This window comes from Saccharopolyspora mangrovi, assembly GCF_035320975.1.
GTDB lineage: Bacteria > Actinomycetota > Actinomycetes > Mycobacteriales > Pseudonocardiaceae > Saccharopolyspora > Saccharopolyspora mangrovi.
Genome location: NZ_JAWLNX010000018.1, coordinates 1 through 115343 on the forward strand (window position 1 = coordinate 1; position 115343 = coordinate 115343).

A 115343-nucleotide genomic window follows, 5' to 3' on the forward strand; every position below is an offset into this window, starting at 1 on the left:
CGCGCCCGCGACGTCAGCCACAACGCCGCCCTCCGCCAGGTCGGCAACCGCCTGGTCGGCATCCTGCACGGCTGCCTGAAAACCCACGCCCCCTACGACCAAGCGACCGCCTGGTCACACCGAGAACTGAACCTCGCCGCTTGACATCCAACGTCCAGGGATGTCTGACCCCCTCGACTCCCCCAGCGACCACGATCCCCGCAACTCCCTGAGATCCAGGGCGTTGCGGGGATCGCTTGCATCCGCGCGCACCGCCGTCACCTCCTCCCCGTCGACGGGGTCCCGTCATCAGCACCGGATTTCAATGGAACTCGGGGTTCTGATTTCCATTGAAATCGGGAACTCCACCCGGGGAGGTGACGTGTGTGCTTGTGTCGGGGACCGCGCGGTCAGTGCTCGGAGACGGGGTGCCGGGCGAAATCCCTCGGGATGATGAGGTCTTCGAGGGTGAGTTCGTCGATCGAGGGCCGCGCCAGGGCCAGCAGGGACGAGTCGATTCCGGAGCGGAGGATGTCGAAGACGTTGCGAACTCCGGCTTGCCCCTCGGCCGCGAGTCCCCAGAGGTAGGCGCGGCCGATGAGGACCGCTCGCGCGCCCAGGGCCAGGGCCTTGACGACGTCGCTGCCCCGGCGGATCCCGCCGTCCAGCAGGACTTCGACGTCGTCGCCGACCGCGTCGGCGACCGCCGGGAGGAGCCGGATGGAGGCCGGGGTGGAGTCGAGGTTGTTGCCGCCGTGGTTGGACACCGAGATCGCCGTGGCGCCGATGTCGCGGGCGCGGCGGGCGTCGTCGGGATGCGTGATGCCCTTGATCATGAACGGCCCGCCCCAGCGCTCCCGCAACCACGCGATGTCCTCCCAGGTGGGAGGCGGCGTGAACATCCACTCGCCGTAGGCGCCGAAGAAGGTCGGCGCCTGCTCGCCGCGCGGCACCATGTTCGGCGTGGTCAGGTCAGGCATCCCGTGCCGCAGGAACCCGCTCAGCCACCGCGGCCGCACCAGCCCCTGCGGGGCGAAGCTCAGCTTGGTGCGCAGGTCCAGCTTCTCCGGGATCGGCGGGCTCCCCCAGTCGCGACCGGTCGCGAAGCACCAGTCGAGGGTGACGATGAGGCCCTTCGCACCGGCGGCCCGGGCGCGCTCGGCTCGGGCCAGCACCTTCTCCCGGTCGCCCACCCAGTAGACCTGGAAAAGCGTCTTCGGGTTCGCCTCCACCACGTCCTCGACGGCGCGACTGGCGAACGACGACAGGCCGATCGCCGTGCCCACCTCCGCCGCCGCCCGCGCGACCGCGACCTCCCCCTCCGGATGCACGGCCTGCACGCCGGTGGGTGAGACCAGCACTGGAAGCGACAGCTCCTGGTCCATCACCGTCGTCGACATGTCCCGCTCGGCGGGCAGGTCGGCCACGCGCGGTGCGAAGCCGAGCTCGCCGAAGGCCTCGATGTTGTCGTTGAGCGTGGACCCGCGCTCGCTGCCGGCCACCAGCGCCAGGTAGACCGATCTGGGCAGTCGTCTGCGGGCGCGCCGGTGCGCCTCGGCCACTGTTTCGAACCACTCCGCCATGCCGCACCACGCTAGGGCGCCCAGGCGTGGCGGGCACCGTGCGACCGGGCCCACCGCCACCCGTCCGATCGAACGGGTCAGGCGCGGGTACCTGACCGATCGGACGGGTGCTCCCCTCCCCGATCGTCCCGACCTTCGTTCCCGGACGAGGGGTCTTGCCCCGCAGCCGTTCTCCCGGGGTGAGCTGGGGCACTAACTTCCGGCACGAGCCGGGTTCGACGCCGACGTTCCCCGGAACGGCCGCGGCCCTCCCTCGCCCGGCCGCAGAACAACGTGCAACGACGCGCGTGGAAAGGACAGCGACAATGCAGGTCGATGAGCTGCTCAAGCCGTTCCCGATCAAGGAGTTCCACCCGTTCCCCCGCGCCCTGCTGGGACCGGGTTCGCACGAGATGATCGGCCCGGAGGCGTTGAAGCTGGGCTTCAAGAAGACGCTGGTGATGACCTCCGGCCTGCGCGGCACCGACATCGTGCACAAGATCGTCGAGTCGATGCGCTACCACGGCCTGGAAGTGGTGGTCTACGACCAGGTCGAGTCCAATCCCAAGGACTACAACGTGATGGACTCCGTCGCGATGTACCAGGAGAACGCCTGCGACTCGTTCGTCTCGATCGGCGGCGGATCCTCGCACGACGCGTGCAAGGGCGCGCGGATCGCGGTGGCCCACGACGGCCGCAACGTCAACGAGTTCGAGGGCTTCAACAAGTCCGAGAACCCCAAGAACCCGCCGCACATCGCGGTTTCCACCACAGCGGGTACCGGCTCGGAGACGTCCTGGGCCTACGTCATCACCGACACCACCACCGACCCGGACAACCCGCACAAGTACGTGGCCTTCGACGACAACTCGGTGACCACGCTGGCCATCGACGACCCGGTGCTCTACTACGACTGCCCGGTCGACTACACCGCCCAGTGCGGCTTCGACGTGCTCGCGCACGCCTCCGAGCCCTACGTCTCGCGGCTGAACTTCCCGCCGTCGCTGGGCAACGCGCTGCACGCGATCAAGCTGACCGCCCAGAACCTGCGCCAGGCGGTGTGGAACGGCCAGGACCTGCCCGGCCGCGAAGGCATGATGTACGCGCAGTACATCGCCGCGCAGGCGTTCAACTCGGGCGGTCTGGGCATCATCCACTCGATCTCGCACGCCGTGAGCGCCTTCTACGACACCCACCACGGTCTCAACAACGCCGTCGCGCTGCCGCGCGTGTGGGCGTTCAACATGCCGGTGGCCTACAAGCGCTTCGCCGACATCGCCGAGGCGATGGGCATCGACACCCACGGCATGACCGACCCGCAGGCCGCCGACGCCGCGCTCAACGCCGCGATCCGGCTGCTGCGCGACGTGGGCATCCCGGAGCGGTTCGTCGACGTCAACGCCGACAGCTACTCGAAGAACCGGCTCGGCCAGGGCCCGACGAAGTTCTACGAGCAGGCCAAGGAGATCAAGGGCGACGCCGGCGACGTCGACCGCATCACCAACCACGTCCTCGGCGACGCCTGCACCCCGGGCAACGCCAAGGAGTGCACGTTCGACACGGTCCGCCCGGTGGTCGAGCACTGCATGACCGGGGATCTGGACGACCTGCTGACCTGATCCCTCCCCCGGACCGGCCGTGGTGCCGTGCCCCTCCGACCGGTGCGGCACCACGGCCTTCCCACCACAGCACCGCCCGAATCCCGGAGGTATCGCAGTGCTCGACGACATCGCGGATCAGCCCGGCGACAAGTCCTTCGAGTCGGTGGATGAGGTGATCTACCGTTTCGGCGAGCACGGCTACATCGCCGACCGGCGACTGGCCACCACCGTCTACCTGCAGTCCAGATTGGACAAACCGCTGCTGCTGGAAGGCCCGGCTGGCGTCGGCAAGACCGAGCTCGCCAAGACGCTCGCCGAGGCGACCGGGCGGAAGTTGCTGCGGCTGCAGTGCTACGAGGGGCAGGACGAGAGCAAGGCGCTCTACGAGTGGGACTACGGCAAGCAGCTGCTCTACACCCAGATGTTGCGGGACAAGATCGGCGAGATCATCGCCGACGCGCCGGACCTGTCCACCGCGATCGACCGGATCGGAGCCCAGGACAGCGTGTTCTTCTCCGACCGCTTCCTGGCCGCGCGGCCGCTGCTGGAGGCCATCCGCGGTGAGCAGCCCGCGGTGCTGCTGGTCGACGAGGTCGACCGGGCCGACGAGGCGCTGGAGGCGGTGCTGCTGGAGTGCCTGGCGGAGTTCCAGGTCTCGGTGCCCGAGGTCGGCACCTACACCGCCAGCACCCCGCCGTACGTGGTGCTGACCTCCAACAACACCCGTGACCTGTCGGCGGCGCTGAAACGCCGCTGCCTGCACCTGTTCCTGGACTACCCGGACCACGACCGGGAGCTGGAGATCGTGCGCTCCAAGCACACCGGGCTGCCGGAGCACCTCGCCGAGCAGCTGGTGACGGTGGTGCGGCAGCTGCGGGCGCTGAAGCTGCGCAAGGCGCCGTCGATCTCCGAGACCATCGACTGGGCGCGGACCCTGGCCGTGCTCGGGGCCGAGGACCTGGGGTCGGAGGTGTTGGCCGAAACGGTGAACGTCGTCGTGAAGTACGAGCGCGACCTGCACCAGGCGCTCGACGTCATCGCGCACATGGCCGACCCGAACCGCGGCATCCCCGAGCAGCTGCCCACCCGCGGTCATGGCCACGGGCACGGTCACGGCCACGGTCATGGGCACGACCACGAGCACGACGACGTGGACGGCCGGGAAGTGCGGGCAGCCAAGGACCAGCCGGGGCGACACGACGATTCCTACTACGGCGCACCGGGTTCCAGCGGTTCCGGCAAGCGGAGCACGGGCGGCCAGGGCCAGCGGTCGTTCTCCTCGGTGACCCGCCGCAAGTCGTGAGGAGCGCGTCGTGGAATCAGCTCTGCACCGGTTCGTCCGGTTGCTGCGCCTGTTCGGGCTGCGCATCTCGGTGTCCGAGGCCACCGACGCGATGCGGTGCGCCGCCCAGCCCGGCATGCTCGACGACCGGGAGGCGCTGCGCAACGCGCTGAAGGTCGCGATGATCAAGGACCGGCGAGATGAGGAGATCTTCGACGAGGTCTTCGAGGCGTTCTTCGCGCTGCGCCCGGTGATCGCCGCCGGCGACGAGCACGAGCACACCCACGAGCACGACGACCTCTCCGACACCGGTGAGCTGCAGTCGTTCACCGTCTCGGAGGAGCCCGCGGAAACCCCGCAGGAGGGTCACACCCACGCCAAGCCCGCCGACATCCGGGACTACTTCGATCCCGAGGACATGGCGCAGCAGTACAACCTGCACCAGGAGAGCAACAAGATCGACCTGGCGTCGATGACCGACGAGGTGGTGTTCTCCAGCGACGACAACAGCGCGGGCGGCGGTTCGGTGCCGTCGGTGCAGCTGGAGACCGAGCACCTGCACAACGCGGGCACGCCCGGGTCGCTGGCCGAGCACACCGGTCACCGCATCGACACCCGGTTGAGCATCGCCGAGGAGCAGACGCTGCTGGACTGGCTCGGCGACGACGAGGGCACGGACTCCGCGCCGCGCGGTCAGCTGACCGGTGTGCTGGAGAACCTGCCGGAGCTGCTCAAGCAGCACCTGGCCAAGCTCGCCGAGCTGGAGCGAACGGCCAAGGAGTCCCGGGAGGTCACCACCGGACGCCTCGACCGCGTCGACGAGGGCGAGCGGCAGCAGCTGGAGGAGTCGCTGCGGCGGATCGTGCACAGCCTGCGGGGCGCGCCGACCAGCAAGCGCCGCAACACCCCGCGCGGGCGGGTGCACCCGGCGCGCACGATGCGGCGCAACATGCGCTACGACGGCGTGCCGTTCCGGCCGGTCACGGTGACCCGCGCCGAGGACAAGCCGCGGCTGGTGGTGCTCGCCGACGTGTCGCTGTCGGTGCGCTCCACCGCGCGGTTCACGCTGCACCTGGTGCACGGGTTGCAGTCGCTGTTCACGCAGGTCCGCACGTTCGCGTTCGTCGACGACCCGGTGGAGATCTCGGAGCTGTTCACCGATCACCCGCTGGAACGCGCGCTCGGGCTGGTCTTCGACGGGCTGCCGCAGGGCGGGGTCCTGGACGTGGACGGGAACTCGGACTACGGCGCGACCTTCGCGAAGTTCCTCGACGAGTTCGGCAACACGCTCAACCGGCGCACCACGGTGCTGATCCTCGGGGACGGTCGCGGCAACGGCAACGACCCGAACGTCGACGCGCTGGCCGAGATCGCCCGGCGGGCGCGGGAGACCATCTGGCTCACGCCGGAACCCCGGTACTCGTGGCGGCTGGGGCGCTGCGACCTGCCGGACTACGCCGATCACTGCGACCGGGTGCAGGTGGTGCGCGACCTGTCCGGGTTGGCCAAGGCGGCGGAGTCCATCGCGACGGAGGTGACCGGGCGGTGAACGCGGGAGAGCGCGCGGCGCTGCACCACATCGACCCGCTGGTCCCGCACGGCCACGACCCGCTGGTCACCGTCGGACGGCACGACTCCACCTGCGAGGCGCGGGTGAAAGTGGCGCACACCCGGCACTTCTGCCTGCACCGGCGCGATCACCGGATGGAGATCACCCACTGGCTGCGGCCGGAGCAGCTGGACAACAACCTCGCCGGCATCCTCGCCGAGGAGCTGTTCGCGCCCGGCTGGCTCAGCGGTGTGGAGGTCTTCGAGCGGGTGTTCACCGAGGTCGTGCAGTCGGTGATCGAGGACCCGCTGCGGGCGTGGACGACGTTCTACGACAACACCCTGGCCCGCATCCGCGAGTGCTGGTCGCGTCCGGCCGGGTGCGCGCCGCACTCGTCGATCGCCGACTTCGCCCCGCTGTACCGCCGGGTGCTCGGGCTCGCCCCTCCGGGCCGGGTGCTGGACCTGGGGTCGTGCTTCGGGTTCCTGCCGCTGCTGCTCGCCGAGCGGGGCGAGCACTCGGTCATCGCCTCCGACCTCGCGCCCGGCAGCATGCGCCTGCTGGAGACGGTCGCGGCGACCCGGGGGCACCGCATGCACACCCTGGTCTGCGACGCCGCCCAGGTCCCGCTGCCGGATGGCGCGGTGGACACCGTGACGGCCATGCACCTGCTGGAGCACCTCGAACCGGCCCGGGGCGATGCGGTCCTCGCCGAGGCTCTACGCCTGGCCCGCCGCCGGATCATCATCGCCGTGCCCTACGAGGACCGGCCCAACGCCGCCTTCGGCCACGTCCGCACCTTCACCCCCGCCGACCTCGACCACCTGGGCGCCACCACCGGCCACCCCTACGAGGTCACCAACCACCACGGAGGCTGGCTCGAAGTCCACAAGGCCCCCTGACCCACCCCACCACCCCATCACCGCAAAGGCCTTCGAATTTCGCGCGAAATTCGAAGGCCGCGCGTCGACGTCAAATCTCGCGAGAAATGTGAATCCGCAGCCGGAACGGAGCCCTGACCTGCACGTACACGCCCGAATGCGGGGGGAGGGTTCGAATTTCGCGCGAAGTTCGAAAGCTGTGCGTCGAGGTCGAATTTCGCGCGAAATTGGAAAACCACCGCGCGGTCGGGCGTGTCTGGGCTGGTCGGGTGGGGGTTTGGTGGGTTCAGGTGGCTGGGGAAGTCGCTAGATGAGGTGGAGCTTGCTGGCTTCGTAGACCGCTTCCGCTCGGCTGGTGGCGGTGAGCTTGCGCATGATGTTGCGGACGTGGAACTTGACCGTGGTCTCCGAGATGAACAACTTCGCGCCGATGTCCCGGTTGCTGAGGCCGTGGGCGAGTTGCCGCAGGACGTTGAGCTCCCGCTCGGTGAGGCGGGGTTCGGTGGTGGTGGGGGCGTTCATCGACTCGACCATCGCCGCGGCGCTGCGGGAGTCGAAGGAGCTCTCGCGGCGGGCCACGGCGCGGATGGAGCGCACGAGCTCGGTGGTGTCGACGTCCTTGACGACGTAACCGCGGGCGCCGCGGTGGATGGCGTCGACGACCAGCCCGCCGTCGAGGAACGTCGTCAGCACCAGGACGCCGAGGTCCGGGTGCCGCTGGGTGAGCTGCCCGCACAGCTGCAACCCTTCGGTGTTGTCGCCCGTGGAGAGCTTGAGGTCGAGCAGCACGATGTGCGGGTCGGCTTCGGCGACCACGGTCAGCGCCTCGGCAGCGGTGGCGGCCTCGCCCACGACCTGCAGGTCTTCCTCGCGTTCGAGCACCGAGCGCAGTCCGTGCCGGACGATCGCGTGGTCGTCGACGAGCACGATCCGCACCTGGCCGGCCGCCCTGCGCTGGTCGGGAACCGTCATGGCAAGACCTCCGGCGCAGGTGAGAGGGGAACCCGCAGCTGCAGCGCCACCCCGCCCATCCGGGATCGCCGGATGCCCAGCGTGCCGCCGAGCTCCTGCGCCCGCGCGGCCATGTTGGCCAGGCCGCGGTGCCGGCCTGCGAGGTCGGTCGCCGACGACAGCTTCAGCGATCGCCGCAGCTGCGCGGGATCGCCGGTGCCGTCGTCGGAGACGGTCAGCCGCAGCTGCGAGGACTGGTAGACCAGGTGCACGACGGCGCGGGTGGCCTCGGCGTGCGAGACGATGTTGAACAGCGCTTCGCCGGTGAGCCGCAGGATCGAGCTCTCGTCCTCCGGCGGCAGCGGGGCCGGTGTGCCGGCGACCCGCACCTCCACCTTCAGCTCGCTGGACAGGTGCACTGTGGACAGTTGTTTGAGCAGCACCGGCAGTGATCCCGGTGGTTCTTCGGCTCCGTGGTGCAGCGCGTAGATCGCCGCGCGCAACCGCTCCACGGCCTGCTGCGTGAGTCCCTTCGCGGGCGCGAGCTTCTCGGCGACGCCCGCGGCTTCGGGCCCCATCTCGGCGAGTTCGGCGCGGCACACCTCCACGGTCATGCCGGCGCTGAGCACGTACTGGGTGACGGTGTCGTGCAGCTCGCGGGCGATGCGGTGGCGTTCGTCGTCGAGGGCCTGGCGCTGCATGGCCTCCACCAGGCGCCGCTGGGTCTCCTGCAGCTCGGCGTTGCGGGCGGCCAGGTCGCGGGCCTGCTGGGCGGCGGCCTCGGAGAGCTGCTCGGTGCGTCCGCGCAGCTGTGCGGCGGCGTGGAACAGGAACGAGTTGTGCACGGCGACGGCGGCCTGGTTGGCCAGCACCCGCAGGATCGCCAGGTCGGTGTCGGCGACGTGGACGTCTCCGGGCCAGCCGACGATGCCGCCGACGGGCTCGTCGTCGAGGGTCATCGGCGCCCGGACCCAGTCCGGGCCACCGGGTTCGAGCTCGATCTCCCACGGGCGGTTGCGGATCACGTCGAGCTGCTCGCGCACCTCGGGCGGCAACCGGGTCTCGTCGTCGACCAGTTCGCCGTGGTGCAGCAGCAACAGACGCGGCCGGGCGGCGCGCAGGGCCCCGTCGGCGATGCCCAGCAGCATCCGGTCGGCCTGCAGGTGATCGGCCGCGGCGCGCACCACTGCCTCCACCAGCGTGCGGGGACCTTCGACGGTGCGCACCAGCGCGCCGGAGATGCGGTCGAGCGCCTGCACGGCGTGCTCGAGCCGTTCGGCGGAGCGCACGTACTCCGGGTAGAACGAGCGCTTTCCGGAGCGCAGCCCCGTCAGCACGCCCAGGTCGTCGCCGAAGTCCCCGCCGGACATCGCGGCACCGCCGCTCACAGCGCGGCCCGGAACAGCCGGGCGATGTCGGCCGCGTGCGCCTCGCGCGGGTTCGTCGTCAGGCAGGCGTCCTTGAGCGTGTTGCGCGTCAGCACCGGTATGTCCACATCGGACACGCCGAGCGAGCGCAGCGTCTTGGGCACGCCCACGACGTCGGCGAGCTCCCGCACCCGCTCGGCCAGGGTCAGCGCCACCTCCAGCGCGGGCACACCGGCGGTGTCGATGCCGACCGCATCGGCCAGCGGGACGTAGCGGGCGGGGTCGGTCTCGGCGTTGAACCGGATGACGTGCGGCAGCAGCACCCCGTTGATCACGCCGTGCGGCGCGTCGAGCAGACCGCCGACCTGGTGGCTCATCGCGTGGGTGGCACCGAGGATCGCGTTGGTGAAGGCCATCCCCGCTTCCAGCGCGCCCTGGGCCATCGCGATGCGCGGTTCGGCTTCGCCGGGGCGGAACAGGGTGCGGGCGAGGTTGCCGGTGATCAGCTTGGCGGCGTGCAGCGAGTGCTGCTCGGTGAGGGTGTTGTGCGCGCGGGAGACGTAGGACTCGATGGCGTGGGTGAGCGCGTCCAGCCCGGTCGCGGCGTTGAGCCAGTCCGGCATGCTGGTCAGCAGCCGCGGATCGACCACCGAGATCTCGGGGACGAGCGCGCGGCTGAGGATGGTGATCTTGGTGGCGTTCGCGGTGTCGGTGATGATCGCGAACTGCGACACCTCGGCACCGGTCCCGGAGGTCGACGGGGCCATCACCAGCGGCGGGATCGGGTGCACGACCTGGTCGACGCCTTCGTAGTCCAGGATCCGGCCACCGTTGCCGGACAGGATCGCCACGCCCTTGGCCGCGTCGATCACCGAGCCGCCGCCGACGCCGATGATCACGTCCGCCCCGGATTCGACGTAGCGCTGGTGCGCGGCTTCGACCTCGTGGTCCTTCGGGTTCGGGGTGACCGCGTCCCACACCACGGCGGTGAGCCCGACGGCGTCGAGGTGCGCGGCGGCCTCAGCGGCCCAGCGGGCCTCGGTGAGCCCGCCGTCGGTGACCAGGAACGGGCGGCGCGCGCCCAGCCGCCGCGCGCAGTGCCCGAGCTCGGCCAGCGCCCCGGGACCGAACACGACTTCCGGGACGTGGAACTTCGCCAGCCGGGGTGGTTCTCCACGCGGGCGCGTGAGCTGCGGCCCGGGCAACTCGGTGACTTCAAGTTCGGGCGAGCTGGACACCCGGCTTCGCACTGTCATCGAACATCCTCCAGGCACCGGTGCGGAGATCTGCGATCGCCGGTGGGGCCGACGCGCCGGACCGAACCCATCCTAGCCGCAACGTGACCCGCACCACAGCGACCAGCGGGGCCTGCCTGGTCGGGCAGACCCCGCAGCCGCCCCCTTCGCACGGCGCTCGCCGGTCAGACGAGGCCGAACGCCTCGAGCTCGTCGTCGGTGAGCAGCCGGGATCGGATCAGGAACCGGACCCCCTCGGGGGCCTCCAGCGAGAACCCGCTGCCCCGGCCGCGCACGACGTCGATGGTCAGGTGCGTGTGCTTCCAGTACTCGTGCTGCGCCGCCGACATCCACACCGGCACCGCCTCCCCGTCCACGTCGAGGTCGCCGAGGTGGACGTCGGAGTCGCCGGTGCGGAACTCCCCGGCCGGGTAGCACATCGGGGCGCTGCCGTCGCAGCACCCGCCGGACTGGTGGAACATCAGCGGGCCGTGGTCGGCCCGGAGGCGGCGCAGCAGGTCCGCCGCCTCCGGGGTCACGGCCACCCGGGCCGGCTCCATCAGAAGAAGCCCAGCTTGTCGGGCGAGTAGCTGACCAGCAGGTTCTTGGTCTGCTGGTAGTGCTCCAGCATCATCTTGTGGTTCTCGCGGCCGATGCCGGACTGCTTGTAGCCGCCGAAGGCCGCGTGCGCCGGGTAGGCGTGGTAGTTGTTCACCCACACGCGGCCGGCCTGGATCTCGCGGCCCGCGCGGTAGGCGGTGTTGGCGTCGCGCGACCACACCCCGGCACCCAGGCCGTAGAGGGTGTCGTTGGCGGTCTTGATCGCGTCGGCGTAGTCGTCGAAGCGGGCGACCGAGACGACCGGGCCGAAGATCTCCTCCTGGAAGATCCGCATCTTGTTGTGCCCCTCGAACACCGTGGGCTGCACGTAGTAGCCGCCGGAGAGCTCGCCGCCGAGGTCGGCCTTCTCCCCACCGGTGAGGACCTTGGCGCCCTCCTGCTTGCCGATGTCGATGTAGGACAGGATCTTCTCGAACTGGTCGTTGCTGGCCTGGGCGCCGATCATGGTGTCGGTGTCCAGCGGGTTGCCCTGCTTGACCGCCTTGGTGCGCTCCACGGCCTCACCGAGGAACGGGTCGTAGATGCCGCCCTGGATCAGCGCCCGCGACGGGCAGGTGCAGACCTCGCCCTGGTTGAGCGCGAACATCGTGAAGCCTTCGAGGGCCTTGTCGTAGAAGGCGTCGTTGGCGGCGGCGACGTCGTCGAAGAAGATGTTCGGGCTCTTGCCGCCCAGCTCCAGCGTCACCGGGATGATGTTCTCGCTGGCGTACTGCATGATCAGCCGGCCGGTGGTGGTCTCACCGGTGAAGGCGATCTTGCTGATCCGGTTGCTGGAGGCCAGCGGCTTGCCCGCTTCGACGCCGAAGCCGTTGACCACGTTGAGCACGCCCGGGGGCAGCAGGTCGCCGATGACGCTGAGCAGCACGTGGATCGAGGCCGGCGTCTGCTCGGCGGGCTTGAGCACCACGGCGTTGCCCGCGGCCAGCGCGGGCGCCAGCTTCCAGACCGCCATCAGGATCGGGAAGTTCCACGGGATGATCTGGCCGACCACGCCCAGCGGCTCGTGGAAGTGGTAGGCGACCGTGCTGTCGTCGACCTCGCTGATGCCGCCTTCCTGCGCGCGGATGGCACCGGCGAAGTAGCGGAAGTGGTCGATGGCCAGCGGGATGTCGGCGGCCAGGGTCTCGCGGACCGGCTTGCCGTTCTCCCAGCTCTCGGCGACCGCCAGCTTCTCCAGGTTCGCCTCCATGCGGTCGGCGATCCGGTTGAGCACGGTGGCCCGCTCGGCGACCGAGGTGCGCCCCCACGACTGGGCGGCTCCGTGCGCGGCGTCCAGCGCGCGCTCGACGTCGTCGGCGGTGCCGCGGGCGATCTCGGTGAAGTCCGCACCGGTCACCGGCGTCGGGTTCGCGAAGTAGCCGCCCTTGGCGGGGGCCACGTACTCACCGCCGATGTAGTGGTCGTAGCGGGATTCGTAGGCCACCACGCTGCCCTGCGTACCCGGCGCTGCGTACTTGGTCATGCGTTGCCTCCTGCACGAGAACTTCCGTTGTCGCGCGGAATCGTGTCGGACCTCACGTTGCAACGAGGTTGCACCGGACTTGCTCCGATCGGATGCCTGACCAAACGGACGGTATTGGTCCCGCTGGCGGCGCAGACCCTTGTCCTGGGTGTTACCGATGGTCATCATGACCTCACTCGTCGACGAGGACGCAGGACTGGAGGCAACGTGCAGGAGGAGGAGACCCCGACCGCGACGGTGCTCGCCGACCCGCTGGAGTACGCGTCGCTGCTGGGCCGGGTGTGGGATGCGGTGCTGCGCGGTGACCGCGCGCCCCACTCACCTCGGGCTCTGGTGTCGGAGTCCTGGCAGCGGTCGCTGGCCGCCGACGTCGATCCCGATGCCTGCGAAGCACCCGTGGTCTGCGAGCGCGACGAGGTCCGCGACCTGCGCGACGAGCACCCCCTGCGAGCGGCGATCCCGGTGCTGCGCCAGACCGTGCTCGACGTCGCCGACGAGGCGATGCACGTGATGATCGTGACCGACCGGGACGGGCTGATCCTCTGGCGCGAGGGCAACGCCGAGGTGCAGCGCCGCGCCGACCGGGTGCGGCTGAGCGAGGGAACCCGGTGGGCGGAGGAGGCCATCGGCACCAACGCGATGGGAACCACCCTGGCGGTGGGCAAACCGGTGCAGATCTACTCCGCCGAGCACCTGGTGCGGACCTACCACGACTGGACCTGCGCGGCGAGCCCCATCCACGACCCCGACACCGGTGACGTGCTGGGCTCGGTGGACATCAGCGGCCCGCTGCGCACCGTGCACCCGGCGATGGTGTCGCTGGTCAGCGCCGCCGCGCAGCTCGCCGAGAGCCACCTGCGCGCGCGGATGGCCGCGCGCGACGAGCAGCTGCGGGCGCGCAACATGCCGCACCTGCGGGCCCTGCGCGGTGAGGCGGGAGCGCTGCTGACCCGCACGGGCCGCGTGCTGGCGGTGGAGCCGGGCGCGGCGGTGCTGCCCGAGCGGGTCGACGTCACCGACGGCCGGACCACCCTCGCCGACGGCCGCGAAGCAGTGCTGGAACGGCTCGCCGAGGGTTACCTGCTGCGACTGCCGGGTTCGTCGACGACGCGCACCCGCCCCCGGCCGGTGCTGTCGCTGTCCTTCCTGGACGCCTCGGGCCCGCGCGCGGTGCTCGATGGCCGCGAGGTCCCGCTGTCGTTGCGGCACGCGGAGATCCTGACGCTGCTGGCGATGCGACCGGCCGGGCTGACCGCCGACCGGCTGGCGTTCCAGCTCTACGGCGAGCGCGGCAACCCGGTCACCGCGCGCGCGGAGATCCACCGGCTGCGCGCGCAGCTGGGCGAGCACGTCATCGCCACCAAGCCCTACCGGCTGCAGGCCGCGGTCGACGCGGACTTCCTCACCGTGCGCCGGGCGTTGCACGACGGCGACCTCCGCACCGCCTCGGAGACCTACCGGGGGCCGCTGCTGGAGGCCAGCGAGGCCCCGGCGATCCGCGACGAGCGGGAGGAGCTGTTCGCCTCGCTGCGCAACGCGGTCCTCGACCGCGGCGACGTCGCCGCGCTGTGGGCGCTGTTCCGCGACCACCCGACCGACGACCTGGAGGTCCTGGGCCAGCTCGCCCACCGCCTCCCCCACCACGACTCGCGCCGCCCGCTGGTCACCGCCCGCATGCAACAGGTCCTCGCCGGCGAACCCTGATCACCTGGCTCGCGCTCGGATCGGGGGCTAGGAACAGCACAGCGTTCGCGAAGATCGGCCCACACCAATGGCTTCCGGGAGGGCGAGCGTCATTCAGCTGCAGGGCCGCTGGTGGTGCGCAGGCCGGTGAGGAGGGTTTGCACGACCCTCTCGACCGAATCGACGCCGCCGGTCGGCAGGTGCGAGGACAGCGCGCCTTCGACCATCTCGCAGATCAGGGCCAGATCGGCCGGGGTGACGTCGGCTCGCACGGCACCCGCACGCTGGGCGCGGCGCAGTCCCGGGCTCAGCACCGCGACCAGCTGGTCGGCGTACCGGCGCTGGTCGGCGGCCGAGAGTTCGCGGAACAGCCGCACCAGCGGGCGCCGCGAGATCTGCTCCTCGAACAGCTCCGCCAGCACTTCCAGGAAATCGGCGTCGTCGGTGTCGGCGACGAGTTCGCGCAGGAGGTGCAGCTTGCTCTCGGCCACCGCGAGCCCGAGGGCGTAGCGGTCGGAGAAGTGCCGGTAGACCGTCGCCCGGCCCAGGCCCGAGCGGCGGGCGATCTCCGACAGCGGCACCAGGTCGACGTCCTCGGCGAAGGCTTCGTCGGCGGTGCGCAGGATGGCCTCGCGGTTGCGGCGCGCGTCGGTACGGCGAGAACTCAGCACCGCTTACCTCCGCCAGACCGCACGAGGACCCAACTTACTAGCCAGTAGTGAGATCGTCGACCAGTTCAATGTCTCGTTTTGGCTCCATAAGCTCCCGGCTCAGTCGACGACGCCTGCCGTGGAGGGACCGCATGCCCGAACTCAACCGCCGGACGCTGCTCGCCGGAACGGCCGCCGCCACCGGCCTTTCCCTGCTGGGACCGGCCGCGAACGCGGCGAACCGCGTGCGACTGACCCGCGAGGAGCACCGGGTGGTGGTCATCGGATCCGGGTTCGGCGGCGGTGTGACGGCGCTGCGGTTCGCCCAGGCCGGGGTGCCGGTGCTGGTCCTGGAGCGGGGCAAGCGCTGGCCGACGGGCCCGAACGCCGACACCTTCCCCACCCTGGCCTCCCCGGACGAGCGGTTCTTCTGGCTGGGGTCGGGACCGTCGCTGTTCGGGATCTCCCCGCCGCCGTTCGAGCGCTACACCGGTCTGCTGGAGCGGGTGGCGGGCAACGGCATGGACATCATGTGCGCGGCCGGCGTCGGCGGTGGCTCCCTGCTCTACCAGGGCATGACGCTGCAACCGACCGAGGACGTCTTCAACGCCAACATGCCCGAGCGGCTGGACTACGCCCGGATGGACCGCATCTACTACCGGCGCGTCGCCCAGATGCTCAAAATCGCGACCGCTCCCGACGAGCTGGTCGGCAGCGAGCCCTACCAGGCTTCGCGGATCTTCGCCCGCAACGCCCAGCGGGCGGGCTTCTCGGTGGAGAAGATCCCGATGCCGATCGACTGGGACTTCGCGTTGCGCGAGCTCCGCGGCGAGATGAAGCCGTCCTACACGAACGGGGATTGCGCCTTCGGCGTCAACAACGGCGGCAAGCACTCCGTGGACGTCACCTACCTCGCGCAGGCCGAGGCGACCGGCAAGGTCACCGTCGCGGCCCAGCACAACGTCACCGAGGTGGCCAAGGCCCTGGACGGCCGCTGGCAGGTCCACGTCGACCGCATCGCCACCGACGGCACGGTGCTGGAGCAGAAGATCATCACCACCAGTGCGCTGGTCATGGCTGCGGGCACCGCAGGCACCACCCGGCTGCTGATGCGCGCCGCCGCCAAGGACCAGATCCCCGACATGCCCGACGGTCTCGGCTCCAACTGGGGTTCCAACGGCGACCGCATCTACACCTGGACCGATCTGGCCGACGACTTCGGGTCGCCGCAGGGCGGCCCGGTGGTCTACGGCAGCAAGGAGTGGGACGACCCGACGATGGCCAACACGGTCATCCAGGCCTCCCTGCCCCCGATGCCGAACCTGCGCACCACGATGCTGGTCGGCTACGGCGTCAGCTCGGGACGAGGACGGTTCGTCTACGACTCCGCCAAGGACGACGCCGTGCTCGACTGGCCGTCGCAGGCGGATTCGGCGCTGGCCGAGCGCATCGACCAGCGCATCGCCGCGGTGGCGGGTGACGGTTCGGTCCGGCTCGACACGACCTCGCTGGTGCCCAACACCTGGCACCCGCTGGGCGGTGCCTCGATGAACGTGGTCTGCGACCTGGCCGGGCGGGTGAAGGGTCACCGGGGGCTCTACGTGCTCGACGGCGCCCTCATGCCCGGCAACACCGCCGCCTGCAACCCGTCGATGACCATCGCCGCGGTGGCCGAGCGGGCCACCGACGAACTCCTCGCCCACGACGCCGGAGTGGTGTTCTAGAACGGTCCGCCCCGCGCCATCGCGGTGGCGCGGGGCGGGTTCTCAGCGGGCCGCGTGGGAGGCGTCGAGGAACTCCTCGCGGTGGATCTTGCGGGGTGCCATCCGGCGGCGCTTGAGCGCCTTGACCCCGGCCTCGATCATCCCCGGCGGCCCGCACAGGTAGGCGCTGAGCCCCCGGCAGGACTGGAAGTCGGCCAGCACCACGTCGGTCACCAGCCCGTTCGCACCATCCCAGTCCTCTTCGGACAGGCAGGGCCGGTACCCGAAGTTCGGGTGCTGCCGGGCCAGTTCCTCGAAGAACTCGACGTCGTAGAGGTCCTGCCTGCTGCGGCCACCGTGGTAGAGGTGCAGTTCCGGGGCGAGGTCGTGGGCCAGCGCGTGCCGCACGATCGACTTCAGCGGCGCCAGCCCGGTGCCCCCGGCGATGAGGATCGCCGGATCTTCCTGCGCCACGGGCATTCCGAAGTCGCCGAGCGGCCCCTTGAGCTCGACGCGCTCCCCCACCGACAGGCCGGCGAACATCCAGCCGTCGGTGGCGATGCCACCCGGCGTGCGGCGGACGTGGAACTCCAGTCGCGTGGTCTCCGACGGCGGGTTGGCCATCGAGTACTGCCGCGCCACGCCGGTTCCGGGGACGGCGATCTCGGCGTACTGGCCCGGGTTGAACGACATCGGCTCGTCCAGCTCGACGACCAGGCGCCGGATGTCCCGGGCGATGTCGTCGAGCACCACCACGGTCCCGGTGTGGTCGCGCAGCGGGTGCCGCGGCACCCCGTCGTCGGCGTCGACCTGCTCGACCGGCTCCAGCACCAGTCCCGAGACCGGCGTCGCCTGGCACCCCAGGGCGATCCCGGCCGCGCGCTCCTCCGGGGTGAGCGTGTACTCGGAGGAGTCGCGGTGGTCGACCTCGCCGGAGAGAACCCTGACCTTGCAGCTGCCGCAGGTGCCCTGCGTGCAGGAGTGCGGCAGCCAGATGTCGTCGCGCAGGCACGATTCCAAGATCGACTGGCCCGCAGGGCACTTCGTCGACCGGTCCAGCGGATCGATGCGGACCTCGTGGGTCAGCTCGGGAGCGGACATCACACCTCCCACACGGCGCGCAGCTCGACCGGGCCGCGGAAGCCCCAGCCCCAGAAGTCGACCTCGTGGTCGGTGTCGGGCTCCAGGTTCGGGATGGCCTCGAACAGCTCCTCCAGCGCGATGCGCACGACCTCGGTCGCGAAGTAGGTGCCCGCGCAGGCGTGCTTGCCCGCCCCGAAGGCCAGGTTCGGCACCGGCGTCCGGTCCAGGTCGAACACCGCGGGCGAGCTGTGGTCGTTCTCGTCGTGGTTGGCCGAGCCGTAGGACATCATCACCACCGAACCGGCGGGCAGCTCGACGCCGTCGATGATCATGTCCTGATGGTTTCGCCGCGCCACCGCCGACCAGATCGGCGAGGTCCAGCGCACCCCCTCGGTGATCGCCCTGCGCACCAGCGACGGATCGTCGATGACCCGTTCCAGCTGGTCAGGCCGCGTGAACAGGCCCGCGATGGTGGAGGCCATCGCGTGCCCGGGCTCCTGCATCGCGCCGAGCAGGAACACGAAGATGTTCGGGTAGATGACCTCGCGGTCGCGGACCTGGCCGGGTGGCATGCCGTCGTGCAGCCAGTGCGACAGCGCGCTGTCGTCGGGCTCGACGGTCCACTTGTCCAGCAGCGGGTCCACCACCGCGCGGATCTCGGCCTTGGCCTCGTCACCGGGGTGGAAACCATCCGGGGTGGCCCAGTCGCCGTTCTCGTCGACACCGGCGTTGGTGAACGAGACGCTGAGCTTGCGGAACCACTCGCGCAGCTTGTCCGAGCTCACCGACTGCAGGCCCATCAGGTCTCCGAGGCTGCGCACGCTGACCGGCTCGCAGTACTGCGACACCAGGTCGGCCTCGCCGTCGTTCTCGAAGGCTTCGAGGTAGCGGCGGGCGATGGGCCGGGCCAGGCCGTCGACGTAGCGGTCCACCTCGCTGGGCTGCAGGCCCGGGTCGACCATCGCCCGCAGGTCGTCGTGCGCGGCGCCGTTGGCGTCCAGCACCGCCGGGTCGCCGAAGGTGCGGCGTCCGGCCGGGGCGATCACGCCCTCGAAGTCGCTGTCGTCGGATCCGGCGATCCGCCGGCACATCTCCTTGGTGGAAGCCACCCAGCAGCCCAGCGCCGGGACGTAGGCCAGCGGGGATTCGGCGCGCAGCCGTTCGTAGAACGGGTACGGGTCGCGCTCCAGCTCCTCCATCGTCACGTCCGCGATCCAGCTCGGGGTCGTCATCGTCATCGCATTTCCTCCGTCGCTCTTCCGGCGCGTTTCGGGATGCTCCGCAGCCGCCCGGGCGGTGTCAGAAGGAAAAACACCACGCCACCTCCGCGTCGGTCGAGCCGCTGGGCGCGGTGCCGGGACGAATTGCGCGACGAAATCGGGATCGGGGCTCGACAACGCTTAACCATCGCGTCCCCGGCCGGTTTAATCCCTGGCAAGCCGGCTCAACGACGAGGAGGCGAGATGGTGACCGGAACGTCGGAGGACGCTGTCCGCCGGGCGGCGACGCGCGACTGGGGCGAGGCGGTCCGCGCCGTCACCGGCGCCTACTTCCCGCACGAGCTGCGCCCGCTGTCGCCCACCGACCGGCTCGACCTGTCGATGCACACCGTCGACCTGGGCCCGGTGACCGTGGGCCGGATCGGCTGGGGCGTCGACGTGGCCATCGACTGCGCCTACCCCGAGGCCTACGAGGTCAACATGCCCCTGGCCGGGCATTTGGAATCCCGGCACGGCCATGACCAGGTCGTTTCCGGCGAGGGCAGCGGCACGATCTTCCCGCCGAACCGGACGACGCCGATCACCCGCTGGTCGTCGGAGTGCACCGTCGTCGGCGTCAAGTTCGACCGCACCTGCCTGGAACGCGAGGCCGACCGCGTGCTGGCGGTTCCCCTGCCCGGCGGGCTGGAACTGCCCGCGCAGATCGACCGGCGCAGCGCGGCCACGCGCGGCTGGCTGCACTTCATCCGCACCCTGACCGCCGATCTGGGCGAGACCCACGCGATGCTGTGCGACGACGTCCTCAAGCGGCAGCTGGCGAGCACGCTCATGACGGGATTCCTGCTGGCCATGCACCCGGAGCGACGCAGTGCCGCACCCGCCCGGCCGCGCATCGTCAACCGCGTGCTGGACCGGTTGCGCGAGGATCCGGCGCACGCGTGGACCGCCGCCGAGATGGCCGAGATCGCCGGGGTCAGCGTCCGCCGACTGCAGGAGGGCTTCCAGGAGTACGTCGGCGCGACGCCGTCGGCGTGCCTGCGCGACATCCGGCTCGCCCGCGCGCACGAGGACCTGCTGGCGGCGAGGACGTCGACGGTCGCCGAGGTCGCCGCCCGCTGGAACTTCACCAACACGGGCCGCTTCGCCGCCGCCTACCGCGACAAGTACGGCCGCACGCCCTCGGAGACCCTGCAGGGCTAGCCCGATTCGAATTTCGCGCGAAGTTCGACCCCCGAAGTTCCCACTCGAATTTCGCGCGAAATTGGAATCCACCCACGCACCCGGGCGTGTCTGCGCAGGTCAGAGGGCTGCGTGGGGCTCGGTGGTCGAATTTCGCGCGAAGTTGGAGCGCTGTGTTTCGCGCTCGAACTTCGCGCGAAATTCGAGGGTGCTCCCCTCCTGGGTGAGGGCTTGCGGGGTGGGCGTGAGGGTCGCATGCGGAGGCTCATGAGTTGACTGTCGACATCGGGCTATCATTTCGGCGTGGCGGAAGAGGCTTTGCGCAGTTTGGATCGGATGACCTTGCGGGAGCGCGCGCTGGTGGCGCTGCGCGAGGCGATCGTGACCGGGCGGTACGGGCCGGGTGATCATCTCGGCGAGGTCGAGATCGCCTCGCAGCTGTCGATCAGCCGCGGCACGGTGCGCGAGGCGCTGCGCCACCTCCAGCAGGAAGGCCTGGTCACGCCCGGGGTGCGCGGCATGCTCCGGGTGCGCAGCCTGACCGCCGACGAGGTCGACGAGCTGTTCCGGGTGCGCTGCGCGCTGGAGGGCCAGGCGGTGGCCGAGATCGTCGAGTCCGACCGGCTGCCGCAGGTGGTCGGCGAGCTGCACTCGGCGCTGGACAAGCTCGAGGCCGCCACCGGAGACGTCAGCGAGCAGCTGGAGGCCGACCTCGCCTTCCACGCCCAGCTGTGCGCCTCGTCGGGCAACTCGATCCTGCTCGACACCTGGCGGCACCTGGAGGGGCCGATCCGGGTGGTGGTGCTCAGCGCGTCCACCGAGAACCGGCGCTTCCCCATGTCGGCCGGCCACCACCGGCCGATAGTCGAGGCCATCGAACGAGGCGATGCCGACACCGCGGTGCGCGTGCTGCGCGAGCACATGCAGGCTGCCGTCAAGCTGCTCAACAGCAAGAACTGAACCCGCAGGCGGCCTGGAAATCCGTCCTTGACACTGGGCCGACCCGACTTATGATGACTGTCAACATTGACTGTTGACACTCAACACTCAGCCACCCGGTCAAGGAGGATCGCGATGGCAAGCTCCACCTCGCGGGCGTCGGTCAACGGCAGCCCGGAGAAGTTCAGAGTCGCCGTCGGCTGCGGAGTCGGCGCGACCATCGAGACCTACGACTTCATCGGCTTCGGGACCGCCGCCGCCCTGTACTTCGGCGACGCGTTCTTCCCCGGCTCCGACCCGCTGTCGGCCTCGCTGATGTCGTTCGCGACCCTCGGCGTCGGCTTCGCCGCCCGCCCGCTGGGTGGCATCATCGCAGGTCACCTGGGTGACCGGATCGGCCGCAAGCCGGTGCTGGTCGCCTCGCTGCTGCTGATGGGCGTGGCCACCGTGCTCATCGGCTGCCTGCCCACCTACCAGCAGGCCGGCATCTGGGCGCCGGTGATGCTGGTGGCGGTCCGCATCGTGCAGGGCCTGGCCTTCGGCGCCGAATGGGGCGGCGCCATCCTGATGACCTTCGAACACGCGCCCTGGCGCAAACGAGGTCTCTACACCGGCATCACCCAGGCCGGGTTCCCCGTCGGCCTGCTGCTGGCGAACCTGGCGTTCCTGCTCAGCGCCGGGATGGACGGCACCCTGACGTGGCGGATCCCGTTCCTGCTGTCGGCGGTGCTGATCGTGGTGGGCATCCTGATCCGCCTCAAGATCGACGAGTCGCCGGAGTTCGAGGAGCTCAAGGACTCCGGAGAGGTCGCGCGCAACCCGATCCTGGAGGTGCTGCGCAACGACTGGCGCAACGTGCTGCGCACGTTCTGCCTGCGCGTGGTCGAGACAGCGGGCTACGCGGTGTCGGTGACGTTCATGCTGTCCTACCTGGAGCTCGACACCTCGCCCACCTCGGGCTCTTTGAGCCTGCTGGCGCTGACCACCGCCGCCGGGATCGGCATCCTCGCGACCACGTTGTGGGGGCACTTCTCGGACGTCTTCGGCAGGCGCCCGATCTACCTGCTGGGCTGCGTGATCGCCGTGGCCTGGGGCGTGCCGATGTTCCTGATGGCCAACACCGGTTCTGCGGTGCTGATCGTGCTCGCCTTCGTGATCAGCTACGCGATCTGCCAGAACTCGCTGGCCGGTGTGCAGGGCGCCTGGTTCTCGGAGCTGTTCGAGACCAAGACGCGCACCGCCGGGGCGTCGCTGGCCTACCAGATCTCCGCCGTGGTCTCGGGTTTCACCCCGATGATCGCCACCGCCCTCTACGGGCAGTTCGGGTGGATGGGTCCGGCGCTGCTGTTCAGCGGCTACGGCGTGCTGGGTCTGGTCGCCGCGATCGTCACCCGCGAGACCTGGGGCTCGGAGCAGAAGGCGGAGGTCGCGGCCCTCGAGCGCGCCGCCACCGGTAAGGAGGAAGCAGTTGTCTGATCGAACGCGGCGGATCGCGGAGTCCGCGCGCCGCATCCGCAAGAACGCCCTGGACATGGGCGAGCTGCAGGGCCAGGGCTACATCGCCCAGGCGCTCGGGGTCGCCGACGTGCTGGCCGTGGTGTACGCCGACCAGCTGCGGTTCCGCCCCGAGGACCCGGAGTGGGAGGACCGCGACCGCTTCCTGCTGTCCATCGGCCACTACGCGATCGCGCTGTACGCGGCGCTGGCCGAGGCCGGGGTGATCGACACCGACGAGCTGCAGACCTACGCCGCCGACGATTCGCGGCTGCCGATGTCGGGCATGGCCAGCTACACGCCCGGGATGGAGATCTCCGGCGGCTCGCTCGGGCACGGCTTGGGCGTCGCCGTCGGGATGTCGATCGGTTTGCGCCACAAGGGAAATCCGGCCCGGGTCTACAACCTGCTCTCCGACGGCGAGCTGGACGAGGGGTCCACCTGGGAGGCCGCGCTGGCCGCCTCGCACCACGAGCTGGACAACCTCATCGCCCTCGTCGACGTCAACGCGCTGCAAGCCGACGGCCCGACGGTCGACGTGCTGCGCACCGAGCCGATCCAGGCCAAGTGGGAGTCCTTCGGCTGGAACGCGGTCCGCGTCGACGGCAACGACGTCGACGCGCTGGTCACCGCGCTCGACGGGCTGCGCGAGCACCGGGGTTCGCCGTCGGTGCTGATCTGCGACACGCGCGTCGGCCGCGGCGTCCCGTTCCTGGAGAGCCGGGAGAAGGCGCACTTCATGCGGGTCGAACCGCACGAGTGGCAACTGGCACGCGACCACCTGCAGGAGGCCGGGGCATGACGACCGCGACAAAGAAGGCCACCACGTCGGCGATGATCGCCTCGTTCGCCGACGAGGGCCAGAAGACCACCAAGGCCCCGTTCGGGCACGCGCTGGCCCGGCTCGCCGAGCAGCGGCAGGACGTCGTCGGGCTGTCGGCGGACCTGGCCAAGTACACCGACATGCACGTCTTCCGGGATGCCCACCCGGACCGGTTCTTCCAGATGGGCATGGCCGAGCAGGCGCTGCTGGCGGCGGCCGCCGGGATGGCCGAGGTGGGGCTGACGCCCTTCGCCTCGACCTACTCGGTGTTCGCGACCCGCCGGGCCTACGACTTCCTGTGCCTGGACATCGCCGAGCCGGGGCTCAACGTCAACGTCATCGGTGGTCTGCCGGGCCTGACCACCGGTTACGGGCCGAGCCACCAGGCGACCGAGGACATCGCGATCCTGCGCGGCATCCCGGGGCTGACCATCGTCGACCCGTGCGACTCGGTGGACATCGAGCAGGCCGTGCCGCAGTTGGCCGACTCCCCCGGGCCGACCTACCTGCGGCTGCTGCGCGGTGCGGTGCCGACGGTGCTGGACGAGTACGACTACCGCTTCCAGCTGGGCAAGGCCGCCGAGCTGCGCACCGGCCGGGACGTGCTGATGATCTCCAGCGGGCTGATGACGATGCGCGCCCTGTCGGCGGCGGCCGAGCTGGCCGAGGACGGCGTCGACGTCGCGGTGCTGCACACCCCGACCATCAAACCGCTGGACGCGCAAGCGGTTCTGGCCGCCACCGGCAAGGGGAGGCTGCTGGTGACGCTGGAGAACCACACGGTCGTCGGCGGCTTGGCCGAGTCGGTGGCCTCCTGCCTGGCCTTCGCCGGCGTGGGCGAGCGGATCGTGCCGATCGGCCTGCCCGACGAGTTCCTCGCCGCCGGTGCGCTGCCCACGCTGCACGACCGCTACGGGCTCTCGGTGCCGCAGATCAAGAAGCGCGTGCTCGCCGAACTCGGCTGACCCACCAAGGAGATCGCATGACCAACGACCGCACAGCCATCGTCACCGGGGCCGGTTCGCGCCGCGGCATCGGGCAGGGCATCGCGCACGCGCTGGCCGCGCAGGGCTGGAACATCGCCATCCTCGACATCGACGAGGCCAGCGCCAAGGACACCGCCAACGCCCTCGCCGAGGAGCACGGGGTGGCCACGGTCAGCGCGGGCTGCGACGTCACCGACAAGACCGCCGTGGACGAGGCGGTGTCCACTGTGGAGTCTTCGCTGCCGGCGATCGGCGCGCTGGTCAACAACGCGGGCATCACCTCGCCGGTTCCGTTCATGGAGGTCTCCGACGAGGAGTGGGACCGCGTCTTCGAGGTCAACGTCCGGGGCAGCTTCCTGATGACCAAGCGCGTCGTCGGCGGCATGGCCGAGCGCGGTTTCGGGCGCATCGTCAACCTCTCGTCGGTGTCGGCCGAGCGCGGCGGTGGTGTGTTCGGCGGCGTCGCCTACTCGGCGGCCAAGGCCGGGCTGCTCGGGTTCTCGCGGGCGCTGGCCCGCGAGCTGGGACCCTCGGGCATCACGGTGAACTCGGTGGCACCGGGGCTGATCGACACCGACATCACCGCGGGCAAGCTCGACCCGGAGCGCAAGGCGGCCATGATCGCCGACATCCCGACGCGCCGCGCGGGCCGGGTGGAGGACGTCGCCGACGTCGTCGCGTTCCTGTGCCGCCCGGAGTCGAGCTACCTCACCGGCGTCACCTACGACATCAACGGCGGCTCGCACATCCACTGATCAGCGGGTGGGGTGCGCGCGAGGGCGCGGACCCCACCGCTGGCATACTTCCCCGGTGCGCAAGACGCTGCAGATCGTCGCCGTCTCAGCCGCGCTGTTGGGCGCGATCCTCCTCGCGGGCCCCTCGATCACCCTGCACACGCGGGTGCTGCACCACGAGACCTCCGGGGACGCGGGCGTGACCTACGAGCACTCGGGCGCGCGCTGGTCCAGCGACCTCTACCTGGTCGAGCTCCGCACGGTCACCGACACCCGCCACGAACTCCGATTGGGTCCCTACGCGGCTTCCTACTACTACCCCGTCGAGATCGCCTTCGGCTCCGAACCTCCGGCCCTCCGCGAAGCCACCTGGCTCCCCGACGCCGTCGAGATCACCTTCACCTCCGGAGAATCGCTCCACATCCCGGCCGACAACTTCAGCAGCGTCCGCTGAAGCCGGCATCACCCGGTCTGCGGCCAGCCGAGGGTTCCGAAGGGACGAGCTTCGCGGTAGGCGCGCAGGCCGGCGGCCGGGTAGGCGATGATGTCGGCTGGCAGGTCGTCGAACCCGAACCACGCCAACTCGTAGCACTTCTCAGGTTCTCGGTTCTCCGGTTCGCCTCGCCAGTCGAGAGCTTCGAAGAAGACGCCGAGCCTGGGTTCGACGCCGGGAGCGACCGCGTGCAGGGTGTGGACGTGCCGGAGGTCAGCGGCATCGATGCGCACACCGATCTCCTCCCGCGCCTCGCGAATCGCGGCTTCCAGCAACGATTCCCCCGCGTCGAGCTTGCCCGACGGCAGGTGCCACATGCCGTCGCCGTAGCTCCCCCGCCTGCGGCTGAGCAGCACTCGCCCCTCCCGCACCAGCATCACGTGCGCATCAACAACCGTCCGGTGAACCACCACGCGATCCTCCCAACACCTCACGCCACCACTCACCCGGGTGAACTACCCGATTTCAATGGAAATCAGAACCAGGACTTCCACTGAGATCGGGGTTCTGATTTCCATTGGAATCGGAGAACCCGGGCGCTCCGGAGGTCGGGATGTCGTACCACGTCGGTCGCAGCTGCTTCTACTACCTCGACGTCGGCTGGCCGGAGACGGTGCGACGGCACTCGACCCGGCAGCAGTTCAAGGAGTTCGGCGTGGCCGACATGCGCGAGTGGTTCGGTGATGCCGGGCCGTTGGAGGCGGTCCCCGAAACCCGCGTGCCGGAGAGCTCAACGCTGGAGGGAACCGTCGCGCGCATCCGAGCTGAGGCGTTCCCGCTCCCAGCCGATCCGGGGTGACTCCGGCTGCTCAGCTGTTGGGGATGGGGGACTTGGTGAGTTCTTCGAGGTCTGCCAGAGGCGGCGGGCTTCTTCGGGGTTGCGGAGCGGCGAGTAGAGCTTCTGCTCCCCGGGCGGACCGCCCATGTGGCCCAGGCCGCGGGGTCCGTAGAGCGCGCCGCGCTCGGCCTCGGGTGAGGTGGCGGCGTGGAGGGCGGGCAGTTGTGCGGTGCGGACCGTTCCGACCAGGATGCCGCGGGCGGACAGGGCGCGGATCAGCCGCACGCCCAGGGTGTCCTGGGAGCGTCCGACCTCGGGACGTGCCGCGAGCAGGCTCGTCGGGGCGATCCCGGGATGGGAGAGGTTGCTCGTGATTCCCCAGCCGTACGCCTGGCTACGCCGGTCGAGTTCCAGGCCGAAGAGGCCGAACGCGATCTTGGACTGGGCGTAGGCCTTCATCCCGTCGTAGGAGCGTTCCCAGTTCAGGTCGTCCCAGTTGATGGTTCCCCGCCTGGCCGCGACGCTGACCTGCGAGGTCACCTGCGCCTGGCCCGCGCGCAGCAGCGGCAGCAGAGGTCAAGCACTTCATCCACCCGGAGGTCGGCGCGCTGGAACTGACCTGCCAAACGCTGCTCGACCCGGACCAGTCGCACTCCCTGCTCGTCTACACCGCCGTGCCCGGCAGCGAGAGCCACGAGAAGTTGCAGCTGCTGTCGGTCCTCGGTTCCACGACGTTGCGGTGAGCGGCCGTCACTCGCCGAACCGGACGACCCCTGCGGTCAGCCGCTGCACGCGGTCGGCATCGCGGATGCCGTCGATCTCCACGATGCGACCGTCGACCACGGTGAACGCCATGATCGACACCGGACGTCCGGACCTGGCGGCGACCACTCCGGGCAGGCCGTTGACGAGCACCGGGTGGAGCTCCGCACCGCGGCTCGCGCGGGACTGCCGGGCGATCTTCTCAGCTCCGCGATGCACCTCCGGTGGCCTTTCGCTGCCGTAGTCGGCGCGGAAGACGACCTCGGGGTCGAGCAGCCGCACCAGCGCGTCGAAGTCGCCTGCGTTGGCGGCGGTGAAGAACGCCTCCACCACCGCGCGTTGCCGGGCGCTGTCCTGGTCGGGGGTGGGCGGCTCGGCACCGCGGACGCGCCGCCGCGCGCGACTCGCGAGCTGCCGGGCCGCCGCGGGAGTGCGGTCCACCAGCGGCGCGACCTCGTCGAAGGGCAGGTCGAACATGTCGTGCAGCACGAACGCCAACCGCTCGGCCGGGCTGAGCGAGTCGAGCACCACCAGCAGCGCGAGGCTGACCGAGTCGGCGAGCAGCGCCTTTTGCTCCGGCTCGGCACCGTCAGGGGCGGAGACCACGGGGTCCGGCAGCGAGGTGTCGACGAGCTCTTCACGGCGACGCCGACGTGACCGCAGCAGGTGCAGCGCTTCCCGAGCGACGACCGTGGTCAACCAGCCACCGAGGTTGGTGATGTCGTCGGATTCCGCGCGGCTCAGGCTCAGCCAGGCGTTCTGCACCGCGTCCTCGGCGTCGCTGACAGACCCGAGCATCCGGTAGGCCACCGCGCGCAGCCGCGGTCGGTGCTGCTCGAACCGCTGGGCGAGCCGGTCGTCTTCCGCCACCTGTCACACCGTCCCTTCGGCCGGGCTCATCACGGTGAGCCCACCGGCCCACAGGATGTGACGACGAGGGAGGAACTGCCATGTCCGACAACACCCGTGATTTCGTCAGCGTCAGGTACCTGGTCGACGATGTCGACAAGGCCGTCGACTTCTACACCGGCCATCTCGGCTTCACCGTGCGGAACGACTTCGCGCCGGCGTTCGCCGACGTCACCAGGGGCAACCTCCGGCTGCTGCTGAGCGGTCCGAGCAGCTCAGCGGGCAGGGCGATGCCGGACGGCGCGATCCCCGGGCCCGGCGGGTGGAACCGGGTCCACCTAATCGTCGATGATCTCGTCGCCGAGGTGGAGCGGCTGCGCGGCGAAGGCGTTGATTTCCGCAACGACATCGTCAGCGGTCCGGGCGGTCTGCAGATCCTGCTGCGAGATCCCTCGGGCAACGTGCTGGAGCTGTTCCAGACCCGCTGATGCGCGGAGAAGAAGACGGCGGTGTTCCCCCGCCGTGCTCAACGTATAGCGCACCCCGGGGCTTGCGGCAAGGCCCCGGGGGTGGTGCAAACTCCCTGGGAATGACCCGTGACCTGCGGATATGAGTGTTCGCGGCGCGGTTGACCCTGGGGTTTTCGTGACTGATGTGATCGTCGTGGGGGCTGGCCCCACCGGGCTGATGCTGGCCGCCGAGCTGCGGTTGCACGGGGTGGACGTGGTCGTGGTGGACAAGGCCACGGAGCCCACGGACTTCGTGCGGGCGTTGGGTCTGCACGTGCGCAGCATCGAGGTGCTGGACCAGCGGGGACGGCTGGAGCGGTTCCTGGCCGAGGGGACGAAGTACCCGCTCGGGGGCTTCTTCGCGGCCATCTCCAAGCCCGCGCCCGAAGGCCTGGACACCGCGCACGGCTACGTGCTGGGCATCCCGCAGACCACCACCGAACGCCTGCTGGCCGAGTGGGCCGCCGAACTCGGGACGGACCTGCGGCGCGGCTGCGAACTGGTCGGGCTCGACCAGCACGAGGACGGCGTCCGCGCCGAGCTCGCCGATGGGACGCGGTTGCGCGCGCGCTACCTCGTCGGGTGCGACGGCGGCCGCAGCACCGTGCGCAAGCTGAGCGGGATCGGTTTTCCCGGCGAGCCGTCCAGGACCGACACGCTGCTGGGTGAGGTGAAGGCGACGGCGTCGCCGGAGGCGATGGCCGCGGTGACCGCCGAGGTCCGCGCCACCCAGAAGCGCTTCGGAGTGGGCCCTCTCGACGGGGAGTGGTGCCGGGTCGTGGTGCCCGCCGCAGGTGTGGCCGAGGACCGCGACGCCCCGCCGACCCTCGACGAGCTCAGGGGCCGGCTCGACGCGGTAGCGGGCACCGACTTCGGCGTCCACTCCCCTCGCCGGCTCGCGCGCATCGGTGACGCCACCCGGCAGGCCGAGCGATACCGGTCAGGCCGGGTCATCCTGGCAGGCGACGCCGCGCACATCCATCCGCCGGTCGGCGGGCAAGGGCTCAACCTGGGGCTGCAGGACGCCTTCAACCTCGGCTGGAAGCTCGCCGCCGAGATCTCCGGGTGGGCGCCGGACGGGCTGCTGGACACCTACCAGGCCGAACGGCGTCCGGTCGCCGCCGACGTCCTGGACAACACCCGGGCGCAGATGCAGCTGATGTCCACCGAACCGGGCGCGCGGGCCGTGCGGCGGCTGGTGTCGGAGCTGATGGACTTCGACGTGGTCAACCGGCACCTCACCGAGAAGATCATCGCGACCGCCGTGCGCTACGACTTCGACGACGACAGCCCGCTGGTCGGCACGCGGATGCGGGACCTCGCGCTCAAGCGCGGACGGCTCTACGAGCAGCTGCGCACCGGTCGCGGTCTGCTGCTCGACCAGACGGGGGCACTGTCGGCCGAGGGCTGGGCGGACCGGGTCGATCACGTCGTCGACGTCGCCGAGGAACTGGACGCGGCCGCCGTGCTGCTGCGCCCGGACGGGCACGTGGCCTGGGCCGGGGACGATCAGCAGGAGCTCGTGACGCACCTGGCCCGGTGGTTCGGCGAGTGACCCATTTCTCCCTCCGACACGCCCATGTTGGTGTTGGACGACAGATCAGCCCCAAGATGTAGAGTGTCGATCGCTGATGGTTCACCGGGCCCGCGCGGGTCCGGTGTGGCAACAGGGAACCCGGTGCGAATCCGGGACTGCCCCGCAGCGGTGAGCGGGAACGACCGCCGTCATCACGCACTGGACGTCACGCGTCCGGGAAGCGACGGCCAGTAGGACCGGTCTTGAGGTGGCGACGCTCCAGTTGGAGCTGCGCCACCCCCGGACGCCCGCGAGTCCGAAGACCTGCCATCGGCGCGCGCACGACCGTGCGCGCCGTCCGGGACCTCGCGGGAGGGTCCACGCGGACATGCGACGAGCGCCGCCGCCGTCGCGTCCTCGCGTGCTGTCGCCGCTGGTTCCGGGCATGCCTTCCGAGCTCGCGAGGAGAGAGTCCCGGTGACCGACACCGCACTGTCCGAACCCATCCCGCTCACCGGCGGCCGAGTGTCCACAGTGGTCGACCAGGCCTGCGCGGGGCTCGTCGACGTGGACCCGTCGGCGGTGCTCACCGAGGTCGAGCGCAACATCTACCCCGGCATCAGCGACGCCGAACTCGGCGAAGCGCTGATCATGTCGGCGCGCACGCTCGTGGAATCCGAGCCGAACTACGCCCGGGTGACCGCGCGGCTGCTGCTGGACAAGCTGCGCGGCGAAGCGCTGAGCTACCTGGCAGGTGCGCCGCAGCAGGCCGACCAGGACCAGATGCGGGACCGCTACGCCACCTACTTCGCCGACTACGTGCGCCGCGGCGTCGAGGTGTGCCGGCTGGACCCGGAACTGGCCCGCTTCGACCTGCCCCGGCTGGGCGCCGCCCTGGAGGCCGAACGCGACCTGGCCTTCGACTTCCTGGGGCTGCAGACGCTCTACGACCGGTACTTCCTGCACCACGACGGCACCCGGTTCGAACTGCCGCAGGCGTTCTTCATGCGGGTGGCGATGGGGCTGGCGCTGCGCGAGGACGACCGGGACGCGCGCGCCATCGAGTTCTACCGGCTGCTGTCGTCGTTCGACTTCATGTGCTCGACGCCGACGCTGTTCAACTCCGGAACCACCCGGCCGCAGCTGTCCTCGTGCTTCCTGACCACTGTGGACGACGACCTGCAGTCGATCTTCAGCTCGTACCGCAACAACGCGCTGCTGGCCAAGTACTCCGGCGGCCTGGGCAACGACTGGACGCCGGTGCGCGGCATCGGCGCCCACATCCACGGCACCAACGGCGAGTCGCAGGGCGTGGTGCCGTTCCTGAAGATCGCCAACGACGCGGCGGTGGCGGTCAACCAGGGCGGCAAACGCAAGGGCGCGGTGTGCGCGTACCTGGAGACCTGGCACATCGACGTCGAGGAGTTCCTGGACCTGCGCAAGAACACCGGCGACGACCGGCGGCGCACGCACGACATGAACACCGCGAACTGGGTTCCCGACGAGTTCCTGCGCCGCGTCGAGGCCGACGAGCCCTGGACGCTCTTCTCCCCCGATGAGGCCCCTGACCTGCACGACCTCTACGGCGCGGAGTTCGCCGAGCGCTACCGGGCCTACGAGGCCGCGGCCGATCGCGGGGAGGTCCGGGTGTTCCGGCGGATGCGCGCGGTGGACCTGTGGCGCCGGATGCTGACCATGCTGTTCGAGACCGGGCACCCGTGGATCACGTTCAAGGACCCGTGCAACCTGCGTTCGCCGCAGCAGCACGCGGGCGTGGTGCACTCGTCGAACCTGTGCACCGAGATCACCCTGAACACCGCCGCCGACGAGGTCGCGGTGTGCAACCTGGGCTCGGTGAACCTCGCCCGGCACGTCACCGCCGAAGGGCTGGACCGCGATCGGCTGGCCGCGACCGTGCGCACGGCGGTGCGGATGCTCGACAACGTCATCGACATCAACTTCTACACGATCCCCGAGGCCGAGCGCTCCAACATGCGCCACCGCCCGGTCGGGTTGGGGTTGATGGGCTTCTCGGACGCGCTGCTCAAGCTGCGCGTCCCGATGTCCTCCGAGGACGCGGTGGAGTTCGCCGACCGCAGCATGGAGGAGATCAGCTACCACGCCATCGACGCCTCCAGCCGGCTGGCCGAGGAGCGCGGGCGCTACGAGACCTTCGAGGGGTCGCTGTGGAGCCGGGGAGTCCTGCCGATCGATTCGCAGGAGTTCGTCCAGGAGGCGCGCGGTGAGGCAGACCTGGACCGCACGTCCACGTTGGACTGGAGCTCGCTGCGGGACCGGGTGCGCGGCAACGGGATGCGCAACTCCAACGTGATGGCCATCGCGCCGACCGCGACCATCGCCAACATCTGCGGGGTCGGGCAGTCCATCGAGCCGCTGTACCGCAACCTGTTCGTCAAGTCGAACATGTCCGGTGACTTCACCGTGGTCAACCCGCACCTGGTGGCCGACCTCAAGCGGGCCGGGCTGTGGGACGAGGCGATGGTGGCCGACCTGAAGTTCTACGACGGGTCGCTCGGGCCGATCGAGCGCATCCCGGACGAGCTCAAGACCCTCTACGCCACGGCTTTCGAGATCGAGCCGCGCTGGCTGGTCGAGGCAGCCGCGCGCCGCCAGAAGTGGATCGACCAGGCGCAGTCGCTGAACCTGTACCTGGCCACGCCCAGCGGCCGCAAGCTCGACGAGCTCTACCGGCTGGCCTGGCGCAAGGGCCTCAAGACCACCTACTACCTGCGCTCGACCAGCGCCACCCACGTGGAGAAGTCCACGTTGCGCGGCACCGACGGCAAGCTCAACGCCGTCCCGGCCGCCTGCTCGGTCGAGGACCCCGAATGCGAGGCCTGCCAGTGATCCCCCAGGAGAAGGAGCAGATGAGCACCACCACCGGACTCGGCACGATCGATCGCGACGGCGGGCGGGTCGACGTCGCCGAGAAGGCGATGATCAACTCCCGGGCCGACGTCAACCAGCTGCTGCCGCTGAAGTACGGCTGGGCGTGGGACAAGTACCTCGCCGGGTGCAACAACCACTGGATGCCCACCGAGGTGTCCATGCAGGCCGACATCGCGCTGTGGAAGTCCCGCGACGGGCTCACCGAGGACGAGCGCACCATGCTCAAGCGCAACCTCGGGTTCTTCGCCACCGCGGAATCGTTGGTGGCCAACAACATCGTGCTCGCCGTCTACCGGCACCTCACGAACCCGGAGTGCCGGCAGTACCTGCTGCGGCAGGCCTTCGAGGAGGCCGTGCACACCCACACCTTCCAGTACATCTGCGAGAGCCTGGGCCTGGACGAGGGCGAGTTGTTCAACGCCTACCGGGAGATCCCGTCGATCGCCGACAAGGACGCGTGGGCGCTGCGCTACACGCAGAACCTGGAGAACCCGGACTTCGCGACCGGCACCCCGGAGGCCGACCAGGCGTTCCTGCGGGACCTCATCGCCTTCTACGTGATCTTCGAGGGCATGTGGTTCTACACCGGGTTCGCGCAGATCCTGTCGCTGGGCAGGCGCAACAAGATGGTCGGCATCGCCGAGCAGTACCAGTACATCCTGCGCGACGAGTCGATCCACCTGAACTTCGGCATCGACTGCATCAACCAGATCAAGCTGGAGAACCCGCACCTGTGGACCTCGGAGTTCCAGCAGGAGGCCCGCACGATGCTGCGCGAGGCCTGCGAGCTGGAGAACGCCTACGGCCGGGACACCATGCCGCGCGGGATGCTCGGGCTCAACGCCGAGCTGTGCGAGCAGTACATGCGGTTCATCACCAACCGCCGCTGCGCCCAGCTCGGCCTGGAACCGGTGTTCCCGGAGACCGACAACCCGTTCCCGTGGATGTCGGAGACGATGGACCTGAAGAAGGAGAAGAACTTCTTCGAAACCCGCGTGACGGAGTACCAGTCCGGCGCGGCGTTGAGCTGGGACTGACCGTCGCGGTTCCGGGGGCCGAGCTGCGGGCTCGGCCCCCGGGTCGCGTCAGCCCCGGGCTTGACGGGCTGCCTCAGCCATGTTGCGGAGAGCCGGTTCCACCTGGGCGTAGTCGCGGGTCTTGAGACCGCAATCGGGGTTGACCCACAGGCGGTCGGCCGGGACGGCCGCACCGGCCGCCTTGAGCAGGTCCGCCATCTCCTGCGTGTCCGGCACCCGGGGCGAGTGGATGTCGTAGACCCCGGGCCCGACTCCCCGGTCGAAACCCACCGCGTTGAGGTCGGCCAGCACCTCCATGCGCGAGCGGGCCGCCTCGATGCTGGTCACGTCGGCGTCCAGGGCGACGATCGCGTCGATGACGTCGCCGAACTCCGAGTAGCACAGGTGGGTGTGGATCTGCGTCGCGTCCGACACGCCCGAGGTGGCCAGCCGGAACGACTCCACCGCCCACTTCAGGTACGCCTGCCGCTGCTCGGCGCGCAGCGGCAGGAGCTCGCGCAGGGCGGGTTCGTCGACCTGCACCGCGCGGATCCCGGCGGCCTCCAGGTCGCGGACCTCGTCGCGGATGGCCAGCGCGACCTGGCAGGCGGTGTCGGCCTGCGGCTGGTCGTCGCGCACGAACGACCACGCCAGCATCGTCACCGGGCCGGTCAGCATGCCCTTGACCGGTTTGTCGGTGAGCCGCTGCGCGTGCGCGGCCCACTCGACGGTCATCGGTTCCGGCCGCTGCACGTCGCCGAACAGGATCGGCGGCCGCACGCACCGGGAGCCGTAGGACTGCACCCAGCCGTTGTCGGTGGCGGCGAAACCGTCGAGCTGCTCGGCGAAGTACTGCACCATGTCGTTGCGCTCGGGTTCGCCGTGCACCAGCACGTCCAGGCCGATGTCCTCCTGCAGCGCGATGACGCGTTCGACCTCGTCGCGCATCCGCTGCCGGTAGGTGGCCTGGTCGATGCGGCCCCCGCGCAGCGCCGCGCGGGCCTTGCGGACGTCGGTGGTCTGCGGGAACGACCCGATGGTGGTGGTCGGCAGCGGCGGGAGCCGGAGCGATTTCCGCTGCGCCGCTTGCCGTTCCGCGTAGTCCGCCCGGCGGGAATCGCCGGGGCGCAACGAGTCGATCCGGGCGCGCACGCGGTTGTTGCGCACCCGATCGGCCGCGGCCCTGTCGGTCACCGCCGCCCGTGCCTCGGTGAGCTCGGCGTCGACGACGTCACGGCCTTCGCGCAGCGCTCGGCCGAGCGCGACGACCTCGCGGACCTTCTGCGCCGCGAACGACAACCACGTCGTGACCTGCGGGTCCAGGTTCGGTTCGGCGTCGACGTCGTAGGGCACGTGCAGCAGCGAGCAGGACGTGCCGATGGCGACCTCGCGGGCCGAGCCGAGCAGCGTCGCCGCGGTGGTCATGCACCGGTCGAGATCAGCGCGCCAGATGTTGCGCCCGTCGACCACCCCCGCCACCAGGGCCTTGTCGCTCAACCCGGTCGTCGCGGCGATCCTGTCCTGGGTGGCCGGATCGGTGACCAGGTCCAGCGCGATCCCCTCGATCGGCGCGGCGGCCAGCGCGCCCAGCGCCTCCCCCGGGTCGCCGAAGTAGCAAGCCGTGAGGATCGCCGGGCGTTCGGCCAGGTCACCGAGCCGCCGGTAGGTGTTGCGCAGCGCGTCGAGCTCCTGCGGCGTGCGGTCGGCGGCCATCGCGGGCTCGTCGAGCTGCACCCACTCCGCTCCCGCGCGGTGCAGTTCACCGAGCAGCTGCTCGTAGGCGTCGGTGAGCTCGGCGAGCTTGTCCAGCGGGTCGAAGCCCTCCTCGGCGGGTTTGGACAGCAGCAGGAACGTCAACGGCCCCACCAGCACCGGGCGGGTTTCCACGCCGAGCTCGCGCGCCTCCCGGAACTGCTCGACGGCGGTGCGGTCGGCGAGCGAGAACCGCGTCTCCGGGCCGATTTCCGGCACCAGGTAGTGGTAGTTGGTGTCGAACCACTTCGTCATCTCCAGCGGCGGAACCTGCTCGGTGCCGCGCGCCATCGCGAAGTAGGTGTCCAGCGCGCCGAGGCCGAGGTCGGCGTAGCGGCGCGGGACGGCGCCGAAGGTGACGGCGGTGTCCAAGACCTGGTCGTAGTAGGAGAACGTGTTGCCCGGCACCGAGCCGAGGCCCGCCTCGGCCAGGCTCCGCCAGGTGTCCTGCCGCAGCGTCCGCGCGACCTCCCGCAGGTCCGCTTCAGCGCTGCGACCCGCCCAGTAGGACTCCAGGGCGCGTTTGAGCTCCCGGTTCGGGCCGATCCGGGGATGTCCGAGCACAGTGGATCCGATCTTGCTGGTCAACGCTCTCTCCTCGCGAGCTCGACTTCGACGGTCGAGGACGTCGCGGCAGTTGCGCGCCGACCAGCGGGCGCACGTCGCCCACCGATCGTCCGCCCGGTCCTCCCGCGAGACCTCGGACCAGCGCGCACCGGCGGCACGCGCACCGATGGCAGGTCTTCGGACTCGCGGGCACCCGGGTGGTGAAGTTCCGGCTGGAACTCCGCCACCTCAAGACCGGACCTACTGGCCGTCGCTTCCCGGGCCGTGCGGCCCAGTGCTCATGACGGCGGTCGTTCCCGCTCACCGCTGCGGGGCAGTCCCGGATTCGCACCGGGTTCCCTCTTGCCTCGTCCGGCCGCGCTCAGGAGCACGACCGGACGAACCACCAGCACCCCCAGGTTAACCACGGTCAACTCCACGACAACCCCCGCGATCGCGACGACCCGGCCGCGACCGCGTGCTGAACACCCCTTTTACCGCTGCGGGAGATCCCGATCACTCCGGGTTCAGCCGCCGAACTTGGGCGATCCGACCGAGAACGGCGTGCCGAAGGGGTCTTTGATCTCGGCGACCCGGCCGTAGGCCATGTCGTAGGGGGCGTCGGCGGTGCCGCCGGCTTCGGTGGCCCGCGCGGCGGTGGCGTCGGCGTCGTCGACCATGAACAGGGTTCCCCAGGAGGCGGTGCGGGCCTTTGGCTCGCCGACGATGCCGCCGATCTCGTGGCCGTCCGGGCGGCGCAGGAACGTGAAGTCGTCGTCGCCGAGGTACCCCTCGCTGTCGAGGGTGTAGCCGAAGACCTGCGCGTAGAACTCGCGCGCCGGACCCGGGTTCGGGGTGACGAGGTCGTTGCGCAGCAGCGCGTTCGGCTCGTTGACCACGCGAGCGCCCACGTGCCGGTTGCCGTGCCAGAGGCCGAACTGGGCTCCGACCGGGTCCTTGACGATCGCCATCCGACCCTTGTCCATCACGTCCGTCGGCGGGGCGATGACGTGTCCGCCGGCGGCCTCGGCCTTGGACACCGTCGTGGCGACGTCATCGGTGGCGAAGTAGACGTTCCACCAGAACTCGCTCGCCTCCGAGTCGTGGTTGGGCATGATCGCGGCGACCTCGCGTCCCTCGATCAGGCACATCGTGTAGCGGCCCATCGATTCCGGCCCGACGTCGAACTCCCATCCGAACACCGCGCCGTAGAACTCCATCGCTCGATCGAGGTCGGGAATTCCGAGGTCGATCCACGTCGGCGTCCCGTTGGGCTGCAATGAATCCAGTTTCGTCATGGCGCTTCCTCCTCGCGGAACCTCACGCCCACGACGGTAACCACGGGCCCCGACAAATCGCCCAGCGAAGTTCAGCTCTTGATCGGCGACCAGGCCCGGATCCAGGTGTCGGGGTTGCTGAGGTCGGGGGTGGCGGTGGCGTTGCGGACGACGGGGACGCGCATGAGCATGCCGAAGTTGTCGGAGTCGGCGATGTGGCGCTTGAGGTGCTCGTGGTTGCGGGCGCGCAGCTCGGGGTCGGTCAGGCAGCGCACCGCGCCGAACCCGCCCCGGGTGAACACCCCGCTGCACAAGGTCAGGGTGCGGCGCACGTTGTAGGGGTTGGGGAAGCGCGCGAGCAGGCCGACGTCCTCGATCAGCCGGCCGTCGTGCAGCGTCGGCCGGTACTGCCGGGACTCCTCGGCGACCTCGAAGATCTCTCCGTGCCCGAGGTCGTCGACCTCGACCTGGCGCACCGGCAGGCCGAAGCGCACCTGCCGCCGCATCGGGTTCATCGCGGGACTGCCCAGCAGCACCAGGTGCGCCTGCAGGTCGTGCGGGTCGATGCGTCGGGCGATCTCGAACCGCACGTCCGAGGACGGGTTGAGCGCGCGGACGTGACCGTAGAGCTCGATGAGCGCATCACCGTCGGCGTAGGCCGACATGCCGATGTAGTTGCGCCGCTCCGGCGAGGCCAGCGGCGAGAGGTTCCGGGCGGGCACCCGCCCGGTGAGGATGCGCACCGGGCCGCCGTCGGGGAACCGCCAGAAGTCCGAACCCTCTTCTCCCCCAGCGCTTCCCTGCGGTTGAGCGCGCAGCGCCTCCAGCTCCTCCTTGATGTCCGCACGAGCCCGCCGCTGCTCGTCGCTGAGCGAGGCCACGGCCGGCAGCTTCGCGTTGCGGGCTGGGTTGCCCGAGGCGAAGAAGGTCGCGTAGTCGCCGATCCGGGACACCGGCGGCACCTTCACCCCGCTCTCCCACTGCGAGACGCTGGAGACCGCGACGCCCAGGACGCGCGCCAGGTTCCCCTGCGTCAGGCCGTGCTCCTGGCGCAGTTCCCGCAGCCGCGCGCCGAGCCCGGTCCGCTGCGCACTCGCCATTCCGCCCCCTCGCGATCAGGTGCTGGGTCGCCACTCGTAGAGCCGGTTCGCCGGGTTCTGCAGGTCGGGCGTGCCGGTCACGTGCCGCATCACCGGGACCCGCATGAGCATCCCGAACCGGTCCAGGTCCTCGACGTCGTCGTCGAGGTAGGCGAGGTTTCGTCCCTTGGCCTGCGGATCGGTCAGGCAGCGCACCGCGCCGAACCCGCCCCGGGTGAACACCCCGCTGCAGAAGGTCAGGGTGCGGCGGATGTTGTTCGGGTTCGGGATGCGGGCGAGCAGCCCGACGTCCTCGACCAGCTGGTCGCCGCGGAAGACCGGTTTGAGCCTGCGCTCGCCGTCGATCTCGAACACCGAGCCGTCGGGGACGTCGTCGTCGGGGACCTGCCGGACCGGCCACTCGGCGGTCAGCCACTCCACCCACGGGTTGGCCGCGCCGCTGCCGAGGAACACCAGGTGGGCGCGCAGGTCGTCGTCGGCGAGGTGTTCGAGCCGGATCTCGACCTCGGAGCGCGGGTTGGCGGCGCGCACGTGACCGAACAGCTCGACGGCGGCGTCGAGATCGGCGCAGCGGGCCAGCGACAGGTAGTTGGGTTCGCTGGGGGTGCCCAGCGGGGACCAGTGCTTCTCGCTGAGCCCGCCGGTGACGATGCGGACCGGCCCGCCGTCGGGGAAGTGCCAGAAGTCGTGCCGCGCTCCGGGATCCACGGGGCCGGCCGCCTCCTCCCCCGTCCTCCGCAGCTGGTCGAGCTCGTGCTTGAGCCGCAGGCGCTCCTCGCGCTGCTCTCCGGTGAGCGCGTTCTCCGGCGGGACCCCGCCGGTGGTGGCCCCGGCGGCGAAGAACGTGGCGTAATCGGCCAACCGGGTGGGCGGCGGCAGTTTCGCCCCGCTCTCCCAGGAGGAGATGCTCGAGACCGCGACTCCGAGGGCGCGTCCCAGCCGAAGTTGCGTCATGCCACGGGATTCGCGCAGATCACGGAGCCGAGAACCGAGCTCTCCGGTTCCGCTCTGGCTCCCGGGACGAGCCATCACGCCGTCTCCTTCGCCTCGGTCAAAGAATTTCACCAAACTTCACTGAAGTACTGAAGACCAGCAAATACTCGCACCTCGCCTGACTTCCGGCAAGCCAGTGCGCTGCAAAGACATTGACGGTCTCATAGCGGTAATCGCATACTGACCATGGCGCGTTTCACCCGGCGGCGAAAACTTCAACGGAGAAGTGAAATTTCTCCACCGGGGAGGTGCGGGGCACCTCGGCACACCAGCCAGGGCGCGCGGCCGGCTGATCGCCGGCCGGACATGCGAACGCCCCCGGAAATCGTTTGGCCACGACCGGGGGCGCTACGCGGATTCACGATCACCCTCGCAACGGGCACGACCCGTGAAGGGAGCTCGCATGTTCACGATACTCCCAGCGGTGCTGGCGGCAAACGACCCACCGGTAGTCACGCCTGACTCGCTTTCCACCGCCCTGCAAGGAATGCTGCTGGGCGTTCTGGTCGCGTTGTTCGCGGCTGCGGTGGTGCTGGCCCGGGCGATGTCCGGGCTGGCCACCCTCGCCCGCTCGGTGCTCGGCCCGCCCGCGGCCGTGTTCACCGTCCTGTCGGTCCTGGCCCTGGTCCTGCTCGCCGGGAACGCGGGGGCCCATCCATGATCACCATCCGATCGGCACCAGGCGGACCCGCTCGACGACGGGTCCGCCCCCGGTGCGATCGGGATCCGGCCTGTCAAGACCCCGACCTGCGAGTTCGACCGAGCGGCCGCCGGCAGATAACAGATCGAAACTGTCGCGTGCCGATTTGCCCGGTTTTCATTGCGCAGGTGAGTGAGCTCGATTACGTTCCCGCCCATGCCTGCCGCGATTTCCTCCGACTTCCGTTCGATCCCCGAGATGCTGCGCGATCGCGTGAAGCGGTCGGGCGACAGCGAGGCCTTCCGCTACCCCGACGGTGAGCGGTGGGGCTCCCTGACGTGGTCGCAGACCTGGGATCGGGCGCGGGCGATCGCGCTGGGGCTGCACGCGATCGGCCTCGAGTCGCAGCAGCGGTGCGGCATCCTGGCCGGCACCCGGATCGACTGGATCCTCGCCGACATGGGCGTGATGTGCGCAGGTGGCGCCACGACCACGATCTACCCGACCACCACGGCCGAGGGCTGCGCCTACATCATCGCCGACTCCGGATCGACGGTCGTCTTCGCCGAGGACGACGAGCAGATCGCCAAGCTGCGCGAGCAGCGCGCGAACATGCCCGCGCTGACCCGCGTCATCACCTTCGACGGCACGCCCGACGGTGACTGGGTGCTGAGCCTGGCCGATCTGGAGGCCAAGGGCCGCGAACTGGGCGAAGCCCAGCCCCAGCTGTTCGACGAGCTGGTCGACGCGGTGGACACCGAAGACCTGGCGACCCTGATCTACACCTCGGGCACCACCGGCAACCCCAAGGGCGTGCGGCTCGCGCAGTCGAACTGGGTCTACGTGGCCGAGGCGATGCACGCCATCGGCGAGACGTCGGCGGAGGACGTGCAGTACCTGTGGCTGCCGCTGTCGCACGTGTTCGGCAAGGTCCTGCAGGTCGGCCAGATCCGGACCGGGTACCTGACCGCCGTGGACGGCCGGGTCGACAAGATCGTGGAGAACCTCGCCCGGGTGCGCCCGACGTTCGTGGCCGGCGCGCCCCGGATCTTCGAGAAGATCTACAACAAGGTCGTCATGCAGGCCAAGGAGGGCGGCGAGCTCAAGTACAAGATCTTCCGCTGGGCCTGCGCGGTGGGTCTGGAGATCTCCCGGCTCCAGCAGGAGGGGCGGCAGCCCGGGCTGGGGCTGAAGGTCCAGCACGCCATCGCCGACAAGCTGGTGTTCGCCAAGCTGCGCGAGAAGTTCGGCGGCAGGCTGCGGTTCTTCATCTCCGGCAGCGCCGCGCTGGCGCCCGACATCGCCCGCTTCTTCCACGCCGCGGGCGTGCTCATCGCCGAGGGCTACGGGCTCACCGAGACCACCGCGGCGAGCTTCGTCAACCGCACCGACGACTTCCGGATCGGCACCGTGGGCCAGCCGCTGCCGGGCACCGAGGTCCGCATCGCCGAGGACGGCGAGGTGCTGCTGCGCGGCGGCGGCGTGATGGGCGGCTACCACAACATGCCCGAGGCCACGGCCGAGGTGCTCACCTCCGACGGCTGGTTCCACACCGGTGACATCGGCGAGCTCGACGACGCCGGCAGGCTGCGCATCACCGACCGCAAGAAGGACCTGATCAAGACCTCCGGCGGCAAGTACGTGGCGCCGCAGTCGGTGGAGGGCAAGTTCAAGGCGCTGTGCCCCTACGTCAGCAACGTGGTGGTCTTCGGCGACAAGCGGCCGTACTGCTCCGCGCTGGTGACCCTCGACGAGGAGTCGATCGTCGAGTGGGCGCACGCCAACGACCTCGGCGGGCTGTCCTACGCGGAGCTGGCCGCGCACCCCAAGGCGCACGAGATGGTGGCCGCCGCGATCGAGGACCTCAACGCGACGCTGAACCGGCACGAGACGATCAAGAAGTTCAAGATCCTGCCGCGCGAGCTGACCATCGAGCACAACGAGGTCACCCCCAGCCTGAAGATCAAGCGCAAGGCGGTCGCCGACAACCACAGCGACGCGCTCGACGAGCTCTACCCGAACACCGTCGAGTCGCTCTGACCGCATCCCGGAGGGGCCGCGTCGGTGAGGCCAGATCCTCCGACGTGGCCCTTTCGCACGTCCGCGGACAGTCGCACCATCTACAGGTGTGTCGAGGCTCGAACGCCTGTGGAGAGGAGCCGTGCGCGCCTGGGAGGTGTGCCGCGAGGCCGAGGAGCGCAGGCAGCTGATGTGCCGGCCGTGGGAGGAGGAGATCCTGCACTGGTCGCGGCAGGAGGACGGCTGGGTCCTGCACGGCAAGTACCCGCCGCCCGACACGCGCTGGCGCTACGGCTCGACGAAGTGGGGATGGTGTCCCCGATCGGGGAGATGACCGGCCAAAACGGACGAACCGGGTCGCCCCAACGGGTTTCACTACTCCGTCAGCGTGGCATCGGTTGTGCCCTACCTGCGGGTAGCCTTAATGTACAGGAATGAACAGGACTGGACAGGTTCCCTTCGGGAAACGTGACCGGTTGATCGCCGAGCTCACCGAGCAGATCCGCTCGGGCAGGCTCGCGCGCGGCGAGCAGTTGCCGGGTGAGAACCAGATCGCGGAGACGTACCAGGTCAGCCGCGGCACCGTGCGCAGCGCCCTCTCCGAGCTGCAGCGCCAGGAACTCATCGCCACCCGCAGCGGTGTCGGTTCCTTCGTCACCTTCGACGGCGTCACCCTGGACCAGACCGTCGGCTGGGCCACCGCCCTGGCCGATTCGGGCTTCGACATCAGCACCGAACTGCTGTCCATCGAACGCACCACCGACGCCGAGCTCAGCGAGCGCTTCGGGCTCGGCGAGTTCATCGCGATACGCCGGCTGCGCCGCGACCGGTCGGCCGGTCCCGTCTCGGTCGAGACCTCGCTGATCCCCGCGATCGGCGAACTGCGCGAGCTCCCCGACGAGGGGCTGCTCGACGGCTCGATCACCGCAACCCTGCTCTCGGCCGGGCTCCGCGCGGGCGCCGGCGACCAACGCATCGGCACCAAGGCGCTGGACGCCGAGATGGCGGCGCTGCTCGAACGCCCCGAGGGCGAGTTGTTCCTGCAGGCGGTGCGCACCAGCGTCACCGCCGAGGGCGAACTCGTCGAACAGGTCACCAGCCTGCTCGACCCCAACCGGTTCCAGTTCCACCTGACGTTTGGCCGCCCATGAGCACACGCGAGCGCGCGCTAGGCGCTTTCTACGGACTGGCGATCGGCGATGCCCTGGGCATGCCGACGCAATCGATGTCGCGCGAGGACATCGTCACCCACTACGGCTTCATCCGGTCGCTGCGCGACGCCGTCGCCGAGCAGCCGATCTCACCGAACCTCGCCGCGGGCACCGTCACCGATGACACCGAGCAGGCGGTGCTGGTCGCCGACCTGCTCATCGGCGGCTCGGGCACGATCGACCCGATGGTCTTCGCCAAAGCGCTCCTGGACTGGGAGGCGGGCATGGTCGCGCGAGGACTGGCCGACCTGCTCGGACCGTCCACCAAGCGCGCGCTGAAGCTGCTGGAATCCGGTACCGGTCCCGAGGAAGCCGGTCGCGGCGGGACCACCAACGGCGCGGCCATGCGGATCACCCCGGTCGCCATCGCCACCGCACCGGAGCTCGACGGCCTGGTCGAGGCGGTCGCGGCCGCCAGCAAGCTCACGCACAACACCAACGTCGGCATCGCCGGTGCCGCAGCGGTGGCCGCCGCCGTGTCGGCCGGCATCGACGGCGCGGACCTGCCGACCGCGCTCGACCAGGCCGAACACGCCGCCGCGCTGGGAGCGCGCGAGGGCTGGTGGTGCGCGGGCGGCGACATCGCCTGCCGGATCCGCTGGGCCCGCCGCTGGGTGCGCGGCATGGACCGAACCACGTTGTCCTACGCTGTTTCCAAGGTCATCGGAACGTCCGTCGCGGTCCAGGAGTCGATGGTCGCCGCGTTCGCCCTCGCCGAAGCGCTGGGTGACACGCCGCTGGAAGCTCTGACCACGGCCGCCGGCCTCGGCGGGGACACCGACACGATCGCCGCCGTCCTCGGCGCGATCCTCGGTGCGCAGCACGGGCTTTCCGGTTTCCCGGTGGACCTGCTCACCACGGTGCGCGGGGTCAACGGACTCGACCTGGAACCCGTCGTAGACGGCCTGCTCGAACTGAGGAAGTCCGGCAGCTAGGAGGAGCGCATGGTCCGCGAGGCCACCGAGACCGTTGAGGGCGCACTGGAGACGCGCGGCATCGAACCGGTTCCGGAGAACGAGCGGACGGGCCATCCGATGCAGCTGTTCTGGGTGTGGTTCGCCGCCAACATCTCGATCCTCGGCCTGCCCCTAGGGGCCACGCTGGTCGCCGAGGGCTTGGCGTTCTGGCAGGCCGCGATCGTCGCGGTCATCGGCTCGGTGGGTTCGTTCGCGATCGTCGGCGTGGTCTCCATCGCCGGGCGGCGCGGCGGCGCACCGGGTTTGACCCTCTCCCGCGCCGTTTTCGGCGTGCACGGCAACGCCGGTCCGACCGTGGTGTCGCTGATCTCGCGGCTGGGCTGGGAAACCGTCAACACCACCACGGCGGCGTTCGCGCTGCTGTCGCTGTGCACGATCCTGTTCGGCACCGCCGGTGACGCCAAAGCCGTTCCGGTGCTGACGATCCTGTGCATCGCGGTCTTCGAGCTGCTGACGATGGTGGTCTCCGGCCTCGGGCACAAGGTCCTGGTGGCCGTGCAACGCTGGGCCACGTGGATCTTCGGCGCGCTCAACGTCGTGGTGGCCATCAGCCTGGTGGCCACCATCGACTGGCACGCCGTCGGTTCCGCCTCCCCCGCCCCGATCGGCGCGGTGATCGCCGGCATCGGCACGATCGCCGCCGGTACCGGCATCGGATGGGCGAACGCATCGGCGGACATGTCCCGCTACCAGTCCCCCGCCGTCAAGGCCGGATCGCTGGTCGCCTCGGCCGCCGTGGGCGCGGGGATCCCGCTGATCCTGCTGATCTCGCTGGGAAGCCTGCTGTCGGCGGGTGATCCCGCGCTGGCCGAGGCCGGTGACCCGGTGGCGGCGATCCGCGCGATGCTGCCCGCCTGGATGGCGGTGCCGTACCTGATCGCCGCGGTCGGCGGACTGCTGCTGTCCAACCACCTCTCGGTGTACTCGGCGGGTCTGACGACGCTGACGATGGGCATCAACATCAAGCGGGTGTACGCGGTCGCGGTGGACGTGGTCGTGACGTTCCTCGGCTCGATCTACTTCATGCTGGTGGCCGACAGCTTCTACGACCCGTTCGTCACCTTCATCAGCCTGCTGGCCATCCCGATCACCGCGTGGCTGGGCGTGTTCCTCACCGACATGCTGCACCGCCGGACCTACGACCCGGCCGGGCTGATGGACATGCGCAGCACCAGCTCCTACTGGTACAGGGGCGGTGTCGAGCCGCGCGCGTTCGCCGCGTGGGCGCTGGCGATCGTGGTCGGATACCTGTTCAGCGACAACGACTTCTTCACCGGCGTGTTCGCCGAGACCTGGCTGGGCGAGAACGGGCTGGGCTGGGTGATCACCTTCCTGATCTCCGCCGGGGTCTACGCGCTGCTGGGCGGGAGCCGGAAGGTCGCGGCGTGACCGGTCGTCTGGTGCACACCGGGCAGGTCGTGCTCGACCTGATGATGCGGGTGCCGTCGCTGCCCCCGACCGGCGGTGACGTGCTCGCCGAGAGCACCGAGCTGCTGCCGGGCGGCGGGTTCAACGTGATGGCCGCGGCCGCGCGCTCGGGCGCCGAGGTGGTCTACGCGGGTGCGCACGGGACCGGCCGCTTCGCCGACCAGGCGCGAGAAGCCTTGCGCGCGGAGGGGATCGAGGCCGCCCAGCCGCAGCGGAGCGATTCCGACAACGGGATCTGCGTGGCCCTGGTGGAACCGGGTGGTGAGCGCACGTTCGTCACCGGCGTCGGCGCCGAGGGCCGGCTGCTGCCGGAACAGCTCTCGCAGGTGCGCACCGAGCCGGAGGACATCGTCTACGTCAGCGGCTACAGCCTGCTGCACGCCTCGAACCGGGAGGCGCTGCTGGCGTGGCTGCCCGGGGTGTCCTCGCGGGTGCTGCTGGATCCGTGCCCGCTGGTCGCCGACATCCCCGCCGAGGTGCTCGACGCGGTGCTGCCGAGGGTCGACGTGCTCAGCTGCAACGCCGAGGAGGCCCGCGCGCTCGCGGGCGTGCCCGACACCGACTCCGCGGCGCGGAAGCTCGCCGAGCGACTCGGCCCGTCGGCCGCGCTCGTGGTGCGCGACGGTCCTTCCGGCTGCCTGCTCACCGCCGGGGGTGAAACGCACCGCGTACCGGGCTTTCCGGTCGAGCCGGTCGACACCAACGGTGCCGGCGACACCCACTGCGGCGTGCTCGCCGCCGCGCTGCTGGAAGGCTCGGCGCTGTCCGACGCGGCGCTGCGCGCCAACGCGGCGGCCGCCCTGTCGGTCCAGCACCGCGGCCCGGCGACCGCTCCCCCGCGCGCCGAGCTCGACGCGTTCCTGGCGCGCTGAGTCGTGATCCGCCTGGCGAGGGACGAGGACCTCGCGCTCCTGCAGGAGGTGGAACGGGCGGCGGGCAGGCCGTTCGCCGAGCTCGGGATGACGCTGGTGGCCGAGGACGAACCGCCGTCGCTGGCTGTGTTGCGGGAGTTCCAGCAGGCGGGACGGGCGTGGGTGCACACCGCCGGGGACGTGCCGGTGGCGTACCTGATCGCCGACGTCGTCGACGGGTGCGCGCACGTCGAGCAGGTCAGCGTGGCCCCGGAGCACGCCGGGCGGCGGATCGGGGCCGGACTCATCGAGGTGCTCGCCGCCTGGGCTCGCGAGCGGGGTTTGCCCGCGTTGACCTTGACGACGTTCACCGAGGTCTCCTGGAACGGGCCCTACTACCGACGGCTCGGCTTCCGCTACCTCGACGACGACGAGCTCACCCCGGGGTTGCGGGCGATCCGGGTTGAGGAGGCGGAGGCGGGGCTGGACGCGTGGCCGAGGGCGTGCATGCGGCGGGAGCTGTAGACGTCTTGTGGCGGGCGGTCCGGGGTTGCAGACTTCGGCGTTATGTCGAAAACCATGCGGTACGCGCTGTTGTCGGTGCTGGTGGCCGTCGTGACGGCGTGGGGACTGGTCGCGCCCGCGGGCGCGGCGCGCGAGATCGACCCGCGACCGAGCACCGAGGAGCTCGCGCGGCAGTTGTTCGACCTGCAGGTGCGCAGCCGCGGCGAAGTCCGGGTGAGGCCGATCGGCACCAGCAACCAGGGACGACCGGTGTGGAGCGCTCGCGTCGGGCACGGCCCGCAGCGACTCCTCTACGTCACGCAGCAGCACGGCGACGAGCCGCTGGGAACACCTGCGGCGATGGAGTTCCTGCGCGACGTCGGCGTCGGCAACGACCCGCACCAGCGCTGGTTGCGCGATCAGGTGACGGTCGACGTGGTGGTGCGCGCCAACCCCGACGGGCACGAGCTCAACTGGCGCTACAACTACGACCCGGACGCCGATCCGGAATTCGGTGAAGCGGGCAAGGGGTACGACATCAACCGCTACCACGATCCGGCCGTGGCCCCGGAGGACAACCCGGCTACCGAGGCGGGCCTGATCCAGCGGCACCACGCCGATTTCACGCCGCAGATCGCGGTCGACTTCCACATGCAGGGCCGCTACGTCGACGGCGAGGGCCGTGAGATCACCGCATCGCTGATGTGGCCGACGAACCCTGGTGTGGCGGAGGAACCGCTGAACCTCGCCAAGCAGGTCTCGGTCGTCGCGCGGAACGCGATGGACGACGGCGGCGCCAACGTCTCGCAGTACCCGGGCGGCGAGTACCAGGGCATCGCCCGCAACGCCTACGGCTTGCTGGGCAGCGGCAGCGTGCTCATCGAGCTCAGCGACATGGGCCCGGCGCACGAGCAGTTCCAGATCTCCTCGGCCTTGGCGTCCATGCACGCCATCGCCAACGCGGCGGCCGACGGCTCGGTCCACGACGTCGACCCGGCCCAGGCCGAGGCGATCCCACCCCGCGGCGAGCCCGTCCCGACCGCGAACGCCACCCGCACCGACGACTGACGGAAGCGCCGATTCGAATTTCGCGCGAAATTCGAACCCCGAAGCTCCACCTCGAACTTCGCGCGAAATTCGAATCCTTCACCCGGGGGCGTCGCCGCCGGTCAGAAGACGACCGTGGTGTTGCCGTCTTGGACGACCCGGTCGTCGCAGTGCCAGGAGACCGCGCGGGAGAGGACTTGGCGTTCGACGTCGGCGCCCTTGCGGCGGAGTTCGCGGGCCGATTCGCGGTGGGAGACGCGGATGACGTCCTGCTCGATGATCGGGCCCTCGTCGAGCTGCTCGGTGACGTAGTGGGCGGTGGCGCCGACGAGCTTGACGCCTCGCTCCTTGGCGCGCTGGTAGGGGTTGGCGCCCATGAACGCCGGCAAGAAGGAGTGGTGGATGTTGATCACCGGCACGCCGAGCTCGTCCAGGAAGTCCCCGGAGAGGATCTGCATGTAGCGGGCCAGCACCAGCAGGTCGACGTTGCCCTTGAGCAGGTTGAGCTGCTCCTTCTCGGTCTCCGCCCGGTCGTCGCGGGCCACCGGGACGTGGAAGAACGGGATGCCGAACTGCCGCACGTCGTCGCCCAGGTCCGGGTGGTTGGCCACGACCATCGGGACGGTCATGTCGATCTCGCCGCGCCGCTGCCGCCACAGCAGGTCGAGCAGGCAGTGGTCGGCCCGGGACACGAAGATGCCGACGCGCTTGCGGCGCCGCACCTCCACGAGCCGGAAGTCCAGGCCCAGCTCCTCGCCGAGCCGGGCCTCCAGCGCCGCGTCGAGCTCGTCGATGCGCGAGGCCAGTCCCGGCAGCTGGAAGACGGTGCGCTGGAAGAACCTCCCGCCCTCCGGGTCGCTGGAGGACTGGTCGAGGGCGAGGATGTTGGCGCCGTGCTCGGTGAGCGCCCCGGAGACGCTGGCGACGATGCCCGGCCGGTCGGCACCGCGCACGATCAGCCTGCCGTAGTCGAAACCGCCGCTCATCAGCGCACTTCTCCCTCCCCGACCGCGTCGAGCAGCCGTCGCCGCCAGCGCTCGGTGCCCGCGAGCTCGTTGAACGTGAAGATGTGCAGGCCGCGCAGGTTCGTGCCCGGGGCCACCGCTCCGAGCCGCCGGGTCAGCCGGGTCGGGTTGTAGCTGCCGGGCAGCAGGAACCGCCACAGCAGGCTCTGCTGCTTCTGCAGGAACCGGGCCGACTGCCCGAGCCCGATGCCCGCCGAGATGCGGATGAGCTTCTGCCTGCTCACCGGCCCCGGCATGCCGACGGTCACCGGCAGTCCCACCCCGGCCGCCCAGGCCCGGGTGGTGGTGGCGTCGAAGCAGATCTGGGTGATCACGCGAGTGGCCAGCGGGGTCTTCCGCCGGAGGGCGTCGTCGATCACCGGTCGCGGGATGCTGCCGTGGCCCTCGGGGTAACCGCCGATGCCGACCTCGGTGAAGGGCTGTCCGATCTCGGCCATGACCTGCAGCAGCGAGTGCGCGTCCGGGAACTCCCCGGCGGGTTGCGGCGCGTCGCCGCCGATGACGAACACCGAGTCGGCGCCCGCCTCGGTCAGCCGGGCCAGCACGTCGCGGACGTGCGCGCGGTCGCGGAACTGCCGCGCGGGGAGGTGCGGGGCCACGCGGTACCCGCGCGCCAGCAGCCGCTCGGTCAGCCCGAGGGTGGCGTCGAGGCCCTTGGCCTCGGTGGCGGTGACGGTCAGCGGCACCGAGCTCGGCACGGATTCGACGACGGACCGCTCGGTGCTGGTGAACGGCATCACCTCGTAGCTGATGTTGCGCACGAGGTCGGCGAGACCGGACCGCCGCGGACCGGCGATCTCCTGCTGAGTGGTCATGGCGTGGCTCCTCCGGGAAGCGCGTGGGCGTTGTCGCGCGGCGAGCACCAGTACAGCCGAGCTGGGCTCGCCGAACGCGCGGCACGGATGCCGTTTCGGCCGCGACAAATGTCCACCCCGGACCCCGAGGTCCCGCCCGGCACAACGCCGGGTACGTCATCCGACGCACCCGGACCGTCCGGCCGGACTCGGCTCAGGGCCGCAATTGCGCTGTGTCGCACGGCGTTTCCCGCTGCGTAGCTTGGGTGCACCAGGACCACGCGAGGACGGGTGGAAGATGAGCGCGAAGAACCTGCAGGAAGTGCTGGACCAGTCCGGGAACACCGTCGAGCTGCTCCGCAACTCGCAGCTCGGGGCCTACATCTACCCGGTGGTCCCGGCGGAGTTCAGCAACTGGCGCCGGGAGGTCATCGCCTGGCGCGAGACGGCGGTGCTGTTCGACCAGACCCACCACATGGTGAACCTGTGGGTGTCGGGCCCGGACGCCCTGAAGTTGTTCTCCGACAACGGGATCAACTCCACCGCGAACTTCCCGGTGGACTCGGCCAAGCAGTACGTGCCGGTCTCCCCCGAGGGCGGGGTGATCGGTGACGGGATCCTGTTCCGGCTGGCCGAGGAGGAGTTCGTCTTCGTCGGCCGCGCTCCGGTGGCCAACTACCTGATGTTCCGGGGGCGCTCGGGCCACGACATCGACGTCCGGCTGGACCAGCGGTCGCCGTCGCGGCCGTACGGCAACCCGGTGCGGCGGGACGTGTGGCGCTACCAGATCCAGGGGCCCCACGCGTGGAAGATCATCGAGAAGGTCAACGGCGGTCCGGTCGAGCAGCTGCGGTTCTTCCGCATGGGCACCATGAGCATCGCCGGTGAGCAGGTCCGCACGCTGCGCCACGGCATGGCCGGTGCGCCGGGCCTGGAGATCTGGGGTCCTTACGAGAGCCGAGAGCGGGTGCGGGACGCGATCCTGGAGGCCGGGCAGGAGTTCGGCATCGAGCCGACCGGTTCGCGCGCCTACGCCTGCAACACGCTGGAGTCGGGCTGGATCCCCTCGCCGCTGCCGGCCATCTACACCAGCCCGGAGCTGCGCGACTACCGCGAATGGCTGGGCGCCGACAGCTACGAGGCCACCAACGCGCTGGCGGGCAGCTTCGTCTCCGACGACATCGAGGACTACTACCTCAACCCGTGGGAGCTGGGCTACGGCTCGTTCGTGAAGTTCGACCACGACTTCGTCGGGCGCGACGCGCTGGAGCGCATCGACCCGCGAACCCAGCGGCGCAAGGTGACGCTGGCCTGGAACGTCGAGGACCTCGGCGCGCTGCTGGCGAACCCGGCGCAGCCCGAGGGGCCGCAGTACCAGTTCTTCGACCTGCCCAACGCCAACTACGGTTCGTCGAACTTCGACGCGGTGGTCGACGCCGACGGCAACGCGGTGGGGCTGTCGCTGTTCACGGGTCTGAGCGCCAACGAGCGCACCGGCCTGTCCCTGGCCACGGTCGACCCCGGCGTGCCGCTGGGCGCGGAGGTCCGGGTGCTGTGGGGCGAACCGGGCGGCGGCACCCGGAAGGCCACCGTGCAGCCGCACGAGCAGTTCGCGGCCCGCGCGGTGGTGAGCCCGGCGCCTTACTCGAAGGTGGTGCGGGAGAGCTACCGCCCGGGGTGGCGTTCGGTGGCCGTGTGAGGCCGGTTCCGGTCCCACCCGCCCGTGATCGATGCCCTGTTCGTCCGGTCGGTTCGGACCCGAACCGCCCCTCGGCGAGGTTCAGCTCTGGAAGATGCGGCGCAGCCAGTCGGTGCGGGCCGCGGCGGCGGATTTGCTGAGCTGGGCGTCGGGGAACATCCGGAAGCCGTGGAACCCGCCCGGCCAGACGTGCAGTTCGGCGATGCCACCGGCCTGCCAGATGCGGGTGGCGTAGGCGACGTCCTCGTCGCGGAAGGTCTCCGCCGAGCCGACGTCGATGAAGGTCGGCGGGAGCCCGGAGAGGTCGTCGGCCCGTGCGGGCGCGGCGTAGGGCGAGACGTCGCCGCCGCGCGCATCGCCGAGCAGCGCGGTCCACCCGACCTCGTTGGCCTGCTGGTCCCAGATGCCCAGCCCGCGCATCTGGTGCGCCGACGGGGTGTCGTTGCGGTCGTCGAGCATCGGGCTCTGCAGCAGCTGCCCGATGAGCTTCGGCCCGTCGAGGTCGCGGCACATCAGCGCGACCGCGGCGGCCAGGCCACCGCCCGCGCTGCCGCCGGTGAGCGCGATGCGCTGCGGGTCGAGCCCGTGCTCCGCGCCGTGCTCGGCGATCCAGCGCAGTCCGGCGTAGCAGTCCTGCACGGGAGCGGGGTGCGGGTTCTCCGGCGCGAGCCGGTAGTCCACCGAGACGATCGCGCAGCCCAGCTCACGACCCCATTCGTCGCCCATGACGTCGAGAGCTTGCCGGTGATCCCCCATGATCATCCCGCCGCCGTGGATGGAGTAGATCAACGGCAGCGGCCCGCTGAGCTCGGCCGGCCGCACGATCACCAGCGGCACCTCCGGGGCGCCCTGCGGGCCGGGCACCGCGCGGTGCTCGACGGTGAAACCGTCGGCCTCCAACTGCTCGTCGGTGGTGAACTGCCGCGACATCTCGCGCAGCTGCGGAACGTCCTCCAGCTTGAACCCCAGCCCCGTGCTGGGCATGGCCTGCAGGAAGACCTCCAGCTCCGGGTCGAAGGGGACCGGCGGCAGAACCTCGCTCATCGCACTTCCTCGCGTCTCACGGCACGGCCACTCGCGCCGCGCTCCGGCAACGATCCAACCACCACCCGCAACCGATTTCAGCGCGCGGCGCGCGCGGTGATCAGCACCGCCCCGACGGGCTTGTCCCTGGCGGGCAGGAACGCGGCGATGATCAGGGCGATCAGCGCGGCCAGGCAGCCGATGGCCATGATCACCTGGAAGCCGGCCTGCGAGGGCACGGTCGTCGGCCCGAAGTCGGTGGTCAGCTGCGCCAGCACGGCCCCGGCCACGGCGCTGGACACCGACGTGCCGATGGAGCGCATCAGCGTGTTGAGGCTGTTGGCCGCGGCGGTATCCGACACCGGGACGGCGGCCATGATCAGCGCGGGCATCGCGCCGTAGGCCAGGCCGATGCCCGCGCCGATGATGCTGGAGACGACGACCAGCTGCCACAGCTGCGACAGGAACACCACGCCGATCCCGTACCCGGCGGCCACCACCACGGCTCCGGTCATCAGCGTGATCTTCGGGCCTCGGGAGCGGGAGATCCGCGCTGACACCGGAGACATCGCCATCATCACCAGACCCGAGGGCGCCATCACCAGGCCGACGGCGAGCATCGTCTGCCCCAGGCCGTAGCCGGTGCCGGTGGGCAGCTGCAGGACCTGCGGGAAGACCAGGGACTGGGCGAACATGGCGAATCCGAACACCGCCGAGGCGATGTTGGTCAGCAGCACCTGGCGGCGGCTGGTGGTGCGCAGGTCCACCAGCGGTTCGGCGATGCGCAGCTCCCACCAGCCCCACGCGGCGAACACCACGACGGCGGCTGCGGCGAGACCGAGCGCGGTGGCGCTCCCCCAGCCCCAGCTCGCGCCCTTGGACACCACCAGCAGCAGGCAGATCAGTCCCGCCGAGAGCCCCAGCGCGCCGACGGGGTCGAAGCGACCGCCCGAGCGCACCGGAGATTCCGGCACGAACCGCACCACCAGCGCGGTGGCCAGCGCGCCGAGCGCGGCCGAGGTCCAGAACAGCACGTGCCAGTCGGTGCGCTCGGCCAGGAACGCGGCGGCGGGAAGCCCCAGCGCACCGCCGACGCCGAGCGAGGCGCTCATCAGCGAGGTGGCCGAGCCGAGCCGTTCGGCGGGCAGCTCGTCGCGCATGATGCTGATGCCCAGCGCGATGACGCCGGAGGACAGGCCCTGCATGATGCGGCCGACCACGATCATCGGCAGCGAGGCGCTGAGCCCGCAGATCGCCGAGCCGGCGATGAGCATCGCGAGGCTGATCAGCAGCATCCGGCGCTTGCCGAACATGTCGCCGAGGCGTCCGACGACCGGGGTGGCCACGGCACCGGCCAGCAGCGTGGCGGTGACCGCCCAGGCGGTGTCGGCGGCGGAGGCGTGCAGCAGCCCGGGCAGCATCGGCACCAGCGGGATGACCGTGGTCTGGGTCATCGCGACCGAGATGCCGGCGAAGGCCAGCACCAGGACGACCAGGTTGGACTTCTCCTCCCCATGAGCAGCGGGTTCCTCCGCCCTGCCGGGAATTGCTCGCATGCTCGGGGAACCTCTCGCTCGTGGCCGGACATGTCCCGGACACCCTAATTCAGTCAGTTGACTTAATCCAGTCGGCGGAGTTACTTTCGAATTGGTACGACCAAGATCACAAGGGAAAGGTCGGCATGACCAACACGCTGCCCTCGGCCGACGAGGCGGAGATCCCCGAGTACCCGATGACGCGCGCGCCGGGCTGCCCCTTCGACCCGCCACCGAGGCTGAGGGACCTCCAGGAGGAGGCACCCGTCCACCGCGTGCGGCTCGCCGACGGGACCACGCCGTGGCTGGTCACCCGCTACGCCGACCAGCGGGCCGTGCTCGCCGACCCGCGCATCAGCTCCGACGCCGACAACCCCGGCTACCCGCGCGGCGTGCCCGCGCAGCCCGGCGGCTCGAAGATCAGCTTCATCCTGATGGACGACCCCGAGCACGCGCGGCTGCGCCGGATGGTGACCGCGCCGTTCACCGTCAAGCGCATCGAAGCGATGCGTCCGGCGGTGCAGAAGATCGTCGACGACCAGATCGACGCGATGCTCGCCGGGCCCAAACCGGTGGACCTGGTCGAGGCGTTCGCGCTTCCGGTGCCGTCGCTGGTGATCTGCGAGCTGCTCGGCGTCCCCTACGCCGACCACGAGTTCTTCCAGGACAACAGCAAGGTCATCATCCGCCGCGACGCCACGCCCGAGCAGCGCGGCGTGGCGATGGACAACCTCAACCGCTACCTCGACGACCTCGTCGGCCGCAAGCTCGAAAACCCCGGCGACGACCTGCTTTCCGGCCTCTGCGCGCGGGTGGAGGCCGGCGAGCTGGAGCGCTCCGAGGTCGCGCAGATGGGCGTGCTGCTGCTCATCGCCGGGCACGAGACCACCGCCAACATGATCGCGCTGGGCACGCTTGCGCTGCTGGAGCACCCCGAGCAGCTCGCGCTGCTGCGCGAGACCGACGACCCGAAGTTCGTGGCGGGCGCGGTCGAGGAGATGTTGCGCTACCTGCACATCACGCACAACGGACGCCGCCGGGTCGCGCTGGAGGACATCGAGGTCGGCGGGCAGCTGATCCGCGCCGGCGAGGGCGTGATCATGCCCAACGACATCGGCAACCGCGACCCGGAGGTCTTCGACCGCCCCGACGCGCTCGACCTCACCCGCGACGCCCGCAAGCACGTCGCCTTCGGCTTCGGTGTTCACCAGTGCCTCGGGCAGCCGCTGGCCCGGATGGAGCTGCAGGTCGTCTACAGCACGCTGTACCGGCGGATCCCGACGCTGCGCGCGGCCGCCGGACTCGACGAGATCCCGTTCAAGCACAACGGTTCCGTCTACGGCGTCTACGAACTGCCCATCACCTGGTAATCCCGAAAACCCCACCACGGAGCGGAAACCCATGAAGGTCACCATCGACCAGGACAAGTGCGTCGCCTCCGGCCAGTGCGTCATGGCCGCCGAGGACGTCTTCGACCAGCGCGACGAGGACGGCATCGCCGTCCTGCTCACCGACTCCCCCAGCCCGGAGCTAGCCGACGACGTCCACCACGCCGCCGCCGTCTGCCCGGCACTGGCCATCACAGTCGAAGACTGAGCCCACCGAGACTGTCCCAGGACGGATTACCGCCGTTTTCGGTCCACCGATTACGGCGGTAATCCGTCCTACGATTACGGCGGTGATCCGTCCTGTGAACACGGCGGTGATCCGGGCGACGATGACGGCGGTGTTCGGCCCTGGTGGGTCTTCGGGCTTGGTCAGGTCCAGACTTCGGCCGCTGTTTCCACGACGAGGCGGAGTTTGGCGATCTGGTCTTCGTAGGTGAGGGCGTTGCCCTCGACCGTGGAGGAGAAGCCGCACTGCGGGGACAGGCAGAGCTGGTCGAGGTCGACGTACTTGGTGGCCTCCTCGATCCGGCGCTTGAGGTCGTCCTTGTTCTCCAGCTCGCCGCGCTTGGTGGTGACCAGGCCGAGCACGACGCGCTTGCCCTTCGGCACGTAGCGCAGCGGCTCGAAACCGCCGGAGCGGTGGTCGTCGAACTCCAGGAAGAACCCGTCGACGTCGAGCTCGCCGAACAGCGCCTCGGCGACGAAGTCGTAGCCGCCCTCGGCCACCCACGACGAGCGGTAGTTCCCTCGGCACAGGTGGGTGGTGATGGCCATGCCCTCCGGGCGGTCGGCCAGCGCGGCGTTGATCTGCTTGATGTAGCGCAGGTGCTGGTGCTCGGCGTCCTCACCGCGCTCGGCGATGGCCGCGCGCTGGTTCTCGTCGTTGAGGTAGGCCAGGCTGGTGTCGTCGAGCTGCAGGTAGGTGCAGCCGGCGTCGGCCAGGGCGCGGACCTCGGCGGCGTAGGCCGCGGACAGGTCGCTCCAGAACTCCTCGACGTCCGGGTAGATCGCCGGGTCCAGCGCGGTCTTGCCGCCCCGGTAGTGCACCATGCTCGGCGACGGGATGGTCAGCTTCGGCGTCACCCCTTCGCCGGTGACCGAGGCGAGGTGCTGGAACGCGTCGAGGAAGATCGGCTCGGACAGCCCGACCTTGCCCGCGATCTGCAGCGCGGCCGGCTGCCACTCCACGACCCCGTCGGCGTTCTGGAAACGCACCGTCGTGGTCGCGTCGCCCTGCCGGATGCCGTCGAGCTGCAGGATGAAGTCCTGGTGCCAGTAGGCGCGGCGGAACTCCCCGTCGGTGGCCGACTTCAACCCGACGTCGCGCTGCGCGTTCACGACCTCGCGGATCGCCTCGTCCTCGATGCCGCGCAGTTCGGCGGCGTCGATGCGCCCTTCGGCGTGGTCCTGCCTGGCCTGGTGCAGCCGCTGCGGCCGCAGCAGGCTGCCGACGTGGTCGGCGCGGAACGGGGGTTTGGCGTTGGACGTTTCCGGTCCCGTCACGGTGTTCCCACTCTCCATCGACTCGCCCGGCGCGGCCGGTGCGCTTGTCCGCACCAGCATCCAAACACCCGCGACGACCCCGGATCGTCGGTGCGATGACCCACCACCGGCTCGGCGGATGACCCGGCCACCCCGCGACAAATGTCGCAGAGCCCGGCGGGTCTCACCTCGTGACGACGTCGCTCGCCAGGGGGCGGTTCTCGCCCGGAATGCCCACGATCAACGTCCGTTGGTCAACCCTGGCGAGAACCACCCTGCGGCGATCAACCGGGCATGGCCATCGTGTAGCAGACCGCAGTGCCCTCCAGCACGGTCGTGCCGTCGTCGCGGGTGACGGTGGTGGTGAGCTTGGTGATGGGCTTGTCGTCGCGGACCTCGTCGACGTGCACCCGGCCGGTGAGGGTGTCGCCGGGCCGCGCCGGGGCGGTGAAGTTCCAGTTGACGTTGAGGAACACCGTGCCCGGCCCGGGCAGCTTCTCGGCCACGACCGCGTTGAGCACCGCGCTGGTCACCCCGCCCTGCACGACGATCTCGCCGAACTGGGAGGACTCGGCGGCCTCGACGTCGTAGTGCAGCGGGTTGCGGTCACCGCTGATCTCGGTGAACAGCCGGATGTCGGTGGGCCCGATGGTGCGGGACATCTCGGCGGTCTCGCCGACCTGGGGTTTGCCGTTCGGCCACACGTCGCTCATCCATGCCTCCGTTGCGCTTCGGATTCCTCCCCGTGAGTACCAGCGCGGGCCGCGCGATTCCACTCACCGCGCCCGGCGCGATCCCAGCCTGCGCATCGCCACCGCGCCGATGAGCGGTCCGGGCGCCAGCAGCAGGAACGCGAACCGCCAGCCCACGGCCGCGGCCAGCAGCGGGACCAGCTGGATGCTCACCACCGTCAGGCCGAAGCCGATCGCGGTCTGCGCGGTCAGCGCGGTGCCCACGAAGCGCGGGTCGGCCGCCTCGCTGAGCGAGGTGGAGAACACGCCGGAGTCGGCGATCACCGATGCGCCCCACACCACGCAGAACACCACCAGCACGGCGGGTCCGGCGTCGAAGGCCAGCGGCGAAAGCGCGCAGCAGGCACCGCTGATCACCAGCGCGGTCACCGCCGCCGGGGATCGCCCGTAGCGGTCGGCGCCCCAGCCGCCGAGCAGGCAGCCGAGGGCGCCTGCGATGCCGATGGTGACGAAAACGGTGATCCCGGTTGAGGCGGGCAGTTCTCGCCCGGCCTCGCTGGCCAGCAAGAACGTCGGGATCCACGTCCACAGCGCGTAGAGCTCCCACATGTGCCCGAAGTAGCCGAGGTTGGCCAGCCGGGGACCGCGTTCGCCGAACATGGTCAGCGCGTAGCGCGGGTTGTGCACGCCCGCCGACGCCGCCAGGTGCGGACCGGGACGGACCACGACCACCGCCACCAGCGCCCCGAGCAGCCCCGTTCCGGCGGCGGCGACCAGCACGGCGCGCCACGGCAGCTGGCCGAGCCCGCCGATGAGGTGCGGCAGCGCGGACCCGACCGTCAGCGCCGCGATCAGCAGCCCCATCGCCAGCCCCCGCCCCCGGCTGGGCGCCCAGGACGCCATCAGCTTCATGCCGACCGGGTACACCCCGGCGAGGCACATGCCCGTCAGGAAGCGCAGCGGGATCGCGGTGGCCATGCCGTCGACGAAGCCCGCGAGCAGCAGCGTCCACCCAGCGGCGAGAGCGGCGCTGGCGGCCAGCAGCAGGTGCGGGCGGATCCGGTCGGCGAGGTTGAGCAACGAGGATCCGACGGCGCCGGCGACGAATCCGAGCTGGACCGATCCGGTCAGCCACACCGCGGCCGCGGTGCTGATCCCCCACTCCTGGCGGAGCGTGGGGACCACGGCGGACACGGAGAACCACACTGCCAGCCCGAACACCTGGACCACGGCGATCGCGCCGCGCTGCACACCCGAACGCATGCCCCGCAGTCTGCCTCACCGCCTCAGGTTGACCTTCCGGGCGCGGGGTGCTTGTGTCGGGGCGTGCTGGACGGAGAACGGATCGTGAACGCGCTCGCGGCCGAGTGGGACGCGCTGGACCGGCTGCTCACCGAGCTCGACGACGCGCAGTGGGAGCGGGGCACGCCGCTGCCGGGCTGGCGGGTGCGCGACATCGCCGCGCACCTCATCGGCACCGAGCTGATGCTCAGCGGCGAGCCGACACCGGACAGCGGTGCGGACGTCACCTCCTACCCGCACGTGCACAACGACATCGGGGCGCGCAACGAGCACTACGTCGAGCACTTCCGGGGGCACTCGCACGCCGAAGTGCTGGCGAAGTTCCGGGAGACCACGGCCGCGCGGCTGGCCTCGCTGCGGTCGATGTCCGACGAGGACTTCCACGCCCTGGCGATGACGCCCGCGGGCCAGGACACCTACGCGCGGTTCATGCGGATCCGGGTGTTCGACTGCTGGATGCACGAGCAGGACATCCGCGACGCCGTCGGACTGCCCGGCGGGGAGGACGGAGAGCCACCGGAGCTGTCGATCGACGAGATCACCACGGCGCTGGGCTTCGTCGTCGGCAAGCGCGGTGGTGCGCCGGACGGCTCCAGCGTCACCTTCGACCTCGGCGGCCGCGCCTTGCACGTCGTGGTGGACGGCCGGGCGAAGGTCGTGGAGTCCCTGCCCGGCGAGCCCACGGTCCGCATCGCGCTGCCGCGCGGGGTATTCACCCGGCTCTGCGGCGGCCGGGTCGACCCCGAAACCGCTTTGCCCTCGGTGTCCTTCGACGGCGACGAGGCACTCGGACAGCAGATCGTCAGGCACCTCGCCTTCACCATCTAGGAGTCGTTGATGGTGGTCGCTTTGCTTGGCGGTGCGGGTGGCGGAACCTAAGCGGCTCCGTGGACTCCGCGCGCCGCTCCTTGAGCATGTCAATACGCGGCGTCCCGGCGTACTCGCCACGAAGCCGCTCAGAAATCCCCCGCAGGGGAGGGCACCGCGGTGCCAGCTGCCAGGGTGGTGGAAGAGAATGCGGCTCCGCCGCATTCTTCAACAGCCCTAGTCGAGGTGGAAGACCTCTTCGATGGGCCGCATCGCTTGGTCGGGAGCGGTGGTCTCGTCGAAGAGGTCGCCCATCTGGGCCTGCCACCGGGTGTTGACGTCCTTCTCGGCCATCGCCGCGCGGCAGGCGTCGAAGTCCTCGCACTCCAGGTATCCGATGAGGGTCCCGTCGGGGCGCAGGAACAGCGAGTAGTTGCGCCAGCCGGTGTCGTGCAGCGCCTGGCGCATCTCCGGCCACACCGCGCGGTGCCGCTCCCGGTACTCGTCGATCTTGTCGGGTTTGACGTGCAGGACGAAGCAGATCCGCTGCATCGCTCGGCCCACCGCTGCTCCTCCTCGTTGCCCTCCAGCCCCGGGGCCGCTCCGCCGGAGTCCCGTGGCCGCGCTTTTGAAACGTTTTACGCAGCATGCACCCTAGAGAGCGGCGCAGCGCGCGGTCAAGGGGCCAGCCGGGTCAGGGCTGCGCCAGCGAGGAGCGCCGGACGACGAGTTCCGGCTGGTAGACGATGTGCTCGTGGCGGTGGGCGGAGTCGTCGGATTCGCGCAGCAGCAGGTCCGCGGCGGTGCGGCCGAGACGGCGGGCCGGTCGGCGCACCGAGGTCAGCGGGACTGCGGCCGCGGCGGCGAACTCGATGTCGTCGTAGCCGACCAGCGCGAGGTCGTCGGGCACCCGCACACCCGCGGCGAACAGCGCCTGCAGCACGCCCAGCGCCAGCAGGTCGTTCGCGCAGAACACCGCCGTGGGCCGGTCCGGAAGCCCGAGCAGGCGGGAACCGGCATCGCGGCCACCTGCGACGTCCATCGTCGGGGTTTCCAGCACCACCAGCTCCGCCGCCTCGGACGCGCCGATGCGCCGGTCGCGGCACTGCGGCAGGTCGAGCGGCCCGGTCACGTAGGCGATCCTCCGGTGCCCGGCCTCGACGAGGTGGCGGGCGGCGAGCTCGCCGCCGACGACGTCGTCCACCGACACCGAGCAGGCCGCCCCGCGCGCGTTCCCGTCCACCACGACGTGCGGGATGCCTTGGCGGGCAAGCACCTCCACGCTGCCGGCGGCGGTGGGGGCGATCAGCACGCCGCGCACCCGCTGCTCGGCGAACAGCGACAGGTACAGCGATTCGACCTCGGCGTCCTGGCCGCTGCTGCACAGCATCACGCCCAGGCCGTCGGCGGTGGCCGCCTCCTCGGCGCCGTGGGCGACGTCGGCGAAGAACGGGTTGGTCATGTCCAGCGCGAGCATCGCGATCATCCGGCTCCGACCTGCGCGGAGGTGCCGGGCCGATTCGCTGCGCACGTAGCCGAGGGCGTCGATGGCGGCCTGGACGCGGTCGCGGGTGCTCGCGGCGACGCGATCGGGCCGGTTGACGACGTTGGAGACGGTGCCGATGGACACCCCGGCGCGCTCGGCGACGTCCTTGATGCTGACTCGGCCCTGCTCCTTCGTGGTCACCCGTTGTCTCCGACCGGCTTGTTGACTCGTGCTCCGTCGGCAGCTTACGCTACAACCAAGTTTAAAACGTTTCAATCATCGACGCACCGCCGCGGCGCTCCGGGGCTGCGGCGGCGTCCCGCCCGCGATGCGCACTGGAGCCGACGATGCCCGACCAGAAGACCGTCAAAGCGGCGTTGAGCAAGCAGCGGATCGAAACCCCCTCCTGGGCCTACGGCAACTCCGGGACGCGGTTCAAGACCTTCCTGCAGGACGGCATTCCGCGCGACCCGTTCGAGAAGCTCGACGACGCCGCCCAGGTGCACGCCTTCACCGGCGTGGCGCCCAGCGTCGCCCTGCACATCCCGTGGGACCGGGTCGACGACTACGCCGCCCTGGGCGCTCACGCCGAATCCCTCGGGCTGAAGCTGGGGGCGATCAACCCGAACACCTTCCAGGAGGACGAGTACAAGCTCGGCAGCATCTGCAACCCCGACCCGGCGGTGCGCGAGAAGGCGCAGCGGCAACTGCTGGAGTGCGTCGACATCATGGATGTGACCGGCTCCGACGCGTTGAGCCTGTGGTTCGCCGACGGCCTCAACTACCCCGGCCAGGACTCCATCGCCGAGCGCCAGCAGCGGCTGTCGGAGGCGCTGCGGGTCGCCTACGACCGGCTCGGTGAGAACCAGCGGATGCTGCTGGAGTACAAGTTCTTCGAGCCCGCCTTCTACGCCACCGACGTCCCGGACTGGGGCACCTCCTACGCCCACTGCCTGGACCTGGGCGAGCGGGCGCAGGTGCTGGTCGACACCGGGCACCACGCGCCGGGCACCAACATCGAGTTCATCGTGGCGTTCCTGCTCGGGCGCGGTCGGCTCGGCGGTTTCCACTTCAACAGCCGCTTCTACGCCGACGACGACCTGATGGTCGGTGCCGCCGACCCGTTCCAGCTGTTCCGGATCATGCACGAGATCGTGCGCGCCGGTGCGCTGGAGGACTCGGCGAACGTGGCGTTCATGCTCGACCAGTGCCACAACCTGGAGCCGAAGATCCCGGCCCTGATCCGCTCGGTGCTCAACGTCCAGGAAGCCACCGCCAAGGCCCTGCTGGTCGACGGTGACGCGCTCGCCGCAGCGCAGCGCGAGGGCGACGTCCTCGGCGCCAACGCCGTGCTGATGGACGCCTACAACACCGACGTCCGCCCGCTGCTGGCCGAGCTCCGCGAGGACATGGGCGTCGACCCCCACCCCATCGCGGCCTACCACCGCTCCGGCTACGCGGAGAAGATCATCGCTTCCCGCAAGGACGGAACCCCCGCCGGCTGGGGCGCCTGAACCCGGAGTTCCCGAACTTCCCAACGCACCGAGAGGTTTGCCATGAGCTCGACGCATCCCGAAGTGGCTGCGCTGCTTGCCCGTTCGCACGAACTGGGCGCGGATCCCCGCAACACCAACTACGCCGGCGGCAACGCTTCCGCCAAGGCGACCGAGACCGATCCGGTGACCGGCGGCGACGTCCCGCTGATGTGGGTCAAGGGTTCCGGTGGTGACCTGGGCACGCTGACCGAGGCCGGGCTGGCGGTGCTGCGGTTGGACCGGCTGCGGGCGCTGGTCGACGTCTACCCCGGGGTGGACCGCGAGGACGAGATGGTCGGTGCCTTCGACTACTGCCTGCACGGCAAGGGCGGCGCGGCGCCGTCGATCGACACCGCCATGCACGGCCTGGTCGAGGCCACTCACATCGACCACCTGCACCCCGACGCCGGTATCGCGCTGGCCACGGCCGCCGAGGGCGAGGCGCTGACCGAGGAGTGCTTCGGCGACCAGGTCGCGTGGGTTCCGTGGCGGCGCCCCGGTTTCCAGCTGGGCCTGGACATCGCCGCGATCAAGGCGGCGAACCCGCAGGCCATCGGCGTGGTCCTGGGCGGCCACGGCATCACCGCGTGGGGCGCCACCAGCGATGAGTGCCAGCGCAACTCCCTGCACATCATCCGCACCGCCGAGAAGTTCATCGCCGAGCGCGGCAAGCCCGAACCGTTCGGTCCGGTCATCGAGGGCTTCGAGCCGCTGCCGGAGGAGCAGCGCAGGCGGCGGGCGGCCGAGCTGGCTCCGGTGATCCGCGGTCTGGCCTCGACCGACCGCCCGCAGGTCGGGCACTTCGACGACGCGCCGGAGGTGCTGGAGTTCCTGGCGCGCGAGAACCACCCGCGGCTGGCAGCGCTGGGCACCTCGTGCCCGGACCACTTCCTGCGCACCAAGGTCCGGCCGCTGGTGCTCGACCTCAAGCCCAACTCCGACCTCGACGAGGTCGTGGCCCGGCTCCAGGGGCTCCACGAGAGCTACCGGGAGGACTACCGCGCCTACTACGAGCGCTTCGCCGAGCCGGACTCGCCCGCGATGCGCGGCGCGGACCCGGCGATCGTGCTGGTGCCGGGCATCGGGATGTTCTCCTTCGGCAAGGACAAGCAGACCGCGCGCGTGGCCGCCGAGTTCTACCGCAACGCGATCAACGTGATGCGCGGCGCCGAGGCCATCTCGACCTACCAGCCGATCGACGAGTCGGAGAAGTTCCGCATCGAGTACTGGGCTCTGGAGGAGGCCAAGCTCGCCCGGATGCCCAAGCCCAAGCCGCTGGCCACGCGCGTCGCGCTGGTGACCGGAGCCGGTTCGGGTATTGGGAAGGCCACGGCGCAACGGCTTTCGGCCGACGGCGCGTGCGTGGTGCTGGCCGATCTCGACCTCGACAACGCCCAGGCGGTGGCCGACGAGCTCGGCGGGCCGGACAAGGCGGTCGCGGTGCGCGTCGACGTCACCGACGAGGATCAGGTCGCCGACGCCTTCCGGGCCGGGGCACTGGCCTTCGGCGGCGTGGACCTGCTGGTCAACAACGCCGGGCTGTCGATCTCCAAGCCGCTGCTGGAGACGACGGTGGCCGACTGGGACCTGCAGCACGACGTGATGGCGCGCGGCTCGTTCCTGGCCTCGCGGGAAGCCGCGCGGCTGATGATCGCCCAGGGCATGGGCGGCGACATCGTCTACATCGCCAGCAAGAACTCGGTGTTCGCGGGGCCGAACAACGTCGCCTACGGCGCCACGAAGGCCGACCAGGCCCACCAGGTGCGGTTGCTGGCCGCCGAGCTGGGCGAGCACGGCATCCGCGTCAACGGCGTCAACCCCGACGGCGTGGTGCGCGGGTCGGGCATCTTCGCCGGGGGCTGGGGCGCGCAGCGCGCGAAGGTCTACGGCGTGGAGGAGGACAAGCTCGGCGAGTTCTACGCCCAGCGCACCATCCTCAAGCGCGAGGTGCTGCCCGAGCACGTCGCCGCGGCCGTGTTCGCGCTGGTGGGCGGGGACCTCACGCACACCACCGGGTTGCACGTGCCGGTCGACGCGGGTGTCGCCGCGGCGTTCCTGCGCTGAGGGGAGAGGGCGGATGACGACGGAGTCACCGACGTTCGCGGCGGTGGACCTGGGCGCCTCGAGCGGGCGGGTCGTCCTCGGACGGCTCGCCGCCGGGCGGCTGGAGACCACCGAGGTGCACCGGTTCGCCAACGGACCGGTGCCGCTGCCGGACGGGTTGCACTGGGACGCGGTCGGGTTGTTCCGGGAGGTCCTCACCGGGTTGCGCGCGGCCGGCGGGCCGGTGTCGGTCGGGGTGGATTCCTGGGCGGTCGACTACGGGTTGATCGACGGTTCGGGTTCGCTGCTGGGCGAGCCGTTCCACTACCGGGACTCGCGGACCGATGCGGTCGCGAAGTCCTTCGTGGACTCGTTCGGCGCTCCGGAGTTGTTCGCCCGCAACGGTTTGCAGTTCCTGCCGTTCAACACGATCTTCCAGCTCGCTGCGGCGAAGGGCGCGGCGCTGGAGTCGGCGGAGGCGCTGCTGCTGATCCCCGACCTGATCGGGTACTGGCTGACCGGGCAGGTGGGGGCGGAGCTGACCAACGCCTCCACCACCGGTCTGCTGGACCCGCGCACGCACGAGTGGTCGCCGGAGCTGGCGCGGGCCGCGGGCATCGACCCGTCGCTGCTGCCCGCGCTGCGCAAGCCCGGCGACGTCGTGGGCGAGCTGCTGCCGCCGGTCGCCGAAGCGACCGGTTCGACCGGGACGTCGGTGGTGGCGGTCGGCTCGCACGACACGGCCTCGGCGGTGGTCGGCGTTCCCGCGCGGACGCCGAACTTCGCCTACGTGTGCACCGGGACCTGGTCGCTGACCGGTGTCGAGCTGTCCGCGCCGGTGCTCACCGAGCAAGCCCGCCGCGCCAACTTCACCAACGAGCTCGGCGTCGACGGCACGGTCCGCTTCCTGCGCAACATCATGGGACTGTGGCTGCTCCAGGAGAGCCTGCGCACCTGGGGCCTGACCTCGGAAGACCTGCCGGGTCTGCTCGCCGAGGCGGCCCGGGCCGAACCGCTGGCGGCGGTCGTGGACGCCGAGGACACCCGGTTCCTGGCGCCCGGGGACATGCCGGCCCGCATCGCCGAGGCCTGCCGCGAAACCGATCAGCCGGTTCCGCCCACGCGCGGTGCGCTGGTGCGCTGCATCCTCGAAAGCCTCGCCCTGGCCCACCGCCGCGCCGTCCGCGAGGCCGCGCGGCTTTCCGACCGGGAGGTCGACGTCGTGCACCTCGTCGGCGGCGGGGCCCGCAACGAACTCCTCTGCCAGCTCACCGCCGACGCCCTCGGCGCCCCGGTGGTCGCCGGCCCGGTCGAGGCCACGGCGACCGGAAACCTCCTGGTGCAGGCCAGAGCCGCGGGCCACGTCGCGGACCTGGCCGAGATCCGCCGGATCATCGCCGCCTCCCACCACCTCGACCACTACACCCCGCGAGGAACCACGACCCCCTGGGACGAAGCCGAATCCCGCCTCCCCACCAGACCAACCCCCTGACCGCACCTCACACCAGAGCCCCGCACCTGCAGCCCCGCCACCCTCCCGGGTGAAGAATTTCGAATTTCGCGCGAAGTTCGAGGCTTCGGCGCAGGAGTCGAATTTCGCGCGAAATTCGAATTCGGCCCCGCTGGGTCGGGAGGGCTGGGACGGTGCGGTGGTGTCGTGCCGGGTCAGGGGTTGTCGAGGAGTGCCTTGGCGCGGGCCAGTTCGAGCTTGCCCGCGGGGGTTCTGGGGAGTTCGGGGCGGAAGGTGAGCTGGCGCGGGATCTTGTGGCCCGCGAGGGTGCGGCGGGCCCAGGCCTGGAGGTCCGCTGCGGTGAGGTCCGGGGAGGTCGTCGCGACCAGGGCGGCGACGCGTTCGCCCCAGTGGTCGTCGGGCAGGCCGAGGACGACGCAGTCGGTGACGTCCGGGTGCTCCAGCAGGACTTCCTCGACCTCGGGCGGGTGCACCTTCTCGCCACCGGTGTTGATCACGCTGGAGCCGCGCCCCAGGAACCGGATCGCACCGTCGGCTTCGAGGTGCGCCAGGTCACCGGGGATCGTGTGGCGTCGGCCGTCGATGTCGCGGAAGGTCGCGGCGGTCTTGGCGGCGTCGTCGTGGTAGCCCAGCGGCATCGGCCCGCTGTAGGCCAGCACACCGGTTTCCCCGGGTTCGACGTCCGCCCCGTCGGGCGTGATCACCCTGGTGCCGGGGACCGGGAAGAACCGCGACGGCAGGTCGTGCACCGACGAGGTCACCGCGAAGGCGAACGGCCCGCCTTCGCTGGAGGCGATCGCGTCGAACACGGTCACCTCCGCGCGTTCGTGCAGGGCCCGCTTGAGCTCGTCGCTGAAGGCCGTGCCCGAGCTGATCACCGACCGAAGCGAGCCCAGGTCGTGCGGCGCCCCGACGCCGTCCGCGCGCACCAGCTCGTCCACCAGCGGCCGGCCGACGGCGTTGCCCGCCACGATGAGCGTGCTCACCCGCTGCTCGGCGACCCGCCGCCACACGTGCTCGGCGTCGAGCCCACCCGGCCGCGTGGTCACCACCCGGCCGCCGACCAGCAGCGCACCCATCGAGTTGAACAACCCGGTGCCGTGCATCAGCGGGACGACGGGCATCGTGCGCGGCGCCTGGTCCCCGCTTTGCTCCGCGATCCGCACCGCCTCCGCGAGCGTCGCGGGAAGCTCGGGAACGCCCAACGGCCGGAAGATGGGCACCAGCAGGGAGTTCAGCAGGTCGGAGAGCCGCCAGACCACGCCCTTGGGCTTGCCGGTGGTGCCGCCGGTGTACATGAACAGCTCATCGGTCCCGGGCCGCGGCTCAGGCGGGCGCGGCGGTGTCGCCGCCAGCAGTTCGTCGAGCTCGTCGGTGCCCACGACCAGCCGCATGGGCGGCAGGTCGACGATGTTGCCGGCGAGTTCGGCGCTGAACACCAGCGCTTTCGCGTCCGCGTCGGTGAGCAGCTCGGCGAGCTCGTGGCGCGTGTAGCGGTAGTTGACGTTGACCGGGACGGCACCGAGCTTGAACGCCGCGAACACGGTCTCCAGGTAGGCCGCGCCGTTGTGCAGGTAGCAGGCGACGGCGTCCCCCGCCCGGATCCCGGCTCCGGCCATCGCACCGGCGAGCCTGGCCGCCCGCCGCTCGAACTCGGCGTAGTCGCGATCGAACCCGGGCTCGGAGATCGCGACCGCGTCGGGCATCCGCTCGGCGATCGCTTCCCACAGCGTTCCGAAGGAGACGTCCACTCCGCCGACCTCCCGCTCTGTCGCGCACCACCAGCCGAGGTTCGACCCCGAGGCCGCGCCGGGACAACGGGGATATCGCGCAGCGGAAGGTCCGGGGTTGGTAGAACTCGTGGCATGGGTGGTTGGGACGCCGGAGCGCCCGGCGTGGTGACGTTGCCGTCGGGCAAGCGGGTTCGCGGCCGCGGCCTGCGCCACCCGGTCCCCGACGGCCCGCGGCCCGAATTCGCGCTGCACCTGGTGGGCCGTCGCCCCGCGGCCGTCGAGTGGGATGCGCGGTGGGTGCGGTGGCCGGACTTCTGGCTGCCCAGCGACCGCGTCGACGCCGCCGACGCGTTCCGCGAGGCCTGGCTGCGCGCGGCCGACGAGCGCGTCGAGCTCGCCTGCGCGGGTGGGCGCGGCCGCACCGGCACGGCGCTGGCCTGCTTGGCGGTCCTCGACGGCGTCCCACCGGGCGACGCCGTCGCCTACGTCCGCGCCCACTACCACCCCAGCGCCGTCGAAACCCCCTGGCAGCGTCGCTACGTCCGCGTTTTCGGGACCTGAGGCGCGGGACTTTCGACTGGTCCGGTCGCGGCCGATGGCGACGAGACTGCGTTTGTCGGGGCTCGGTGCTCCGGCGCGGAGACCCCAGGGGGCGACGATCATGCGCATGCTCATCAGGATCAGGCCGGGTCTGCAGGCGGCCAACAGCGCCGTCGCGGACGGTTCGATGCGCACGGCGTTGCAGCGGGCGCACGAGCAGCTCAAGCCCGAGGCCTCCTACTTCCTGCCGCAGGACGGCCGGCGGACGGCCCTGTTCATCTGCGACCTCACCGATGAGTCCCAGCTGGTGTCGATGCTCGACCCGTTCTTCTCCAACCTGGACGCCGAGATCGACGTCCACCCCGTGATGAACTTCGACGACCTGCGCGCCGGGTTCGACCAGCTCGCCGGGAGCTGAGGCACCTCACCGCCTCAGCTCCCCCTCCCCTTCGGCGTCGTGGAAGTTCGGTGTCCGGTACGGGTGACGCAGTGGTACGACGGAATCGCCACTGCACCGGGACGTCGAGGTCGAAGGTGAGCAGCCGTGGATCTGACAGAGCAGCCCGTCGTCACCGAACCCACCCCTCGTGAGCTCGTGCGCCGCGCGGAGCAGCTCCGCCCGATGCTGCGCGCCCAGCAGGACGAGGCCGAAGCCCGCGGTCACTACGGCGAGGACGTGCACCAGGCGCTGCGCGACGCCGACCTCTACCGGATCCTCACGCCGAAGCGCTACGGCGGCCTGGAGCTCGACCTGTCGGCCTACGCGCGGGTGGTCGTGGAGATCTCGCGCGGGGACCCGGCGACGGGCTGGTGCTACAGCCTCGGCCACAACCACAACCTGACCACGGCCGCGCACTGGTCGGAACAGGCCCAGGACGAGGTGTTCGGCAACCCTGCCGGCTACTTCCGCTCCTCGCACAGCGTCGCGGGCAACATCGAGGCGACCCGCACCAGCGGCGGTTACCGGCTGACCGGCACCTCGCAGTACCAGTCCGGGGTGCCGTACTCGGTGTTCGTGACGGTCAACGCGGTGGTCGCGGGCAGCGAGGGACCTGACGGCCAGCCCGTGCGGATCGCGGCGATCATCCCGCGCGAGCAGGTGCGGGTGCTCGACGACTGGAAGGGGCCGGGCGTCCTCGGTCTGCGGGCCAGCGGGTCGAACTCGGTGGCGGTCGAGGACGTCTTCGTGCCGGAGCACCTGACCAGCGTCTTCGACTGGATGGACCACGACTACGACGAGCCCTCGGCCGGCAACCGGCTGCACGGCAACCCGATGTACCTCGGTCCGGTGGCGGCGTTCTTCCACCTGGCGCTGGTGACCCCGATGGTGGGCGCGGCCAAGGCGGCGCTGGACGAGTACCAGCACATCATCTCCACCCGCCCGGCGACGCTCCCGCCGTTCGAGCTGCGCTGGGAGGACCCGCACCACCAGGCCGACTTCGGGATGGCGCTGAGCATGACCGACGCGGCCGAGGGCATCGTCATCCGGGTCTGCGACCAGTACCTGGAGCACTGCCGCGACCTGGTGGAACGCGGCGAGCCGTTCACCATGGCCAAGGACGCCCGGCTCTACGGGATGATCCAAGCGCGCCGGGGAGCTGGCCAGCGAGGCGGTGGGGCTGCTGTACCGCTCGGCCGGGTCGTCGGCGGGGCGCGGTGGTCATCCGATGGAGCGCTACTTCCGGGACGTTTCGATGTACCGGGGGCACATCTCGGCCCAATACCGGTGGAGTGCGGCCAAGTTCGCGCAGATCCACTTCGGTTGGCGCAAGAGTCCGCTCTGAAGCCGCCTGGGGTTCGCCGGGACGTCATCTCCGCTCCATAGCGTCGGTTCATCCCGAAACGACCGAAATGGGTGGAGCATGACCTCGAACTCCTACCGCCCCAACCGACGCCAGGTCCTGCTGGCCGGTTCGGCGGCCATCGGCGCGGCGGCGCTGGGCACCACGGGCCTGGCGGGCGCGGCCGGCGCCGGTGCCGGACCGATCCGCGAGCCGTTCCAGCTGGGAATCGCCTCCGGCGACCCGCTGCCCGACGGTGTGGTGCTGTGGACCCGATTAGCCCCCGAGCCGCTGACCGAGGACGGTTTCGGCGGGATGCCCGACCAGATCGTGCCGGTGCAGTGGCAGGTCGCCACCGATGAGAAGTTCAGCGACGTGGTCGCCGAAGGCACCGAGCACGCCACCCGCGCGTCGGCGCACTCGGTGCACGCCGAGGTCTCGGGCCTGAAGCCGGGCGCGGAGTACTTCTACCGGTTCCGCGCCGGCGCGGAGCTCAGCCCGATCGGCCGCACCAAGACCGCCCCAGCGGTCGGCGCGAAGCTCGACAAGTTCTCGTTCGCCTTCGCCAGCTGCCAGAACTACCCGGCCGGGCACTACACCGCCTACCAGCGCATGGCCGAGGAAGACCTGGACCTGGTGGCGTTCCTCGGCGACTACATCTACGAGGGCGGCGGCACCAGCGCCATCGGGCGCACGCACGTGCCCGCGCGCGAGATCATGGACCTGGCCGACTACCGCACCCGGCTCGGCCAGTACAAGGCGGATCCGCACCTGCAGGCCGCGCACGCCGCGTTCCCGTGGGCCGTGGTCTTCGACGACCACGAGGTGGAGAACAACTGGGCGGGCGACCTCTCGCAGCCCGACACCGAACCCGACCAGGACCCGGCGGTGTTCCGCGAGCGCCGCGCGCAGGCCTTCCAGGCCTACTACGAGCACATGCCGCTGCGCCGCGCGCAGCGCCCGAGCGGACCGGACATCCGCATCCACCGGCGGTTGACCTTCGGCGACCTGGTCGACGTGCACCTGCTGGACACCCGCCAGTACCGCGACGACCAGGAGGTCCCGCCGGAGCAGGTCGACGACCCCGAGCGCACCATCCTCGGCGCCGAGCAGCGGAAGTGGCTGCTGGACAACCTCTCCGGTTCGACCGCCCGCTGGAACGTGCTGGCGCAGCAGGTGTTCTTCACCCAGCGGGACTTCACCGCGGGTGACGCCGACTCGTTCAGCAACGACGCGTGGGACAACTACCCGGCCGAGCGCAACGCGATCCGCGACCACCTGGCTACTGTGTCGAACCCGGTGGTCATCACCGGTGACGTGCACGCCAACTACGCCGCCGACATCAAGGCCGACTTCGACGCCCCGGACTCGGCGACGGTCGGCGTGGAGCTGGTGGGCACCTCGATCGCCTCCGGTGGCGACGGAACCGACCAGAACCCGAGCGATTCGGTGCAGTTGCAGGAGAACCCGCACATCAAGTTCATCAACCGCAAGCGCGGCTACGTCCGCAACACCATCACCCCCGACGCCTGGACCGCCGACTTCCGCGTCGTCGACCACGTCACCACCCCGGGGGCGCCCATCTCCGACCGCGCCACCTTCACCATCCGGTCCGGTGAGCCCGGCCTCGTCGAGGGCTGATCCCGCGGCGGCGGCGCCCCGGGGAGCAGCCGGGGTGCCGCGACCGCTCACTCGATCGCCGCGGTGGCCTGCTGGCGGAACTGCTGGACGGCTTGCTCGATCGAGATCCGGTTGAACAGCACGGCTTCGTTGACCTGCATGAGCACGTCCTGGACCTCGGGCGATCCCGGCGGCGGGATCTGCGGTGGCGGGGCCAGCGCGGGCGTGACCTCGTCGAGGAACTGGGCGGCTTGGCGGTCGGCCGGTTTGAGCTTGTCGACGATCTGGTGGCGGATGTCGGTGTTGATCGGCAGACCCCGGTCGCTGAGCTGGATCTCGGCGGCCTTGGGGCTGTTGACCAGCCAGTTGATGAAGGTCGCGGCCTCCTCCGGGTGGTCGGTGTTGGACGAGGCCGTCCACAGCATCGCCGGTTTCAGGTACATGCCCGGTTTCGGCTGCTCGCCGGGGAACCGCAGGAACCGCAGTTCGCGACCGGACAGTTCGGTGATGGCCGGCAGTTGGTTGGTCCACCACGCGCCCATCGCGCCCTTGTTGGTGGCGATCAGCGACTGGTCGACGTTGCCCGCCTGTACCTCGACGCTGCGCGAGGGTTCGGGTTCGGCCTGGGAGTCGCGGGCCTGCTGCATCATCCGGAACCAGTCGGCCAGGGTCCGGTCCGAAACGCCGAGCCCGCCGCCGGGCGCGTAGAACTCCTCGCCGCGCTGCCGGGCGAAGATGACCAGGCCCGCGTCGACGAAGCCGATGTCTTGCAGGCCGTGGACGTCGTCCGGGGTCTTGGCGGTGATCTGGGCGGCGGTGTCGATGAACTGCTGCCAGGTCCAGGTCTTGTCGTCGGGCATCGGCACCCCGGCCTGCTCGAAGATCACCGGGTCGGCGGCGATGCCGTAGGTGTTGATGCCGGACGGGATGGCGACGGTCTTGCCCTCGACCTTGCCGGTGCCCAGCACCGACGGGTCCAGCTTCGAGGTGTCCAGGGTGTGCGGGATGTGCTCGTCGAGTTCCAGCAGCGCACCCCGGTCGGCGTATTCGCGCAGGTAGTCGGCGTCGTGCTGGATGACGTCGGGCAGGTCGTTGGCCGCGGCGCCGGTGGCCAGGCGGTCCCAGTAGTCGTTCCAGCCGGTGAACTCGGGTTCGACGTCGATGTTCGGGTGTTCCTCCTCGAACTCCTCGATCATCCGCTGGGTCTGCTGGTGGCGGCTGTCGCTGCCCCACCACAGCACGCGCAGCGCCACCTTGCCGCCCTCGGCTTCACCACCGGAGCACGCGGTGACCAGCATCAACAACGACAGGGCCAGAACTCCGAGTCTTCGCGGAGCCGGGGAAACCTCGGTACGTGACGTGTCGGGCAACGAGCTCACCTCATCGTGATGTCGTTGAACTCCGGGCGATTCCGCTCTCGGCGGTAGGAAAACCAAAGGTTTGGTAAACGCTTTCTAGCGGCCTGGATCACAGCTGTCAAGGAGCAGCTCGACCCTCCACAGTGGAAACTGGAGGCGTTTGGGCCGAACAACCGGCCAACGGCCGGTGAAGACCTGCTACCAGCGGACATCGCCGGTCTTCCACGGGGCGGAAGCACCTGGGCGTTGGGTAGTGTGGTGCCGATTCAACGGCGAGCTCGTAGGACGTGAGATGACGAACGCGCGGCGGAAGCTGATCCTGGTCCGGCACGCGAAGTCGGCGCACCCGGACGGTGTCGAGGACTTCGAGCGGCCGTTGGCCGAGCGCGGCCGGCGCGACGCCCCGGCGGTGGGCCGCTGGCTGCGGGACAACGCCTACGCAATCGAGGCCGTGCGCTGCTCCCCTGCCCTGCGCACCCGGCAGACCTGGGAACTCGCCGGTGCGCACATCCCGGCCGAACCGCAGGTGAGCTTCGACGAGCGCATCTACGACGCCACCGCCCACCAGCTGCTCGCCATCGTGCGCGAGCTCCCGGTGAACGCGATGACGGCGGCGGTCGTCGGCCACAACCCGGGCCTGGAGGACCTGGTCCACCTGCTCACCGGCGAACCCGTCGAGCTCAAGACCTCAGCGGTCGCCCTGCTCAGCAGCGAACGCGCCTGGGCCGACGCCGACGAGTCCTGGACCTGCGCCTCCACCTTCGCCAAGCCCCGCGGCTGACTACGGCAGCCGGATCGCGACCACCGAGCGGCCCAGCGCGGCGACCTGGTCGGCGACCGACCGGGCCCACGGGTGCTCGTCGGCGCCGCGGCCGCCGAGGTCTACCAGGAAGCGCACTCCGTCACCGGCCCTGACCTCGTCGAACGCCGCCGACCGGGCGCCCAGCAACGCCCGGACGCGTTCGGCGGCGTCGGGGTGGACGGTGAGCACCATCCGACCCGCGGCCGAGGGCGCCGGGACCTGGTGGGGCGCGACCCGAGTGGTGGCAGCGGTCGCGGGCTCGGGACCGGTGAGGGCGGTGCGCAGGAAGCGGGCGGTGCCGTTGGTGAAGGCCCGGTAGTTCGGGTCGAAGCCGAACAGCACGACGCGCCCGGAGCCGACGTTCTCGTCGACCACGGCGGTCTTGCCCTGCAGCTCCTCGGCGCCGGACGCGAAGCCGGAGACGTACCAGTCGGGGTCCCCGGCGGCCGGGAACCGCACCGCGCTGGCCTCCGGCGGCGCCGACCACACCGCGTCGTACTCGTACATCGCCCACGCGGTGTCGCCCACGCCCTCGGCGAGCGGGCTGCCGGGCGTGGTCTCGGTGCGGATGAGCGCGCCGGGGATGTCCGAGGTGGGTTCGGCGTAGGTCGCCGAGGTCAGCCCGAGGCGGGTGGCCAGTCGCGAACCGTCGCGCAGGCCGATCAGCGTCCCGCCGCCGCGCACCCAGTCGGCCAGCGCGGCCTGCCCCAGCGGGCCCAGCGCCTGGGCTGCCTCCTCGTCGGAGCCGTTGGGGATGACCAGCGTCCGGTAGCCCTCGAGCGCGCCGTCGGCGATCTGCCGCGCGGTGAGGTCGCCGAAGTCCAAGCGCTGCTCCCCCAGCCAGTGCCGCAACCATCCGGCCGATTCGACCGAGGAGCTGTCGGTGGCCGAGATCTGGTAGACGGCCGTCCTCTCCCCGCGCGGGGCCGGTGGCGCGGGTTCGGGCTGCGGTGGCAGCGGCGCGGCCGCGGGGTGCAGGTCGGCGCCGGAGCGGCCGCCGTCGACGTTCTCCAGCAGCGGCCCGCTCCAGGCGGTGACGTCGTAGAAGTACGGGAAGGGCACGTAGCTGCTCTCGTTGAGCATGGCCTGCACCCAGTGCTTCTGGCCCTGGGCCATCGGCACCCACAGGGTTCCTGCGGGCAACGTCGTCTCGCCCTGGGGTCGCCCGTAGGGCGTGTAGTCGGGCACCGTCAGGGGCGCGGCGAGGCGGTGGACGTCGACGTCCATGCGCTGCAGGCGGCGGGCCAGGCGCTGCACGCCCTCGGCCTTGGCCGGGTCGTCGGTGCGCAGGAAGTAGTGCTTGACGGCGATGTCGGGAACCGGGTTGGTGATCTCGCCGTCCTGCCAGCGCAGCTCGTTGGGCTCCAGCTCGCCCCGCTGCCCCTGGCGCTGGGCCTCCACGTGCTCGGCTCGCCACTGCTCGCGCAGCTGGGCGTTCTGCGCCCCGGCGGTCATCAGGGTCGTCCAGATCGCGGTGTACTGCTCGCGGACGCGGTCGGCGATGGGGTCGGCGTTGTTCTTCTCGAAGGTCATGCCCGCGGCGTTGAAGCCGGTCAGCGGCACGGTGTCGCCGTACCCCATGTACATCAGGTCGTAGGAGCTGCCGTTGAAGTACGGGATCCCGAAGCGGTCGAACGAGCGCTGCATGGCCGGGCCGTAGAGGCCGTAGACCCAGTTCAGCGGCGCCTCGCCGATGTCGTGGTAGACGGGGTCTGCGTTGGGCGGGAAGAAGTAGTCGTCGCTGCCCATCTCGTGCGAGTCGACGTAGAGCTGCGGCGGGAGTTCGCGGAGCTTGTCGAGCTTGCCGTCGGTTTCGGGCTGGGTGCGGGCGAACCAGTCGCGGTTGAGGTCGAAACCCGCTGCGCTCTGGCGGGTGTCGGCCTCGTGACCGTCGGGGTTCTGCGTCGGCAGCACCACGACGATGGCGTCGTCCAAGATGGACGGTGCGGTGCAGTCGGTGCGCGCGGCGAGCTCGTAGAGCACCCGCAGCGAGACGTCGGTCCCGCTTTCCTCGTCGCCGTGGACGTTTCCGGCCACCCACAGCACCGAAGGCGTGTCGCGGACGAGCTGCTGGGCCAGCGGCTCGGGGGTCTCGGGATCGCGCAGCAGGTTCAGGTTGTGGCCGATGGCCTTCAGCGCGGCCGGGTTGGTCCACTTCGGCTGTCCGACGACGGCGTAGTCGAGCGGCCTGCCCTGGGTGGAGGTGGCGAGCTGTCCGTCGACGACGTTCGGGCTGGCGTCGGAGACGGCGTGCAGGTAGGTGTCGGCTTCGGCGGCGGTGACCTCGCGCTGCCCGAGGTCGAAGCCGAGGACGTCGCGCGCGGTGGGCACGCCGGTGTCGACGGTGGGTGGGGTGAACGCGTCGCAGGCCGGCTCGGCCTGGGCGGCGGGCGCGGCGACCAGCGGTAGGGCTGTGACCATTGCCACGGCACCGATCAAGAGCTTCCCGCGCGCGTGCGTTCTCACCACGATGGCCGCCTTTTCGGAAGAAGGTCCACACCAGCGCAGAGCAGTCGATCAGCGCGTCGATCGGGTGTCAAGGCAGGACTCGGGCTTTCAGCGCGCGGCGTTCTAGACTCCGCGCATGGTCGACATCCCTGGTGAACCGTTCTTCCGCCCCGACGGAGACCTGCTGGTCCCGGGCGAGCACGCGAGCAGCCCGTGGTCGCCGCAGATGATGCACGGCAGGCTTTTCGGCGGTCTGCTGGCCAGGTCCCTGGAGCTCGAGCACGGCGCCGAGGACTTCCAGTTCGCGCGGCTGACGGTCGACCTGTTCCGCAGCGCGACGCTCGAACCGGTCCGCGTCGAGACGCAGCGGGTCCGCGACGGCCGCCGCATCCGGGTCGCCGACGCCACCGTGTTCCAGGGCGAGAAGGCCGTCGCCCGTGCCAGCGCCGTGCTGCTGCGACGCGGCGACCAGCCCGAGGGCGAAGTTCCGACCACACCACCGTGGTCGATGCCCGGGATCGCCGAACTCGGTTCTCCCCCGGACTCCGGGGGCCGCTGGGAGCCGCCGTTCGACATCTGGATGCTCGACGAATCCGGCGCCACCGCGGACTGGTCCCATGGCGGCGCCCGCCGGGCCTGGATTCGCGACACCCACGACTTGGTCGCGGGCGAAACCATGACCCCGTTCGTGCGCACCGCCACCGCGGCCGACTTCGCCAGCCCGCTGGCCAACATGCCCAAGGGCGGCGCGCTCGGCTTCATCAACGCCGACTACACGCTCACCCTCAGCCGGATGCCGACGACCCCGGAGGTCGGCATGGAAGCCACCGGCCACCTCAGCGACACCGGGGTCGCCACGGCCTCCACGACCTTCCACGACTCCCGAGGCCCCTTCGGCTACTGCAACGTCACGGCCGTCTCCACCCCGCCCCTGTCCTGACCGCGCGCCTCAACCCCGCGTTGCTGCCGCTGACCGCGCGAACCGGGCAGGCGGCCTGACCGGATCGTGCTGATGGGTGACGGGATCGTGCCTTCTGGTGGGCGGGGTCCCGGGGACAGGATCGGGGGTGTGAATCGAGCGCTTCTCGTTGTTGATGTTCAGGAGTCCTTCCGCCGGCGACCGCTGTGGCGGGCCATTTCGAATCCCGGTATCGCCGAATCGGTGTCGCGGCTGGTCGACCACGCCCGGGCCGAAGGCGACCTCGTGGTGTGGGTGCTGCACAGCGAACCGGGCACGGGCGGGGTCTTCGACCCGGTGAACGGGCACGTGCGGCTGATGGACGGGCTCGTGCCCGGCGAAGCCGAGCCGACCGTGGTCAAGACCTCGCACAACGCCTTCACCAGCACGAACCTGGAGCAGACGCTCACGCACCGGGGCATCCGCGAGCTCGCGGTGTGCGGGATCCGGACCGAGCAGTGCTGCGAGACGACCACGCGGGTCGCTTCCGACCTCGGTCACGACGTCTCGTTCGTCACCGACGCGACGGCGACGAACCCGATCGGGCACCGGGACGCCCCGGCGGATCGGAGCCTGGAGGAACTCCTGGCCGATCCGCGAACGCTGCACCCGGCGGAGATCATCGCGCGCACCGAGTACGCGCTGGCCGGCCGGTTCGCCTCGATCCGGACGGTCGCCGAGGTGACCGGCGTAGGCTGACCGGATCGTGAGCCGTGTCGTCTTCCTGCTGCTGCCGAGATTGCACCTGCTGGACCTGGCCGGGCCGGCGCAGGTGTTCTCGACGGCTGCCGGCCTCGGGCACGATTACCAGCTGCACTACGTCTCCCAGCACGACGAGGTGGTCAGCGCGCAGGGATTGCCCGTGCGCGCTGACACCGCGTGGCCCGAGCTGACCGCCGACGACCTCGTGCTGGTCCCCGGCTCGCGAGTGCCCGAGCCGCCTCGCTGGCCCCGGCTGCACTCGGCGACCGCGCAGCAGCTGCGGGCCCACCACGAGGCGGGCGGGACGATCGCGAGCGTGTGCTCGGGCGCGGACGTCCTCGGGCAGGCCGAGCTGCTCGACGGCCGCCGCTGCACCACCCACCACGACCTGCAGGACGAGCTCGCGCGCCGCCACCCGCGCGCGTCGGTGGTGCGCGACGTCCTGTTCGTGTCCGACGGCGGGGTGGTGACCTCCGCGGGCATCGCCAGCGGCATCGACCTGGCGCTGCACCTGCTCGCCGAGGAGCACGGACCCGGCGAAGCCGCGCGCGTGGCCAGGGCGATGGTCGTCTACGCCCGCCGCAACGGCGACGATCAGCAGGCCAGCGCGATGCTGCGGCACCGGGCGCACCTCGACGACGCCGTCCACCGCGTGCAGGACGTCATCGACGCCCGCTTCACCGAACCCCTGCCGCTGGCCGAACTCGCCGCCGCTGTCGGGGTCAGCGAGCGGACCCTCACCCGTTCCTTCACCAGGGCCACCGGCCTGACACCGCTGCGCTACCAGCAGGTTCTGCGCCTGGAGCGTGCCGATCACCTGCTGGGCACGGGCGCCACCGCCGAATCCGCCGCGCGGGCGGCCGGGTTCGCCGACGCGCGGATGCTGCGGCGGATCCGCAGCCGCGGGACCTGACCCCCGCGCGATCGGACCCTTGACTCCGGACATACACAAAACCATCATCTGTATGACTGTCGCCTTGGTGATGGTGGTCCGAAGACGTACCCGCACGTGAGGAAAAGGCAGGTCAGCCGGTGCGCGAGAAACCCATCACGAACTCGGTGCACGTGGTGCAGGGCGAGCAGGTCCGGATACCCGTCGAGGTCCGCGCCGCCACCGGCATCACCGCCCAATTCCTGCTGCCCGCCGGACCCGCGCGCGACACCCTCGCCGCCGCCGGACTGGAGCCGGTGACACCGTTCCCGGGGCGGGTCGCCGCGACGCTGGGGTTCATGCACTACCTCGACTGCGACCTCGGCGAGTACCACGAGTTCCTGGTGGCGCTGATGTGCAAGCAGCCCGGGTTGCGCGGCTCGACCGGGGTGTTCATCCACTGGCTGCCGGTCGACCAGACCTTCACCTGCGAAGCCGGGCAGAACATCTGGGGCTTCCCCAAGGAGATCGCCGCCATCGACGTCAGCGCTCGCGGCAAGCGCACCCGCTGCGAGGTGCGGCTCGACGGGCGCCCGGTCGTCGCGATGGATTTCGGGCGCGGCGTTCCGGCCCCTTCGGCGATGGGCGCGATGACCCTCGACGCCTACACCCACCGCGACGGCGTGCTGCGCCGGACCCCGTGGACGATGCGCGCCCGCGGCACCCGGATGCGTCCCGGCGGTGCCCGGGTCGAGCTCGGTGATCATCCGATCAGCGACGACCTGCGGCGTCTCGGACTCCCGCGAAAAGCCCTGTTCACCAACCACATCGGCGACCTGTCGATGCGGTTCGACGACGCAACGAAGATTTCCAGCCGGTCGTGATCACGCGCACCGGAGCAGTCAACGGCGACCACTGGAGAAGTTGAACGAAGATGAGCGATGCCGATTACATCGTCGTGGGCGCGGGCAGCGCCGGATCCGTCGTGGCCAGCAGGCTCGCCGAGCGGGGTGCCAACGTGCTCCTGCTGGAGGCCGGGCGCAAGGACGACCTCCCCACCGTCACCGTCCCGGGCATGATCTCGGTGCTGCACGTCGTGCCGCAGCTGAAGAAGCAGGTGACCTGGAAGCAGTACTCGACCCCGCAGAAGCACGCCCACGAACGCGAGATCCCGATGACCCGGGGCAAGGTCCTCGGCGGGTCGAGCTCGGTCAACGGCATGCTGTTCGTGCGCGGCAACAAGGCCAACTACGATTCCTGGGCCGCCGAGGGCTGCGAGGGCTGGAGCTACCAGGACGTCTTACCCGCGTTCAAGCGCCTGGAGAACTGGGAGGGCGGCGCCAGCGAGCTGCGCGGCCAGGGCGGCCCGATCGAGGTCACGCGCCAGAAGGACGTCACCCCGGCCGCAGAGCAGTTCATGACCGCGGCGCAGGAAACGCTGGGCGTGCCGCGGATCGACGACTACAACGGCGAATCCCAGGAAGGCGTGAGCATCTTCCAGCAGAGCGCCAGCAAGGGCCGCCGCTACAGCTCCTCGCGCGGGTACCTGACCAACCGCGAGCTGCCGTCGCTGCGGGTGCGCACCCACGTGCACGTCGCGCGCGTGATCATCGAGAACGGGCGCGCCACCGGCGTGGAGGTCATCGACACTAAGAGCGGGCGGCGCGAAACCCTGCGCGCCGCTAGCGGCGTCGTGGTCTCGGCCGGTGTCGTGGGGTCGCCGCAGATCCTGATGCTCTCCGGCGTCGGGCCGGCCGGGCACCTCAAGGAGGTGGGCGTCGAGGTCAAGGCCGACCTGCCGGTGGGCCAGAACCTGCACGACCACCTCTTCGTGCCGATGACGTTCGTGACCAAGAAGGCCCTGCACCGCTCCACCGCGACCTACATGGCCTCCGGCATGCTCAAGGAAGCGCTCGGCAAGCGCGGTGAGTCCTGGCTCGGCAGAACCCTCTTCGAGACGGTCGGCTTCGTCAAGACCTCGCGGGCCAAGGGCGACGTGCCGGACATGCAGATCCACACGATCCCGTGGAGCTACCCGACCCCGAACCAGGACGAGGACAAGCTCTACCGGACCGACACGCGCCCGGCGATGACGATCTTCCCGACGCTGATCTACCCGGAGAGCCGCGGCGAGGTCCGGCTGACCTCGACCGATCCGACGGCCTCACCGCACATCGACCCCGGTTACCTCAGCGACCCGGCCGACACCGAGTTCCTCATCGAGGCGATGGGCATGATCCGGGAGGTCATGGCGAACAAGACCATCGCCGCCGACGTCACCGAGGAGCTCAGCCCCGGGCCGAAGTACTTCGAGGAGGCCGCGCTGCGCCGCGAGCTGCCGACCCGCATCCACTCCGTCTACCACCCGGTCGGCACCTGCCGGATGGGCGTGGACGAGCGGGCCGTGGTCGACCCGAAGCTGCGGGTGCGCGGCGTCGACGGCCTGTGGGTCGCCGACGCCTCGATCATGCCCAGCATCACCGGCGGCAACACCAACGCCCCCTCCTACATGATCGGCGAGATGTGCGCCTCCCTGATCTGACACCAACGCCGACCTCGCCCCTCCGGAGCACGGGAACACCTCCCGAACCCACCGCACCCTGAGCCCGCGGCACCCCGATTACCGCCGTAATCAGGCACCCGATTACCGCAGTAATCCGGGGACCGACCCGATTGCGGCGGTAATCAGGTCGCGGATTACCGCGGTAATCGGGTCACCACCTCGGGACCGGTGGGACGCCTGGGGCGGGAGAACTCCGGTCTGGAGCTGTCGTCGTCTCGTTCGGGGCGTGAGAATCGGGTCATCGCGTCGAGCGGTGACACCGGGCGTTCGCACGTCTAGCATCCGGTTCACCACGACGAAGTGACTTCACATTTCTGAAGCGAGGGTGATCCGGTTGTCGTCGCCGACCTTGGACCAGTTGGGTTTCCGCCTGCACGCCGAGGACTCCGTCCTCATCGCCCGGCAGGACATCGAGCCCGGCACCTACTCCGGCCTCAAGATCACGAACACCGTGCCGCGCGGGCACAAGGTCGCCACGGCCGACATCGCCGAGGGCGCGGCGGTGCGCAAGTACGGGCAGATCATCGGCTTCGCCTCCCGCGACATCGCAGCCGGCGAGCACGTGCACACCCACAACGTCGCCTACCAGGAGTTCCAGCGCGAACACGCCTTCGGCGCCGACGTCACGCCCACCGAGTACGTCCCCGAGGAGCAGCGCGCGACCTTCCAGGGCTTCGTGCGGCCGGACGGCCGCGTCGGCACCCGCAACTACCTGGCGGTGCTGACCTCGGTGAACTGCTCGGCGACGGCGGCGAAGATGATCGCCCGCCGGGTCGAGGCCTCCGGCATCCTCGACGACTACCCCAACGTCGACGGCATCTGCCCGCTCACCCACACCCTCGGCTGCGGGCACAGCGGCCGCGGCAACGAGGGCTTCGAGGTGCTGCGCCGAGCGCTGCAGGGCTACGCCGGCCACCCCAACATCGCCGGGCTGCTGGTGCTGGGTCTGGGCTGCGAGGTCAACCAGGTCAGGGCGCTGACCGAGGACCTGAAGCTGCCGGACGGCACGCCGGTGCACGCGATGACGATCCAGGAGTTCGGCGGCACGAAGAAGACCGTCGCCGAAGGCGTCCGGCGCATCGAGGAGATGCTGCCGCTGGCCAACGCGCACGAGCGGGAGACCGTCGGCGCGGACAAGCTCGTCCTGGCGATGGAGTGCGGCGGGTCCGACGCCTACTCCGGCATCACCGCCAACCCGGCGCTGGGCGCGGCGGCCGACCTGCTGATCCGCCACGGCGGCACGGCGGTGTTCGGCGAGACCACCGAGATCTACGGCGCCGAGCACCTGCTGACCCGACGCGCGGTCAGCCGCGAGGTCGGCGAGAAGCTGGTGGACCGGATCAGCTGGTGGGAGAAGCACGTCCAGGCCGACGGCAGCTCGATCAACAACAACCCCTCGCCGGGCAACAAGGCGGGCGGGCTGACCACGATCCTGGAGAAGTCGCTGGGCGCGGCGGCCAAGGGCGGCACCACCAACCTCGTGGACGTGCTGCAGTACGCCGAGCCGATCACCGATCGCGGGCTGATGTTCATGGACACCCCGGGCTACGACCCGGTCAACGCGACCGGCCTCATCGCGGGTGGTGCGCAGCTGCTGTGCTTCACCACCGGCCGGGGTTCGGCGTTCGGCTGCAAGCCGGCGCCGAGCATCAAGCTCGCCACCAACACGCCGCTGTACGAGCGGATGACCGACGACATGGACATCAACTGCGGTGTCATCGCCGACGGCGAGATGACGGTGGCCGAGATGGGCGAGCAGATCTTCCAGCACATCCTGCGCGTCGCCTCCGGCGAGGAGACCAAGAGCGAAGAACTCGGCTACGGCGAAGAAGAATTCGTCCCGTGGCACCTGTCCACTGTGCTCTGAGACGAGCGAAGGGCGGTTCCGCTTCCCCAAGCTCAGCGGAACCGCCCTCCTTCCCCCTCAATCAGGACGGTACGGCCTCGCGGCGCGGGACCTCCAGGTCCCAGCGGTGGCGGTGCAGCAGCACCGGCACCTGCTCGCCGCGCTGCGCGGCGGCGAAGACCTCCGCGCGAGCCCGGCGCCACCACACCCAGGTGCGGGAGGCGCCGAAGATCAGCATCGCGACCAGCGCCAGCATCGCCACCCGGTACTCCGAACCTCCGGGCATCGCCTCGAAGAGGTCGAGCACCAGGCCCACCGACAGCACGCCCAGCGCGGTGGCCGAGTGCCCGCCGGCGTTGGCCACGCCCGTGGCGGTGCCGACGTGGCGCAGCGAGTTGTAGTCGCGCACCAGGGCGAAGGCCACCGACGACACCGGACCGCCGAGGGCGAAGATCAGGAACGCCACGGCGATCACCGCGAGCGGCGGACGTCCCTGCGGCCAGGTCAGCAGCGCCACCCACGACAGCGCGTTGACGCTCAGGTAGCCCATGACCAGCCACATCCGGCACTCCGGGCGCTTGCCGATCAGCGCGCCGACCACCGGGCCGCCCACGACCTGGCCGATGATCAGCAGGCTCAGCAGCACGCTGGCCGTGGAGGCGGCCACGCCCAGCCCGTCGACCAGGTAGGGGAAGCCCCACAGCAGGGTCAGCGCACCGGAGACGAACATCGTGCAGAAGTGCGTCCAGAACGCCAGGCGCGTTCCCGGCACCGACCACGCCGAGCGCACCTGCGCCAGCACCGCTCCCCCGCTCTTGGGCGCGGAGGTCTTCGGCGTGGTGTCCCGCACGACCGAGACCGTCACCGCCGCGTAGACCATCGTCAGCGCGCCGACCAGCAGGAACGTCCCGGTCCAGCCGATCGTGCGCAGCGCCGCGGCCAGCGGGAAGGTGGCCGCGACACCACCCAGCGCCCCCAGCGCGCTGGAAATGGTGGCCACCAGCGCGTAGCGGCGGGCCGAGAAGCAGGCCGCCACCAGTCGCAGGATGCTCACCCACATCAACGCATCGCCCAGGCCGAGCACGCCGCGCGCGGCCAGCCCCATCGCGTACGTGTCGGCCAGCGCGAACATCGTCTGGCCGGCCCCCAGCAACAACACCGCGGTGGTGATCACCCGGCGCGCGCCGAATCGATCCACCAGCAAACCGGTGGGGATCTGCATGCTCGCGTAGATGCCCACCTGCAGCACCGTGAACGCGCTCAGCGCGGCCGGTCCGACGTCGAACCGATCAAGCGCCTGCGTCCCGGCAACCCCCAAGCTGCCCCTGTGAAATACCGCGGCGAGGTAGGCGACCACCGCCGCGCTCCAGATCCACCATGCCCGACTCTCCGGTCGGTCGGCAGCCACGAATGCCCTCCCATGTCCTCAAAGTCAACAACGCCGTGCGAACGATTGCTCATCTGTTACTTCGCCGCTCGCGGCTTCGGGGTTAGCCGGTTCACGAGTGGACTGCACCACATGCTCCACTGTGGACGGTCATCGTTCCGAGTCTTGGCCCCGGAGCAGCGCTCGCCTAGCCTCGACCTGGACGCCCGCAACGCGGCGGGTGCCAACGCATCGAAAACACCGGTGCGCCAACGCACCAGGTGGGATGGAGCGCGATGGACGGCAACACGGCCCCTCATCCGGCGATCCACCGCATGCTGCACCCGAGGTCGATCGCGGTCCTGGGTGCTTCGAACAACCCAGTCAAGCTCTCCGGACGCGCGATCGCGCTGATGAAGCGCTTCGGCTACATCGGCAGGCTGCTGCCGATCAACCCGGTGCGCGCGCAGGTCCAGGGCCTGCCCGCCTACCCGGGGCTGGCCGACGTCGACGGCGACATCGACCTGGCGATGATCATGCTGCCGGCGGATCAGGTCGTCGCCGCGGTCCGCGACTGCGCCGAACGGGGGATCCCGGTGGCGATCGTGGGCGCGGCCGGCTTCGCCGAGCTCGACGAGGCGGGCGCGCGACTCCAGCAGCAGCTCAGCGAGGTCGTCGCCGACACCGGAATCCGGCTGCTCGGGCCGAACTGCCTGGGCATGTTCAGCCTGAAGGATCGGGCGATGCCCACCTTCACCTCGGCGATGGACGGCGACTTCCAGCTGCGCGAAGGGGCGCTGGCGTTCGTCAGCCAGAGCGGCGCGTTCGGCACCTTCATCTTCTCCGCCGCGCAGCACGCCGGGCTCGGCATCTCGCACTTCCTCAACACCGGCAACGAGGCGGACCTGTCGGTCGGCGAACTGCTGGGCGGACTGGTCGAACTCGACGAGGTCCGGGTGCTGATGGCCTACCTGGAGGGCGTGCACGACGGGCGCGAGCTGCTGGCCGTGGCGCGCAGGGCTCACGAGCTGGACAAACCCGTCCTGGTCGTCAAGGTCGGGCGCTCGGAGGCGGGTGCCCGCGCGGCAGCGTCGCACACCGCGTCGCTGGCGGGCGAGGACGCGGTCTTCGACGGTGTCGTGCGGCAGTTCGGCGTCGTGCGGGTGGACGGCATGGAGCAGCTGCTCGACGTCGGGATGATCTTCGCCGACGGTCGCCGGACCCGCGGCAGGCGCCTGACCACGCTGTCCCTGTCCGGCGGTGCGGGGGTGCTGATGGCCGACGCGGCCGCCCACCACGGACTGGACGTCATCCCGTGGGAGCCCGAGTGGCAGACCCGGATGGCCGAAGTCCTCCCGGCCTTCGGTTCCGCGCGCAACCCGGTGGACCTGACCGCGAACCTGATCAGCGATCCGGCAATGCTGCGGCGAGCTCTCGAGATCGCGGTCGAGCACCCGGGGTCGGACGTGATCGCGGTCCTGCTGGGCAACGCCGACCACGCGGCCGACGAGCTCATCGGCGCCATCGAGCACGCCTACCGCTCCACCGACCGGCCCCTGGTGGTGGTGTGGACCGGCGGCAGCGGTCGGCCTCGGGAGTGGTTGCGGGAGCTGGGGATTCCGTGCTTCACCGACCCCGGGCGCGCGGCTGCGGCGCTGGGCGCGCTGGCCTCGTACAGCCTGCGCTTGGCGCCGCCGAGCCCGCAGCGGCCGCGCGACATCGACCGCAGGGCGGTGCGCGCGATCCTGTGCGAAGCCCGCGATCACGGGCGCGCGCAGCTCGACGAGCACGAGTCCAGCAGGCTCATCGCCGCCTACGGAGTGCCTTGCGCGGGCGCTTTCCCCGCCAAGGACCCGCCGAGCGCGGTCGCCGCCGCGCACGACCTGGGCACGCCCGTGGCCGTCAAGCTCCTGTCCCGCACCATCGGCCACAAGTCCGACGTCGGCGGGGTGCGGCTGAACCTGTCCACCGAGGCCGAGGTCCTGGCCGCCGCCGACGACCTGCTGCGACTGGATCCGGACGCCAAGCTGCTGGTCCAGCGGATGTCGAGCGGCACCGAGCTGATCGTCGGCATCAAGCGCGACCCCGCGTTCGGTCCGGTCGTGGTGGTCGGGCTCGGCGGAGTCCTCGTCGAAGTCCTCGCCGACAGCCGGGTCGGCGTCGCACCCCTGGACACCGCCTCGGCGAAGCGACTCCTGCGCTCCCTGCGCGGGAGCAGGATCTTCGACGGCGTCCGAGGTGAACCGGCCCGGGACCTGGACGCAGCGGCGGACGCCGTCTCCCGCCTGTCCTGGCTGGCCCACGACCTGGCCGACGACCTCGAAGAACTCGACGTCAACCCGCTCCTGGTCGACCACAACGGCGCGGTGGCCGTCGATTGCCTGGCGGTCCTGACCTAGTCGTGCGGCGCTTCGTCGCGGATCAAGGCGCGCGAAGTCCGTCGACGATGACCGACACCATCAGCTGAGCCCGCGCGTCCCATTCAACTTCGGGGACCTGCGCCAAACTGCCCAGCAGGAGGATGATGTCGGCCGCGTCGACGTCATCGCGCACCTCACCGGCGTCTTTCCCCGGTCGAGCAGCACATTGAGCGCTTCGTCGAGGCGCTGGTCCTGGTCCGAGTGGAGATCACGCCACGCCGACGCCTCGATCATCGCCATGACTCCGCGCTTGAACCCGCGCGCACTCGACCAAGCGCTGCGCCAGCCGGTCAGCGCCTGGAGGGGGCGTGCTCGGAGCTCGACGCACGGACCGGCTGGACGCGCTCGCCGCGCGGAGACGCTGGAGGTCGACGTCAACCTGCGCGGCGTCCTGCACGGCATCGACGCCGCCCTGCCCGTCTTCCGGAGCCAGGGCCAGGGCACCTCATCACCACGGTGTCGACCTCGGGCGTGAAGATCGTCCCGACGCAAGCCGTCCACGCGGGCACCAAGAACGCCGTGCGCACGCTGTTGGAAGCGCTGCGCCAGGAGTCCACCGACGGCACGCTGCGCACGACCTCCACCTCCCCGGGGTTCGTCCGCACCGAACTCGTCGACCACGCCGAGGACCCCGAACGGCGAGCGCAGGCGCAGCAGACATGTCCGAGTTCGGCATCAGCCCCGACGCCGTCGCCCGCACCATCGAGCAACCCGACGTCGAGATCGGAGAATTCGCGATCCGCCCCACCAAACAAGGCTGACCCACGTCTACCTGGTAGACCCGCAGGTCTCCTGTGCAACGGCGAAGCCGACCGACTCCCCTAGCGGCTTGGTTGTTCGCCGTTACCCTTCCCCTGGACCGAGGTCGATCCGACATCCACCGGAGCACCGCTCGAGTCGGTCGGACGCAAGTCAGGAATGGGAAGCCCGCGCTGGTCGACAAGGGTGGAACGGGCTTCGTCCTGCCCGAAGGCATGTCGTTCGCCCCACTGCCGCAAGGCCACGATCACTGTGAACAGATCCCGACCGACGGGCGTCAGCGCGTAGATCTGCCGCCGACCTGACGGAGCCACCTGTCGATCGAGAAGACCTCGTTCGACGAGGCGACGCAGCCGGTCCGCGAGGATGTTGCGCGCGATCCCGGTGCGATGCTGGAACTCGGTGAAGGCGCGCGCGCCGTCCATCGCATCGCGAACGATCAGCAGACTCCACCGATCTCCAACGAGGTCGAGGGCGCGTGCGACCGGGCAGGTCGGGTCGGTCCAGGCCATCTCATCGATGTCGATCGATGCGTTCATCACTTCCCCCGAAGAGTTGCAAGTTGAAACCATTGTGCCCTACTGTTCAAACAGTTGCACTTTGCTACCAATTGGAGAGCTGTGGACCTGCCGCACGGCCGGAGAACTCTGTTCGCCACCATCTGCGCGGTGGCGGTCGCAACCATCTACGCGGCTCAACCCGTGCTCGCGCAGATCGGCGGCGACCTGAGCGTTCGAGAAGCCGAACTGGGATGGATCGTCACGGCCGGACAACTCGGCTATCTGATCGGCCTCGTGCTCCTCGTCCCCCTGGGGGACATGCTCGACCGGCGCGCTCTCATCGCCGGACACCTGCTGCTCGCCGCAGCAGGGTCGGCGTTGGCCGCCTTCGCCACCCAACTCTGGGTCCTGCTCACAGGTCTCGCACTCACGGGCCTGTTCGCCGTGGTCGTCCAGACGACCGTCGCCTACGCGTCCGATCTCGCCTCGCGAACCGAACGCGGCCGCACTCTCGGAGTTGTGACCTCCGGCGTTGTCGTCGGCATCCTCGGCGCCCGCGTTCTCGCGGGCGGGCTCGCCGCGCTCATGGGATGGCGAAGCGTTTACGCGGTGCTCGCCGCGCTCCTCGTCGTACTCGCAGGCCTGCTGATGAAGCTGCTGCCCGCCGACCCGCGCACCGCCCACGCTCGATACGGCGAAGTTCTGACTTCGCTCGCCCCCCTCCTCCGCGAACGACTTCTCCTCTCGCGCGGACTGATCGCGTTCTTCGTGTTCGCCTCGTTCGGCACGCTGTGGAGCGGCCTGGCACTCCCGCTGTCCGCAGAGCCTTGGCACCTGAACCCCGCCCAGATCGGCCTCTTCGGAATCGCGGGCCTCGCCGGAGCGTTCGGCGCCGCACGTGCCGGTCGATGGGCCGACGCCGGACGCGCTCACGTCGTCACAGGTTGCGCGCTCGCACTCCTCGGCGCGTCATGGCTCGCAACGGGACAGGCAGCCTGGTCGCTCCACCTGGTCATCCTCGGTGTGGTCGCGCTCGATTTCGCAGTGCAGGCAGTGCACGTCAGCAACCAGCACTCGCTCACCGCGGCCCACCCGCACCGGACGAGCAGCGCCGTTGGCGTCTACATGCTCTTCTACTCCCTCGGATCCGCCCTCGGAGCGGTGTCCACCACCGCGGTCCATTCCGCCTTCGGGTGGGCGGGATCCAGTTCCCTCGGCGCTGCTTTCGCCTTCTGCGCGTTCGCCGTGTGGGGCGCCAGTCGCCGAGTCGCGCCAACACGCCGAGGCATGCCGACGAAACCGTGACTGCTAGGACTCGCGGGGTGGTTCGTCGAGTTCTTCGAGGATCTTGTTGGTGTGGCTGCCGATTTCCGGGATGGGGTCCATGCGGGGCTCGCGGCCGGCGACCGTGATCGGAGGCAGCAGGGCCCGGACCGGGCCCGCCGGTGAGTCGACCTCGCGCCAGCGGTCGCGGGCGGCGAGCTGCGGGTGGTCGGCGAACTCGGCCATCGTGCGCATGCGGGCGTTGGCGATGCCGACCTCCTCCAAGCGCTGCTCGATCTCGTCACCGGTCATGGCCGCGAAGCCGGACTCGATGGCCCCCTGCAGCTCGACGACGTTCTCGACGCGCTTGGGGTTGTCGTCGAAGCGCGAGTCGGTGGCCAGTTCGGGGCGCCGCAGGACCTGCTCGCAGAACCGCACCCACTCCCGCTCGTTCTGCACGCCCAGGAACACCTGCGTGCCGTCGCCCGCCGCGAACGGCCCGTACGGGGCGATGGCGGCGTGCCGGGCTCCCGAGCGGCGCGGGGCCTGCCCGCCGTAGGTGGCGTAGTAGTACGGGAAACCCATCCACTCACCGAGCGCGTCGAACAACGACACCTCGAACGCGCTGCCCTGACCGGTGCGCTCGCGCTCGTAGAGCGCGGCGAGGATGCCGCTGAAGGCGTACATGCCGCCGGCGATGTCGGCCGTGGAGATCCCGGTCTTGGCCGGTTCCTCGCCGCCGGTGATCGACACCAGGCCGGTCTCGCACTGAACCAGCAGGTCGTAGGCCTTCTTGCTGCGGTAGGGACCCGAGCTGCCGTAGCCGGACAGATCGCAGACGATCAGCCGGGGATCGCGTTCCCGCAGCCGATCGGCACCCAGCCCCAGTCGCGCCGCCGCACCCGGGGCGAGGTTCTGCACGAACACATCGGCCTTGGCCAGCAGCTTGTCCATGACCCGCTGATCGTCCTCGGCCTTGAGGTCCAGCGCGATGCTCTCCTTGCTGCGGTTGATCCACACGAAGTGGCTCGACATCCCGTTGACCGCGGTGTCGTAGCCACGCGCGAAGTCCCCCGTCGAGCGCTCCACCTTGATCACCCGAGCACCGAGGTCGGCGAGCTGCCTGGTCGCGAACGGAGCCGCGACGGCCTGCTCCAGCGACACGACGGTCACGCCTTCCAACGGCAGCATGCGCCCACCCCATCTCGCCCGGCCACCGCCGCAGACTCGCCGCCCGGACACCTCGTGTCAACGCGCCGTTACATCTTTTGACCGATCGAATTCCCTATTGACCGGTCAATTGCGCGGAGCTAGATTCCGTCCATGACGACCCCGGCGTACCTGCGCATCCGCACCGAACTGGAGCAGCGGATCCGCTCGGGTGCGCTGCTGCCCGGCAGCAAACTGCCCACCGAGGCTGAGCTGCGCGAGCAGTACTCGGTCAGCCGTGCCACCGCTCAGCGGGTGCTGACCGAACTGGCCCAGGCCGGGCTGGTGGAACGGCATCGGCGGCGCGGCACGTTCGTCGCCGAAGGCGCCCGGCAGGAGAACCTGCTGCGCCTGGTCAACCCCGCGTTACGAGGTCCGGAGATCCCCGGCCGGCACGCGGTGGACTCCGCTGCGGTCATCCCGGCGCGCGACGCAGACGTCGAGATGCCCGGCGTGGAGGACGACGCGCCGGTGACCCAGCTTCGCCGGCTCAAGTTCGACGTCGACGACAACCCCATCGCCATCGAACTCTCCGCGGTCCCGTTCTCGCTGGCACCACGACTGCTCGACGAGGACCTGGCCCACCTGACCGTGCACGACTACTTCTCCCGCAACGACATCCCCGCGGCCAAGTCCCGCGTCTACATCGACCCGGTGCTGCTCGACGACGGCACTGCGAACCAGCTCCAGCTCACCGCCGGGCGAGCAGTCATCCGGTTGCGCCGGTTGACGTGGCTGACCGACGGCAAGCTCGCCGAAGCCATGTGGCACATCATCCGGCCCGACCTCGTCGAGTTCTTCATCGAGCAGAACGTCCTGTCCACGCAGGACAGCTGACCTTCCCGCACCACGAACCGGTTCCGCGGCGAACCGCGAATTCGTGCTGCCCGGAAAACCCTTGGAGGGGTGTTCATGACTCGCGTCGCGGTGATCGGCACCGGCGTCATCGGTGCCATGACGACGTGGCGGCTCGCGCTGCGCGGAGCCGAGGTGCTGGCCTTCGACACCTACGGCCCCGGCCACGACCGGGGCGCCTCGGCCGGTGAATCCCGCATCTTCCGCACCGCCTACAAGGAAGGCCCCGGCTACGTGCCACTGCTGCAGCGCGCCGAAGCGCTGTGGCGCGAGCTGGAGGACGGCGCGGGCGCTGACCTGCTGACCATGTGCGGAGGGCTGACCATCGGCCCGCCCGAACACCCCGACGTCCTCGCGGTCCGCCGCTGCGCCGAGGACGCCGGCCTCGATCACGAGGTGCTCGACACCGAGCAGGCGCGGAAGAGGTTCCCGCAGCACCGGATCGACGACGGCGAGGTCATGGTGCTCGACCCGGCCGCAGGTGTGCTGCGACCGGAACCCTGCGTGCAGGCCGCGCTGCGATCCGCCGAAGCGGCAGGAGCGCGGATCCTGCCCTACCACCCCGTCACCGACGCCGCCGAAACCGCGAACGGCTGGCGGATCACCAGCAACGACACCGCGTTCGAGGTCGACCACGTCATCTTCGCGCCCGGCCCCTGGGCGCGACAGCTCGCACCGCTGCGCGACTTGCCGGTCGAGGCCCGCCTGATCACCGCCTACTGGTTCGCCGCGCGCGACGTCGCCGCGCACTCACCGGCATCGCTGCCCATCGCCATCCGCAGGCACGCCGAAGCCGGGTTCTCCTGCTTCCCGGCCCTGGACGGAGTGGCGATCAAGATCGTGCCGCACCACCTCGGCTGGCCCGACCTGGACGGCCCCGACGACCTCCCGCGCAGCTCCTCGCCGGAACACGCCCGAGCCGCCGCGGCCGCCGCGGCCAAGCTGCTGCCCGGAGTGACACCGCACCCGGTGCGGGTCGGCACCTTCGCCGAGGGATTCACCCCCGACGAGCACGCCCTGCTCGGCCCGCTGCCGGGACACCACGAGGCCACGGTCATGACCGGGTTCTCCGGCCACGGCTTCAAGCTCGCCCCCGCCTTCGGCGAGATCGGCGCGGACCTCGCGCTCGACGGGGGCACCTCGCACGACATCACCACGCTCGACCCGAACCGCTTCCTGCTGTGAGCCCACTGGAGGCCAACCATGCTCACCGGTTCCACCGGCCAGATCGCCGGAATCATCATCGCAAGCCTGCTGGTCATCGGCTTCGGCATCGGCATGTCCGTCTACTTCGGACGCAAGGCGAAGAACTCCGAGGACTGGCTGTCCGCGGGTGAATCGCTGCCGTTGATCGTCGTCATCGTCACCCAGTTCGCCACCGCGACCGGCGGTGGCGTGCTCATCGCGCACGTCGGCATCGGCTACCGCTCGGGCTGGTCGGTCTTCCTCTACGAAGGCAGCGTGCTGGTCGGGTTCCTGATCCTGATGTGGATCGCGAAGTGGCTGCGCGAGCAGCGCTTCACCACGGTTCCCGACATCATCACCAAGCTGTTCGGCCGCAACCGGCTGGCCATCGCGATCGCCGCGCTGGCCGCGCTGGTGGTGCCCTTCGGCTGGCTGGCCACCCAGTTCGTGGCGTTCGCGCAGCTCTTCGGGCAGCTCACCGGCGTGTCGCCGACCGCGCTGATCCTGGTCATCATGGTCGCGTCCCTGCTGTTCGTGCTGCCCGGCGGCCTGACGTCGGTGGCCTGGACCGACTTCGTGTTCGGACTGTTCATGATCGCCATGTCGCTGGGCGTGGCCGCCTACGCCGTCCACCTCGCGGGCGGCTGGGGCCACATCACCACAACCGTTCCGCAGCGCCTGTGGGGCTGGGAAGGGCTCACCGCGGCCGGGTGGGACCAGATCTGGCTGTGGGTCGCGGCGATCCTGCCCGGCACGCTCACCAACCAGCTCTACTACCAGCGGGTCTTCGCCACCAAGAAGGTCTCCGACGCACGCCGCGGGCTGGGGCTCTCCGGTCTGACGATGCTCATCGGCGGCATCTACGCCGGCTGCATCGGCCTCGCGGTGCACTCGATGAACCCGGGCCTGGTCAACGAGGAGGACGCGGCCGGCTGGCTGCTCACCCAGCTGCCGACCTGGCTGGTGATCGTCTTCGGCGCCTTCCTGGTCTCCACGATCATCTCCACCACCGGCGCCGCGCTGCAGTCGGTGGTGGCGAACCTGACCCGCGACGTCTACCAGAACATCGCGGGCAAGCAGGCCGGTGAGCGGCAGACCGTGACGCTGTCGCGGATGATCACCGTCGGCGTCTCCGTCCTCGCCGCCGTGCTGGCGATCCTGTTCCCGAAGGCGCTGACCTGGCTGGTCGCGACCTACGCCTACTCGGCGGCGGCGCTGGCCGCACCGATCTTCCTCGGGTACCTGCTGCACCGGCGCCGCAGGCTCACCCCGGCCGCCGCGATCACGGGCATGGTCGCCGGCATCGCCGGTTGCGCAATCGCGCAGCTGGTGGACACCACCGTTCCCTACGCCGTCTACGGCATCGCGGTCTCGGCCGCAGCCGTGCTGGTCACCGCGTTCGTGACCCCCGCTCGTCCCGCCGTCGAGGCAGAAATGGCAGTCGAAGCATGAACATCGCAGTGATCGGACTGGGAGTCCTGGGTGCGGCGACCGCGCGCTCACTGGCCCTGGCCGGAGCCCGGGTCACGGTTTTCGAGCGAACCGCACCGCTGGCCGGGACCACGAGCACCTCATTCGCCTGGGTGAACTCGCACAACAAGAACCCGCGCTCCTACCACGACCTCAACGTGGCCGGCATGGCCGAGCACACCGCTCTGGCTTCCGCACCCGGGCCGTGCGCGCCGTGGCTCACGCTGGGCGGGAACCTCGAATGGGCGGGGAGTCCGGACGGCACCGAACGGCTGGCCGCGTCGGTGCGCGAGCTCCAGGCCCGGGACTACCCGGCGGAGTGGATCACGCCATCCCGCGCGCGGGAACTGGTGCCCGACCTGCTCGTTCCCGATGGCGTGCGGGACATCGCCCACTACCCCACCGAAGGGCACCTGATCCCGGCGCTGCTGGTGGCACGCCTGTGGGGCGAGGCCCGGGAGAACGGTGCCGAGCTGCGCTGCCCGGCCGAGGTCACGTCGGTCTCCGAGTCCGCCGACGGGGTGCGGATCTCCTCGTCCGACGGGGAGGTCACGACCGCCGACGCGGTGGTGTTCGCCGCCGGGCGGTGGACCGAAGCCCTGACCGGGACCGCCGGGCACCGGGTGGCGATGGCCGATCCGGACGTGGCGGGGTCGGCCACCGTGGGCTTGCTGGGCTACACCACCGCGCTGCCCACCCGGGTGAACGCGGTGCTGACCACGCCGTCGCTGAACGTGCGCCCGGACGGCGGCGGGCGACTGGTGGTGCAGGGGCTGGACCTCGACGCCGACGCGGATCCGGCGAAGCCGCCTGGGGTGGACGGGTTCCACGCCCGGGAGCTGTGCCGGCGGCTCGACGACCTGCTGTCGGGCACCTCCGGCGCCGCCCTGGAATCGATCCGGGTCGGTCAGCGGTCGATGCCCGGCGACGGGTTGACGGTGGCCGGGTTCCTGGGCGGGAGCGGGCGGCTCTACGTGCTGGCCACCCACAGCGGGATCACGCTGGGACCGCTGCTCGGGCGGCTCGCCGCCGCCGAGGTGGTCAAGGGTGAAACCGCTTCGGAGCTCAGGGATTTCCGGCCGGACCGGCTCGTGGGCCGAGAATCGCTGCCGTCCTTGGAGAAGGCTCGGTTCGCGGGACAGCAGTGATCGTCATTCCACGGTGGTGCGATGAAACGCTTTCCGCGCCAATCGGTTCCGGAGCGTGATCGAGCGGACCACCCCATCCAGCGATCACCATTCGCTCGCGTTTTCGAATGGCCGGCGGCACAATTGACACATGAGTTCGAAGATGCCGACACCGGCCGCCACAGCCACTGCTGATGCCGTGCGCTTTTCAGCACCGAACAGCACGCAACGACCCCTGGGACATCTCGGTCGGGCAGGGCGGAGCGTCTCCGCGTCACCCGTGCAGGTGGATCCCGACCGAAGAACCAGAACCGGTTGCGAGGCCGGGATTTCCACCCACCGACGGGTGCCCCGGGCCGGACCCCCGGGAGCGTGAACCCGGGGCTCGCCACAACCAGATGAACCACCGGGCACCGGCCTCCGCGGGAGGCCGGTCACCCCGGCATGCCCATTCGAGCACTGCTGCTGTTTGACAACTTCAGAGCGGGAAAAGCTCAGGCCAGGTGGCGGCGCAGGAAGTCCACGGTGCGCGGCCAGGCGATGCGGGCCGATTCCTCGTGGTAGGACGCGGGGTTCTGGTCGTTGAAGAACGCGTGGCCGGCCGCGTACACGTGGATCTGGGGGTGGACTTCCGTCTGCTTCTTGATCTTGTCCGCCACCTCTCCGACGGCGTCCACCGTGACGCCGCGGTCGTACTCGCCGAAGTGGCCGAGCATCGGCGCCGTCATCGCCGAGAAGTCGGTCTCCACCGGCGGAATCCCGTAGAAGGGGACGACGGCGCCGATGCGCTCGCCCTGCTGGGCTGCCAGCACGAGCGCGAACTTGCCGCCCATGCAGAAACCGACGGTGCCGACGGCCGAGCCGGTCACCATGTCGTGGCCCAGCAGGTGGTCGACCGCACCCGCCAGGTCACGCGCGGCCTGGTCGACGGGCAGCTCCTGCATCATCCGGGCCGCCTCCTGGGCGTCGTGCGTGGTGTGCCCGCCGTAGAGGTCGGGCGCCAGCGCCACGAAACCCTCACCGGCGAAGCGGTTCGCGACGTCGGCGACGTGGTCGGTCAGGCCCCACCACTCCTGGATCACCACCACACCCGGCCCCGGCCGCTCCGGGGTCGCCAGGTAGCCGTGGGCGGTCCGCCCGTTGCTGGCGAAGCTGACGTTCTGGTGCGGGTTCGTCACGCTCGTGCTCCTTCGTCCGGAATGACCGTGCGCCGGGCCGTTCGAGCCCGCACCATGATCCCGCCGCGAACCGCTGATCGCAGCCCTCAGTCGAGGGGCATGTGGAAGATTTCCCAGAGGTGCCCGTCGGGGTCTTCGAAGCTGCGGCTGTACATCGGGCCTTCCTCCATCACCTCACCGACGCGAGGCGATCCCGCGGCGCGGGCCTTGTCGACGAGTTCGTCCACCTGCTCGCGCGAATCGGCGGTGAGGGCGGTGATGACCTCGGTGACCTTGCTCGCGTCGGCCACGTCCTTGGCGATGAAGGACTTGAAGAACGGCTCCACCAGCAACATCGCGTAGGCGTCGTCGCTGATCACCATGCAGGTGGCGTTCTCATCGGTGAAGTTCTGGTCGAAGGTGAACCCGAGGGCGGTGAAGAACTCCACCGACCGATCGAGGTCCTTGACGGGCAGGTTGAGAAAGGTCTTCATGGCCATGTTGATCACTCCGCTTTCGTTGGTCGGGAAAGGTCAGGACCGCGCGAGGCCGGGAATCAGGGCCTTGATGCTGTCTCGCCGTGCCCATGCGATGAGCAGGAACAGCAAGCACAGCACGAGTGGCGACAGGGCCACCACCGGAGCGCCGAGCGGGAAGATCTCCGCCAGCACCGCGCCGACCATGACCAACGCCAGGCCGACGGCTGCCAGACCGCACAACCGCGGGATCAGCAACCCGATCGCGCCGAGGACTTCGACGACGCCGGTGAAGTAGCGGAGCCACTGCCCGAACCCGATGAGGTCGAACATCTGGACCGCGATCGGGTCGCCGAGCAGCTTGGGCACGGCGGCGAACACGAAGAACGCCGCCAGCAGCACCTGCAGCACCCAGAGACCGATGTTGACCGCTCGCCTCGGCGGGCTCGCAGTCGTATTCGCACTGGTAGTCATTCGAAGCACCCTTCCCACGCGCTGTCGAGGCCGAACGCAGGTATCGACTCGACGACCGCCGGAAACTCATCGGTGCCGGCCGGGGAAGAACGCCTCAGTCCACCAGTTGGTCCAGGACCGTGCTGAAGACCTCGCGGTCGACCGTGACCGGGTCCTGCGCGAGCCAGTGCCCGATGTCCCTGATGAACTGCGCTGGCGTCATCGGCACGACCTGCTCGTCATGCTGTTCGACGGTGGTGATCTCACCGGCACGGCTCGGGTAGATCAGCACGGCACCGCGAACCTCGACCTCGGGCAGCAGCTCCTCGAAGTTGGCCACGCCCTCGTTCAACCTGGTCACTCCGCCGCGGAACGGATGGCCGTTGCGCCACAGCGAGCCGTTCTCGTCGGTCGCGTAGTGGCCGGGCAACCAGCTCTTGGACTCCACCAGCACCAACCGGCGGCCGCACAGCACCGCGTGGTGCACGTCCTCGAAGATCGAGTTCGGCCAGGCCAGCCCGTGGAACACCCGGACCCCGGGCAGCCGGATGAGGTACTTCGCGCACAGCTCGGCGGTCAGCAGCTGAACGCGCTCGTGCTGGATGTCCGGCAACCCGAAGATCCGCTGGCCGCCGAACTCGGCGGTGAACGCGCGGTGCTCGCGGTAGGCGGAGATGTGCTTGCGGAGCAGCAGCACGATCACGACCCCGGAGGTGATCAGCAACCCGAGCCAGGTCGCCATCAAGGCGGCGTTGAGCTCCACCGCCGCCCCGGCCAGCAACAGCAGGGACCAGGCTCCGACCAGCGCCATCGTCGGCATCCGGTCTGGTCCCAGCACCGGGAGGTACTGCACCCGCGCCTGCGGGTCGACGCTGTCCCACCAGCCGAGGTCGTCGAGCCGCACCCGCGGCATCCGGGGCACGTAGTCGGGGTCCTCCCCGAAGTCGCGGCCAGGCCGTCTGGTGCCGCCCGGCCTCCGCGGCCGCTCGGCCGCGGCTGTCTCGGTGCGCACGGGCGGGCGCCGCGAGCTGTCGTAGGAGGCTCGGCGCACCGGATCGTTGAGGGTTTCGTAGGCCTCCTGCAGGAGGCGGAAGGCGCCGTCGCTGCCACCGACGTCGGGGTGCATGGTGCGGGCCAGCGTCCGGTACGCCGATTTGATCTCGACCGGTGTCGCGTCGCTCCCCACGCCGAGGAGTTCGTAGTAGTCGACCCCGCGCACTACCCTCCCCGCCTCCCGGACCGCGCGGCAACAACGAGCTGCAATGAGAACGCCCGGTCATGATAGGACGCGGCCCGAGATCAAGATCAACCGGATGGCCGGATCTCACCCGTGACGAGCGCCCGGCCCCGCCGCGGGCACGAAAAAACCCGCTGGCTGCAGTGGCCAGCGGGCTCTTCCACGCGGATGACCGAGACGGCGCTCCGCCGTCCCTCCCTTTTGGCCATCCAGGAGCCGGGCTCGGTCCTGGATGGCGCCTGGGACCGGCTCGGCCTGCTGTGCGGTACTACCGCGTAAGTCCTGGTCAACACCGAGTGAATCGAGGCCCGCCCGGTATCGCCGTCCACCATAGCCGATCGGAGCGGCCTTGTGGGGCGAAATCCGCCCGGCGCGGCGAGCACGTGTCGCGGCGGCCGTTGCCGACCGGGCCACCTTCCGAGCGGCGGCGAGGCGGGCGCGGGCCGCTGGAGCCGCTGCTCACGTGGTCGCCGGGGCCTCCGGACGACCTTGACGCGATCTGATCCGACGTGCATAGGATCGCCGGTCGAACCGCTGGGTGGAAAGGTTGCAGATGGCTACGGAACCGCTCGCTCCCGGGGTCTGGGGCGTGGTCGCCACTCCGTTCACCGAGTCCACACAGGACGTCGACGTGGCATCGCTGGCGAAGCTCGTCGGGCACTACCGCAGGATCGGCGTCGCCGGGCTGACCGTGCTGGGCGTGTTCGGCGAGGCGGCGCGCTTGTCCACCGCGGAGAAGCGCGCGGTGCTCGAGGTCGTGGTGGATTCGGTGGACCTGCCGATCGTGGTGGGCGCCTCCAGCACCTCGACCGCACCCGCGATCGAGGAGGTCGAGCTGGCCACCGACGTGGTCGGTGATCAGCTGGCGGGTGCGATGGTGCAGGTCAACACGCCGGACCCGGACCTGCTGGCCAACCAGCTCGACGCGGTCCACGCCGCGACCGGTGCCGGTCTCGTGGTGCAGGACTACCCGCTGGTCACCGGGGTGTCGATCAGTCCGGTGAACCTGGCTGCGGCGGTCGAGCAGGTCGAATCCGCGGTGGCGATCAAGGCCGAGGCCCCGCCCACTCCCCCGGCGATCGCGACGCTGACCGCGCGCACCGGCGTGCCGGTTTTCGGCGGGCTCGGCGGCGTCGGGCTGCTGGACGAGCTGGCCGCCGGTTCGGCCGGAGCGATGACCGGCTTCTCGTTCCCCGAAGGCCTCCAGGCGTGCGTGAACGCGTGGTGGCGGGGCGGGTACCAGGCGGCCCTCGAGGCGTACCTGCGGTACCTGCCGCTGGTGAACTTCGAGGCGCAGGCGCGCATCGGACTGGCCATCCGCAAGGAGGCGCTGCGCCGCCGGGGCCTGATCAGCGACTCCGGGGTCCGGACACCCGCACCGGGGATGCCGGAAACCCTTGACAAACAACTGGATCGGCACTTGGCGGCCGTGGAGAGCATGGAGAACTGATGGATCTGGGAATCGCCGGCCGCAACGCGCTGGTGTGCGCCTCGACGGGTGGCCTGGGTGAGGCGACGGCGCGGGCGCTGGCCGCCGAGGGCGTCAACGTGGTGGTCTCGGGCCGTCGTGGCGACCGGGCGAGGGAGATCGCCGCTGAGCTGCCCGGCGCCACCGGCGTGGAGGTGGACCTGACCGCACCGGGCGGGGCCGAGGAGCTGCTGTCCGCCGCGCAGGACGCCCTGGGGCAGATCGACGTCCTGGTGCTCAACGGTCCGGGGCCACGTCCGGCGAGCGCCTCGGAGATCGGTCCGGAGGCCACCGCCGAGGCGGTGCAGAACCTGCTTCTGGTGCACCAGAAGCTGGTCGGCGGGGTGCTGCCGGGGATGCGGGAGCGCCGGTGGGGCCGGGTGCTGGCGATCGCCTCCAGCGGTGTCGAGGCACCGATCCCGAACCTCGCGCTGTCCAACATCGGTCGCAGCGCGCTGGCGGCGTACCTGAAGAGCCTGTCGATCGACGTGGCCGACGAGGGCATCACAGCGAACCTGCTGCTGCCCGGCCGGATCGCCACCGACCGGCTGTCGTCGCTGGACAACGCCACGGCGGAGCGCGAGCGCCTGCCGGTGGAGGAGGTCCGGGCCCGCGGCGAAGCGGCCATCCCCGCCAAGCGCTACGGCGAACCCGCCGAGTTCGGTGCCACGGCGGCGTTCCTGTGCAGCGCCCACGCCTCCTACATCACCGGCACCGCGATCCGCTGCGACGGAGGCCTCGTCCCGACGCTGTGATGCGCGCGGCCGGGGTACGGGCCGGAACGCAGAGCGAGGCGTGGGGGGGGGGGGGGCGGGGCGCCGCGCCCCCCCCCCCCCAACCCCCCGCGGGGGGGAGACCCGGGCGCGGGGGGGGGGCCCCCCCCCCCCCCGGGGGGGGGGGGGGGGGGGGCCCCCCCCCGCCCCCCCCCCCCCCCCCCCTCTTCCGCCTCCGGGAGTGTCAGCCGGTGACGGAGTTCAGGGTCGGCAGGTACGCGTTGGCGTGCCCGTCGACGTCGGGGTGGAAGGACTCCTGGATCGGGTTGCTGGGCCCGTTGATCCACTCATCGGAGGAGCAGACGCCGTGCCCGGAGAAGGAGTCCCTCGGGTCGGCGAAGGAGAACCCGGCCGCCGAGGCGCGGTCGGAGATCACCGAGGCGAGCTCGTCGGCGCCCTCGTTGATCCGCTGGCGCTTGTACTCGGAGTAGAAGGGAATTCCGCACTCGCCCATCTCGTTGATGCGCGGGTACCCGACCACCACGACCTTCGCGTTGGGCGCGGCGGCGCGGATGTTGGCGTAGGTGGTGTCGAGCTTGGCGGGCAGTTCGTTCTGGGCCTTCGCGGCCGCGTCGTTGACGGCGTTGTCGCAGCCCTCGTCGGTACCGGCGACGCAGCTGGTGATCACGTCGACGAAGCCGATGTCGTTGCCACCGATGGAAATGGTGACCAGCGTGGTGTCGGCGCTGAGCGAGCCGAGCTGGTCGGCGTTGACGTCGTCGGTGACCGCACCGGAGCAGGCGGCGAAGTTGAAGCTGGCGACACCGTGCGAGTCGGCCCATAACTGCGGATAGGCCTTGGGGCTGCGCAGACAGTCCCCGCTGTCCTCGAAGTAATCCCGGGTTCCGGTTCCCGAGGCGTAGGAATCGCCCAGTGCGACGTAGTTTTCGGCGGTGGTTTCGGAGTCGGAATCAGCTGCGAAGGCCGGGGCGGTGGCCGTGCCGGAGGCGACCGCGCAAACGGTCACCGCACCGATGAGGTACCTTGCGTGACGCATGTTTTCCTCCGTTCGGAGCGCGAAAAACTCCTTCATTCAAAGAACTCCGCGCGGATTTCCGGAGGAATTGGCGAATACCCGCCAGTAACAGGGCGTCGCGGCACTTCGAACATCACCGCGCCAGCCGCGATCGGAACAATTCTCGGTTCCGATTTCGCCGATTTTCCCAATTCCGGCACCTCAGGGAGGCGCTGAACGGGTTCGCAAGACGCACGTACGTTTTGTTCGAATTCGCACGATTGCAGCAGGCGTGAGGCACCTCGGCGTGGCATAGTTCTATGCCTCCCGGCACCCCGTCCCAATGTTTTGAGGAGGGCGTATGACACTCCGGGTTCCCGATCACCACACCGCTTCGGCGGTGCTGTCGCGGGTCGCCGCCGCGGCGCCGGAGGCGTTCGACGACGGCGTGCCCCGCAACCTCATCGACCGCCGTTGGCAGGCGGTCGGCGAACCGGCACCGCAGGTGACCCCGGTGGACGGCACGGTGTTCTCCCAACTGCCCAAGATCGACGCCGGCACCGCGCAGGACGCGGTGCACGCCGCCGCCCGGGCGCACCAGGCCTGGTCTCAGGTCACCTACGACAAGCGACGCGAAGCGGTGATCAGCGCCGTCGAAGCGATGGCGCAGGTCCGCGACGACCTGGCGCTGCTGCTGGCCTGGGAGATCGGCAAGCCCTGGAAGCTCGCCTGCGCCGACGTAGACCGCTGCCTCGACGGCGTGCGCTGGTACGCCGACCACACCGAGCAGATGCTCAACCAGGACGTGGAGGGCGCCCCGTACAAGCGGCAGCCGCTGCCCGGCCCGGTCAGCAACATCGCCAGCTGGAACTACCCGATGAGCGTGCTGGTGCACGCCGAGCTGGTGCAGCTGCTCGCGGGCAACGCGGTGATCGCCAAGACGCCCACCCAGGGCGGCGCGGTGACGCTCACCGTCGCGCACGCGCTGATGGCCCGCGCCGGGCTGCCGGCCACCCTGCTGTCCGGGGACGGTTCGGCGCTGTCCGATCCGCTGGTCCGCTCCCCCGAGGTCGGCGCGCTCGCGTTCGTCGGCGGTCGCTCCAACGGCGGCAAGATCGCCGCGCAGCTGGTCGACACCGGCAAGCGGCACATGCTGGAGCAGGAGGGCCTCAACACCTGGGGCTTGTGGGAGTTCTCCGACTGGGAGGGGTTGAGCGCGCACCTGCGCAAGGGCTTCGAGTACGCCAAGCAGCGCTGCACCGCCTATCCGCGGTTCGTGGTGCAGCGCAAGCTGGTGGACAATTTCCTCGCCACCTACCTCCCGGTGGTCCAGTCGGTGCGCTTCGGCCACCCGCTGGCCACCGAGAACGGCGATCCGCCCGCGCTGGACTTCGGGCCGCTGATCTCGGCGGCGAAGGCGACCGAGCTGGAGGGCCGGGTCGCCGAGGCGCTGCGCCACGGTGCGGTCCCGCTGCACCACGGCGACCGCGCTCAAGGCCACTACTTGGAGGGCCAGGACGTCTCGGCCTACGCGGCTCCGGTGACGCTGCTGGCACCACCCGGTGCCAGCCGGCTCATGCACGAGGAGCCGTTCGGGCCGGTGGACACGGTCGTCGTCGTCGACACCGAGGCGGAGCTGCTGGCGCAGATGAACGCCTCCAACGGCGCCCTCGTGGCCACGATCGCCAGCGACGACGAGTCGTTCGCCGACGAGCTCTCCGAGCACGTCCAGGCGTTCAAGGTCGGCATCAACAAGCCCCGCTCGCGGGGTGACCGGGATGAGCCCTTCGGCGGCCGGGGTGCCTCGTGGAAGGGCGCGTTCGTCGGCGGCCAGCACTTGGTGCACGCGGTGACCCAGGGCCCGCCCGGTGAGCAGCTCTACGGCAACTTCCCGGGTTACCACCGCTATCCGCAGACCTGATTCCGGCGCGAGCGAACGGGGAATCCCGCTGCGGCGGGGTTCCCCGTTCGTTTCCGCGGAGTTCACCGCCGACCCGGCGACCATTCGCGCAGCCGGTGCCGGAACGCGCGAATTCCCCCATTCCGCGTGAATGCGTCTTCGTCGTTGATTACCCGACAAAAGGCCCTGTCAGCTTTGTCGGAATTCTTCGCGCGGCTTAATCTCCTGCCTCCGGGAATTGGTTTTCGCTGGTCGACGCATTCCGACGACTCCGACGGCTGGTACGACCACGTGGCCCCGTCGAAGATCGGCGATTCCGCTGATCCGGCCAACCACGTGGACCACACCCTCACCGATCAGGGCTCGGTGCTGCGCTTCATCGTGGACAACAGGCACCTGGGCCGAATCGGTGAGAACTCCTGGGACACCAGGGCCCACCCGCTGACCGGCATGCTCGACTTCAGCGCACCTCCGCGCTTGGAACCGCTTCTGCTGGACCCGGCCACGCGCGCACGAGCCCTGATCCGCACCCGGGGACGCCGGGCGGCGACCAGCCTCAGCCCGGTGTGTCCGCCGCGGGAGTCCGGAGGAGGTTCTCGGCGAGCTCGCTGGCGTTGCGCCCGCACATCCGTCCCTGGCAGGGGCCGAGTCCGACGCGGCAGGACAAGTTCAACGAGCGGGCGTCGCGCTCAGCGGACGCGCCGTCCCGCAGGGCCTGGTAGGGGACCTCCTCGCAGCGGCAGACCAGCGTCTGCGGGGTGAGCCACTCGTTCCAGTCCTCCCCGATCCTTGTCGCCGAGGCCATCGCGCGCCCGAACCGCCGTCCACACCGGACCACGAGCATGGCTCGGCGAGCGGGCTTTTCCACCTCGCTCCAGGTGGTGGCGCGCACCTGGACGGCTGCGGCCAGCCCGGCGACGGCGCCTTCGGCCGCCGCGGCGCGGGCCCCGGCGATGCCGGTCGTCTCGCCGGCCGCGAACACCCACGGCACCGAGCTGCGCTGGACCCGGTCGACCCGGACGAACCCGTCCTCGATGTCGCATCCCGCTGCCTGGGCGAGTTCCAGGCGCGGCAGGAGGCCGTGGGCGACGCAGATCGCATCCACCGCGACCCTGCGACGCGTGCCCGGGACCGGTCGCCAGCGCGCGTCGAGCTTGGCGACGACGGCCTCCCGGACCCGCGCGTCACCCACCGCCTCCACGACACCCGCCCGCGTCCGGAACTGGGTGTTCCCGACGAGTCGGCGTAGGTAACCGGCGAACCCGGCGAGCTTGTCCCACTGCCCCGCTAGGGTCGGCGCACGCCGCAACCAGGCGGTGGGGCTGCCCGCGTCGAGGACGGCCACCACGTCCGCTCCGACCTCCAGCAGCGATTCGGTCACCGGCAGCAGCAACGGCCCGGCACCCGCGACCAGCACCCGGCTGCCCACCGCGATCCGCTGCCCCTTGGCCAGGGCTTGGGCGGCCCCGGCGGTGAACACCCCGGGCAGCTCCCAGCCGGGGAAGGGCAGCACCCGATCGTGCGCCCCGGTGGCCAGCACCAGCGCGTCGGCGCGGAAGGACTCCCGGCCGTCCGATCCGCTGCGCACGTGGACGGTGTGCCCGTCGAGCCCGCGAACGCTGCCCGACGCGCACCGGATGCGCGGGTGGGCGTGGATCTTCTCCTCGAGGCTCGCGAAACTCCGCTGCTCGCGGCGGATCCGCTGCGGTTCGGCGACGCCGAACTCCTGAGGTGGTGCCTGGTGGAACTGCCCGCCCAGCGAGTTCGACGAGTCGATGAGCAGCACGTCGGCACCGGCGCGAGCGGCGTGCAGCGCGGCGGTCATGCCCGCTGGTCCTGCGCCCACGACCACGACGCTCATGGCGCCTCCCCCGGTCCACGAGTGCTGATCACGTCACCGGCTTCGACCGGCCGCAGGCACGCGCGCACGTCGGGCGTCCCGTTGACCACCAGCACGCACTCGGAGCACACGCCGATCCCGCAGAACAGCCCGCGCCTGCGACGCCGCCCACCGGTCTCCCGCCAGGACGTCAACCCCAGCGACATCAGCACGGCGGCCACCGTCTGACCGGCGCGCGCGACGACGCGGCGCCCGTCGACCTCGACCGTGAAAGCGGACTGGTGGCGCGGTCGCGCGGGGTCCAGGTGGGCCGGAAGCAGGTACGGTCCGGTCAACTCCCGCCACCTCCTGGATCAACACCGGCGGTCGGGTGAAATTGAACTGCCCCAGAACAGATCGCGCATCAATCCATTGGTGTAGCCACGTCAGACATGGGACTGATGCGCGCCGCAGCCGTCGCTGAGCACTCGCCGCGAAGCAGCCGTCCCCGGCAGCCACCGCCTGCGCTGCAGCGGCTGCCGGGGACGGCCTTTCCCTCTCCCGATGGCTCGTGTTGCGGGCAAGTCCTACGGCTGCGGGAACTGCGCCGCGTAGGTCTTCACCGTGTTGGCGATGGCGGCGAAGTTGCGTTCCAGGGCTTGGGCGTCGACGTTGTCGATGGTGTCGCAGGCCTGGTGGTAGCAGGCGTCGAACGCCTCACCGGCCTGGCCGCCCCACTTCTGGGCCTGCTCGGGGGATTTGGTCTGCTCGGCTCCGGTGAAGGTGCCGCCCGCCGGGATGCCGACCTCGATGAACGGGCCGTAGTCGGAGCGGCCGTCGAAGTCGGTGCCCTCCGCCGGTGCGCCCGAAGCTCCCAGCGAATCGTTGAGCAGCTCCTCGATCTGCGCCGAGCCCTCCGGCCCCGGACCCGCGCCGACGCCGTCGGAGTCGTCGCCGTCGTAGGTGAAGTAGCCGGCGTTGGGCGAGCCGACCATGTCGAAGTTGAGGTATGCGGCGATCTTCCCGCGCTCGGCCTCCGGCAGCGTCTCCACGTAGTGGGTGGAGCCGACGAGTCCTTCTTCCTCGGCACCCCAGAAGGCGAAGCGGAGCTTGTTGGTCGGGGTCTCGCCACCGGCCGCGTAGTCCAGCGCGGCCTGCAGGATCGCGGCCGAGCCGGTTCCGTTGTCGTTGATCCCGGGGCCGTCGCCGACGCTGTCGAGGTGGGCGCCGAACATGACGACCTTGTTGGCGTCGCCGCCGGGCGTTTCAGCGATCAGGTTGTAGGTGGGCCCGCCCATCGACTGGAACTCCTGGACCGTCGTGGTGAAGCCGGCCGCGTCGAGCTCGCCCTTGATGTAGTCGAGCGAGGCCCGGTAGGCCGGCGAGCCGGCAGCGCGGTTCCCGCCGTTGGCTCCTGCGATGTTCTGCAGCTCCTGCAGGTGGTCCTGCACGGCCATGACCCCAGCGCGCGGGCTGTCGGTCTCAGCGACGGCCGCGGTGGGCAGCACCAGCGCAGCAGCAGCTGCCAGCGCCGCAGCGGTGGCGAGCATCGGTCGGTTCGGCATCCCGCGATCCCTTCGTCATGGATTCGATCTCGGATCTCGATCGATCTCGTACTCGCCGGGCGAACGTATCCGCGCAGCTCCGGACGCAGACCGTTTTGACCAAAAGTCGCCGAACCCACACGTTTTTCCCGTTTCCCGGCGGGTTTTCACCGCACGCGATCAGTTTCGGGACGTTTCCCGAGGTGGGGCGAGTTCGCTCGCGTTGTTCTCCCGGCTGTGCTGAGGCAAGCTGGACGGGAACGTGGTCCCGGCGCCGCGGCCGACGTGCTGGTGATCGAGCCCGCACGGCAGGCGGGGTCAGGACTGGATAAGGTCCCGGCTTCGGCCGAAGATCATTTTCCCACCACTCACTCCAGGGAGGTACCGCACGTGGAACAGGTGGTCCTGCTCGACGAAGCCGGTCAGGCGATAGGCGTCGAGGACAAGGCGACCGTGCACCACCGGGAGACACCGCTGCACCTGGCGTTCTCCTGCTACGTGTTCAACGACCACGGCGAATTCCTGCTCACCCAGCGGGCTCACCACAAGCGAACCTTCCCCAGCGTCTGGACCAACACCTGCTGCGGCCACCCGGCACCGGAGGAGGAGATGAAGGCCGCCATCACCCGCCGTCTCGGCGAGGAGCTCGGTCTGACCGTGCGCGGGCTCGAACTGGCGCTGCCCGCGTTCCGCTATCACGCCACTATGGACAACGGCGTCGCCGAGAACGAGATGTGCCCGGTGTTCGTGGCTTTCACCGACAGCACCCCGCAACCCAACCCGGACGAGGTCGCCGCGACGCGATGGGTGCGGTGGAAGGAGTTCAGCACCGGCGTGCTCGCCGGCGACACCGAGGTCTCGCCCTGGTGCGCGCTGCAGGTCCGCGAGCTCAGCGAGCTGGGCCCGGAACCCGCGCAGTGGCCCGTCGGCTCCCCGGGCGACCTGCCATCCGCGGCCCGCGTGGCCTGACCTCCCCGAACCCGGAGCAGCCCCGGACTTCCGCGGAGGTCCGGGGCTGTCCTCCGTGCGCTATTCGGCCGCGGCGAGCGGGGTGAGGTCGCGCGCCCAGCTCCACTCGCCGGGTTCGGGCGCTCCGACGAGCTTCATTCCCGCGCCCCGCAGCGTGCGCGCGATCGCGGTGTTGTCGACGTGGGTGTGCGCGGTGAGGGTCGTGATGCCCAGGTCGGCAGCCTGCTCGATGATCTGCTCGGCGATGGCGGTGCCGACGCCGCGACGCTGCCAGTCGTCGCGCACCAGCAGCGCCAGCTCGCCGGTGTTCCCGTCGTACATGAGGTTTCCCATGCCGACGACCTCGCCGTCCGGTCCGAGCGCGAGCAACGACCGGCCGAGGGCCGGCGTCAGCAGCCGTCGCAGTCCGCTCTCGCCCGGTGCCGGGCCCGGGCTGAAGTAGCGGCGGAACCGCGCCGCGCTGGAGCAGCGCTCGTGGAACTCGACGACCAGCGCGACGTCGTCCCGGTCCGCCGGTCGCAAGGTCAGCTCGACGCCGCCGCGCGTGACCGCAGTTCGCTCCACCGGTCGGATCCGGGCGCGGCAGCTGACGGCCAGGTCGACCAGCGCGCGGGCGCGGGCGAATTCCGCAGGTGTGAACGCCCCACCGGGCCGGGTCAGCACGAGCACCCCGCCGCCGGGCTCGGCCAGGCACATCGCGGTCTCGGTGAAGGCTCCGATCTCCAGCGGCGCTTCGGCTTCCTCCTGCCACCGCACGTCGACGTGCCCCAGCAGCGAGCGCAGTCCGCGGGCCAGGTCGGTCCGGCCGTTGACCAGGTCGTTGGCGAGGTTGGCGGTCCTGGTGGGCACGTCGTCGAGTTCGCGGACGTCGGCCCGCGAGGCCGTCACGTCGTACCCTCCGGCGGCCTCGACGACGGCGACCAGTTCGGCGTGCCGGACCTGAGCGGGAACGTGCAGCAGCACCTCGTCGACGGCTCCGCCGGCGACCGGGTGCACCTGCATGGTCCTGATGTCACCGCCGAGCGCCGCCAGCGCCCCGGCCAGCTTGGCCAGCCGCCCGGGCGTGTCCGTCACGCGCGCCCGCAACCGCCACAGGTGCTGCGGCACGAACGCGGCCTCCGGCGCGGTCGGGTCGGCAGCGGGCTCGTCGCCGCCCGTCAGGGCGACGCCCGGTCCCAAGTCGCGGCGCGACCACCACCGCACGGCGCCGACCAGCATCAGGACCGCGCCGAGGGACAGCAGCAGCAACGTCGCCCCGGAGTGGCTGCGCACCCCGGTGACGACCAGGTTCGCCGCACCCGCCGCCAGGAGCAGCACGGCCAGCTCGACGATCTCGCGGGTCCAGTCCCGGGGCGCTCGGCGGTGCTCGCTGGAAGTCATGCCCCCATGCTTCCGCCACCACGTTTCCGCTGGACGAACCCCGATCACACCCGGGTTAACACCCCGAAATCACACTCCCGGGCCCTCCTGGCCCAGGGGCGAATCCGCAGTTCTTCGTCAGGGCGAATCCTGCGGTGTCGCCGCCGCAAGAGTCCAGATCGGGCCGGCTCGGGGTCTTCGAGGGCGGACGGAGCGCTCGACAGGTGGGGTCAGCGGGGCGTTTGGCCGTAGCCGGCGAAGAGGGTGGCGCAGTGGGTGAGCTCGGCGTCCGACAGCAGGGCCGGGTCGCCGAGCTTGGCCGCGGTGAGCCAGAGCTCGCAGAGCCATTCGAGCTGACGCGCCCGGTTGTAGGCCTTGGTGAGGGTGTTGCCGATGGTGACGGTGCCGTGGTTGCGCAGGATGCAGCCGGTCCGGTCGCGCAGCGCCTCGGACATGGACTCCGCCAACGCCGGGGTGCCGAAGGTGGCGTAGTCGGCGACGCGCACCGCACCGCCGAAGTCGGCCAGCTGGTAGTGGACCGCGGGCACCTCGTCGCGCAGCAGCGACAGAGCGGTGGCGTGCAGCGAGTGCGTGTGCACGACCGCTCCGGCACCGTGCTCGGTGTAGGCCGTGAGGTGCATCGGCAGCTCGGAGGTCGGTTTGAGCTCGCCCTCGACGAGCTCACCGCTGAGATCCACCAGCGGGACGTCCACCGGCCGCAGCTGGTCGTACTCGACGCCCGAAGGCGTGACCGCCACCAGGTCTCCGCTGCGCACCGACACGTTGCCGGAGGTGCCCACCACCAGCCGGTCGGAGGTCATCCGCCGGGCGATGTCGATGACCTCGTCGCGCTCCTCGGCCAGACGCACTGCGCTCATCCCTTCCCGCTCAACAAGCCACCCCGGTGCCCTCGTACCCGTCGATCACCGCGACCTTGTCGGCCGACGCCGAACTCGAGTCGAAACGGTAGTCGAGCCACTCACCGGCGAGCTTGCGGGCCAGTTCGAGCCCGATCACGCGCTGCCCGAAGCACAGCACCTGCGCGTTGTTGCTCAGCACCGACCGCTCGACCGAGTAGCTGTCGTGCGCGGTGACCGCCCGGATCCCGGGCACCTTGTTGGCGCTGATGGCCACGCCGAGGCCGGTCCCGCACACCAGCAGCGCGCGGTCGGCCGACCCCTCGGCGACCAGCCGGGCCGCCTGCACGGCCACGTGCGGGTAGGCGGTGTGCTCGTCGTTGCCGACCCCGACGTCGACGACGGAGACGACCCGCGAGTCGTTCTCCAGGTCCTCCTTGAGCGCGTTCTTGTACTCCAGGCCCGCGTCGTCGGAGCCGACGACGACGCGCAACGGCTGCTCGCTCACTGGTCCTCTCCCCCTCCGGAGTGGTTCCCGATCAGTTCTCCGACCCGGGTCAGCACGAGCGCCAGCGACGTCGCGCCCGGGTCCGGTGTTCCCACGCTGCGTTCGGCGAGCGGCCTGGCCCGTCCGGTCCGCGGACGCAGTTCCGCGGTGGCCTCGGCCGCCTTGGTCGCCACTGCTGCGGCGCGCCGCCACGCCACGGCTCCCCCGCTGCCCTCGTCGACGGCGCCGCGGAGCTCCTCCGCGAACGGCACCAGGGCGTCGACCAGGGTCTTGTCGCCGAGCTCGGCTCGGCCGAGCCGCTGGACGGAGGCGAGCGCGGCTTCGGCACCGGCTGCCAGGTCGGCGGCGGTGGCCTCCCGGTGGTCAGGCAGCAGGTCGCCGAAGGAGCGCAGAGCGGCTCCCCACAGCACCCCCGATGTCCCGCCCGCCTTGGACGCCCAGGCGTCACCGGCAGCGACCAGCACGGCCGCCGGTCCCACGCCCTGCGAAGCGGCGGCCTCGGCGGCCTCGATGGCGGCCGAGCTGCCGCGCGTCATGCCGCGCCCGTGGTCGCCGTCGCCCGCGATGGCGTCGAGCCTGCCGAGCTCGTCCTCGTTGTCCCGCAGCAGCTCCGCGATCTCGCGCAACGCGCCGACGACCTCGGCGGAGGTGGCCTGGCCGATCTCCGGAGCGACCACGACCTCCGGCTCGACCAGAACCGGCTCCTCGAATTCGGTGTCCGATGTGGACGATTCGACGGTTCCCCTGCGGTAGGCGGGGGTGTCGGCCGGGGCGAGCCAGAGCCGTTCGAGCTCGTCGTCGAGCCAGGTCAGCGTCAGCGAGCAGCCGGCCATGTCCAGGCTGGTCACCAGCTCCCCGACCTCCGGGGCGACGACCTCCACACCGGCCTCGGCCAGCAGCCGCGACGCGGTGCCCCAAACGACGAACAGCTCCTCGTACTTGGTGGCGCCGAGCCCGTTGAGGATCGCCGTCACCCGCCCTCCCGCAACGGGAGCCTCGGCGAGCAGACCGTCCACCAGCGTCTTCGCCAGTTCCGACGCCGAGGGCATGGGGGTTTCGGACACGCCGGGCTCGCCGTGGATGCCCAGGCCGAGCCCCATCCGCCCGTCGGGGACCTCGAACAGCGGGTGGTCCTGGCCGGGCAGCGTGCAGCCGTCGAAGGCGACGCCGAGGCTGCGGGTGCGCGCGTTGGCGTGCTCGGCGACGCGCACCACCTCGTCGAAGTCGTAGCCCTCCTCGGCCGCCGCGGAGGCGACCTTGAACACCACGAAGTCGCCCACCACGCCGCGGCGCTTGGTCTGCTCTGCTGCCGGCGCGCTGGCCACGTCGTCGGTGACGACCACGTTGTGCGCGCGGATCCCCTCGCGTTGCAGGCGTTCCACGGCCAGCCCGAAGTTCATGTTGTCGCCGGCGTAGTTGCCGAAGGAGAAGATCACCCCGGCTCCCCGGTCGGCCGCGCGGGCCACCGAGTGGGCGTCGGCGGCCGACGGCGAGGTGAAGATGTTACCGATCACGGCACCGTCGGCGAAACCGGGTCCGACCACTCCGCAGAAGGCCGGGTAGTGGCCGGATCCGCCGCCGGTGACCACGGCGACCTTGCCGGCGCGGGCCGGGCGGGAGCGCACCACGCCGCCGGGAACGCGCCGAACGTGATCGGGGTGCGCGGCCACGAATCCGGTGACCATGTCCTCGGTGAAAGTGGCCGGGTCGTCGTACAAGCGCGTCACGTCAGGCCTCCTCGACGGGCGCCCAGTGCGGCCGGGCGCGTTCGATGGCGGTCAGGTAGTCGTGGTAGCCGCGGTCGTAGAACTCCACGGCTCGCGGATCGGGTCGCACGACACGCCGGTCGGCGGCCCACTGGTCGCGGTCGACGGGCTCGCCCAGCGCGTCCCACGCGGTCATCGCCGCGCCCCGGGCGCCGACGCCTTCTTCGTGCGGGACGTGCAGCGAGCGGCCGAGGACGTTGGCGAAGATCTGGCTCCACGCCGCCGATCGGGCACCGCCACCGCAGGCGGCGACCTCGCCGCTGAGCCCGGCGCTCTCCAGGTTGTGCCGCGCGGCGTAGGCGACGGCCTCGCACATCGCGCGCACCAGGTCGGCGGGCGTGGTCTCCAGCGACAGCCCGGTGAACTGGCCGCGCGCCCGCGAGTCGACGAACGGCGCGCGCTCCCCGGACGACGACAGGAACGACAGCGCCGACACCCCGCCGGATCCCGGTTCGCTCTGCGCGAGGAGGGTTTCCAGCTGGTCGACGCTGGAACCGGTCATGGCCAGCACCCAGTCGAGGTTCGCGGTGCCGACCATCGCGGGCATCACCCGCAGGTAGCGCTGCGGGATCGGGGTGGCCAGCCACATCCCGGCGGGCTCGCCGTGCGGGTCGATCACGACCTCGTCGCGCAGCACCTGGCAGCCCAGGGTCGTGCCGATCACCAGGCTGCCGTCGCCGACCTCGCCGACGCCGGAGCCGAAGGCGCACGCAGGCAGGTCGAACGGGCCGGCCGAGACCGGAAGCCCGGACGGGAGGCCGAGTTCGGCGGCCGCTTCGCCGGAGAGCGCGAACAGCTTTCCGACGGGCGTGGTTTCGGCCAGCAAGCGGCGGTGTTCGGCGAGACCGCAGGCCTGCAGCGCTTCGCTGGAGTACTCGCGCGCGGGCACGTCCAGGAACGGCATCGAGGCGTCGGAGGCGTCCACGGTGATCTCACCGGTGAAGCGCTGCACGATCGCGTCCACGCAGTACCCGGCGACGGCGGCGCGCTGCAGGCGCTCTGGTTCGTGCTCGGCGAGGTGCGCCAGCAGCGGCCCGGCCGAGCCGGGGAACATCCCGGACCCGGTGAGCGCGTGCACCTTCCGCTGCACGCCCCCGGATTCCCAGTCGCGCAGCACGTCGGCGGCGCGCGCGTCCAGCCAGGAGATGGCCCGGCCGACGCTGCGCCCGCGCTCGTCCCGCAGCCACAGCCCGTCGCCCTGGCCGGTGATGGCCAGGGCCTGCACGGGTTCGGTGGCCGCGGTCGCGACCTGGCGGACGACTTGGACGACCGAATCGACGACCTCGTCGAGGTCCTGCTCCACCAGGCCGGGTGCGGGCCGGTGCAGGGTGGAGCGCACGCTGCGGGTCAGCTTCGCCGCCCCGTCGCGGCCCAGCAGCGATGCCTTGGTCACCGAGGTGCCGACGTCAACTCCGATGATCATGGCCGCAGGTCCTCGAACTTGGCCAGCACGTCGGGGTTGGCGACGAAGCGCGGCTGCCGCCCGTCGAGGAAGCGCCCGACCTCACCGGCGACGATCTCGGCGGCCCGGTGCGCGGTCTGCCGGGTGGCACCGGCCAGGTGCGGGGTGGTGATCACGTTCGGCGCGTCGAACAGCGGCCAGTCGCGCGGCGGCGGTTCGACGTCGTAGACGTCGACGGCCAGCGCGCCGAGCTTGCCGGAGCGCAGCAGGTCGGGCAGCGGCGCGTAGTCGAGCAGCCCGCCCCGCGCGGAGTTGACCAGCACCGCGCCCTCGGGCAGCAGCTTGAGGTTGTCGGCGTTGAGCAGGTTGCGGGTCTCCGGGGTCAGCCGCGCGTGCAGGCTCACCACCGAGCTGCGCCGCAGGAGCTCTTCCAGCTCGACGAGCTCCACGCCCTCGCCCGCGACGTCGGCAGACTGCACGAACGGGTCCGTGACCAGCACGTTCGACCCGAAGGCGCGCAGCACGCGGGCCACGATGCGCCCGATCGCGCCGTAGCCGACGAGTCCGACCGTGGAGCCGTCGAGCTCGATGCCCGCGTTCTCGTAGGCGTAGTAGTCGCCGCGCCAGTTGCCGTCCTTGAGCTCGGCGTCCGAGCCGGGGATCCGGCGCAGCGCGGCCAGCATCAGGCCCACGGCGAACTCGGCCGCTGCGGCGGCGTTGCGCCCGGGCGCGTAGCTGACGATCACGCCGTTGTCGGTGGCGGCCTGCAGGTCGACGTTGACCGGGCCACCCCGGCAGACGCCGACGAACTTCAGGTTCTCGGCGGCGTTGAGGACGTCGCCGGTGAACGGCGCCATCTGGGTGGCGACGATCTCGTTGT

General features: G+C 70.5%; 102 protein-coding genes, 1 pseudogene and 2 riboswitches (1 of these 105 running past the window's edge). Of the genes and pseudogenes, 57 read left to right on the forward strand and 46 right to left on the reverse strand.

Annotated features, from left to right (window positions below; genetic code table 11):
* Positions 1–389: 389 nt before the first annotated feature.
* The gene (mftD, locus tag R4I43_RS23290) at positions 390–1562 is read right to left on the reverse strand and encodes a pre-mycofactocin synthase MftD (protein ID WP_324267812.1); all 1173 of its coding nucleotides are present in this window, start codon (positions 1560–1562) and stop codon (positions 390–392) included.
* A 305-nt stretch (positions 1563–1867) separates the two neighbouring features.
* On the opposite strand from mftD, the gene mdo reads away from it, so the two are divergent.
* The 4 genes from mdo (at position 1868) to mftM (ending at position 6875) form a co-directional block, all read left to right on the forward strand.
* The gene (gene mdo / locus R4I43_RS23295; RefSeq protein WP_324267813.1) at positions 1868–3160 is read left to right on the forward strand and encodes an NDMA-dependent methanol dehydrogenase; all 1293 of its coding nucleotides are present in this window, start codon (positions 1868–1870) and stop codon (positions 3158–3160) included.
* A gap of 97 nt (positions 3161–3257) precedes the next feature.
* Complete coding sequence (locus R4I43_RS23300; RefSeq protein ID WP_324267814.1) at positions 3258–4445, forward strand: AAA family ATPase; 1188 nt, start codon at positions 3258–3260, stop codon at positions 4443–4445.
* Positions 4446–4455: 10 nt separating this feature from the next.
* Positions 4456–5973, forward strand: coding sequence for a VWA domain-containing protein (locus R4I43_RS23305; RefSeq protein WP_324267815.1), 1518 nt, complete (start codon positions 4456–4458; stop codon positions 5971–5973).
* Positions 5970–6875, forward strand: a complete 906-nt coding sequence (gene mftM / locus R4I43_RS23310) for a mycofactocin oligosaccharide methyltransferase MftM (RefSeq protein ID WP_324267816.1) — start codon at positions 5970–5972, stop codon at positions 6873–6875. The genes R4I43_RS23305 and mftM overlap by 4 nt, the downstream gene beginning before the upstream one ends.
* 285 nt (positions 6876–7160) lie before the next feature.
* On the opposite strand, the gene R4I43_RS23315 is transcribed toward mftM, so the two are convergent.
* The 5 genes from R4I43_RS23315 to adh form a co-directional block, all read right to left on the reverse strand.
* Complete coding sequence (locus tag R4I43_RS23315; RefSeq protein ID WP_324267817.1) at positions 7161–7826, reverse strand: MadR family response regulator transcription factor; 666 nt, start codon at positions 7824–7826, stop codon at positions 7161–7163.
* Complete coding sequence (locus R4I43_RS23320; RefSeq protein WP_324267818.1) at positions 7823–9175, reverse strand: MadS family sensor histidine kinase; 1353 nt, start codon at positions 9173–9175, stop codon at positions 7823–7825. The genes R4I43_RS23315 and R4I43_RS23320 overlap by 4 nt, the downstream gene beginning before the upstream one ends.
* Positions 9176–9189: 14 nt before the next feature.
* On the reverse strand, positions 9190–10428 hold the full coding sequence (locus tag R4I43_RS23325) for an iron-containing alcohol dehydrogenase (RefSeq protein ID WP_324267819.1): 1239 nt from the start codon (positions 10426–10428) through the stop codon (positions 9190–9192).
* Positions 10429–10592: 164 nt separating this feature from the next.
* Positions 10593–10967, reverse strand: a complete 375-nt coding sequence (locus tag R4I43_RS23330; RefSeq protein WP_324267820.1) for a DUF779 domain-containing protein — start codon at positions 10965–10967, stop codon at positions 10593–10595.
* Positions 10967–12490 carry an aldehyde dehydrogenase gene (adh, locus tag R4I43_RS23335; protein WP_324267821.1) on the reverse strand — a complete coding sequence of 508 codons (1524 nt, stop codon included), beginning with the start codon at positions 12488–12490 and terminating at the stop codon, positions 10967–10969. Before adh ends, R4I43_RS23330 begins: the two co-directional genes overlap by 1 nt.
* Positions 12491–12697: 207 nt before the next feature.
* Here adh and R4I43_RS23340 point away from each other — a divergent pair, with 207 nt between their 5' ends.
* Positions 12698–14194, forward strand: coding sequence for a helix-turn-helix domain-containing protein (locus R4I43_RS23340; protein ID WP_324267822.1), 1497 nt, complete (start codon positions 12698–12700; stop codon positions 14192–14194).
* An 89-nt stretch (positions 14195–14283) separates the two neighbouring features.
* Here the strand turns inward: R4I43_RS23340 and R4I43_RS23345 are convergent, their stop codons facing one another.
* Complete coding sequence (locus tag R4I43_RS23345; RefSeq protein ID WP_324267823.1) at positions 14284–14844, reverse strand: TetR/AcrR family transcriptional regulator; 561 nt, start codon at positions 14842–14844, stop codon at positions 14284–14286.
* 131 nt (positions 14845–14975) lie between these two features.
* On the opposite strand from R4I43_RS23345, the gene R4I43_RS23350 reads away from it, so the two are divergent.
* Positions 14976–16547, forward strand: a complete 1572-nt coding sequence (locus R4I43_RS23350) for a GMC oxidoreductase (RefSeq protein WP_324267824.1) — start codon at positions 14976–14978, stop codon at positions 16545–16547.
* Positions 16548–16589: 42 nt separating this feature from the next.
* On the opposite strand, the gene R4I43_RS23355 is transcribed toward R4I43_RS23350, so the two are convergent.
* Positions 16590–17627, reverse strand: a complete 1038-nt coding sequence (locus R4I43_RS23355; RefSeq protein ID WP_324267825.1) for an NADH:ubiquinone reductase (Na(+)-transporting) subunit F — start codon at positions 17625–17627, stop codon at positions 16590–16592.
* Entirely contained in the window at positions 17627–18847 is a 1221-nt protein-coding gene (locus R4I43_RS23360; RefSeq protein WP_324267826.1) for a cytochrome P450, read from the reverse strand. The genes R4I43_RS23355 and R4I43_RS23360 overlap by 1 nt, the downstream gene beginning before the upstream one ends.
* 225 nt (positions 18848–19072) lie before the next feature.
* Here R4I43_RS23360 and R4I43_RS23365 point away from each other — a divergent pair, with 225 nt between their 5' ends.
* From R4I43_RS23365 to R4I43_RS23395, 7 genes are all read left to right on the forward strand, one after another.
* A complete protein-coding gene (locus R4I43_RS23365) occupies positions 19073–20029 on the forward strand; it encodes an AraC family transcriptional regulator (RefSeq protein WP_324267827.1) in 957 nt (318 codons plus the stop codon).
* A 282-nt stretch (positions 20030–20311) separates the two neighbouring features.
* Positions 20312–20968 (forward strand): GntR family transcriptional regulator, encoded by a 657-nt coding sequence (locus tag R4I43_RS23370; RefSeq protein ID WP_324267828.1) that lies wholly within the window; start codon positions 20312–20314, stop codon positions 20966–20968.
* Between the two features lie 114 nt (positions 20969–21082).
* Positions 21083–22423 carry an MFS transporter gene (locus R4I43_RS23375; protein ID WP_324267829.1) on the forward strand — a complete coding sequence of 447 codons (1341 nt, stop codon included), beginning with the start codon at positions 21083–21085 and terminating at the stop codon, positions 22421–22423.
* On the forward strand, positions 22416–23243 hold the full coding sequence (locus R4I43_RS23380) for a transketolase (RefSeq protein ID WP_324267830.1): 828 nt from the start codon (positions 22416–22418) through the stop codon (positions 23241–23243). The genes R4I43_RS23375 and R4I43_RS23380 overlap by 8 nt, the downstream gene beginning before the upstream one ends.
* Entirely contained in the window at positions 23240–24229 is a 990-nt protein-coding gene (locus R4I43_RS23385; protein ID WP_324267831.1) for a transketolase family protein, read from the forward strand. Before R4I43_RS23380 ends, R4I43_RS23385 begins: the two co-directional genes overlap by 4 nt.
* Before the next feature lie 17 nt (positions 24230–24246).
* A complete protein-coding gene (locus R4I43_RS23390) occupies positions 24247–25005 on the forward strand; it encodes an SDR family NAD(P)-dependent oxidoreductase (RefSeq protein WP_324267832.1) in 759 nt (252 codons plus the stop codon).
* 55 nt (positions 25006–25060) lie between these two features.
* Positions 25061–25438 (forward strand): hypothetical protein, encoded by a 378-nt coding sequence (locus R4I43_RS23395; RefSeq protein ID WP_324267833.1) that lies wholly within the window; start codon positions 25061–25063, stop codon positions 25436–25438.
* A gap of 8 nt (positions 25439–25446) precedes the next feature.
* On the opposite strand, the gene R4I43_RS23400 is transcribed toward R4I43_RS23395, so the two are convergent.
* Positions 25447–25887, reverse strand: a complete 441-nt coding sequence (locus R4I43_RS23400; protein ID WP_324267834.1) for an NUDIX hydrolase — start codon at positions 25885–25887, stop codon at positions 25447–25449.
* 143 nt (positions 25888–26030) lie between these two features.
* On the opposite strand from R4I43_RS23400, the gene R4I43_RS23405 reads away from it, so the two are divergent.
* Positions 26031–26276 carry a P-loop NTPase family protein gene (locus R4I43_RS23405; RefSeq protein WP_324267835.1) on the forward strand — a complete coding sequence of 82 codons (246 nt, stop codon included), beginning with the start codon at positions 26031–26033 and terminating at the stop codon, positions 26274–26276.
* Here R4I43_RS23405 and R4I43_RS23410 read toward each other — a convergent pair.
* Complete coding sequence (locus tag R4I43_RS23410; RefSeq protein WP_324267836.1) at positions 26208–26795, reverse strand: Rossmann-fold NAD(P)-binding domain-containing protein; 588 nt, start codon at positions 26793–26795, stop codon at positions 26208–26210. The genes R4I43_RS23405 and R4I43_RS23410 overlap by 69 nt on opposite strands.
* 74 nt (positions 26796–26869) lie before the next feature.
* On the opposite strand from R4I43_RS23410, the gene R4I43_RS23415 reads away from it, so the two are divergent.
* Positions 26870–26998, forward strand: a complete 129-nt coding sequence (locus R4I43_RS23415) for a hypothetical protein (protein WP_324267937.1) — start codon at positions 26870–26872, stop codon at positions 26996–26998.
* Positions 26999–27005: 7 nt separating this feature from the next.
* Here R4I43_RS23415 and sigJ read toward each other — a convergent pair whose 3' ends face one another.
* The gene (gene sigJ / locus R4I43_RS23420) at positions 27006–27887 is read right to left on the reverse strand and encodes an RNA polymerase sigma factor SigJ (RefSeq protein ID WP_324267837.1); all 882 of its coding nucleotides are present in this window, start codon (positions 27885–27887) and stop codon (positions 27006–27008) included.
* 80 nt (positions 27888–27967) lie between these two features.
* Between sigJ and R4I43_RS23425 the strand changes: the two genes are divergently transcribed.
* The 4 genes from R4I43_RS23425 (at position 27968) to R4I43_RS23440 (ending at position 33838) form a co-directional block, all read left to right on the forward strand.
* Positions 27968–28354, forward strand: a complete 387-nt coding sequence (locus R4I43_RS23425) for a VOC family protein (protein ID WP_324267838.1) — start codon at positions 27968–27970, stop codon at positions 28352–28354.
* 157 nt (positions 28355–28511) lie between these two features.
* Entirely contained in the window at positions 28512–29930 is a 1419-nt protein-coding gene (gene rox / locus R4I43_RS23430; protein WP_324267839.1) for a rifampin monooxygenase, read from the forward strand.
* A 60-nt stretch (positions 29931–29990) separates the two neighbouring features.
* Positions 29991–30237, forward strand: a riboswitch (cobalamin riboswitch).
* A gap of 131 nt (positions 30238–30368) precedes the next feature.
* Entirely contained in the window at positions 30369–32759 is a 2391-nt protein-coding gene (locus R4I43_RS23435; protein WP_324267840.1) for a ribonucleoside-diphosphate reductase subunit alpha, read from the forward strand.
* Between the two features lie 20 nt (positions 32760–32779).
* The gene (locus R4I43_RS23440) at positions 32780–33838 is read left to right on the forward strand and encodes a ribonucleotide-diphosphate reductase subunit beta (RefSeq protein ID WP_324267938.1); all 1059 of its coding nucleotides are present in this window, start codon (positions 32780–32782) and stop codon (positions 33836–33838) included.
* Positions 33839–33886: 48 nt separating this feature from the next.
* On the opposite strand, the gene metE is transcribed toward R4I43_RS23440, so the two are convergent.
* The 4 genes from metE to R4I43_RS23460 form a co-directional block, all read right to left on the reverse strand.
* Positions 33887–36157: a 5-methyltetrahydropteroyltriglutamate--homocysteine S-methyltransferase gene (gene metE / locus R4I43_RS23445; RefSeq protein ID WP_324267841.1), complete on the reverse strand. Its 2271-nt coding sequence runs from the start codon at positions 36155–36157 to the stop codon at positions 33887–33889.
* A gap of 130 nt (positions 36158–36287) precedes the next feature.
* A riboswitch (cobalamin riboswitch) is annotated at positions 36288–36538 on the reverse strand.
* Positions 36539–36642: 104 nt separating this feature from the next.
* Positions 36643–37413: a VOC family protein gene (locus R4I43_RS23450; protein ID WP_324267842.1), complete on the reverse strand. Its 771-nt coding sequence runs from the start codon at positions 37411–37413 to the stop codon at positions 36643–36645.
* 71 nt (positions 37414–37484) lie between these two features.
* A complete protein-coding gene (locus tag R4I43_RS23455; protein WP_324267843.1) occupies positions 37485–38492 on the reverse strand; it encodes a helix-turn-helix domain-containing protein in 1008 nt (335 codons plus the stop codon).
* A 15-nt stretch (positions 38493–38507) separates the two neighbouring features.
* Positions 38508–39521 carry a helix-turn-helix domain-containing protein gene (locus tag R4I43_RS23460; RefSeq protein WP_324267844.1) on the reverse strand — a complete coding sequence of 338 codons (1014 nt, stop codon included), beginning with the start codon at positions 39519–39521 and terminating at the stop codon, positions 38508–38510.
* A 367-nt stretch (positions 39522–39888) separates the two neighbouring features.
* Between R4I43_RS23460 and R4I43_RS23465 the strand changes: the two genes are divergently transcribed.
* From R4I43_RS23465 to R4I43_RS23505, 9 genes are all read left to right on the forward strand, one after another.
* Positions 39889–40146, forward strand: coding sequence for a hypothetical protein (locus R4I43_RS23465; protein ID WP_324267845.1), 258 nt, complete (start codon positions 39889–39891; stop codon positions 40144–40146).
* 195 nt (positions 40147–40341) lie between these two features.
* Positions 40342–42165 carry an AMP-dependent synthetase/ligase gene (locus R4I43_RS23470; protein ID WP_324267846.1) on the forward strand — a complete coding sequence of 608 codons (1824 nt, stop codon included), beginning with the start codon at positions 40342–40344 and terminating at the stop codon, positions 42163–42165.
* Between the two features lie 88 nt (positions 42166–42253).
* Positions 42254–42478 (forward strand): hypothetical protein, encoded by a 225-nt coding sequence (locus R4I43_RS23475; RefSeq protein WP_324267847.1) that lies wholly within the window; start codon positions 42254–42256, stop codon positions 42476–42478.
* 100 nt (positions 42479–42578) lie between these two features.
* Positions 42579–43295, forward strand: a complete 717-nt coding sequence (locus R4I43_RS23480; protein ID WP_324267848.1) for a GntR family transcriptional regulator — start codon at positions 42579–42581, stop codon at positions 43293–43295.
* Positions 43292–44290, forward strand: coding sequence for an ADP-ribosylglycohydrolase family protein (locus R4I43_RS23485; protein WP_324267849.1), 999 nt, complete (start codon positions 43292–43294; stop codon positions 44288–44290). Before R4I43_RS23480 ends, R4I43_RS23485 begins: the two co-directional genes overlap by 4 nt.
* A 9-nt stretch (positions 44291–44299) precedes the next feature.
* On the forward strand, positions 44300–45721 hold the full coding sequence (locus R4I43_RS23490) for a purine-cytosine permease family protein (RefSeq protein WP_324267850.1): 1422 nt from the start codon (positions 44300–44302) through the stop codon (positions 45719–45721).
* Entirely contained in the window at positions 45718–46632 is a 915-nt protein-coding gene (locus R4I43_RS23495) for a PfkB family carbohydrate kinase (protein WP_324267851.1), read from the forward strand. Before R4I43_RS23490 ends, R4I43_RS23495 begins: the two co-directional genes overlap by 4 nt.
* A 3-nt stretch (positions 46633–46635) precedes the next feature.
* Positions 46636–47136: a GNAT family N-acetyltransferase gene (locus tag R4I43_RS23500; RefSeq protein ID WP_324267852.1), complete on the forward strand. Its 501-nt coding sequence runs from the start codon at positions 46636–46638 to the stop codon at positions 47134–47136.
* A gap of 42 nt (positions 47137–47178) precedes the next feature.
* Positions 47179–48183, forward strand: coding sequence for a M14 family zinc carboxypeptidase (locus R4I43_RS23505; protein WP_324267853.1), 1005 nt, complete (start codon positions 47179–47181; stop codon positions 48181–48183).
* A gap of 101 nt (positions 48184–48284) precedes the next feature.
* Here R4I43_RS23505 and purU read toward each other — a convergent pair whose 3' ends face one another.
* Together purU and R4I43_RS23515 are read right to left on the reverse strand one after the other, a co-directional pair.
* Positions 48285–49148 carry a formyltetrahydrofolate deformylase gene (gene purU, locus R4I43_RS23510; RefSeq protein ID WP_324267854.1) on the reverse strand — a complete coding sequence of 288 codons (864 nt, stop codon included), beginning with the start codon at positions 49146–49148 and terminating at the stop codon, positions 48285–48287.
* Complete coding sequence (locus R4I43_RS23515; protein ID WP_324267855.1) at positions 49148–50002, reverse strand: methylenetetrahydrofolate reductase; 855 nt, start codon at positions 50000–50002, stop codon at positions 49148–49150. The genes purU and R4I43_RS23515 overlap by 1 nt, the downstream gene beginning before the upstream one ends.
* 277 nt (positions 50003–50279) lie before the next feature.
* On the opposite strand from R4I43_RS23515, the gene ligM reads away from it, so the two are divergent.
* Positions 50280–51680: a vanillate/3-O-methylgallate O-demethylase gene (gene ligM, locus R4I43_RS23520; RefSeq protein WP_324267856.1), complete on the forward strand. Its 1401-nt coding sequence runs from the start codon at positions 50280–50282 to the stop codon at positions 51678–51680.
* 81 nt (positions 51681–51761) lie between these two features.
* Here ligM and R4I43_RS23525 read toward each other — a convergent pair whose 3' ends face one another.
* Positions 51762–52724, reverse strand: a complete 963-nt coding sequence (locus R4I43_RS23525) for an alpha/beta hydrolase (RefSeq protein WP_324267857.1) — start codon at positions 52722–52724, stop codon at positions 51762–51764.
* Positions 52725–52801: 77 nt separating this feature from the next.
* The gene (locus R4I43_RS23530; RefSeq protein ID WP_324267858.1) at positions 52802–54259 is read right to left on the reverse strand and encodes an MFS transporter; all 1458 of its coding nucleotides are present in this window, start codon (positions 54257–54259) and stop codon (positions 52802–52804) included.
* A gap of 125 nt (positions 54260–54384) precedes the next feature.
* Between R4I43_RS23530 and R4I43_RS23535 the strand changes: the two genes are divergently transcribed.
* Together R4I43_RS23535 and R4I43_RS23540 are read left to right on the forward strand one after the other, a co-directional pair.
* On the forward strand, positions 54385–55608 hold the full coding sequence (locus R4I43_RS23535; RefSeq protein WP_324267859.1) for a cytochrome P450: 1224 nt from the start codon (positions 54385–54387) through the stop codon (positions 55606–55608).
* Between the two features lie 31 nt (positions 55609–55639).
* Positions 55640–55834: a ferredoxin gene (locus tag R4I43_RS23540; RefSeq protein WP_324267860.1), complete on the forward strand. Its 195-nt coding sequence runs from the start codon at positions 55640–55642 to the stop codon at positions 55832–55834.
* A 161-nt stretch (positions 55835–55995) separates the two neighbouring features.
* On the opposite strand, the gene R4I43_RS23545 is transcribed toward R4I43_RS23540, so the two are convergent.
* The 3 genes from R4I43_RS23545 to R4I43_RS23555 all read right to left on the reverse strand — a co-directional run bounded on the left by R4I43_RS23545 (position 55996) and on the right by R4I43_RS23555 (position 59063).
* The gene (locus R4I43_RS23545) at positions 55996–57147 is read right to left on the reverse strand and encodes a 5-methyltetrahydropteroyltriglutamate--homocysteine S-methyltransferase (protein WP_324267939.1); all 1152 of its coding nucleotides are present in this window, start codon (positions 57145–57147) and stop codon (positions 55996–55998) included.
* 245 nt (positions 57148–57392) lie between these two features.
* Positions 57393–57821 carry a MaoC family dehydratase gene (locus tag R4I43_RS23550; protein ID WP_324267861.1) on the reverse strand — a complete coding sequence of 143 codons (429 nt, stop codon included), beginning with the start codon at positions 57819–57821 and terminating at the stop codon, positions 57393–57395.
* 63 nt (positions 57822–57884) lie between these two features.
* Complete coding sequence (locus tag R4I43_RS23555; protein WP_324267862.1) at positions 57885–59063, reverse strand: MFS transporter; 1179 nt, start codon at positions 59061–59063, stop codon at positions 57885–57887.
* A gap of 84 nt (positions 59064–59147) precedes the next feature.
* Here R4I43_RS23555 and R4I43_RS23560 point away from each other — a divergent pair, with 84 nt between their 5' ends.
* Complete coding sequence (locus tag R4I43_RS23560; protein ID WP_324267863.1) at positions 59148–59930, forward strand: maleylpyruvate isomerase family mycothiol-dependent enzyme; 783 nt, start codon at positions 59148–59150, stop codon at positions 59928–59930.
* Positions 59931–60146: 216 nt separating this feature from the next.
* Here R4I43_RS23560 and R4I43_RS23565 read toward each other — a convergent pair whose 3' ends face one another.
* Both R4I43_RS23565 and R4I43_RS23570 read right to left on the reverse strand, forming a co-directional pair.
* Complete coding sequence (locus R4I43_RS23565; protein WP_324267940.1) at positions 60147–60461, reverse strand: L-rhamnose mutarotase; 315 nt, start codon at positions 60459–60461, stop codon at positions 60147–60149.
* A 142-nt stretch (positions 60462–60603) separates the two neighbouring features.
* Positions 60604–61596: a LacI family DNA-binding transcriptional regulator gene (locus R4I43_RS23570; protein WP_324267864.1), complete on the reverse strand. Its 993-nt coding sequence runs from the start codon at positions 61594–61596 to the stop codon at positions 60604–60606.
* Positions 61597–61742: 146 nt separating this feature from the next.
* Between R4I43_RS23570 and rhaI the strand changes: the two genes are divergently transcribed.
* Genes rhaI through R4I43_RS23585 form a run of 3 tightly spaced genes read left to right on the forward strand, consistent with a single transcriptional unit; the run spans position 61743 to position 66465 of the window.
* Positions 61743–62909: an L-rhamnose isomerase gene (gene rhaI, locus R4I43_RS23575; RefSeq protein WP_324267865.1), complete on the forward strand. Its 1167-nt coding sequence runs from the start codon at positions 61743–61745 to the stop codon at positions 62907–62909.
* A gap of 42 nt (positions 62910–62951) precedes the next feature.
* A complete protein-coding gene (locus R4I43_RS23580; protein ID WP_324267866.1) occupies positions 62952–64994 on the forward strand; it encodes a bifunctional aldolase/short-chain dehydrogenase in 2043 nt (680 codons plus the stop codon).
* Positions 64995–65007: 13 nt separating this feature from the next.
* Positions 65008–66465 (forward strand): rhamnulokinase, encoded by a 1458-nt coding sequence (locus R4I43_RS23585; RefSeq protein WP_324267867.1) that lies wholly within the window; start codon positions 65008–65010, stop codon positions 66463–66465.
* 173 nt (positions 66466–66638) lie between these two features.
* On the opposite strand, the gene R4I43_RS23590 is transcribed toward R4I43_RS23585, so the two are convergent.
* Positions 66639–68195: an AMP-binding protein gene (locus R4I43_RS23590; RefSeq protein ID WP_324267868.1), complete on the reverse strand. Its 1557-nt coding sequence runs from the start codon at positions 68193–68195 to the stop codon at positions 66639–66641.
* 114 nt (positions 68196–68309) lie between these two features.
* On the opposite strand from R4I43_RS23590, the gene R4I43_RS23595 reads away from it, so the two are divergent.
* From R4I43_RS23595 to R4I43_RS23610, 4 genes are all read left to right on the forward strand, one after another.
* Entirely contained in the window at positions 68310–68738 is a 429-nt protein-coding gene (locus tag R4I43_RS23595; RefSeq protein ID WP_324267869.1) for a protein-tyrosine phosphatase family protein, read from the forward strand.
* 106 nt (positions 68739–68844) lie between these two features.
* Positions 68845–69135, forward strand: coding sequence for a hypothetical protein (locus tag R4I43_RS23600; RefSeq protein WP_324267870.1), 291 nt, complete (start codon positions 68845–68847; stop codon positions 69133–69135).
* 126 nt (positions 69136–69261) lie between these two features.
* Entirely contained in the window at positions 69262–70542 is a 1281-nt protein-coding gene (locus R4I43_RS23605; RefSeq protein ID WP_324267871.1) for an acyl-CoA dehydrogenase family protein, read from the forward strand.
* Positions 70543–70579: 37 nt separating this feature from the next.
* Positions 70580–72139 (forward strand): alkaline phosphatase D family protein, encoded by a 1560-nt coding sequence (locus tag R4I43_RS23610; protein ID WP_324267872.1) that lies wholly within the window; start codon positions 70580–70582, stop codon positions 72137–72139.
* A 47-nt stretch (positions 72140–72186) separates the two neighbouring features.
* On the opposite strand, the gene R4I43_RS23615 is transcribed toward R4I43_RS23610, so the two are convergent.
* Positions 72187–73488: an ABC transporter substrate-binding protein gene (locus R4I43_RS23615; protein ID WP_324267873.1), complete on the reverse strand. Its 1302-nt coding sequence runs from the start codon at positions 73486–73488 to the stop codon at positions 72187–72189.
* 280 nt (positions 73489–73768) lie between these two features.
* Between R4I43_RS23615 and R4I43_RS23620 the strand changes: the two genes are divergently transcribed.
* Positions 73769–74257 carry a SixA phosphatase family protein gene (locus tag R4I43_RS23620; RefSeq protein ID WP_324267874.1) on the forward strand — a complete coding sequence of 163 codons (489 nt, stop codon included), beginning with the start codon at positions 73769–73771 and terminating at the stop codon, positions 74255–74257.
* Here the strand turns inward: R4I43_RS23620 and R4I43_RS23625 are convergent, their stop codons facing one another.
* Positions 74258–76699: a M14 family zinc carboxypeptidase gene (locus R4I43_RS23625; RefSeq protein ID WP_324267941.1), complete on the reverse strand. Its 2442-nt coding sequence runs from the start codon at positions 76697–76699 to the stop codon at positions 74258–74260.
* Between the two features lie 163 nt (positions 76700–76862).
* Between R4I43_RS23625 and R4I43_RS23630 the strand changes: the two genes are divergently transcribed.
* The 6 genes from R4I43_RS23630 (at position 76863) to R4I43_RS23655 (ending at position 83687) form a co-directional block, all read left to right on the forward strand.
* On the forward strand, positions 76863–77666 hold the full coding sequence (locus R4I43_RS23630) for an acyl-CoA thioesterase domain-containing protein (protein WP_324267875.1): 804 nt from the start codon (positions 76863–76865) through the stop codon (positions 77664–77666).
* Positions 77667–77795: 129 nt separating this feature from the next.
* Positions 77796–78383, forward strand: a complete 588-nt coding sequence (locus tag R4I43_RS23635) for an isochorismatase family protein (RefSeq protein WP_324267876.1) — start codon at positions 77796–77798, stop codon at positions 78381–78383.
* A 7-nt stretch (positions 78384–78390) separates the two neighbouring features.
* Positions 78391–79299 carry a GlxA family transcriptional regulator gene (locus tag R4I43_RS23640; RefSeq protein ID WP_324267877.1) on the forward strand — a complete coding sequence of 303 codons (909 nt, stop codon included), beginning with the start codon at positions 78391–78393 and terminating at the stop codon, positions 79297–79299.
* A 119-nt stretch (positions 79300–79418) separates the two neighbouring features.
* Complete coding sequence (locus R4I43_RS23645) at positions 79419–80141, forward strand: acetoacetate decarboxylase family protein (RefSeq protein ID WP_324267878.1); 723 nt, start codon at positions 79419–79421, stop codon at positions 80139–80141.
* Between the two features lie 50 nt (positions 80142–80191).
* Positions 80192–81799, forward strand: a complete 1608-nt coding sequence (locus tag R4I43_RS23650) for a GMC family oxidoreductase (protein ID WP_324267879.1) — start codon at positions 80192–80194, stop codon at positions 81797–81799.
* 355 nt (positions 81800–82154) lie between these two features.
* Positions 82155–83687: a UxaA family hydrolase gene (locus tag R4I43_RS23655; protein ID WP_407691301.1), complete on the forward strand. Its 1533-nt coding sequence runs from the start codon at positions 82155–82157 to the stop codon at positions 83685–83687.
* A gap of 61 nt (positions 83688–83748) precedes the next feature.
* Here the strand turns inward: R4I43_RS23655 and R4I43_RS23660 are convergent, their stop codons facing one another.
* Positions 83749–85074 (reverse strand): MFS transporter, encoded by a 1326-nt coding sequence (locus R4I43_RS23660; RefSeq protein WP_324267881.1) that lies wholly within the window; start codon positions 85072–85074, stop codon positions 83749–83751.
* Between the two features lie 254 nt (positions 85075–85328).
* Between R4I43_RS23660 and R4I43_RS23665 the strand changes: the two genes are divergently transcribed.
* Positions 85329–87431: an acetate--CoA ligase family protein gene (locus R4I43_RS23665; RefSeq protein WP_324267882.1), complete on the forward strand. Its 2103-nt coding sequence runs from the start codon at positions 85329–85331 to the stop codon at positions 87429–87431.
* A 22-nt stretch (positions 87432–87453) separates the two neighbouring features.
* On the opposite strand, the gene R4I43_RS23670 is transcribed toward R4I43_RS23665, so the two are convergent.
* Positions 87454–87585 carry a hypothetical protein gene (locus R4I43_RS23670; protein WP_324267883.1) on the reverse strand — a complete coding sequence of 44 codons (132 nt, stop codon included), beginning with the start codon at positions 87583–87585 and terminating at the stop codon, positions 87454–87456.
* 234 nt (positions 87586–87819) lie between these two features.
* Between R4I43_RS23670 and R4I43_RS23675 the strand changes: the two are divergent.
* Positions 87820–88213, forward strand: a pseudogene (locus R4I43_RS23675) (SDR family oxidoreductase); the annotation flags it as partial.
* Between the two features lie 60 nt (positions 88214–88273).
* Here R4I43_RS23675 and R4I43_RS23680 read toward each other — a convergent pair.
* Positions 88274–88750, reverse strand: a complete 477-nt coding sequence (locus tag R4I43_RS23680) for a winged helix-turn-helix transcriptional regulator (RefSeq protein WP_324267884.1) — start codon at positions 88748–88750, stop codon at positions 88274–88276.
* A 129-nt stretch (positions 88751–88879) separates the two neighbouring features.
* On the opposite strand from R4I43_RS23680, the gene R4I43_RS23685 reads away from it, so the two are divergent.
* Positions 88880–90016 carry an MFS transporter gene (locus R4I43_RS23685; protein WP_324267885.1) on the forward strand — a complete coding sequence of 379 codons (1137 nt, stop codon included), beginning with the start codon at positions 88880–88882 and terminating at the stop codon, positions 90014–90016.
* A gap of 3 nt (positions 90017–90019) precedes the next feature.
* On the opposite strand, the gene R4I43_RS23690 is transcribed toward R4I43_RS23685, so the two are convergent.
* Entirely contained in the window at positions 90020–91165 is a 1146-nt protein-coding gene (locus R4I43_RS23690; RefSeq protein ID WP_324267886.1) for a CaiB/BaiF CoA transferase family protein, read from the reverse strand.
* Between the two features lie 132 nt (positions 91166–91297).
* On the opposite strand from R4I43_RS23690, the gene R4I43_RS23695 reads away from it, so the two are divergent.
* The 4 genes from R4I43_RS23695 (at position 91298) to R4I43_RS23710 (ending at position 95841) form a co-directional block, all read left to right on the forward strand.
* On the forward strand, positions 91298–92020 hold the full coding sequence (locus R4I43_RS23695; protein ID WP_324267887.1) for a GntR family transcriptional regulator: 723 nt from the start codon (positions 91298–91300) through the stop codon (positions 92018–92020).
* Between the two features lie 75 nt (positions 92021–92095).
* Positions 92096–93223 carry an N-methyl-L-tryptophan oxidase gene (solA, locus tag R4I43_RS23700; RefSeq protein WP_324267888.1) on the forward strand — a complete coding sequence of 376 codons (1128 nt, stop codon included), beginning with the start codon at positions 92096–92098 and terminating at the stop codon, positions 93221–93223.
* Positions 93224–93241: 18 nt separating this feature from the next.
* A complete protein-coding gene (locus R4I43_RS23705) occupies positions 93242–94675 on the forward strand; it encodes a sodium:solute symporter family protein (RefSeq protein WP_324267889.1) in 1434 nt (477 codons plus the stop codon).
* Entirely contained in the window at positions 94672–95841 is a 1170-nt protein-coding gene (locus R4I43_RS23710) for an NAD(P)/FAD-dependent oxidoreductase (RefSeq protein WP_324267890.1), read from the forward strand. The genes R4I43_RS23705 and R4I43_RS23710 overlap by 4 nt, the downstream gene beginning before the upstream one ends.
* A gap of 473 nt (positions 95842–96314) precedes the next feature.
* On the opposite strand, the gene R4I43_RS23715 is transcribed toward R4I43_RS23710, so the two are convergent.
* The 4 genes from R4I43_RS23715 to R4I43_RS23730 form a co-directional block, all read right to left on the reverse strand.
* Complete coding sequence (locus R4I43_RS23715) at positions 96315–96998, reverse strand: dienelactone hydrolase family protein (RefSeq protein WP_324267891.1); 684 nt, start codon at positions 96996–96998, stop codon at positions 96315–96317.
* Between the two features lie 86 nt (positions 96999–97084).
* Positions 97085–97471, reverse strand: coding sequence for a VOC family protein (locus R4I43_RS23720; RefSeq protein ID WP_324267892.1), 387 nt, complete (start codon positions 97469–97471; stop codon positions 97085–97087).
* A gap of 39 nt (positions 97472–97510) precedes the next feature.
* Positions 97511–97927, reverse strand: coding sequence for a DoxX family protein (locus R4I43_RS23725; protein ID WP_324267893.1), 417 nt, complete (start codon positions 97925–97927; stop codon positions 97511–97513).
* Between the two features lie 94 nt (positions 97928–98021).
* Positions 98022–99125 (reverse strand): J domain-containing protein, encoded by a 1104-nt coding sequence (locus tag R4I43_RS23730; protein WP_324267894.1) that lies wholly within the window; start codon positions 99123–99125, stop codon positions 98022–98024.
* A 571-nt stretch (positions 99126–99696) separates the two neighbouring features.
* Between R4I43_RS23730 and R4I43_RS23735 the strand changes: the two genes are divergently transcribed.
* Positions 99697–100593, forward strand: a complete 897-nt coding sequence (locus tag R4I43_RS23735; protein WP_324267895.1) for a dihydrodipicolinate synthase family protein — start codon at positions 99697–99699, stop codon at positions 100591–100593.
* Complete coding sequence (locus tag R4I43_RS23740; RefSeq protein WP_324267896.1) at positions 100593–101366, forward strand: SDR family oxidoreductase; 774 nt, start codon at positions 100593–100595, stop codon at positions 101364–101366. The genes R4I43_RS23735 and R4I43_RS23740 overlap by 1 nt, the downstream gene beginning before the upstream one ends.
* A gap of 202 nt (positions 101367–101568) precedes the next feature.
* On the opposite strand, the gene R4I43_RS23745 is transcribed toward R4I43_RS23740, so the two are convergent.
* Positions 101569–102381: an SGNH/GDSL hydrolase family protein gene (locus R4I43_RS23745; RefSeq protein WP_324267897.1), complete on the reverse strand. Its 813-nt coding sequence runs from the start codon at positions 102379–102381 to the stop codon at positions 101569–101571.
* A 319-nt stretch (positions 102382–102700) separates the two neighbouring features.
* Here R4I43_RS23745 and R4I43_RS23750 point away from each other — a divergent pair, with 319 nt between their 5' ends.
* The gene (locus R4I43_RS23750; protein ID WP_324267898.1) at positions 102701–104260 is read left to right on the forward strand and encodes an aldehyde dehydrogenase family protein; all 1560 of its coding nucleotides are present in this window, start codon (positions 102701–102703) and stop codon (positions 104258–104260) included.
* 535 nt (positions 104261–104795) lie between these two features.
* Here the strand turns inward: R4I43_RS23750 and R4I43_RS23755 are convergent.
* The 3 genes from R4I43_RS23755 to R4I43_RS23765 form a co-directional block, all read right to left on the reverse strand.
* The gene (locus R4I43_RS23755; RefSeq protein ID WP_324267899.1) at positions 104796–106100 is read right to left on the reverse strand and encodes an FAD-dependent oxidoreductase; all 1305 of its coding nucleotides are present in this window, start codon (positions 106098–106100) and stop codon (positions 104796–104798) included.
* On the reverse strand, positions 106097–106414 hold the full coding sequence (locus R4I43_RS23760; RefSeq protein WP_324267900.1) for a (2Fe-2S)-binding protein: 318 nt from the start codon (positions 106412–106414) through the stop codon (positions 106097–106099). The genes R4I43_RS23755 and R4I43_RS23760 overlap by 4 nt, the downstream gene beginning before the upstream one ends.
* Before the next feature lie 231 nt (positions 106415–106645).
* The gene (locus R4I43_RS23765; protein ID WP_324267901.1) at positions 106646–107623 is read right to left on the reverse strand and encodes a M28 family metallopeptidase; all 978 of its coding nucleotides are present in this window, start codon (positions 107621–107623) and stop codon (positions 106646–106648) included.
* Positions 107624–107992: 369 nt separating this feature from the next.
* Between R4I43_RS23765 and idi the strand changes: the two genes are divergently transcribed.
* The gene (gene idi / locus R4I43_RS23770; protein ID WP_324267902.1) at positions 107993–108571 is read left to right on the forward strand and encodes an isopentenyl-diphosphate Delta-isomerase; all 579 of its coding nucleotides are present in this window, start codon (positions 107993–107995) and stop codon (positions 108569–108571) included.
* Between the two features lie 60 nt (positions 108572–108631).
* On the opposite strand, the gene R4I43_RS23775 is transcribed toward idi, so the two are convergent.
* From R4I43_RS23775 to R4I43_RS23800, 6 genes are all read right to left on the reverse strand, one after another.
* On the reverse strand, positions 108632–109951 hold the full coding sequence (locus R4I43_RS23775; protein WP_324267903.1) for a GNAT family N-acetyltransferase: 1320 nt from the start codon (positions 109949–109951) through the stop codon (positions 108632–108634).
* Between the two features lie 209 nt (positions 109952–110160).
* Complete coding sequence (locus tag R4I43_RS23780) at positions 110161–110808, reverse strand: class II aldolase/adducin family protein (RefSeq protein ID WP_324267904.1); 648 nt, start codon at positions 110806–110808, stop codon at positions 110161–110163.
* Between the two features lie 10 nt (positions 110809–110818).
* Positions 110819–111295: a ribose-5-phosphate isomerase gene (locus R4I43_RS23785; RefSeq protein ID WP_324267905.1), complete on the reverse strand. Its 477-nt coding sequence runs from the start codon at positions 111293–111295 to the stop codon at positions 110819–110821.
* Positions 111292–113022, reverse strand: coding sequence for a dihydroxyacetone kinase family protein (locus R4I43_RS23790; RefSeq protein ID WP_324267906.1), 1731 nt, complete (start codon positions 113020–113022; stop codon positions 111292–111294). Before R4I43_RS23790 ends, R4I43_RS23785 begins: the two co-directional genes overlap by 4 nt.
* A 1-nt stretch (position 113023) precedes the next feature.
* Positions 113024–114484 carry an FGGY-family carbohydrate kinase gene (locus tag R4I43_RS23795; protein ID WP_324267907.1) on the reverse strand — a complete coding sequence of 487 codons (1461 nt, stop codon included), beginning with the start codon at positions 114482–114484 and terminating at the stop codon, positions 113024–113026.
* Positions 114481–115343 carry the 3' portion of a 2-hydroxyacid dehydrogenase gene (locus R4I43_RS23800; RefSeq protein WP_324267908.1) on the reverse strand. It continues 193 nt past the right edge of the window, so 863 of the gene's 1056 nt are visible here — the last part of the coding sequence; the start codon falls outside the window, past its right edge — the gene reads right to left on this strand; the stop codon is at positions 114481–114483. Before R4I43_RS23800 ends, R4I43_RS23795 begins: the two co-directional genes overlap by 4 nt.

Coding starts and splice junctions, on each gene's coding strand:
- R4I43_RS23515 (WP_324267855.1), bottom strand. CDS start 50,002: ATGACCACTCAGCAGGAGATCGCCGGTCCGCGGCGGTCCGGTCTCGCC.
- solA (WP_324267888.1), top strand. CDS start 92,096: ATGACTCGCGTCGCGGTGATCGGCACCGGCGTCATCGGTGCCATGACG.
- R4I43_RS23625 (WP_324267941.1), bottom strand. CDS start 76,699: ATGGTCACAGCCCTACCGCTGGTCGCCGCGCCCGCCGCCCAGGCCGAG.
- R4I43_RS23690 (WP_324267886.1), bottom strand. CDS start 91,165: ATGCTGCCGTTGGAAGGCGTGACCGTCGTGTCGCTGGAGCAGGCCGTC.
- R4I43_RS23480 (WP_324267848.1), top strand. CDS start 42,579: ATGAACAGGACTGGACAGGTTCCCTTCGGGAAACGTGACCGGTTGATC.
- R4I43_RS23705 (WP_324267889.1), top strand. CDS start 93,242: ATGCTCACCGGTTCCACCGGCCAGATCGCCGGAATCATCATCGCAAGC.
- R4I43_RS23390 (WP_324267832.1), top strand. CDS start 24,247: ATGACCAACGACCGCACAGCCATCGTCACCGGGGCCGGTTCGCGCCGC.
- R4I43_RS23720 (WP_324267892.1), bottom strand. CDS start 97,471: ATGAAGACCTTTCTCAACCTGCCCGTCAAGGACCTCGATCGGTCGGTG.
- R4I43_RS23750 (WP_324267898.1), top strand. CDS start 102,701: ATGACACTCCGGGTTCCCGATCACCACACCGCTTCGGCGGTGCTGTCG.
- R4I43_RS23425 (WP_324267838.1), top strand. CDS start 27,968: ATGTCCGACAACACCCGTGATTTCGTCAGCGTCAGGTACCTGGTCGAC.
- R4I43_RS23485 (WP_324267849.1), top strand. CDS start 43,292: ATGAGCACACGCGAGCGCGCGCTAGGCGCTTTCTACGGACTGGCGATC.
- R4I43_RS23530 (WP_324267858.1), bottom strand. CDS start 54,259: ATGCGAGCAATTCCCGGCAGGGCGGAGGAACCCGCTGCTCATGGGGAG.
- R4I43_RS23620 (WP_324267874.1), top strand. CDS start 73,769: ATGACGAACGCGCGGCGGAAGCTGATCCTGGTCCGGCACGCGAAGTCG.
- mdo (WP_324267813.1), top strand. CDS start 1,868: ATGCAGGTCGATGAGCTGCTCAAGCCGTTCCCGATCAAGGAGTTCCAC.
- R4I43_RS23550 (WP_324267861.1), bottom strand. CDS start 57,821: ATGAGCGACGTGTGGCCGAACGGCAAACCCCAGGTCGGCGAGACCGCC.
- R4I43_RS23695 (WP_324267887.1), top strand. CDS start 91,298: ATGACGACCCCGGCGTACCTGCGCATCCGCACCGAACTGGAGCAGCGG.
- R4I43_RS23405 (WP_324267835.1), top strand. CDS start 26,031: ATGTCGTACCACGTCGGTCGCAGCTGCTTCTACTACCTCGACGTCGGC.
- rhaI (WP_324267865.1), top strand. CDS start 61,743: ATGCCCGACCAGAAGACCGTCAAAGCGGCGTTGAGCAAGCAGCGGATC.
- R4I43_RS23450 (WP_324267842.1), bottom strand. CDS start 37,413: ATGACGAAACTGGATTCATTGCAGCCCAACGGGACGCCGACGTGGATC.
- R4I43_RS23535 (WP_324267859.1), top strand. CDS start 54,385: ATGACCAACACGCTGCCCTCGGCCGACGAGGCGGAGATCCCCGAGTAC.
- R4I43_RS23545 (WP_324267939.1), bottom strand. CDS start 57,147: ATGGAGAGTGGGAACACCGTGACGGGACCGGAAACGTCCAACGCCAAA.
- ligM (WP_324267856.1), top strand. CDS start 50,280: ATGAGCGCGAAGAACCTGCAGGAAGTGCTGGACCAGTCCGGGAACACC.
- R4I43_RS23470 (WP_324267846.1), top strand. CDS start 40,342: ATGCCTGCCGCGATTTCCTCCGACTTCCGTTCGATCCCCGAGATGCTG.
- R4I43_RS23610 (WP_324267872.1), top strand. CDS start 70,580: ATGACCTCGAACTCCTACCGCCCCAACCGACGCCAGGTCCTGCTGGCC.
- R4I43_RS23710 (WP_324267890.1), top strand. CDS start 94,672: ATGAACATCGCAGTGATCGGACTGGGAGTCCTGGGTGCGGCGACCGCG.
- R4I43_RS23385 (WP_324267831.1), top strand. CDS start 23,240: ATGACGACCGCGACAAAGAAGGCCACCACGTCGGCGATGATCGCCTCG.
- R4I43_RS23595 (WP_324267869.1), top strand. CDS start 68,310: ATGGGTGGTTGGGACGCCGGAGCGCCCGGCGTGGTGACGTTGCCGTCG.
- R4I43_RS23740 (WP_324267896.1), top strand. CDS start 100,593: ATGGATCTGGGAATCGCCGGCCGCAACGCGCTGGTGTGCGCCTCGACG.
- R4I43_RS23600 (WP_324267870.1), top strand. CDS start 68,845: ATGCTCATCAGGATCAGGCCGGGTCTGCAGGCGGCCAACAGCGCCGTC.
- R4I43_RS23795 (WP_324267907.1), bottom strand. CDS start 114,484: ATGATCATCGGAGTTGACGTCGGCACCTCGGTGACCAAGGCATCGCTG.
- R4I43_RS23725 (WP_324267893.1), bottom strand. CDS start 97,927: ATGACTACCAGTGCGAATACGACTGCGAGCCCGCCGAGGCGAGCGGTC.
- R4I43_RS23490 (WP_324267850.1), top strand. CDS start 44,300: ATGGTCCGCGAGGCCACCGAGACCGTTGAGGGCGCACTGGAGACGCGC.
- R4I43_RS23375 (WP_324267829.1), top strand. CDS start 21,083: ATGGCAAGCTCCACCTCGCGGGCGTCGGTCAACGGCAGCCCGGAGAAG.
- R4I43_RS23765 (WP_324267901.1), bottom strand. CDS start 107,623: ATGCCGAACCGACCGATGCTCGCCACCGCTGCGGCGCTGGCAGCTGCT.
- R4I43_RS23325 (WP_324267819.1), bottom strand. CDS start 10,428: ATGACAGTGCGAAGCCGGGTGTCCAGCTCGCCCGAACTTGAAGTCACC.
- R4I43_RS23525 (WP_324267857.1), bottom strand. CDS start 52,724: ATGAGCGAGGTTCTGCCGCCGGTCCCCTTCGACCCGGAGCTGGAGGTC.
- R4I43_RS23780 (WP_324267904.1), bottom strand. CDS start 110,808: ATGAGCGCAGTGCGTCTGGCCGAGGAGCGCGACGAGGTCATCGACATC.
- R4I43_RS23540 (WP_324267860.1), top strand. CDS start 55,640: ATGAAGGTCACCATCGACCAGGACAAGTGCGTCGCCTCCGGCCAGTGC.
- purU (WP_324267854.1), bottom strand. CDS start 49,148: ATGAGCGGCGGTTTCGACTACGGCAGGCTGATCGTGCGCGGTGCCGAC.
- R4I43_RS23650 (WP_324267879.1), top strand. CDS start 80,192: ATGAGCGATGCCGATTACATCGTCGTGGGCGCGGGCAGCGCCGGATCC.
- R4I43_RS23460 (WP_324267844.1), bottom strand. CDS start 39,521: ATGGCTCGTCCCGGGAGCCAGAGCGGAACCGGAGAGCTCGGTTCTCGG.
- R4I43_RS23360 (WP_324267826.1), bottom strand. CDS start 18,847: ATGACGATGACGACCCCGAGCTGGATCGCGGACGTGACGATGGAGGAG.
- R4I43_RS23455 (WP_324267843.1), bottom strand. CDS start 38,492: ATGGCGAGTGCGCAGCGGACCGGGCTCGGCGCGCGGCTGCGGGAACTG.
- R4I43_RS23565 (WP_324267940.1), bottom strand. CDS start 60,461: ATGCAGCGGATCTGCTTCGTCCTGCACGTCAAACCCGACAAGATCGAC.
- R4I43_RS23315 (WP_324267817.1), bottom strand. CDS start 7,826: ATGACGGTTCCCGACCAGCGCAGGGCGGCCGGCCAGGTGCGGATCGTG.
- R4I43_RS23665 (WP_324267882.1), top strand. CDS start 85,329: ATGGACGGCAACACGGCCCCTCATCCGGCGATCCACCGCATGCTGCAC.
- R4I43_RS23580 (WP_324267866.1), top strand. CDS start 62,952: ATGAGCTCGACGCATCCCGAAGTGGCTGCGCTGCTTGCCCGTTCGCAC.
- R4I43_RS23775 (WP_324267903.1), bottom strand. CDS start 109,951: ATGACTTCCAGCGAGCACCGCCGAGCGCCCCGGGACTGGACCCGCGAG.
- R4I43_RS23630 (WP_324267875.1), top strand. CDS start 76,863: ATGGTCGACATCCCTGGTGAACCGTTCTTCCGCCCCGACGGAGACCTG.
- R4I43_RS23330 (WP_324267820.1), bottom strand. CDS start 10,967: ATGGAGCCGGCCCGGGTGGCCGTGACCCCGGAGGCGGCGGACCTGCTG.
- R4I43_RS23735 (WP_324267895.1), top strand. CDS start 99,697: ATGGCTACGGAACCGCTCGCTCCCGGGGTCTGGGGCGTGGTCGCCACT.
- R4I43_RS23440 (WP_324267938.1), top strand. CDS start 32,780: ATGAGCACCACCACCGGACTCGGCACGATCGATCGCGACGGCGGGCGG.
- R4I43_RS23320 (WP_324267818.1), bottom strand. CDS start 9,175: ATGTCCGGCGGGGACTTCGGCGACGACCTGGGCGTGCTGACGGGGCTG.
- R4I43_RS23465 (WP_324267845.1), top strand. CDS start 39,889: ATGTTCACGATACTCCCAGCGGTGCTGGCGGCAAACGACCCACCGGTA.
- R4I43_RS23350 (WP_324267824.1), top strand. CDS start 14,976: ATGCCCGAACTCAACCGCCGGACGCTGCTCGCCGGAACGGCCGCCGCC.
- R4I43_RS23355 (WP_324267825.1), bottom strand. CDS start 17,627: ATGTCCGCTCCCGAGCTGACCCACGAGGTCCGCATCGATCCGCTGGAC.
- R4I43_RS23365 (WP_324267827.1), top strand. CDS start 19,073: ATGGTGACCGGAACGTCGGAGGACGCTGTCCGCCGGGCGGCGACGCGC.
- R4I43_RS23585 (WP_324267867.1), top strand. CDS start 65,008: ATGACGACGGAGTCACCGACGTTCGCGGCGGTGGACCTGGGCGCCTCG.
- R4I43_RS23745 (WP_324267897.1), bottom strand. CDS start 102,381: ATGCGTCACGCAAGGTACCTCATCGGTGCGGTGACCGTTTGCGCGGTC.
- R4I43_RS23505 (WP_324267853.1), top strand. CDS start 47,179: ATGTCGAAAACCATGCGGTACGCGCTGTTGTCGGTGCTGGTGGCCGTC.
- R4I43_RS23555 (WP_324267862.1), bottom strand. CDS start 59,063: ATGCGTTCGGGTGTGCAGCGCGGCGCGATCGCCGTGGTCCAGGTGTTC.
- R4I43_RS23680 (WP_324267884.1), bottom strand. CDS start 88,750: ATGAACGCATCGATCGACATCGATGAGATGGCCTGGACCGACCCGACC.
- R4I43_RS23755 (WP_324267899.1), bottom strand. CDS start 106,100: ATGAGCGTCGTGGTCGTGGGCGCAGGACCAGCGGGCATGACCGCCGCG.
- mftD (WP_324267812.1), bottom strand. CDS start 1,562: ATGGCGGAGTGGTTCGAAACAGTGGCCGAGGCGCACCGGCGCGCCCGC.
- adh (WP_324267821.1), bottom strand. CDS start 12,490: ATGACCAAGTACGCAGCGCCGGGTACGCAGGGCAGCGTGGTGGCCTAC.